Source organism: Halorubrum lipolyticum DSM 21995 (assembly GCF_000337375.1).
Lineage (GTDB): Archaea > Halobacteriota > Halobacteria > Halobacteriales > Haloferacaceae > Halorubrum > Halorubrum lipolyticum.
Window position 1 is genome coordinate 110593 of record NZ_AOJG01000030.1, and the last position, 109809, is coordinate 220401.

Here is a 109809-nt window from a genome sequence, read left to right on the forward strand (position 1 = left end):
CCCGGAAGGTCGTCCAGAAGTTCACGGAGGCCGCGAAACAGGGCCGCAAGGAGCGGCTCGGTCTGTTCCTGATCACGCAGGACCCGCAGGACGTGGCCGAGTCGGTGTTCAAACAGGTGAACACGAAGGTCGTCTTGAACCTCGGCGACGAGGACGCGATCTCCAGCGTGAACATCCCCGCGAACCTCGCCGGGAAGGTCCCGTACATGGAGAAGGGACAGATGGTGGTCTACTCGCCCGACAACTCCGAGCCCGTCGAGCTGATCGGGCTCTCGAAGTGCGTGACGCGGCACGAGTAAACTACCCCGCCCTACTCGCTCACGGCTTCGCCGTTCGCTTCGTTGCGGGCGGGGCTTTCACGTGGACTCCCGTTCTGGCCATCGCTGGCAGGCTCGTAATTACCGTTCACGTTCAACGTCCCGCGATTCAAGCGCACGTTTACGGGTGCGCCTCCACCCGACGACGTTTGCGCCGAGCGGAGATACTTCAGACCGATATTCTTCGCCGCGTTGTAGTCGGCGTGCGGTGAGTATCCGCACTTCAGGCACTCGAATACCTCTTGGCCGTCCGAGGTCGGGCGGTTGTCCTCATGAGTGAACCCGCACTTTGAACATCGCTGGGAGGTGTAGGCGGGACTCACCTGCTCGACGGAGATGCCGACAACTTCGGCTTTGTACTCGACGTACTCGAACAGGCGTCGGAACGCCCACGCGTGGAACTTCTTGGCGTTCGGCATCCGCTCACGAATGCCGGTCAGGTTCTCGAACGCGATCACGTCACAGTCGTGTTCGACGGCTTCTGCGACGAGTTCTTTCGAGACGGTGTGTAAAAAGTGGTCGTAGCGTCCCGTCTCCGTGCGCCCGACCGATTGGATGGTTTCGTGAGCGGCCCGCGTCCCGCGCTGTTGAAGCGACCCGCGTCGCTTCTCGAACTCGCGGCGCCAGTGGTTCAACTCCGACCCGTTCCAGAACGTGCCCGTTGACGTGACAGCGACGTTTTCGATGCCGAGGTCAACGCCGAGGACTGTGTTGTGCTCGTCGTTGCCGTCGTCGGCAGTCTCGAACTCTACGTCCGCCTTTGTGCGGACGTGAAGGTAGAACTCGCCGTCTCGGTAGTGAAGTTCTGCGCCCGTCACCTCGTAGTCGTCGTTGAACAGATACTCCGAGTGGGGCGTCTCGTGGCTCCCGTCTGGAAGGACGTACTCAGCAGTGATGCGACCTTCGACGGTTGCGAGCGTCGCATGGTCGTCGTTGAACGTCGCACAGCGCTTGTCGTAGACGAGTGTGGGGGCGGAAAAGGACGGTTTCCCTGCGTAGTCGCCTTGTTTCCACCGAGCGACGACACTTTGGACGGCGTCGGCGGCCTTGTTACGAGCGTTCTGAACGAGATTCGCTTGTAACCGTGTCTCTGCCCGCACGTCGTCGTAGGTCTCTCGTTGGAGTTCGGCTTTGCTCGTCGTTTTATACTCGCCTTGCCAGGCGTGGTCGACGACGTAGTTGGCGGCCCACAGGAACTCGGAGATAGTTTCATGGAGGAGGTCGGCGTCGCTGTCGGCCATATCGAGCTTGACTGGCACGGTGCGTCGTACCTCCATCCGTACTTCAGACGTATTTTTTACTTTTTATATTAGTGACGATTCAGTGAGAAGTCGGCCGACGATCGAACGTGGCTGGTGTAGTGCCTGGTCGGTTTCCTCTCCGACCCACTCGCTCGCTTCGCTCGCTCTCTCCTCACGGGCCGCAGGCCCGTTCGGATGGTCAGCGGGACCTACGGTCCCATACGACTTGAGGTCGGAGGCTCCACCTTGTATTATGCTGACGGGACGCGCCGGCGCCTCGAGAGGCGACCGCGCGCCGGATTGCCGTCGGCTCGGAGCCGCCGCCGACCTTTTTACGCCGAGCGAGCGAACCGCGGGTATGACCAAACGGATCCTCGTCGCGATCGACGGCTCGACCGAGGCGGCCGAGGCGCTCCAGTTCGCGGCGTCGGAGTGGCCCGACGCCGAGCTGACGGCCCTCCACGTGATCAACCCCGCGGACTCGGCGACGGGCGCGGAGGGCGGGTTCCCGGGTGCCGCCGACCAGTGGTACGACAGCGCCAAGCAGCGCGGCGAGCGGATCCTGACCGAGGCGACCGCGGCGGTCGACCGCGAGGTCGAGACGAGACTGGAGGTCGGGCGCCCGACGGCGACGATCCTCGGCGTCGCGGGCGGCGAGAAACCGGTCGGCGGGGACGACGACGACGGCGAGCCGTACGACCACGTCGTGTTGGCGAGTCAGGGTCGGACCGGGCTCTCCCGGGTCCTGCTCGGGAGCGTCGCGGAAGGCGTGGTCCGCCGCGCCGAGGTGCCCGTTACCGTCGTTCGGTGAGGGGGGACGGGAGCGCTGGCGTGAAGCGGGCGTTGGCGATCAGCCGTCCGCCCGCTCTGCCTCGACCACCTCGCCGACAATCGTCCATCCCTCCTCGTCGGGACCCGACCGCCCGAGAAGCACGGACTCGTGGTCCTCCGAGGTGATCAGCCGGAACTCGGCGTCGCCGTCGGTATCGGTCCGAACGCCCTCGCCTCGGAACTCCCGCTGGAAGAACTCGGTCGAAGAGAACTCGAAGACGCCGGCGGTGTCGCCTCCGTCGAGGGTGAGCCGAACGGCCCGGGGTTGGATGTTGTGGATGCGCTTAGCGACGGGGTGGAGATCGGGCATGGTCGCGAGTCGGTGCGGATCGGAATAAAGGCGCCGTCCGAGCCCGGACTCCGACGAGATCGAGATATGAGTCCCATCCCGCGCAGGTCTCGGAGCCACCGTACGAAGTTAATACGTTCCGGCGCGTTGATACGTGGGATCACCCATGTTGTCAGAATCCATAAACTATCTCCGCGACGGCGAAGACGCCATCGTGACGGTCGCGATCGGCGGAGTGCTGCTGATCGCGAGTCCGCTCCTGATCCCGTCGTTCCTCGTGCTCGGATACCTCACGCGCGTCATCCGTCGGACGGCCGACGGCGACGCCGAGCCGCCGGTGTTCGAGGCGTGGGGTGACCTCCTCGTCGAGGGGGCGAAGGCGTTCGCCGTCACGTTCGTCTATTCGCTGCTGCCGCTCGCGATCCTCGCGGTCGCCGCGGTGTTCGGTGTCGGCGCGGTCGTCGTCGGGTCCAGTGACGGCGCCGGCGGCCTCCTCGGCGGGCTGATCGGCGGGCTGCTGGCGCTGGTGCTCGTCGTCGTCGCGCTCGCCGTCTCGCTCGCCGGCCTCTACGTGACTCCGGCCGCGCTGGCCGCGGTCGCCGACTCGGGACGCGTCGGCGACGGCTTCGCGGTCGGCACGCTCTGGGGCGTCGTCACGAAGCGGGCGTACGCCGTCGGCTGGCTCACGACCGCCGCGGTGGTGTTCGCCGGAGCGCTAGCGATCGGCGTGCTCTCGGTCGTGCCGGTGCTCGGCACGATCGCCGGGTTCTTCGTCCAGTTCTACGCGATCGTCGCCGCGGCCGCGATCATCGGCTGGACGTGGACCGACGTGCGGCCGGTCGCGACCGACGTTACGGACCCCGACCCCGCGAATCGGCCCGCCGTGTGACATCGTCGGCTAGCCGAGACTCGTCAAGGCTCGACGGCGACGGAACGGACGGCGGGAAAAAGCTGCGACTGCGAGAGGACTACGCTTCGAGAACGTCGTCGTAGTCGCCGGCGTCGACGCGGTCGTCGAACGTCCGGGCGTCCTCGCCCTCGATGGTGACGCCGAGGGAGGCGCAGGTGCCGCCGACCTCCTTGGCGGCGTTTTTCACGTCGTACGCGAGCAGGTCGCTCGACTTCTGCTCGGCGACCTTCTTCACCTGTTCGATGGACATGTCCGCGACGAAGTCCGTCTGGGGCTCGCCGGAGCCGGTCTCGAAGCCGGCTTCGTCTTTGATCAGTTCGGCCGTCGGCGGGACGCCGACCTCGATCGTGAAGGAGCCGTCGTCGTCGTACTCGACGGTGACGGGCACTTCCATGCCGTCGAACGCGGCGGTTTCCTCGTTGATCTGCGCCACGACATCCTGAACGTCCACCGGCGTCGGACCGAGCTCCGGACCGAGCGGCGGGCCGGGGTTGGCCTGCCCGCCGGGGACGAGCGCTTCGATAGTTCCAGCCATATCCGTACGAACCCGGCGGCGACTTTTAACGGTTGTTCTTTCGAGCAGCGGGAGCCAGCGGTTCGCACACTTCCGAAATCGGCCGCGGCGCGGCGGTTACGTTGCATTGTACGGCGAGCCGAAGGTGAACGGTCATTTATAAGCTCCCGCTTGCGGGCTGTGCGGACCTCGCGGGCTGTGCGGACCTCGCGGGCTGTGCGGACCTCGCGGGCTGTGCGGACCTCGCGGGCTGTGCGGACCTNGCGGACCTCGCGGGCTGTGCGGACCTCGCGGGCTGTGCGGACCTCGCGGGCTGTGCGGACCTCGCGGGCTGTGCGGACCTCGCGGGCTGCGACTCCCGCGTTCTCCCCCGTTCCACTCGCGGGACCGCAACCGCACCTCGCGCCTCCCCAGCCTCGGCGGACGGGCCGGCGCGGCTCCGCCCGCGCCGGCCCGCCGCCTCCCTCGCGGTCTCCTCGCGCTCGCGGACGCGAGCGCTCGGAGGCGCGCCAGCGGCCATGAAAATCGGAGACTCGAGTAAATTGGGGACTCGAGTGAGAATCCGTTTATAAGGCGTAGCGACCGGCGGTCGGAGGGGGCCGTCGGCTACGGCTCCACCGGAGCCGACCCGTCGCTCTGTCCCGTCTCGCCCGCGGTGCGTCCGGGGAGGAACGTCCCGGTCTCGCGGCGGACACCGAGGAGCAGCGCGGCGCCCGCGGCGAGCGGGAGGACCGCGCAGGCGGCGTAGATGGGCGCGAAGCCGACCGACTCGATCAGCGGCAGCGACACCATCGGGCCGAGGCCGCCGCCCACGTCGCCGAGGACGTTGTTCGTCCCCGAGGCGCGCCCCATCCGCTCGTCGGGGGTCAGGTCCGCGAGCAGGGCCATCATCGGGCCGCTCGTCCCGCCCTGCCCGGCGCCGATGAAGACGCAGGCGAGCCCGAGCGAGACCACCGACCCGGCCCGGGCGAGCAGCAGGAACCCGACGAACGAGACCACGAGGAACGTCAGCAGTATCGGCGTCCGAGAGTCCCGGGTGTCCGAGATCCGCCCGCCGACGAGCATGAAAAAGGACGCCGAGAGGACCGTACCGGCCATGAACAGCCCGGAGGTCCCCTGCGGGGCGAGCCCCAGCAGGGAGATGTCGTTTTCCCCGAGGAACAGCACGAGCGTGGAGAACAGCGCGCCGATGTACGCGAACATCAGCCCGAAGTTGACCAGCCCGACGGTCAGTGCGGGAACGGCGGTGTCGACGTCCCACGGCTTGATCGAGTCCCCGGAGCGGTCGCCCGTGACGTGCGTCTCCGGGACGTAGCGGTAGGCGACGACGCTGGCGGTCAGCGCGAACGCGGCGGCGACGGCGAAGGCGGCGACGTTGCCCGCGAGCGCGGAGACGACCCCGCCGAGCACGAGGCCGGCCGGGAACCCCATGGTGATCCCGCCGCGGACGACGCCCATGTTCGTCCCCCGCGACCCGCTGTCGGAGAGGTCCGCGGCGATGGTGTAGGCGGTCGCGAACACCGCGGCGGAGCCGAGCCCCCAGAGCACCCGCGCGAGCAGGAACCACGTCTCGGGCGCGACGGCGGCCGCCATCGGGGCGAACCACTGCTCGGGGCCGACGACCAGCGGGCCGGCCGCGATCGTCGGCAACGAGGCCGCGAGGGGGCGGAGCGACTCGGCGGGGGGCATCGAGAGCGCGACGACGTAGCCGAGGGTGGCGACGCCCTCGACGAACAGCCCGACGACGAACGGGGTGCGCGTCCCGTACCGGTCGACGAGGGCGCCGGCGGGCGCGTTCGCGACGAGCCGCACCCACCGGTTCGCGGAGAGGATCACGCCGACCATGAACGCCGAGATACCGAGGACCGCACCGAGGTTCGGCAGGATGGGGAAGACGACCCCGCCGCCGAACCCGACGAAGAAGGTGCTGGCGATCACCGCGAGCAGCACCGTCGGCGGCCGATCGAACCCGAGCAATCCCACCTCACTCACCCCGGTTCGTCGCGGCGGCGACGGGGGCGGTCAACGCCCGCCGCACCGAGTCGCCGGTCATTCGCTCACGTCCCCGTCACCGGGCGTCATCTCCGCGATCCCCGCTTCGAGCGACGGGAGCGCCACGCCCTCGGCGAGCAGCGGTTCGACGATCCGGCGGAGCGTCGCCTCGGCGACGGCCCGCGTGTACGTCGGTTCGGGGCGGTCGACGACGTCGAGGGCTCCGAGCCCGCCGTCCCCCGGCTCGTGACCCGAACCGTCCGCGTCCGAGCCCTCTACGTCCGAGCCCTCTACGTCCGAACCGTCGCCGTCGACGGTGTCTTTCGCGCCTCGACTCAGCGTGATCTGCCGCGTCCGCGCGCCGTCGAGCGTCGCGACCAGCAGCGCCGCCGTCTCCTCGACGTCGACGTCGCGGAAGACCCCCGCCTCGATGCCGGACTCGAGGATGTCGACGACGGTGCCGCGGAGCAGCCGATCGCTCCGGGCGAGCTGTCGACGGATCGGCTCGTTGAACGGCCCCTGCGTGCGGAGTTCGAGGAGCGCGATGTGGAACGCCTCGCGGTCGACCGCCTCGGGCTCGAAGACGAACCACCCGATGAACCCCGCGAGCCGCTCGGCCGGCGGATCGTCCGCGTGGGCCGCGATCCGGCGCTCCGAGTCGCTGATGACGTGGTCGAGGAAGGCGACGAGCAGCTCCTCCTTCGTGTCGTAGTGGTAGTGGAGCAGCGACTTGCTCTTCGAGCACTCGTCGGCGATGTCCTGCATCGTCACGTCGGCGTAGCCGTGGGAGCGGAGCGCGCGATAGACCCCGTCCATGATCTCGTCGGCCGCGCTCGGCTCGTCGGTCATTGACTGACCGGTCAGTCAGCGATCGGTAAATCCCTATCGGTCGGAGAACGATCGGTCGCTACGTCGGACAGAGCGGCCGCTCAGCGCGTAGAACAGTCGAAAAGCCGATACACCCGTGAACGTCGTCGCCGGAGTTACAGGCGGGTGACGTTCGTCGCGCGCGGACCCTTGTCCGCTTCCTCGATGTCGAACTCGACTTCCTGACCCTCTTCGAGGTCCGGGCCGCCGACGTCCTCCATGTGGAAGAACACGTCCTCGTCCGCGTCATCAGTCTCGATAAATCCGTAGCCGCCAGTGTCGTTGAAGAAGTCAACTTCGCCTTTCGCCATTGCGTCCGTAACAGCGGGAGGAGTACATAAAAGGCTTCCGTGAGCGAGACGGGCGTGCCAAGACGGGTCATACCCGGACGCGGGAGGGGGATCTGTCGGGGTGGATCCCGCCGTGTTAGTAACTACTATACGACCCCGGTGCGGAACCGTTAGGTATGAGTCAGTCGTACAATCGAGGCCTCATCGAGGACTTCAGCCGCTGGCGGGAGTTCCAAGCGGGGATGTGGGCCTGGATCTTTCATAAATTCACGGGGTGGGTGCTCATCGGCTATCTGTTCACGCACATCGCCGTGTTGAGTACCGCCATCCCGGCAGCCGACGGCGCGACGATGATGTTCCAGGGGTCACAGACGGACGTGTTCACGGGGACGATCGTCAGCCTGGAAGGGCTGCTCTTAGTGCGTATCTTGGAGGTCGGCCTGCTCGCGGTCGCCGTCTTCCACATGCTCAACGGCACTCGGCTCCTCCTCGTCGACCTCGGCGTCGGGCTGGAGGCACAGGACAAGAGCTTCTACGCGTCGCTAATCCTGACCGGAGCGATCACCGTCGCGTCAGTTCCGACCTTCATCGCGGGGGCGTTCTGAGATGGCTGAGCGTTACTCCTCGTTCAACTCCGGCGGTCGGATGTGGTTGCTCCAGCGCGTCACGGCGGCGTTCCTGCTCGTCGTGTTAGCGTTCCACTTCTTCCTGCTCCACTTCGTTCACCACGCCGACGAGGTCACGCTCGCGGCCAGCTCGGCGCGGATGGAGCAGCTGAGCTACTACTCGCTGATGGTGCTGTTCCTCGTCACGGCGACGTTCCACGGGGTCAACGGCGTGTACAACGCCCTCGTCAACCAGGGACTCACCGGCACCAAACGCACGGTCGTCAAGTGGTCGCTCGTGGCCGCGAGCGTCGTGCTGCTGTTCCAGGGGATTCGGACGGCGAACGCATGGGCGGGCGGTTTCCCGCTTCTCTGAACTATGAGTACGCAGATACCGAAACAGACGGACGAATCGAGCGACACCGACGCCGAGGCGGAGGCGCCTTCGAAAGGCGACGAGCGTCGAGACGAGAAGCGACGGCGCGCCGCCGAGGAGCGCGCGCGCCGGCAGGCGGAGGAGGCCGAGAAGGCCGCCGCCGACGAAGAGACGGTCGAGCTGAAGGTGTTCCGGTACGACCCCGAGATCGAGGGGAAACAGGAGCCCCGGTTCGACACGTTCCACGTCCCGTTCACGAAGGGGATGACCGTCCTCGACGCGCTGATGTACTCGCGGGACACGTACGACTCCTCGCTCACGTTCCGGCACTCCTGCCGGCAGGCGGTCTGCGGCTCCGACGCGATGTTCGTCAACGGCGGCCAGAAGCTGGCGTGTAAGACCCAGATATCGGATCTCGAAGAACCGATCCGGGTGGAGCCGCTCCCGCACGCCGAGGTTCGGAAGGACCTCGTCGTCGACCTCGAGCACTTCTATGACCAGATGGAGGCCGTTGAGCCGTACTTCCAGACGAACGAGTATCCCGACGGCGAGCTGGAGGAGCAGCGACAGACGCGGGAGAACCGCGAGAAGATCAAGATGTCGACCCGGTGTATCTGGTGTAGCGCGTGTATGTCGTCGTGTAACATCGCCGCCGGCGACAACGAGTACCTCGGTCCCGCCGCGATCAACAAGGCCTACCGGTTCGCGATGGACGAGCGCGAGGGCGAGGACATGAAACAGAAGCGGCTGGAGATCATCGAGCAGGAACACGGCGTCTGGCGGTGCCAGACCCAGTTCTCCTGTACCGAGGTGTGCCCGAAGGACATCCCGCTCACCGAGCACATCCAGGAGCTGAAGCGGGAAGCGGTCAAGAACAACCTGAAGTTCTGGTGAGCGCGGTGGACACGCTCAAGGGCATTCGGAACCAACAAAACACCATATCACAATGCACGAACACGACGTAATCGTTGTCGGCGCCGGGGGGGCGGGACTCCGGGCGGCGATCGCGGCACAGGAAGCGGGGGCCGACGTGGCCATCGTCTCGAAGCTCCATCCGGTCCGATCGCACACGGGCGCGGCCGAGGGCGGAATCAACGCGGCGCTTCGCGACGCCGACTCGTGGCAGGACCACGCCTACGACACGATGAAGGGCTCCGACTACCTCGGGGACGCCCCGGCGGTCGAGGCCCTCTGTCAGGAGAGCCCGGAAGAGGTCATCCAACTCGAACACTGGGGGATGCCGTTCTCCCGCGAGGACGACGGGCGCGTCTCTCAGCGACCGTTCGGCGGGCTCTCGTTCCCCCGGACCACGTACGCGGGCGCCGAGACCGGCCACCAGATGCTCCACACGATGTACGAGCAGGTGGTCAAACGCGGGATCACGGTGTACGACGAGTGGCACGTGATGGAGCTCGCCGTCACCGACGAGGACGACCCGGCCGATCGGACCTGCCACGGCGTCGTCGCCTACGACATCCAGAGCGGCGAGGTCAGCGGCTTCCGCGCCGAGAACGGCGTCATCCTCGCGACCGGCGGGATGGGACAGGTGTTCGACCACACCACCAACGCGGTCGCGAACACCGGCGACGGCGTCGCGATGGCGTACCGCGCGGGCGTCCCGATGGAGGACATGGAGTTCATCCAGTTCCACCCGACGACGCTGCCGTCGACGGGCGTTCTCATCTCCGAGGGGGTCCGCGGTGAGGGCGGCATCCTCTACAACGAGAAGGGCGAGCGCTTCATGTTCGAGCACGGCTACGCGAACAACGACGGCGAGCTCGCCTCCCGCGACGTGGTCTCCCGCGCCGAGCTGACCGAGGTCAACGAGGGGCGCGGCATCGAGGACGAGTACGTCCACCTCGACATGCGCCACCTCGGCGAGGAGCGCATCCTCGACCGGCTGGAGAACATCCTTCACCTCGCGGAGGACTTCGAGGGCGCCGACGGGCTCACGGAGCCGATGCCGGTCAAGCCCGGGCAGCACTACGCGATGGGCGGCATCGAGACGAACGAGTTCGGCGAGACCGTCATCGGCGGCCTCTACGCCGCCGGCGAGTGCGCCTGCGCGTCGGTCCACGGCGCGAACCGCCTCGGCGGCAACGCTCTGCCCGAGCTGATCGTCTTCGGCAAGCGTGCCGGGCGCCACGCCGCCGGCGAGGAGATGGGCGAGGCCGAGATCACGACCGGGAAACAGGGCGACTGGCAGCCCGCCGACTACGAGTTCGAGGTCGAGGTCGGCGAGGTCGGCGGCCAGGGGCCGGCCGCGGCCGACGGCGGCGCGGTGGCGACGGACCCCGACGGCGTGCTCGAGGCCGAGGTCGAACGCGCGAAGGCCCGCGTCGAGGAACTGCTCTCGCGGAAGGGCCGGAACCACGCCGAGATCCGCTCGAAGGTCCAGCAGACGATGACCGACAACGTCAACGTGTTCCGCGAGGAGGGCCGGCTCGGAGAGACGCTCGGCGACCTCCGCGAGGCCCGAGAGGCGTACAAGGACGTGGCCGTCTCGGACCCGTCTCGGACGTTCAACACGGACCTCATCCACACGATGGAAACCCGAAACATCCTCGACATCGCCGAGGCGCTCACGATGGGCGCGCTCGCGCGTGAGGAGTTCCGCGGCGCCCACTGGCGGAAGGAGCACCAAGAGCGGAAAGACGAGGAGTGGCTGAAACACACGCTCATCTCGTGGAACGACGGCGAACCCGAACTCTGGTACAAGCCGACGATCCTCGAAGGGGAGAACAAGACGTACGAGCCGAAGAGCCGGTCGTACTGAACGGGAAACGACCACGATCGATCCGGATCGTTCACGGTCTCCTATCCGTCGTCGGTCGAAACTCGGCGGGAGTCCCCCGGTCGGGACGCCGACGGCGTCACCGTCGTCGGTCGCGCTTCGACGCGTTTCAGGCGTTTTCGGCCCGCTCTCACCCATCGACGTTGTTTCGACGATCGTTGAAAAGGGGGTTTATTATCGTCGAAGGTATTGTATCGGACAAGATGTTAGAGACACAGACCGCACGCACCGCGGCGCCGGCCCTCCCGCCGGAGCTGCAGTCTCCCCGCGCGAAGCTCGTCTACCTGTACCTGACGACGAAGGGCGACGCGACCGTCTCGGAGATGGGCGACTCGCTCGGCATGAAGAAGCTCTCGCTGTACAGCATCCTGAAGACTCTCCGGAAGGAGGGCATGGTCGACTGCGACGGCGACACCTACGCGCTGAACTGACGGTCTGACAGCTCCGTTCTCGGTAGTCGCCGCTCCCGCCAGCGGAGCGTTTACCAGCCCGCGGAACGCAGTGGGGTCGTGGACGCGAACCAGACAGAGTTCCGGAACCCGTTCGGGATGGACACCGAGTGCGAGAACTGTCCCGAGCTGTGCGGTCCCCGCGACCGCGTCGTTCACGGCTACGGCGACGTGGGCGGCGAGTTCCTCGTCGTCGGCACGCGCCCGAGCGCGGCCGCCGAGGCCAACGGCGTCCCCTTCACCGGTGCGGGCGCCGGCGAGCGGGTGCAGTCGATCTTCGCCGACCTCGGGTTCGTCCGGTCGGCGCCGGACGCGGCGGAGCCCGACGTGCAGAACGCCTTCTTCACGAACCTGACGCGGTGTCGACACCCCGAGCGCGAGCCGACCGACCGGGAGGTCGAGACCTGCGAGCCGTTCCTCAACGCGGAGATCAGGATGATCAACCCGCAGATCATCGTACCCGTCGGCGAGCGACCGCTCCGCGAGCTCGCGGTCGAGTACACCACCCGGCGGCCGGACTCCTTCGACGTCGACGCTGAGCACGCGACGACGATCCGGGGACGCGGCTTCGAGCTGGTGCCGATGAAGGAGCCGGCCGAGATGACCGACGCCGAGGCCGACGCGTTCCGGGAACACATGCGCGAGAACGTGCTGAGCCGGGACTACCGGCAGACGAAGGGACGGCGGAGCCGGTGAGGGGACTCGTCCGCAGTCGGGGAGTCAGTCGGCCGGGTCGTCGAGCTCTTCCACGTCGTCGATCGCGTCGCCGAGGAGGTCGGTCGTCGCGTCGCCGCTGTCCGCGCCGAACGCGCAGTCGATGAGGATGTGCCCGCCGAGCGTCGTCGGCGAGATGACCTGGTCCGCGCCGGCCCGGCGGAGCTTGTTGATGTTCTCCCGCTGGGTCACCGCCGCGACGATACGCACGTTGGGATTGAGCTGTCTGGCGGTGAGGATCGCGAGGGCGTCGCGCGCGTCGTCCTCGGTCGCGACGACGACCGCCCGGGCGCCCTCGAGGTTGACCCGTTCGAGCGGCTCCACGTCGCTGGGGTCGGCGACGAGCACCGGTACGTCGTGGTCGGAGAGCCGCTGGGCGGCGGTCTGGTCGGTCGTCACGACGGCGTACTCCGTCCCGTCACGGGCGTCGAGTTCTTCGAGAATCGGTTCCGTCAGGTCCCCGTATCCGAGCACGAGGACGTGGTCGTCGAGGAGGTCTATCTGTCTGTCAGTCATTTTTCCGAGCGCCTTGGAGAGCTGCGCCTCGATGGCGGGCGTGAGGAGGACGCCGAGCGCCACCGCGAACGCGGCGACGTTCATCACGAGCGAGGAGAGCACGAACAGCTGCGCGATGTCGGCGGCCGCCCCGGTCTGCGGTGTCACGTCTCCGTAGCCGACCGTAGAGGCGGTGACGACGGTGAAGTAGAACGCGTCGACGATGGTCTCGACGCCGTTGAACTGGTCGCGGAGCGTGTACGTCCCGACCGTCCCGTACGAGACGGCCGTCACGAGCGCCGCCCCGGCGGCGAGCTGGGTCGGTGACGGCGAGTACGTCCTGTCGAACCGCCCGCGGTTGTACGCGAGTGCGGGCAACGACAAGACCGACAGCGCCACTAAGGGGAACGACAGCACCGACGCCTGCATCAGCCCCTGGAGGGCGGTCAACGGGAGCAGAACCGCCGTGGAGTACCAGCCGACGCGGTAGCCGCTCCGGAGCGCGAAGCCGCTCCCGAACATCGCGAATCCGGTGATGGTTCCGGTGAACCCAACGGTCTGACGGACGACCGCGGGCACGTACGGGGAGAGCGGGCCGTCGACGCCGAGCCCGCCGATCTGAGCGAGCCCGGCGAGGATCGACAGCACCGCGACCGCGAACGTCAGGAGAATGGACGCTCGGACGGTCACCCAATCGCGGGTCAGCTCCATGCGAGGTGGTCGCCGACGGCGAACTTAAACCCCGCGAGCGAAGCCGACGCCGGTCCGTTCGCGCGATCCCGCGTCTGACGACCGGTACCCGGCGTCGACACACGTTTAAACCCGCCGCCGGTTGAGGGGCGTATGTCACTGCCCGTCGAGATCGTCTTCGGAGTCTACCTCGGCGTCATCACCGGTATCGTCCCTGCGCTGGTGGCTGGGGTGCTCGGGTTCGTGTTCAAGTACGTCACCGACGTGACGATCCCCGGGCTCGGGGTCGTCGTGCTGTCGCTCGCGATCGCCGGCGTCAACGGCGGCCTGCTCGCGCTCAACGACGAGACCATCCGGTCGTCGGAGCGGGCGCCGGCGATCCTCACGGCGATCGTCGTGGTGTTGATGCTCTCGATGTACGCCCACGCCCAGGGGGACCGGCTCGGCGCCAGCGTCCCCAAGCGGATCTCGCTCAAGCAGCTCCGGGACCGGACGCTCTCGACCGACGTGATCGAGCTCGTCGGCGGCCGGGGACGGGTCTCCGTCGAGGTGACCGGCGAGGTCGGCGACATGGAGGGGTACCCGCCGCTGCCGGCCCTGTCTCTTATACACATNGGGTCTCCGTCGAGGTGACCGGCGAGGTCGGCGACATGGAGGGGTACCCGCCGCTGCCGGCCGAGACGCGCCGGGCGATCCTCGACGGCGACTGGGCGTTCCCGGCCGACCTCCCGCTCGCGGAGCTGGAAGAGCGGTTCGCCGAGCGGTTACAGACCGAGCTCGACCTGGCCGACGTGTCGGTCCGGATCGACGAGCGGGCGCGCGCGACGGTGTCCGCCGCACCGCCGACCGGGGCGCTCTCGAAGCGGGTCCCGGCCGGGAAGCGCGCGGTGTCGGTGTCGGCGCTCGTCCCGACCGGGATCGCCCGCGGCGACGTGGTCCGCGTGATCACGCCGGACCTCACCGTCGAGGGTGCCGTGATCGCCGCCCGGTCGAGCGGGGAGCCGGAACCGGGAGCCGGCGCGGCGGCCGCACCCGCCGACGGCGACGGCGCGGAGCCGGACGACGACCTCCGGACCGACGGCGGAGAGGACGCCGTCGCATCTCCCCCCGCGACGACGGCGCCCACGACGACCGGCGGCGAGGGACGGGTGACGGTCGCTCTCGACCGGTCCGAGGCGACGGCGCTCCTGCGCGCCGACCGGGGGCGCGTGCTGGTGCTGTCGCGGGGAACCCGCCGCGAGTACGAGCTCACGGCGCTGTTGCGGCGGACCGGGAAGCGGTTCCGGAAGGTGTCGGTCGTCGCCGGCGGGCCGTTGGACGGGCGCACGATCGGCGAGGTCGAGGTCCGCGAGGCGTACGACGTGGCGGTCCTCGCGGCGCGCCACGACTCGTGGACGATCGCGCCGAGCGGGACGCAGTCCCTGTCGGCGGGCGACGAGCTGTTCGTCGTCGGGAGCCGCGACGCGCTGGACCGGTTCGAGGAGGTGGCCGCGTGACCGCCGCAGCCGTCGTCGCTACCGCCGTCGACGTCGGCTTCGCGCGACCGCGACAGGCGGCGGTCACCCTCGTCACGTTCGGCGTCCTCGCCGTGCTCGTCGCGGGGAGCGCCTCGCTCGCCTACCGCTGGTACTTCCGCACGGAGATCCCCGAGGGAGTGACCGGCCTGCTCGGCGTCGCCGTCGTCGCGCTGTACCTCAACACGACCTCGCTGGGGTCGGTCGCGATCGGCGACAACCCGGCGCTGTTAGCGCCCGAGAGCGTGTTCTTCAACCTCGTCTCGCTCGGGGTCGCGGCGGTGATGGCGCCCGTCGGCCGGTACGCGGGCGATCGGCTCGCAGTCGACGTGTTCGCGCTCTCCGGGGCCAAGCAGCTCGAAGGCGAGCTGAGCGGCGTCGTGCGCGCGGTGGGCCGGTTCACGGCGGTGACGCTCCCGCCGGCCGACGAGATCGGCGACATGGACACGTACGATCCCGTCTCGCCGGAGAAGAAGGACGAGCTCGCCGAGACGACCCTCCTCTTCCCGCGGAAGCTCTCGGACGAGGAGCTCCGCGAGCGGCTCGTCACTCGGCTCAAAGAGGAGTACGGCGTCGGTTACGTCGACATCGACCTCGACGCCGACGGGACGGTCGAGTACTTCGCGGTCGGCTCCCGCGCAGCCGGGCTCGGGCCGACGCTCGCTCCCGGGTCGGCGGCGGTCGCGGTCGCTACGGACCCCCCGAACAACGCCACCGTCGGCGACACGGTCCAGCTGTGGCGGGACGACCCGGAGCCGAAGCGCGTCGCGACCGGCGAGCTTCGCGGGGTCGCGGGCGACGCCGTCACGGTCGCGCTCGACGAGTCGGACGCGGAGCGCCTGACCGACGAGGAGGGGTACCGGACCGTGACGCTCCCCGCGGAGCCGCAGGCGGACCGCGAGTTCGCCTCGCTGCTGCGGACCGCGGACGAGACGATGGCGTCCGTGACCGTCGAGGCGGGGAGCGACCTCGCGGGCAGCACCGTCGGAGGGGTGCGCACCGTCGTCGCCGCGGTCCGTCCGAAGGGGGGATCCGTCCAGCCGATCCCCCGGCGCGCGTACGTATTCGGCGCCGGCGACCTCGTGTACCTCGTCGGGCGCCCCGACGCGATCCGCCGGTTCGAGGCGGCCGCAGCGGCGGGAGCGGACGCGACGCCGTCGGCCGGAGGCGAGGATGGCGATCGCGACGGGGAACGCGCCGTTCGCGACGAGGCGGGTACTCCGGACGACCTCGACGACGACACGGCTGACGACGGCGCCGACGACGCGGTCGCCTCTGACGGCGACACGGCTGACGACGGTGACGAGACCGACACCCCCGATGACGCCGATCGGGCGCAACGCTCTTGAGTCGCCCGCGCGGGGATCGCGTATGGAGTGGAAGCTGTTCGCCGACCTCGCGGAGATCGCCGGCGGACGCGAGATCGACGTGGCGGCGGAGCCGGGCGACACGGTCGGCGACGCGCTCGACGCGCTGTTGGAGACGCATCCGGAGCTCCGCGACCGGGTGCTCGACGACGGCGAGGTGGCGGACCACATCAACGTCCTCCGGAACGGCGGGAACGTCCGCCACGACGGCGGGCTGGACGCGACGCTCGAGGCCGGCGACGAGCTGGCGCTGTTCCCCCCCGTGAGCGGTGGCGCCGTCGGGCGGTAGATCGGTCGTTTCAAACGGTCGCGCGCCGCACCTCTCGCTATGAGCGACAGCGATGCTGACGGCGGGCACGAGTCGGAAGACGCCGGGGGCGATCCGGCGCGCGAGGAGTTCCACGAGGACCCGGTCGGACACACCCGCGCGACCGCCGATATGACCGTCGGAGAGCTGGTCGAGGGATACGGCGACGCGGGGATCGGCGCGGCGTCTGTCAACGAGGCGGGCGACGTGCTCGCGGAGATGTTCGCGAACGACGACTGTACCGTGTTCCTCTCGCTGGCGGGCGCGATGGTCCCCGCTGGGATGCGCCGGATCGTCTCCGACCTCATCCGCGACGGCTACGTCGACGCCCTGGTGACCACGGGCGCGAACCTCACCCACGACGCCATCGAGGCGATCGGCGGGAAACACCACCACGGGCGGACCCACGACCCGGAGAAGAGCCTCCGCGAGCACGACGAGGGCCTCCGCGACGAGGGCGTCGACCGCATCTACAACGTCTACCTCCCGCAGGAGCACTTCGCCGCCTTCGAGGGGCACCTGCGCGAGGAGGTGTTTCCGGAACTGGCGGGCGACGGTCCCGTCTCCATCGCGGACCTCACCCGGGAGCTCGGCCGCGCCAACGCCGCGGTCAACGAGCGCGACGACGTGGCCGAGGACCCCGGCGTCGCCGCCGCGGCCTCCGACTGCGACGTGCCCGTCTACTGCCCCGCCGTACAGGACTCCGTGCTCGGACTCCAAGCCTGGATGTACGCGCAAACGGCCGACTTCACGCTCGACGCCTTAGACGACATGACGGAGCTGACGGACCTCGCGTTCGACGCCGACGACGCCGGCTGCCTGCTCGTCGGCGGCGGCGTCCCGAAGAACTTCACGCTCCAGACGATGCTCGTCACCCCTCGCGCCTACGACTACGCGGTCCAGATCACGATGGACCCCGAGGCGACCGGCGGGCTCTCGGGCGCCACCCTCGAAGAGGCCCGATCGTGGGGGAAACTGGAGAAGGACGCGCGCAACGCCTCCGTCTACGGCGACGCGACCGTCATGCTGCCGATGCTGATCGCCGCGGCCCGCGAGCGCGTGGAGTAGGACCGCTAGCTCGTCAACCGCTAGCTCGTCAGTAGTTATAAACCGATCTGCAGTGGCGCGTGCCGGCGAGCGGCCGAACGCCGCGAACAGCGAGGGACCGAAGGTCCCGCTGGCAGCCGGACGTAGTCCGGCGACCGCACGCGCGAGGGAGTCGGCGCGGGGTTTAAAAACGCCGCGCCGACGAGGCTGGGGAGGCGTGAGGTGCGGAGCGGTGCTGTGCGGGCGAGAGTCAACGGGCAGTCGCCGACGGCGGTGCCGCCAGCGACCAGTTTTAAGAGACCCGCTTGGGCTTCGGCGGTGGTCACCGTTCAGTCGTCGTCACCCAGTTATAAACGGTAATCACGGGAGCGAGACGACTCCTCGACCCGACACGACCTACGCTCGCGAGTCCAGATCCATCGCCTCCGCCAACAACGCGTGCGACTCCAGCGCGTCGTCGTGGTCCGGCACCGCGTGCTGGATCATCACCTCGTCGGCGCCGACCCGGTCCGCGAGCTGTTCGAGCAGGCCCTCGATCGTCTCCGGACTCCCCGAGATCGCTCGCGGCCACTCGTCGTCGCCGAGGGTCGCTGGCGTCGGCTCGGGGGCGCCGCCGAGCTCCGCGATCGACTCCTCGACGGAGGGGATCGACCCCACCACGCCGCGCTGCATCCGCTTGAACGTCGCCTCCGCGGGCGCACGCCGACGGGCCGCGGCCGCGTCCGTCTCGGCGGCGACCGCGTTGAGCGCGACCATCCCGTACGGCTCCTCGGGGCCGTCCCCGAGCGCCGTGGGCTCGAAGCGGTCGCGGTAGGTCTCGAAGGCGCGCTCGGCGAGCCCGGGACGGATGAACGCCGCGAAGCAGAACCGCGCGCCGAGTTCGCCGGCGATCGCCGCGCTCGACGGGCTGGATCCGAGCACCCACGGAACCGGCGGCTCCGAACCGGAGCTCGGGACCGTCAGGTCGGCGTACGGGTGATCCTCCGGGAAGGCGTCGGAGAGGTGGCTCACGACCGCGCGGATGCGCTCCTCGTGGTCCTCGTCGGGGTTCTCGACGCGGCGGTCCGTGCCGAGCGCGCGGTCCGAGGCCGGCGAGCCGTTCGCCCGACCGAGGCCGGCGTCGATCCGCCCCGGCGCGAGCCCGTCGAGCGTGCCGAACGCCTCCGCGACCTTGTACGGGCTGTAGTGGTTGAGCAGGACGGCGCCGGAGCCGATCCGAATCTCCTCCGTCGCGCCCGCGAGCCGCCCGAGCAACACTTCCGGGGTCGTCCCAGCGAGGTGATCTCCCATCCCGTGGTGTTCGGCGACCCAGAACCGCGAGTAGCCCAGCCGCTCGGCCTGCTCCGCGGCCGCGACCGTGTTCGCGTACGCGTCGGCTGCGGTCCCGCCCGCGGGGACCGGCGAGAGGTCGACGATGGAGAGGTCCATACTCGCCGTCGGCGATCCCGGGCGTTAACGGTTGGGCTCCCGGCGGTCGCGCCGGGGGACCGGAAGCGGGAGGCGGCGAAGCGGCGTCGGAGCGACGGCTGGTGAACCGAGAAACGAAAGCGTCGAAAGAGAGAACGCGGTCGTCAGTTGTCGCCGGACTTCGACTGCCAGGCGTAGTCGCGGCGGGAGGCCGAGTCGCCGAAGCCGCACGAGGCGCAGCGCTCCTTCTTGACGTGGTAGGATTTCTCGCCGCAGCGGCGGCACTTCACGTGAACCGTCTTGTTCTTCTTCCCCTGAGAGGGCGTTCCGGAGCCGGTCATGCTTTGATGGTGACGACGTTATCGCCGCGTATAATCGTTGTGTCTTCGATCGCGACCGCGAACTCGCCGTCGAGATCGTCGTCGACGCGGTCGTCCACGTCGGACTCCGGCTCGATAACGACGTTCATGTGCTGGTCGTAGCCGGCGAGGACGCCGTAGTAGGTCGTTCCGTCCTTCAGGTGTACCGTCACCGGCTCCTCGAGCGACGCTTCGAGCACGTCGAGGGGTCGTCCACTCATTGTCCGTATCGCCGCCCGTCGCACTAATAAAAATACCGGGACGCTGAGGTGGCTCGTCAGTTCTCATCGCGGGCTGTGCTCGCGTGAGTCGTGCCGAGAGCCGCCGCGGACGCGCTCGAACCCGGGTGTTTTTAAGACGCGCTGCTGTACGCCGAAACACCACACTCCCGCGGGACACGGTGAGTCGACGTCGGCTCGGCCGTAGCGGGGCCTCAACGACGCGCGGACGAACGTAGCGCTGACGGCTCCTTGCGGGGTTTCAGTGATGGACGCCCACCACGGCGTTCGACACCACCAAATCATGGAAATCGAAATTGCGACACTCGGCGGTTACGAAGAGGTCGGTCGACAGATGACGGCGGTCCGAGCGGGCGAGGACATCGTCATCTTCGACATGGGCCTGAACCTCAGTAAGGTCCTCATCCACGACAACGTGGAGACCGAGAGCATGCACAGCCTCGACCTGATCGACATGGGCGCGATCCCGGACGACCGCGTCATGAGCGAGCTGGAGGGCGACGTCCAGGCGATCGTCCCCACCCACGGTCACCTCGACCACATCGCGGGCATCCCGAAGCTCGCCCACCGGTACGACGCGCCGATCGTCGGCTCGCCGTACACGATCGAGCTGGTCAAACAGCAGATCGACGACGAGGGGAAGTTCCAGGTCGACAACGACCTCGTGAAAATGAAGGCGGGCGGGACGATGGCCATCGGCGACTCCGAGCAGGTCGAGATGGAGTTCGTCAACGTCACGCACTCGATCATCGACGCGATCAACCCGGTCCTCCACACGCCCGAGGGAGCGGTCGTCTACGGCCTCGACAAGCGGCTGGACCACGACCCCGTCATCGGCGACCCGATCGACATGGACCGCTTCCGCGAGATCGGGCGGCAGGACGAGGGCGTCCTCTGTTACATCGAGGACTGTACGAACGCCGGTCGGAAGGGTCGGACGCCCTCCGAGTCGTACGCGAAGAAACACGTCGAGGACACGTTCACGTCGATGGAGGACTACTCGGGCGGGATCGTCGCCACGACGTTCTCCTCCCACATCGCCCGCGTGAAGACCCTCGTCGAGTACGCCCGCGAGATCGGGCGCCAGCCGGTCCTGCTCGGTCGCTCGATGGAGAAGTACTCGGGCACCGCGGAACGGCTCGACTTCGTCGACTTCCAGGGCGACATCGGCATGTACGGTCACCGGAAGTCGGTCGACCGCGCGTTCAAGCGCATCATGAAGGAGGGGAAGGGCAACTTCCTCCCCATCGTGACGGGTCACCAGGGCGAGCCGCGCGCGATGCTGACCCGCATGGGTCGCGGCGAGACCCCGTACGAAATCGACGACGGCGACAAGGTCGTCTTCAGCGCGAGCATCATTCCGGAGCCGACCAACGAGGGGCAGCGGTACCAGTCGGAACAGCTCCTCCGGATGCAGGGCGCGCGCCTCTACGACGACATCCACGTCTCCGGGCACCTCCGCGAGGAGGGCCACTACGAGATGCTGGACGCGCTCCAGCCCCAGCACGTCATTCCCGGCCACCAGACGCTGAAGGGGCGCTCGCCGTACGTCGACCTCGCGAAGTCGCAGGGGTACAAGCTCGGACGTGACGTCCACGTCACGCAGAACGGGAGCGTCATCCAACTCGTCGAATGACGAGCGAGACGAAGGAGGCGCGGGTGCTGGAGGCCATCCGCGAGCGGCGTGACCTCGTCAACGCCGCTATCGACGAGGAGCTGCCGGTACAGCACCCGGAGCGGCTCTACGAGGCGACGCGGTACATCCTCGAAGCGGGCGGAAAGCGGCTTCGCCCGACCGTGACGACGCTGGCCGCGGAGGCGGTGACCGGCGTCGATCCGATGGGCGCCGACTTCCGCGAGTTCGCCGCCCTCGACGGCAACACCGTCGACGTGATGCGCGCCGCGGTCGCGATCGAGGTGATCCAGTCGTTCACGCTGATCCACGACGACATCATGGACGAGGACGAGCTCCGACGCGGCGTCCCGGCCGTCCACGAGAAGTACGACACCTCGACCGCGATCCTCGCCGGGGACACGCTCTACTCGAAGGCGTTCGAGTTCATGACGGAGACCGGCGCGGACCCGCAGAACGGGCTGGAGGCGATGCGCATGCTCGCGTCCACCTGCACGGAGATCTGCGAGGGGCAGGCGCTCGACGTCGCCTTCGAGTCGCGCGACGACATCCTCCCGGAGGAGTACCTGGAGATGGTCGAGCTGAAGACCGCCGTCCTCTACGGCGCCTCGGCCGCGACGCCGGCCCTCCTGCTCGGCGCGGACGAGGAGGTCGTCGACGCCCTCTACCAGTACGGGATCGACTCGGGGCGGGCGTTCCAGATCCAGGACGACGTGCTCGATCTGACCGTCCCCTCCGAAGACTTGGGCAAGCAGCGCGGCTCCGACCTCGTCGAGGGGAAGGAGACCCTGATCACCCTCCACGCCCGCCAGCAGGGGGTCGACGTCGACGGCCTGGTCGACGCCGACACGCCGGCCGAGGTGACGGAGGAGGCCATCGACGACGCGGTGGCGGCCTTAGAGGCGGTCGGCTCGATCGCGTACGCCCGCGAGACGGCCGAGGACCTCACTGAGCGGTCGAAAGAACACCTCGAAATCCTCCCCGAGGGCGGGTCCCGCGAGCTGCTGGCCGACCTCGCCGACTACCTGATCGTCCGCGGCTACTAACCGAAACGGACACCGCTATACTTCCGGAGCCGCACTCTCCGATCGTGTCCAGGTACCGAGACGTCGCGCTGTTCTTCGCGCTCGCGCTGCTCTGGGGGGCTTCCTTCGTCGCCATCGAGGTCGGGCTCGACTACTACCCGCCGGTGCTGTACGCCGCCTATCGGTTCGATCTGGCCGCGCTGGTACTCGTGACGTACGTCTTGGTGACGGAGGCCGCCCCGCTCCCGCGGACCCGCGGCGACGCGGCGGCGATCGGGTTCAGCGGCGGCCTCTCCGTTGCCGTCAACAACTCCCTGCTGTTCGTCGGCCAGCAGTACACGACGAGCGGGATCGCCTCGATCACCTACAGCCTCGTTCCCATCGCGACCGCGGCGGTCGCGGCCGCGTGGATCGGCGACTCGGACCTCGACGCGCGCGGCGGGCTCGGCGTGGTGTTGGCGTTCGTCGGCGTCGGGCTCGTCGCCCAACCGGACCCGGCGAACCTCGCCGGCGGCGTCACGGTCGGCGTCGGACTCATCTCGGTCGGCGTGATCGCGGTCGCGGTCGGCAGCGTCGGGCTCCGCACGGTGGAGACGAGCTTCTCGAGCGTCGCGCTCACCGGGTGGGCGATGCTGTTCGGCGCGCTGCTGATCCACGGGTTCAGCCTCGGGCTCGGCGAGCCGCAGCGGCTCCCGTCGACCGCGCTGCCGGCCATCGGGTCGCTGCTGTTCCTCGGCGTGTTGGCCTCGGCGGTCGCGTACGTCATCTACTTCACCCTGCTCGACCGGCTGGGCCCCTTCGAGATCAACCTCGTCTCGTACGTCGTCCCCGTGGTCGCGACGGTGACGGGCGCAGTCCTGCTCGCCGAGCCGGTGACGGCGCTGACGGTCGCCGGCTTCGCCGTCATCGTCGTTGGGTTCGGCCTCCTCAAGCGGCGCGCGATCGCCACGGGGGTGCCGCAGCTGCTCTCTCGGATCGCCGGATTACTTTAAATCATAGGCTGAAAACCGGTTCTCAAGGAAGTCTCGGCTCTGAAGTCGCCGGTAGCTAACGAGTGCGGATCGACCACCGAGAGGTCTGTCGGCGCAGAGAGGCGTCCCGATAGCCGTTCGAGATACAGGGCGCGTATTACGGCATCACAGCCCGTCTCAGTTATTTTGGCGCGGATCCGGGAGTGGTGACGGTGAAGTCGTCGTAGTAGTACGTCGCGTCGTTCCCGAAGTTGACGCTGTTGACGATGAATTCGAGGTACTGGGTGCTTGGGGAGAAGACGTTGTACCCTCGTTCGTCGGCGACCAGTTTGTTGTTGATGCGCCACTTGAGTGCGGCCCCGTCTCTGAAGCTCTGGAGTTGGCCTTCGATGTCGACCCAGCCGCCCTCGTCGGGGTCGATGCCGAGTTTCTTCGGGAGCCCGAGGTCGATCCACTTGGCTTCCTGGACGTCGCCGTCTTCGTCGGCCTCGTAGACGTAGGTGCGGAACCGGGCGTCTCCCGTGTCGCTCGCGTCGCTGTCCTGATACGCGAGGATCGGGTAGGCACTGATGTCCCCGTCCGCATTGCCAAGGACGGGCCAAACGCCGGACTCGTGCGCTTCGTCGTCGTCTTCCCACGCCGGGTCGATGTAGAAACGGTACGAGAGGCGGGAGCCGGTGCCTGCGTTCCAGTACGTGCCGTCTGCATCTTGGTACTTCTTCCCCTGATACGCGTAGAATCCGCTCGTATCTCCAGTTTTGTCGATGTCGATGCGGAGTCGTCCTGCGTCGGCCGTCCACGCTTCGGGGGCTTGTCGGTCAACGACCCACCCAGCACTCGTACCCGTGTTGTCCGCTGCGTCAGCGGCGTCGCTGAAGTTGAGATCGAACACGGCGTTGGGATTTTTTGCCTGTACGCCTGCCGCAGACAAAGGAAGCATCGTCGCACCGACCGCGAGACCGCCCATCTGCAGGAACTTCCGTCGGTTTGCTATCTCTGGAGCCATGCAACTTAAACAATTGACATGTATATATAGTTAGTGGTACTTGACACAAGACTACACAACATAATGTGTCCACGTCGGGTGAATTCTCGACACCAAGTCAGCCGTCCAGCGCGCCGATATCGTCGATGATCTCGGCCGCGTGGTCCTCGGGGGAGACCCCCTCGTACGCGAGCGCGACGGTCCCGTCCGAGTCGATCACGTACGTGTTCCGGAACACGCCGTCGAAGGTGTTCCCGAACATCTGCTTCTCGCCGTAGGAGTCGTAGTCGCTCGCGACCTCGCCGTCGGGGTCCGAGAGCAGCGTGAACGGGAGGTCGTACTCCTCGGCGAACGGCTCGAGGTCGTCGACGGGGTCATCGCTGATCCCGACGACCGCGACGTCGGCGCCCTCGAAGGCGTCCCACTCGTCGCGGAAGCCGCAGGCTTCGGTCGTGCACCCCGGCGTGTCGGCGCGGGGGTAGAAGTAGACGACCGTGTAGCGCGCCGCGGCGGGGTCGACGGTGACGGCGTCGCCGTGCTGGTCGAACAGCGTGATCGCGGGTGCGGGATCGCCCGGTTCGAGCATACGTCCCGTGGTTTCGCACCGGTATTAGGACGTTCGGTCCGGTTCCTTTTTACCCGCTACCGACATCCACCCGGTATCGATGGAGTGGCAACCGACGCCGTACACGGCCCCGTTGCTCGTGGCGGCGCTCGCGTCGTTCTTTTTCGCCGCGTACGCGGTCCGAAACCGAACGCGAGGGGAGGTGCCGCTCGTGGGGAGTTTCGTGGCCGTCACGGTTGCTAGCGGGGTCTGGTCGCTGGCGTACGCGGCGCAGCTGTCGGCGACGACGCTCGACGCGACCCTGCTGTGGAACCGCCTCGTCTGGGTCGGGATCGCGGCGCTCGCCGTCGCCTGGCCCGCATTCGTGTTCGCGTACGTCGGCTGGACGGCGTGGCTCCGACCCCGTCGCATCGCCACCCTGTGTCTCGTCCCCGCCGCCACCGTCGGCGGCGTCCTCCTCGTCGGCACCGACCCGCTCTTTTATGCTTCCCCGTCGCTGGACGGGGCGAACGGTTACCTCGTTATGGAGTACCTGCCGACGCCGGCACTCATCGGATTCATGGCGTACAGCTACGGCGTGAACCTGTTCACCTTCGGCGTGCTCGGCTCCGCCGCGCTCGCCCGCGACGGCGTGTTCCGCCGGCAGTCCACGCTGCTGTTCGTCGCCGGCGTCGCGCCGATGGCCGTCGGCGTCGCGGGGATCTGGGGACTGATCGGCCCCCTGTTCGTCGACCTCACGCCGGTCACGTTCGCGGTCACCTCCGTGCTGCTCGGCTGGGTCGTGTTCCGACACCGGCTCCTCGACCTCTCGCCGATCGCCCGCGACGCGGTGTTCGCGAACCTCTCCGACGGCGTCGTCGTCGTCGACGCCGACGGCCGGGTCGTCGATCTGAACCGGCCGGCGCGGCGGCTGTTCCCGTCCGCGGCGGTCGGGTGCGGCGTCGAGGAGGCGTTCGAGCGCGCGCCGGCCGTGGTCGACCTCGTACCGTCGGCGGGGGACGGCGGCGGGGACCGCTCCGGCCGCGTCCCCGGGGCGGAGCCGGACGCCGACCTCAGAGTGACCGTCGACGCCGGCTCCGACCCCCGCTTCCTGACGGTCGCCGCCCATTCGATCGCCGCGACGGGAGGGGGGTTCGGCTCCGGACTCGGCTTCGGCTCCGGGCTCGGGCCTCGCACCGGCTCCGCGGCGGAGTCCACCGCGGGCGGAACCGTCCTCCTCTTCCGCGACGTCACCGAGCGCGAGACGCTCCAGCGCCGCTACCGCGCACTCATCGAGAAGTCGCCGAACGTCATCGCCGTCTGCGGGACCGACGGCCTGCTCAGGTACGTGAGTCCGTCGATAGAGCGGCTGCTCGGTCACGCGCCCGCGGCGATCGAGGGGCGACCGGTCATCGATCTGGTCCACCCGGACGACCGTCGGGAGGCCCAGCGCGCGTTCGAGCGGGCCTTCGACACCGGCGGCCCGCAGGCGCTCGACCACCGGATCGCCCACGCGGACGGGAGCTGGCGCCAGTTCGAGACGGTGGTCGAACGCCTGTTCGAGGACACCGAGGAAGTGGTGATAACCGCCACCGACGTGACCGAGGGCCGGCGGTACGAACAGCGGCTCCAGGTCCTCAACCGGGTCCTCCGACACGACCTGAAGAACGACACGAACGTCATCGGCGGGTACGCGGACCTCCTGCGCGACCACGTCGACGACGAGGGCGACGACTACCTCGACGTCATCGACCGGAAGGTGGAGACGCTGACCCATCTCAGCGACCAGGCCCGCGAGATCGACGTGGCGCTCCACAGCGACGCCGCGCGCGCCGAGATCGACCTGTCGGAACTCGTCACGCGGCTCTGCGAGTCGCTCGAGTCGTCGTTCCCAGAGGCGACGGTGACCGTGTCGGCGCCGGACGACGCGGTGGTGTGCGCAGACGAGCTGTTGGAGTCGGCGATCCGGAACGTGCTGGAGAACGCGGTCGTCCACAACGACGGGGACCAGCCGATCGTCGAGGTGGCCGTCGATCCGAACGACGGGGGCTACCGAGTCGCCGTCGCGGACAACGGGCCGGGCATCCCGCCGGTCGAGCGGAGCGTGTTCTCGGAGGCCCGCGAGACGGCGCTCGAACACGCGAGCGGGCTCGGCCTCTGGCTCGTCCACTGGATCGTCACCGAGTCCGGCGGCGAGCTGGAGATCCACACCCGGGAGCCGACCGGGACCCTGATCACGATCTGGCTCCCGGCGGCCGGTGGTGAGGCGGGGGAAGGGGGGGAGAGAGCGGAAAGAGGGGAGGCGGAGGAAGGAGAGGAGGGGACGGAAGGAAGTGAGACGACGGAAACCGAGAGCGCCACGGAGCCGGCCGTGGGCGCCGGTCCGAGGCCGGACCGCGACCCCACGCCCTGACGCGGTGCGGGTCCGCGAGCGCCCTCCGCAACCTCTTTGCGGTCGGTCGCCGAACCCGGTGGCATGAGCCACGGATCCCTGGACGACGACGCGGTCGAGAGCTACCGGGAGGCCGGCGCGGTGTTGGTCGAAGCGATGAACGAGGCCCGCGAGATGGTCGAGCCGGGGCGGACCCACCTCGAGGTCGCCGAGTGGACCGAGGACTTCATCCGGGAGCGGGACGCGGGGCTCGCGTTCCCCGTCAACATCAGCGTCGACCCCGAGGCCTCCCACGCGACGCCGAGACGCGACGACGACACTGAGTTCGGCGAGGAGATGGTGTGTCTCGACGTCGGGGTCCACGTCGACGGCTACATCGCGGACGCCGCGGTCACGGTCGACCACACGGGGACTCCCGAGCTGGTCGAGGCCGCGGAGATGGCGCTCGAGGCCGCGGTCGACGAGGCCGGGCCGGGCGTCGAGGTGGGCGTCGTCGGGCAGGCGATCGAGGACGTGATCCGCGGGTACGGCTACACGCCCGTCCTGAACCTCTCCGGGCACGGCGTCGAGCGCTACGACGCCCACACCGGCCCGACGATCCCGAACCGCGGCGTCGACCGCTCGGTCGAGTTAGAGCCCGGGCAGGCGGTCGCGATCGAGCCGTTCGCCACCGACGGCCGCGGGAAGGTCGGCGAGGGGACCGACGAGGAGATCTTCGAGCGGCAGGGCACCGCGAGCGTCCGCGACCGCCGCGCGCGGCAGGCCCTCGAAGAGATCGAGGCGTTCGACGACCTCCCGTTCGCGGCCCGGTGGCTGGAGGGCGACCGCGTCGAGATGGCGCTGCGCCGGCTGAAGCAGGCGAACGCGATCAAGGGCTACCCCGTCCTGAAGGAGGCCGACGACGCCCTCGTGAGCCAGGCGGAGCACACCCTGTTGGTCACCGACGACGGCGTCGAGATCACGACAGCCGGCATCCACGACTTCGACGGCTGATGGACCGGATCTACGCCCCGTGGCGGATCGAGTGGGTCGAGCGCGATTCCGACCCGATCGACGGCTGTCCGTTCTGCGTCCTGCCCGGGCGCGAGGACGACCGCGAGTCGCGGATCGTCGCCCGCAGCGAGCGCAACTACGTCCTCCTGAACAACGCGCCGTACAACCCCGGCCACGCGATGGTGATCCCGAACGAACATCACGAGGACCCGACCGACCTCGACGACGCGACCCTGCTCGACCACGCGAAGCTGAAGTCGGCAACGCTCGCGGCGATGCGGCGCGACGTGGACCCCGACGGCGTCAACACGGGGCAGAACCTCGGTGACTCGGCGGCCGGCGGCTCGGTCGACCACCTCCACACCCACGTCGTCCCGCGGTGGGACGGCGACACGAACTTCATGCCCGTCACCGGCGGCACGAAGGTGATCGTGGAGGCGATCGACCGCACCTACGGACACCTCCACGCCGGCTTCGCCGCCGGCGACGACGTGGTCGACTCCGGTGACGCCGAGGCCGGCGAGGCGGTCGAGCTCGACTTCGACGTCTGAGGCGGTGGCGACGATCGCTTATAAACAAACGGTGCGGTGGCGCGCGCCTCCGAGTGGCCGACAGGCCACGAGGAGCGCCGCGCGAGGGAGTCGGCCGACCGGAGCGAAGCGACGGGAGGCCGACGAGGCTGGGGAGGCGTGAGGTGCGGTTGCGGTCGGGGTGGGACTCAAAGGGGCAGCCGTTCTCGGCGAACCCCAGCGACGCAAGGACCGCAGGGAGCGGAGCGACCGAGGACCACAGCGAGCTGTGGGAGCCGAGAACGGCTGGGGCTTTGGAGGCCGTCAGTACAGCGTCGTCGATCATATATAAACACCCGACGGCGACGCCACTCAATCACTTATAAACAATCGCTCTGTCAGAGTGATTCACGTACTCTAAGTACGCGTCAGTACACCAGCTCGCCCGAGATGAACTTCCGGGTGCGCTCGTCCGAGGGGTCCTCGAAGATCCGCTCCGTCGGCCCGACCTCCGTGACGCCGTCGTCGAGCAGCACCGCGACGCGGTCCGCGACGCGCTCGGCCTGATGCATGTCGTGGGTCGCCACGACGACGCCGATCCCCCTGTTTCGGGCCTCCTCCATCGCTTCCTCGATGACCGCGGTGTTCCGCGGGTCCAGATCGGAGGTGGGCTCGTCGAGCAGCAGCACGTCCGGGTCGTACGCCAGCGCGCGGGCGAACGACACCCGCTGGGCCTCCCCGCCCGACAGCGAGTCGGCGTGCTGGGCCGCCTCGTCCGTCAGCCCGACGACGTCGAGCGACTCGCGGACGGCGTCGGGGGTCTCTGCGATCCCCAGCGCAGCGGCGATCCGGTCGGTCCACGAACTCCGGACTCGGAGCCCGTACTCGACGTTGCGGGCCACGGAGGCGTCGAAGAGGCTCGCCTCCTGAAAGACCATCCCGACCCGCCGCCGCAGGGCGAGCCGGTCGGCCTCCTCGGCGGCCCACGCGTCCGCGCCGCCGAGCGCGACGGTCCCCGCGTCCGGTTCGAGCGAGAGCGCGAGCGTCCGGAGCAGCGTCGTCTTGCCGACGCCGGAGGGGCCGATCACGGCGAGGACCTCGCCGGCGTCGACCGCGACGGAGAGGTCGTCGAACACCCGCTCGCCGCCGAACGACTGCGAGACGCCGGTCGCCCGGAGCATCACCGCGTCACCCCGCTGTCGCCGAAGTGAACGACCACGGCGTTGACCGTCAACACGAGCGCGACGAGGACGGCGCCGAGGATCATCGCGGTCTCGTACTGCCCCTGACGGGCCTCGAGCTGGATCGCGGTCGTCAGCGTCCGGGTCTTCGAGATCCCGTCCGCGCCCGTGATGTTCCCGCCGACGATGAGCACGGACCCGACCTCGCTGACGGCGCGGCCGAAGCCGGCCAGGACCGCGGTGGCGATCCCGTATCTCGCCTCCTTCAGGACGACGAGCGCCGCGTCGAGGCGCGTGCCGCCGAGCGCGCGGGCGGCGTCGCGGACGCCGTCGTCCACCCCGGAGACGGCCGCGAGGGTGATCGCCGTGATCGGCGGCGTCGCGAGCACGAACTGCGACATGATCATCGCCTCCCTGGTGAAGACGAGGTCCAGCGAGCCGAGCGGTCCCTGATTGGAGACCGCAAAGAGGACGAGGAGGCCGACGACCACGCTCGGGAACCCCATCCCGGTGTTGACGACGGACTTCACGAACCGCTTGCCCCGGAACTCGGCGAAGCCGACCGCGACGGCGACCGGCACGCTGAACAGCGTGCTCAGCGCCACGGCGGTGACGCTCACGTACAGCGAGACGTAGATGACACTGGAGACGTAGCCGTCCCTGAACGGGAGATCGAGGAGTCCGGGCAGCAGGCCGACGACTGGTTCGATCGGCACGCTCACTCGTCGGACGAGTCGCTACTCCAACCTTGCGGAACGTACTGCTGGAAGTCGGGGTCCTCGGAGACCGCCTCGGGGAAGAACAGCTGCTCGCCGTTCGTCTGGAAGCCGGCGATCGCCTCCTGGGCCCCGGGGCTCGTGATCCACCCGATGTACGCCATCGCGAGGTCGTAGTTGGCGCTGTCGTGGACGCCGGGGTTGACGGCCATGATCCCGTAGGGGTTCGCGAGGATCTCCGGCCCGTCCTCGATCGGTCCCTGCACGAGGACCGTCAGGTCGATCTCCGAGCGCTGCGAGATGAACGTCCCGCGGTCCGCGAGCGTGTAAGCGCCCTGCTGCGTGGCGACGTTCAGCGCCTCGCCCATCCCCGTCCCCGTCTCCTGGTACCAGTCGCCGCCGGGCTCTGCGCCCGCGGCCTCCCAGAGGTTCAGCTCCTTGGTGTGGGTCCCGGAGTTGTCGCCCCGCGAGACGAACGAGGCCTCGCTGTCGGCGATCGCCGCGAGCGCCTCGGTCGCCGAACTCGTTCCCTCGATCCCCGCCGGGTCGCTCTCGGGGCCGACGATCACGAAGTCGTTGAACATGAGGTCGCGTCGGTTCAGCCCGTACCCGTTCCGCAGGAACTCGTCTTCGAGCCCACGGGCGTGGACCATCACCACGTCGGAGTCGCCGTTCCGGGCCGACTCGAGGGCCGCGCCCGTCCCCTGTGCGACCGCGTCGACGGTCACGCCGTACATCTCTTCGAAGTCGGTGTGGATCTCGTCGAGTAACCCCGTATCGTAGGTGCTCGTCGTCGTCGTGAGCGTGAGCGTCTCGCCGGCGACGGCGGGTCGGTCGTCGCCGCTCCCTCCGCCACCGACGAGCCGTGCGCACCCGGCGGTGCCCGCGACGGCACCCGCACCGAGCGCGGCGAGGAACCGGCGTCGATGTATCGACATAGATACACCGACGGACCGATCCCGGATATAGCTTCTGCCGCGATCGTAACCGGAATCCGTTATGCGAAAACGAAGCCGAACGGTGGTGAGTCCGCTCGAACCGGACACTGCGTTCGATCAGAGCGTTCGATCGCCCTCGATCTGACACCGACGTTTCCCGGAAGCGGTTTCCCCGAAGTCCCGAGGCCGGAGGGAAAACGCCAACACCTCGCGGGGCGACCGTCGTGGTATGGACGAGACGGGAGGCGCCGCGGGCCGCGGTCGAGCCGCGCTCATCGAGGACGGAGTCGAGTTCGACGGTCGCGACGCCGCGCTCCTCCGAGCGGTCCACGAGGCGGGGTCGGTCGCGGGCGCGGCCGCCGAACTGGGGCGCTCCCGCGCCCGCGCCCTCTCGCGGATCGAGGCGTTGGAGGTCGCGTTCGGGACCCTCGTCGAGCGCCGGCGCGGCGGGTCTGGGGGTGGCGGGAGTCGGCTCTCGGGGGGCGGTCGCGACCTGCTCGACCGGTACGACCGGCTCCAAGCCGTGCTCGCCGCGACCGCGAACGTTCCCGAGACGGTGCTCGACGGGACGGTCGCGAGCGTCGACGGCGAGCTGGCCGACGTCGACACCGCGGTCGGCGCGGTGCGGGGCCTGCACGGCGGGATAGACGGCGCGGGGGACGACCGCGAGGGCGTGGCCGTCGGCGACGCGGTACAGGTGCGGATCGGCGCCGACGCGGTGACGATTCATAAAGGCGACATCGACGTGGACCCGGACGCGACGAGCGCCCGGAACCGCCTCCGCGGCGAGGTGGCCGGGATCGACGCGGGCGAGACGGTGTCGACGGTGCGGGTCGCGGTGGGAGCGGCGGAGTTTCGAGTGCTGATCACGGCCGAGAGCGCGGAGCGGTTGGACCTGGACGCGGGCGACGACGTGGCGCTCCGGTGGAAGGCGACCGCGACGCGACTGGTGAGAAACACGGCGACCGTCGACCGGGCGTGAGAGTTCGAAGCCGCCGACCGTGACGGGCCGCCGACCGCGACCGACCGCCGACCGCAACTACCGTCCCTGATCCGCCGCCGCGGCCACGCTCTCGCTCGAAGCGTCCGACTCGGAGTGATAGAACGCGTCGCCGGATTCCGGGTCGAAGCAGTGCAGTCGAGCCGGGTCGTACGCGATCGAGACCGTGTCGCCGGGGCGGATATCGGACCGCGGCTTCGCCTGGATCTTGCAGGGCGACTCCCCGATCGAGCAGTGTAACAACAGGCTGTCGCCGAGCGGCTCGGTCACGTCGACGGTCGCGGCGAGCGTCTCGCCGCTCGCGTCGGGCCGTTCGGTCGCCAGGTACAGGTCCTCCGGACGGACGCCGAGCACGGCCCGCCGTCCGTCGCGAATCGGCACGTCGCCGTCCCCGTTCGCGCCGTTTCGAAGGCCCCCGTCGGCGTTCGGAAGCGGGATCGCAAACGCGTCGTGGACGGCGGTCCCGTTCTCGATGTCGACGGGGAGCATGTTCATCGCCGGGTCGCCGATGAACTCCGCGACGAACCGGTTCGCCGGGAAGTCGTACAGTGTCTGCGGCTCGTCGACCTGCATGATCCGCCCGTCGTTCATCACGACGACGCGCTCGCCGAGCGTCATCGCCTCCGTCTGGTCGTGGGTCACGTACACGGTCGTCGTCCCGAGCGAGGTATGTAGCTGTGCGAGCTCCGCGCGCATCTGGATGCGGAGCTTCGCGTCGAGGTTCGAGAGCGGCTCGTCCATCAGGAACGCGTCGGGATCGCGAACGATGGCCCGCCCGAGGGCGACCCGCTGGCGTTCCCCGCCGGACATCGCCTGCGGCTTCCGGTCGAGCAGGTCGGCGATGTCGAGCGTCTCCGCGGCCTCCCCGACGCGCCGGTCGATCGCCTCGTCGGTGAAGTCGCCGCTCGATTTCATCCCGAAGGTGATGTTTCGCCGTCCGGTCATGTGCGGGTACAGCGCGTAGTTCTGGAACACCATCGCGACGTTCCGGTCCTTCGGTTCGACGGCGGTGACGTCCCGGCCGTCCATGACGATCTCGCCGCCCGTCGCGTCTTCGAGCCCGGCGAGCAGCCGGAGCGTCGTGCTCTTGCCGCAGCCGCTGGGGCCGACGATGACGAGGAACTCCCCGTCGACGATCTCGAGGTCGATCCCGTTGACTGCGACGACGTCGTCGAACTCCTTCCGGAGGTCGTGTAGTGTTACGGTTGTCATTGTCACTTCTGTTGGATACTGAACGTCTCTAACAGCGGCTTTCGGAACACGATCATCAGGAGCAGCGGGGGTAGAAGCGTCAGCGTGGAGCCGGCCATCACGAGCGACCACGAGAGCTGCCCGCCCTGCACGTCGCCCTGTAACAGCTGGAGGCCGACCTGCGCGACCTGGTTCGCCTCGGAGTCGATGATGATCAGCGGCCAGAGGTACTGGTTCCACGCGTAGACGAACATGATGATCGAGACGCCGACGAGGACTCCCTTCGACATCGGCAACAGCACGAACAGCATGAACTTCAGCGGGCCGACGCCGTCCAGCTTCGCTGTCTCGACGATAGATGTCGGGATCGACAGGAAGTGCTGACGGAGGATGAACACCGTCGTCGCGCTCGCGAGGTACGGGACCGTGATCGCGAGGATCGTGTTGCTCCACCCGAGGTCGTTCATCAGCTGGAACAGCGGGATGAACCGGACGGGAACCGGCAACAGCAGCGTGAACAGGATAAACAGGAACACGAGGTCCTTGTACGGAACTCGGTAGTAGACGATCGCCATCGCCGCGAACACGGAAATGGCGAGTTTCCCGACGACGATCACGACCGACATCGCCAACGAGTTCCACATGAAGCGGCCGAACCGGTAGTCCACGAGCACTTCGCGGTAGTTCTCGACGGCGTAGCTCCCGGGGAGGAGGTCGCCGACGCCGGTGATGACCCCCGTCTGTTTCGTGCTGACGGCCAGCGCGACGGCGATCGGAAACACGACCGCCACGACGAGGATCAGGAGCTGGAAGTGGGTCCCGAGGTCGTCCTCGTGGATCCGCCGCGCCTCGTGGTCGCCTCTCAGCGCGTCGACCCGCCGTTTCGCGTATTGGAGTACTTCGACCATCTTAGCCACCGTAATACGAGTATCTGTCCGTGATCCGGAACTGAACGAACATCAGCACGCCGACGACGACGAACAACACGACCGACTTCGCGGAGGCGACGCCGAAGTTGAAAAAGGAGAACCCCTCCTGGTACAGGTTGAATATCAGGATGTTCGTCGCGTTCGAGGGCCCGCCGCTCGTGAGGAGGTCGACGAACGCGAACGTGCCGAAGAAGGCGTAAATCGTGTTGATGACGACGAGGAAGAATATCGTCGGGGTCATGATCGGAACGTACACCGACACGAGCCGACGCAGCCCGCCGACTCCGTCCAGTTCGGCGGTCTCCGTGAGCGTGTCGGGCACGTTGTTCATCGCCGCGATCATGAAGATCACGTTGTAGCCGATCTGTTTCCAGATGGCCGCCAACGCCACGACGACGAACGCCTGCGACCCGTTGTTGAACCAGTCGACCTCGACGCCGAGCGACTCGATGGGCCCCGTCAGCACGCCGAGCGTCGGGTGAGTGATAAACAGGAACACGAGCGCGCCGACCGCGGGCGGGAGCGCGTACGGCCAGATCACGGAGATCAGGTAGAGCCCCTGACCGGTGTCGACCTCGTGGATGAGGAAGGTCAGGTACAGCGATACGACGACGACGCCGACGACGACGACGGCCGCGAAGACGACCGAGATGACGATGCTCCGGTGGTACCCCGAGCTGGTCACCAGCCCGACGTAGTTCTCGAGCCCGACGAACACCTCGGCCCGTCCGAAGCTCGAGTCGAAGAAGCTGGTCCGAAACGCCAGCGCCGTCGGGTAGTAGAGGAACACCACCGAGACGAGGAGCGTCGGCAGCAACAGCAGCGCCGACTCGATCCGGCTGTCGAATATTTCGCGTGTGGACATGCGTGTGGAATTACGTTGCGTGGGTTGGGTGGGCGTGAGTTCGAATCGGTTGGAACGGGCGTGCGTCGGTCGGCGTCGTCAGTTGTAGTAGCCGTCCAGCACGTCTTCGACCTCCGTTTTGAGCGCTTCAATCTCGGCGTCCATGTCGTCGGCGTTCAGGATGTCGACGGACTTGTCCTGTATCACCGTCTGGACGTTCCGCGCCGGGCCAAGGAGCGCGCGCTTCGTCGCCGGGTCGCTCGCGTCGCCGCTCTGGAGCTGATCGAGGGCGACGCCGTACATCGGGTTCTCTTCGAACCAACCCTCCTCGCGAAGCGAGTCGACCGACGGCTGCGTGATCGGGTAGTACCCCGATCCCTTGTGCCACTGCGTCTGGACCTCGGGTTCGGACATGTACTGCAAGAGCTGACCGATGTCCTCGTACCGCGACTCGGGGAGTCCGCCCGGCACGTAAAACGAGGCGCCGCCGATCACGGGGCCGACGCGCGTGTCGCTGATGCTCGGATACGGGGCGGCGCCGACCTCGAACCCTTCCGAGTCGGCGATGAGGCCGGCCACAGACGCGGTGCTCGTCAGGAGCATCGCCGACTCCTGTTCGGTGAAGAGCGACGTGGCCTCGCCCCACGCCTCGATCCCCGGATTCGTATAGAGGTCGTCTTCGGCCATCCCCTTCCACCACTCGAACATGTCGTAGGCCGCGTCGGGCGTTCGGAACTCCGAGGGCTCGCCGGCGTGACCGTTCTCGGCGTCCGTCATCAGTTCGCCCTCGAACCCGTACCACGTCTCGACGAACCACACGTGGTTCGGCCAGGTGATCCCGAACTGCGTCACGTCTTGGTCGACGAGCTGCTCCGACGCGCTCCGGACCTCGGCCAGCGTCTGCGGCGGGTCGTCGGGGTCGAGCCCGGCCTCTTCGAAGGCGTCCCGGTTGATGTACATGATCGCGTTGGAGTTGTTGAACGGGAGCGAGGCGAGCTCGCCGTCGACGGTGAAAAACTCGGCGACGTTGTCGAGGAAGACGCCCGAATCGAAGTCGTCGGGGAGGACCTCTTCCACGGGGCGGACTTGGTCCGTGTCGAGCACCTGCTGTGCGAACAGGCTGTCGACTTGGAGCATGTCCGAGACGTTCCCGGAGTCGAACGCGGACAGGGTGTTCGTCAGGACGTTCTCGTAGCTGTCCTGAAACTCCATGTTGACCGCTTGCCCCGCCTCTTCTTCGAAGTCGGACCCGATCTGGTCGAGCGTCTCCCCGTTCGTTCCGCCCATGGCGTGCCAGACGGTGAGTTCCTCGGCGATCGGAGAGAACTCCGTTTCGCCGCCGCTACCGCCTCCGAGACAACCCGCGAGACCGGTCGCCGCGGCGAGCGCGGCGCCGGTGGTCGCGAGGGTGTTCCGCCGTGAGATGCCGTTCGAACGCCCGCGAGTTGGTGGCATACACGCCGACCATTTCGAACGAAGTGTATAACCGCTGCTAATAGTTCTCTCGAGCGGTACGGTGCGCGCCATGTGTACCTATTCCAGTCAATAGGGCTACATACCGGCGCGTATCGCTCCGAAACCGACCGACGCTCACTCCGACAGCAGCGTCGAGTAGTCGGCAATGAGCCCGTCGACGCCGGCGTCGACGAGGCGCTCCGCCTGATACCACGTCTCGACCGTCCAGACGTTGACCGCGCGGCCGTCCGCCCGAGCGGCTTCGACGATATCGGTGCCGCCGAACCGCGAGTCGTCGAAGAAGGGCGTCCGGCGGATCATCTCCGCGGGCGGATGCACCGCCGCGGCGTCGTACCGCTCGGCGATCGCGAGCCCGTCCTCGACCGAGTCCCACAGGATCGGCGCGACCGGGTACGTCGACCGCTCGGCCGCGACCGCGACCGCCGCCTCGTAGAACGACGAGAGGAGGACCTCGTGATCGGTCGCGTCCAACGCCGCGAGAACGCGGTCGACGAAGGGGCCCCAGACCGATTTCCGCGCTTCGAGGTCGCCCTCGGAGAGCTTCTCCCCGAACCGGAGCGACCCGTCGCCCGGGTTCTTCAGCTCGACGTTGACGCCGACGTCCGTCGGGATCGCGTCGAGCATCTCGTCGAGCCGGGGCACCGTCTCCCCGCTTCCGAGCACCGCCGCGCTCGTGACCGTCTCCGTGTCAGTCTCCCACACGACGCCGTCGGCGTCAGTGACCCCCGGCTCGTCCCCGTCGCGTCCGGCGAGCTCGTCGTCGTGGAACACCACGACGTCGCCGTCGCCGGTGGCGACGACGTCGAACTCGACGAGATCGGCGCGGCCGCCGGGGCCGTCCTCGCGCGTGGCCGCCCGCGCGGCCGCCAGCGTGTTCTCGGGGTTCTCCCCGGCGAACCCCCGATGCGCGATACGCGTCGGATCGTCCGTCGGCGACGGGGGCGAGTCGCCGGTCGCCGTTCGGGCGCCACCGTCGGTCCCGCCGTCGGTCAGTCGACGAGAGCCGCCCGCGACGGCGAGTCCGCCGAACCCCGCCGCGCCCGCGGTCCCGATTAAGACGGTTCGACGGCGGTGAGAACCGGCGTCCGCGCGGGCGTCGCCCTCGGCGCTCGTCACGTCGGTCCCGGCGTCGACGGCCCCCTCGATCTCCCCGAAGCCGGACCGAGACGAGCCCTCACACGCCGGACACGCGAACCGATCGAAGCGAACCATGGGCCGATGACGGGATCGTAGTAATTAACGGCTGCTATGAGCGGTATTGAGCGATACGTAGCCGGCGAACGAGCGCTGTGCGGGCCCTCGGTGGGCCCTCACTTCCCCCAGAAGGGGTCGCGCTTCCGCTTGGTCTCCAAGTACGCCGCGAGCGCCTCGCGCTCGTCGGCGGTGATCTCTTCTTTTAACTCCTGTTCGAGGATCTTCGCGTGCTTCTCGGGGACCTCGGTCCAGAGCGTGTCGCCCTCCTCGATGCCGCGACCGACCGTCGGACCGTCGATGGCGATGCTCACGCGCTCGCCGGACCGCGCCTCGTCGACGTCGTCGCCCTGCTTCTGGATCCCCGAGAGCTGGCCGACGCGCTCGAACTCGTTGCCCTCGAACAGCCCGACGTTGCGGTTGTTCTGGACCGTCCCGGAGATGACCTCGACGCCGACGACCGCGGGGTCGTTCTGGCGGAAGGTGTGATCGGGGAGGATGCGGAAGCGCGCGGGGCGGACGACCTTGTCGAGCACCGTCTCCTGCTGGGCGCGCTGTTTCTCCTCGACGTACGTCTCGTACTCCTCGATCAGCTGGTAGATCACGTCGTCGGTGAACAGCTTCACGTCGGCGTTCTCCAGCTCGGTCTCCGCGTTGGCGAGCAGGTCGACGTTGAACCCGAGGATGGCCTTGTGCTCGTCCTGGTTCGCGGTCTCGGCCACGGCGATGTCGCGCGGCGCGATGTCGCCGACCTCCGCGCGCAGGATGGGCACCTCCGCCTCGCGGAGCGCGTTCGCCATCGCCTCGAGGGAGCCGAGCGTGTCGGCCTTGACGACGACGCCGTCCTCGGCGGTGTCGACCTCGATCTCCGCGAGCTCGGCTTTCACCTCCTCGACGACCTCCTCGACCGGACGGTCGCGGACGACCCGCACCGGCGCGCCCGCCATCGCCCGATCGAGGTCGGGCGCGGCGATCTTCACCCCGGCCGCGGCGCCGACCTCGCCCACCTTCTCGAACTGCTTTTCGGTCCGGATCTCCTCGAGCGGGCGCGGCTGGAGCAGCGCCCGGATCTCGGTGACGATCGGGTCCTCCTGCCCGCCGACGACGATCCGGTCGCCGTTGCGCACCACGCCGTCGTACACGACCGTGTCGATGGTGGCGCCGAAGCCGCGCTCGTCTTTCACTTCCAGGACCGTCCCCTCGCCCGCTCCGAAGACGTCGATCGCCATCTCCTCTTTCATGAAGCGCTGGGAGAGGCCCATCAGGACGGTGAGGAGGTCGGGGACGCCCTCCCCGGTGATCGCCGAGAGCGGAACGACGCCGATGTTCTTCTGGAAGTCCTGCACGCGCCAGTAGAGGTCGGCCGAGAAGCCGGCGTCGGAGAGCTGGCCGATGATCTCGTAGAGGTTCTCGTTGAGCATCGACTCGGCGCGCTCCGACTGCGCCTCGAGGCTCTTCTGGATCGGCTGGCCCTCTTGCGGGTTCCACCCCGGCGTCGTGTCCACCTTGTTGGCGGCGACGACGAAGGGGGTTCCCGTCCGGCGGAGGATGTCGATCGCCTCCTCGGTCTGCGGCTGGAAACCGTCGTTCACGTCGACGACGAGCACCGCGATGTCGGCGAGCGCGCCGCCGCGGGCGCGCAGCGTCGAGAAGGAGTGGTGGCCCGGCGTGTCGATGAACAGCAGGCCGGGCAGATCGAAGTCGGTCGGGTCGATGAGCTCGCCCGCCATCCCGGAGATGGTGTCGAGCGGGATGTCGGTCGCCCCGATGTGTTGGGTGATCGCGCCGGCCTCGCCCTCGCTGACGGCGGAGCCGCGGATCTTGTCGAGCAGGCTGGTCTTGCCGTGATCGACGTGGCCCAGCACGGCGACGATCGGCGTCCGAAGGGTGTCAGCGTTTGTGTGGTCGGTCATCAGTGATCGCCCCGAAAAGGTCGGTTACCTACCGTTCGGCCCGGACGTCAGTTAAGCCTTTCAAAACGCGTCCGTCCGGATCGCGGCGGGAGTCGCGGGAGGAACGGTCCGAGAACGGCCGCGTCCGTCGCCCGTCCGACGCCCCCGTGGAGTTTAAGACCGTTGGCCGGGACCGTGGGAACATGGTCGATATCCTCGCGGAGAACCTCTCCGGGAAGGCGGTGATGAGCGCGGACGGGACGGAACTCGGGGACCTGTACAACATCACGATGGACCTCAAGTCGGGGGAGCTCTCCGACCTGCTCGTGAGCCCCCACGAGCACCTCAGCCCGGAGCGCTCCGGCTTCGACGTCGACGAGATGGGCCGACTCAAGGTGCCGGTCGGGAACGTGCAGGCGGTGAAAGACTACATCGTCGTCGCCCGCTGATGGAAGTCCTCGACACCTCGGCGTTCATCCACGAGTACACCACCGACGACGACGTGGTCTCGGTGCCCGAAGTGCACGAAGAGCTCACCGGCGAGGGCGCGCTTCGCTTCGACGCGATGGAGGGGTCCGGCATGTCGATTCACGTCCCGGCCCCGGAGGTCCTCGACAACGTGCGGCGCGCGGCGCGCGGCTCCGGCGACGCCGCGGAGCTGTCCGACACCGACACCCGGCTGATCGCGACCGCGCTGGAACTGAGCGCGACGCTGGTCACCGACGACTACGCGATGCAGAACGTCGCCGAGCGGCTCGATCTCACCGTCGAACCGATCGCCAGAGACGGGATCACCGAGGAGCGCGAGTGGCGGTTCCAATGCGTCGGCTGCAACCGCACCTTCGACGAGAACAGGGAGCGGTGTCCGGTCTGCGGGAGCGACCTGACGCGGAAGAATCCGGCGTAGCGCGGGCGAACGGCTGTTATTGAGTCCCGTTGGCTAGTCCGCCGACTCCGGTTCCGCGTCGCGGTCGCCGGGCGAACTCGCGGACGCGTCCCCGGCGCCCCCGGCGGCGGGATCGTCTTCGGCCTCCGTCCGGCGTTGCGCGTCCCCGGGGAGCGCGGCCCCGAGCGCGTCGGCGTCGAGCGGGAGCCGGTCGCGGAGCCGCCTCGCGACCGCGTGCGCCTCGGCGATCTCGACCTCGGCGACCGCCCGGACGAGCGCGACCGCGCGCTCCGCCCGGGCCCGCCGCCACGACTCCTCGCGCGACTGGTACGTGCGAATGGCGCGGAGGAACTCCACCTCGGAGAACTCCGGCCAGTACGGCGCACAGAAGTAGACGGCCGCCTCGTTGCCGTTGGCGTGCCACGGCAGGAAGTTCGAGGTGCGCTCGTCGCCCCCGGTCCGCACGATGAGGTCGACGTCGCGGACCGGCCGGTCGTACAGCCGGTCCTCGACGGTCTCGACGTCGACGTCCGACGGGTCGAGGTCGCCGGCGTCGACGTCGCGCGCGATCGCCGTCGCCGCGTCGAGCAGTTCCGTCCGGCCGCCGTACGCCAGCGCGACGTTCAGCGTGAACCGGTCGTTGTCCGCGGTGCGGCGCTCCGCGTACGCCACCGCGTCGCGAACGCGCTCCGGGAGGCGGTCGACGTCGCCGATGGCGCGGACGCGGACCCCCTGCTCGTGAACGCGGTCGGCGTCGGCGAAGTCGCGGAGCTTGTCCTCCAACAGGTCGAAAAGCGGCACCAACTCGTCGTCCGGGCGCTCGAAGTTCTCGGTCGAGAAGGCGTACAGGGTCAGCTCCGCGACGCCCAGATCCGCGCACCAGTCGAGCACGCGCTCGGTGGTGGCGGCGCCGGCGCGGTGACCGTCGGGCGCGTCGTCGCCGCGCTCGCGGGCGTACCGCCGGTTCCCGTCCTGGATGATCGCGACGTGGGTCGGTACGTCCTCGATCTCCCGACGGAGGTGCCGGAGGTACGCGCGCTGGGTGAGGTCGCGGAGGCGGTCCAACATATGGGTCAACTGACTCGACCGAGCGGTATGTACTTTTATGCTCTGAGGGGACGAGTCGCCGCCGATGGACGCCGCCTACGTCTTCCGCGTGGAGTTCCGCCTCGACCCCGAGGACGCCGCCGTCGACCCGGAGCGGTTCGAGACGGCGATGGAGCTCCCCGCGAACGAACCCGACACCGACGGCTGGCTCTTCTTCCGCGACCGCCTCTGGCGCGGCGAGATCGGGGACGGGGCGCCGTTCCGGCGGCTCGCGAGCGAGCGGCTCGGCGCCGAGGTCGTCGCCGCCGACTTCCGCGAGCTCCGGACCGACCGGGAGTATCTCGACGCGCTGCGGTCGGCGATCGCCGCCGATCTCGACCGGTTCAACGCCGAGTCGGTCGACGAGGTGGTACGGAAGTACCTCGGGTCGTCGATCCACGTCCGGGCGGAGTGAGAGCGGCCGCGACTCGCCCCGGACCGGACGCCCGTCCCCACAACGCACTTATCGATCGACCGCCTACGGGCTGCCCCATGGCCGTCGCCGACTACGACTTCCACCTGTTCGACCTCGACGGGACGCTCGTCGACGCGGAGTGGTCGTACACCCGGGGCGTCTTCGACCGCGTCGGCGACCGGCTCGGCCGCCCCTTCTCCGACCGGGAGGCGTACGTCCTCTGGCACGGGCTCGGGGGCGCCCGCGGCGGCACCCTCCGCGAGCTCGGGGTCGACCCCGACGCGTTCTGGCCGGCGTTCCACGCCGAGGAGGACCCGCTGGCCCGCGCGGAGGCGACGTACCTCCACGACGACGCCGCTCGGCTGCTCGACCGCGTCGGCGACGCCGGCGGGCCGACCGGGCTCGTCACCCACTGCCAGCGGTTCCTCGCCGAGCCCGTGCTCGACCGGCTCGACCTCGGCGACCGGTTCGACGCCGTCGTCTGCTGTACCGACGAGACGGGCTGGAAGCCCGACCCGGACCCCATCGAGCTGGCGATGGCGGAGCTCGGCGTCGACCCCCGGGCCGACCGCGGCTACTACGCCGGCGACGGCGAGAGCGACGTGAGCGCCGCGTGGAACGCGGGCCTCGACGCGGTCCACGTCGAACGCGTGGGCCACGAGGACCGCGGGCGGTGCGTCCTCGGCGACCGCCGCGTCAGCCGCCTCGACGAACTGGTCGAACCGACGTGAGGGCACGCGGTCGCGGTCGACCGAAATCGGCCGAAACCGATCGGTCGCGAGCGCTACGAGCCCGCGGCCCCTCGGATCCGCTCTTTGCCGCACTTCGCACAGCACTCCACGACCTCGTCGGGGTTGACCACGACCGCCCGTCGCTCGTACCGGTGTCGACAGACCAAGCGTTCGATCGTCGCGTGCATATCGAAACGGCCCGCGACCGCGAGCAAAGAATGTTCCGTAGACACGCGTTTATACACATAATATACATCGATCGGTTTGTTATCCTCTCATAAACTGTCTGTGCGGCGGGAAATGGGGACAGATCAACGTTGATTGTGCATTTACGAACCGATCGAGCGTTCCGTCGCCTCCGTCGTCCGTCGCCTCCGTCGTCCGTCGCCTCCGTCGTCCGTCGCCTCCGCCGCCCGGGACCGAAACCGTCGTGAGGCGTCGGGCGGAACCGGACGTATGACGAAGTGGCTCCACAGCGGCCGCCGCCGCGACCTGTGCGCGCTGCTGTACGACGCCGGCGAGCTGCGGGCCCAGCCGCTGAAGAGCCGGCTCGAATCGCACTACGACGAGCGGATCGATCCGGGGTCGTTCTACGCCACGCTGCGGTCGCTCGTGGAGTCGGGGTTCCTCGACCGCCGCACCGAGGGGATCGCCGACGTGTACGCGCTCACCGACGCCGGCGAGCGCGCCCTCCTCGACCACTACGCGTGGCTCTCGGAACGGATCGACGGCGGACCGTCCGACCGCCCCCCGGCAGCCGGCGACGACGGCCCGAACCTCAAGGATTAACAAGATCGACGCGTTCGGTTAATATATGACGGTCGTCAGCGTCTCGATGCCGGAGGAGCTGTTAGAGCGGATCGACGGATTCGCCGACGAACACGGCTACACCGGGCGGAGCGAGGTCGTCCGCGAGGCGTCTCGGAACCTCCTCGGCGAGTTCGAGGACGCGAAGCTGGAGGAGCGGGACCTGATGGCGGTGGTCACCGTGCTCTTCGACTACGAGACAACGAGCGTCGAGGAGCGGATGATGCGGCTCCGCCACGAACACGAGGGACTCGTCGCCTCCAACTTCCACAGCCACGTCGGCTCGCGGTACTGCATGGAGCTGTTCGTGCTCGAAGGGCGGTTGGAGGAGATATCGGCGTTCGTCGGGAAGATCCGCGCCACGAAGGACACGCTCACGGTCGACTACAGCGTGACGCCGGTCGACGAGTTCGGCGCCGACAGCGACCTCGCGGGGGCGAACGGGGACGGGGAGGGGGACCACGGGGGCCACGGGGACCACGCGGGCGGCCACGGAGACCACACGGGCGGCCACGACGACTGAGGGGAGTGTCGCCGGCGCTCGTTCACCCGCCTCCGCGGTCGGCTCCCCCGTCAGCGAGCACGCCGACGAACGGCACCGCGAACCCGACGACGTAGCCCGCGAGATGCGCGAACACGTTGCTGCCGAACGGGACGAGCACCAGCGATCCGATCACGCCCGCGATCGCGACGCTCGCGCCGGTGACGTACAGCAGTTCGCGTTCGGGAGTCAGATCGAGTCCGGCCACCCGCGGGCGTCCGACCGCGGCGTACAGCCCGGTCGCGGCGAGGGCGGCCCCGACCGCGAACAGCGACCCGACGGCCGGTAGCGGCGGGAAGTAGCCGGCGCCGCTCGGCACGAGGTACACCACGGCGAGCGACGCGAAGACGGCGACGACCGACCAGCGCGGGTCGACGCCCAGAGGGGTCTCGCTTCGAGCTCGGGCGCTCTCCGTCGCCAGCGCGGCGAACCAGACGGCCACGAGGTAGCCGAGGAGCGCGCTGTTCACGTCCGAGAAGCCGGCGGTCGGGGCGTCGGTCAGGCCGCCGAGCGCGACGATGGTCGCCCACGCCGAGACGAGCGGGACGACCGCGAGGTAGGTCGCGACCGACTCGAGGAGCCGCCGTCGCCAGCCGGCGACGACCGAGAGAGGGTACGCGACCGCGACGAGCAGCCAGTAGTTAACGACGTTGTCGAGGAGGTGAGCCGGGTCCGTGTGGACGAAACTCGACGCGAACGCGGTCCACAGCGCCCACCGGCTCTCGAACACGCCCTCCGTCGCCAGCGAGAGCCGCCACGCCTCGACGCCGGGGAGCAGGCTCACGCCGACGAGCAGGGACGGCAGGGGGAGAGCGACGAGCGCCAGCTCCGCCGGCGGCCGCGACCGGACGGCGCCGACGAGCGACGCGAGCAGCCCGCGAAGGGTGGGCGGGCCAGCGGTGTCGCCGACGTCTCCCGGCATCCGACCCCCTACGGCGTCGCCGGGCGGACGCTCTCCAGCGCCGCCGCGAAGTCGTCGGCGGTGATCCCGATCTCGTCGGCGTGGTCGTTGGCGGCCTCGCCGTGCTCGTCGGCGACGCGCTCGATGGCGATCAGGGCGGCCTCCCGACACAGCGACGCGATCTCAGCGCCAGAGTACCCCTCGGTCTCGTCGGCGAGGTGCTCCAGGTCGACCCCGTCGACGAGCGGCTTCGAGCGGGTGTGCACGTCGAGGATCTTCCGGCGCGCGTCGCGGTCCGGCTCGGGGACCTCGATGTGGGTCTCCAGCCGTCCGGGCCGGAGCAGCGCGGGGTCGAGCGCGTTCCGCCGGTTCGTCGCCGCGAGCACGACGAGGTTCGGGTTGTCGCTGGCGCGGTCAAGCTCCGTGAGCAGCTGGGAGACGACGCGCTCGCCGACCCCGGAGCCGTCGCCGCCGGCGCCGTCGCGGTCGGCCGCGATCGCGTCGATCTCGTCGAAGAAGACGATCACGGGCGCCGCCTGCCGGGCGCGGTCGAAGAGGTCCCGGACCGCCTTCTCGGACTCGCCGACGTACCGGTCGAGCAGCTCGGGGCCGGCCACCTGGATGAAGTTCACGCCGCTCTCGCCCGCTATCGCCCGGGCGAGGAGGGTCTTCCCGGTTCCGGGCGGCCCGTGGAGCAGGACCCCCGTCGGCGGGTCGGCGTCGGCGGCGTCGAAGAGGGGACCGTACGTCAGCGGCCACGTCACCGCCCGCTCCAGCTTCGCTTTGGCCTCCGGGAGCCCGCCCACGTCCGCGAAGTCGGTGGCGGGCTGCTCGGCGACGTACTCGCGCATCGCGCTCGGCTCGACGTTGGCGTGAGCCGCCTCGAAGTCGGCCTTCGCGACGGTCACGTCGTCGAGGGCCGCGGCGTCCGACTCGCGGGCGCGCCGCAGCGCGGTCATCGCCGCCTCCTGCGTGAGCCCCTCGATATCGGCGCCGACGAACCCGTGGGTCCGGGCCGCGATGCGGTCCAAGTCCACGTCGTCCGCGAGGGGCATCCGACGGGTGTGAACGTCGAGGATCTGGCGGCGACCGGCCTCACCGGGGACGCCGATCTCGATCTCGCGATCGAACCGACCGCCCCGCCTGAGCGCGGGGTCGAGGGTGTCGACGCGGTTGGTCGCGCCGATGACGATCACGTCGCCGCGGGCGTCGAGCCCGTCCATCAGCGAGAGCAGCTGGCCGACGACGCGGTTCTCCACGTCGCCGCCGTCGTCGCGCTTGCCCGCGATCGAGTCGATCTCGTCGAAGAAGATGATGGCGGGGGCGGCCTCCCGAGCTTCTTTGAATTTCTCGCGGAGCTTCTCCTCGCTTTCGCCCTTGTACTTCGACATGATCTCCGGGCCGTCGACCGTGATGAACGTCGCGTCGACCTCGTTGGCGACGGCGCGGGCGATCAGCGTCTTTCCGGTCCCCGGCGGCCCGTGGAGCAGGACGCCCTTCGGCGGGTCGATCCCGAGCCGGGTGAACACGCCGGGCTCCGAGAGGGGGAGCTCGATGGTCTCGCGGACGAGCTCCAGCTCCTCGTCGAGCCCGCCGATGTCCTCGTAGGTCGCGCCCGCGGTGTGTTCCGCCGGGGGTTCGGTGCCGCCGCCGGGCGGGCGGGCGTCGGTTCCGGAGGTGTCGGTGCCGATGGATCTGTCGGACGAGGGGTCGCTCCCCGTCGAAGATCCGGAGGCAGTCCGGCGATCTCGTCCGTCGCCCCCGTCGGACCCCGACGGGTCCTCGTCCCCGTAGGTCACCGACACGTCGGTCCGGCTCGTGACGCGGACCGTGCCCGCCGGGTCCGTCTCGGCGACGACGAACCGGATCCCGCCGAGCCGCTCGACGTGGACGGCCTCGCCCCGGGTGACGGGTCGATCGCGGAGGTCGCGGGCGAGCGCGCGCTCGACCACCTCGCGGCTCACGTCAACGTCGGCGAGCTCCGCGGGCGCGGCGAGCGCGACGCGGTCGGCGTCCTCGACGTCGACGGGCCCGACCGTGACGGTGTCGCCGACCTTTACGCCGGCGTTCGCTCGGGTGTCGGCGTCGATGAGGACGGAGTCTTCTCGGGCGCCCGCGCCGCCGGGCCACACCTTCGCGACCGCGGTGCGCTCGCCGCGGATCTCGACGGTGTCGCCGCTGAGGAGGCCGAGTCGCTTCCGGGAGGGTTCGGGGAGTCGGGCGATGCCCCGGCCCGCGTCCCGCTTCTCGGCGGCGCGCACCGTGAGCCGGAGGCGGGTGGTGTCGTTCATACGTCTCGTACTCGCCGATGACCCTTTATCCTTGTCCGGTCGCTCCCGCCGCCGACCGCAACCCCCTTACCCCGGCCGGACCCGTCGTTCGGTATGCAACCGACAGGGCACCTGCGCGGCGACGCGGTCCGCGTCGCCGGCGACGCCCGCCAGCGGTTCCACGACTCCGGCGGCTACGGCCGCCCGCTCGGCGGCGACGAGATCGCGCTCTCGCGGGTCGAGGCCGCCCACCTGCTGTTCCGCGGCGACCTCTCGGGAGTCTCTCTCGCCGACGACGCCGACCCCGTGGGCTTCGAGCGCTTCTTCGTCGAGTGCGCGGCCGCGGCCGACCGGTTCGCGGTGCGCTACCTCGTCTACGCCGACCTGCGCGACCGGGGCTTCTACCTCTCGCCCGCCCGCGAGCCGTGGCCCGGCGGCGATATCGACGCGCCCGACGCGGTCGACTTCGTCGCCTACGAGCGCGGCTCGACGCCCGACACGGGCAACGTCAAGTACCCCGTGCAGGTCGTCGGCGAGCGCGAGTCGCTGCCGGCCGCCGGGCTCGCTGGACGCACCCTCGCCGTCGTCGACGAGGAGTCGGACATCACGTACTTCGCGGCGACCGAGGGGGAGATATCGGGCGCGACCGAGTACGAGCCGCCGAATCGGCTCGACGGGGTGCTCCTCGCCGACCGCGTCGTCGTCTGGGACGCCCCAGAGGGGCTCTACGAGCGCGGCTTCTACGGCCAGCCGCTCACCGGTCGCGCCGCGGCGGTCGAGGGCGCGGTCCAGCTCTCCTTAGTCGAGGCCGCGTCGCTCGCGGCCGACGGCGTCCTGTCGCTGTCGGCGTCCGTCGGGACGGCGGGCGAGACCCCAGATGAGGGCGCCGCACAGCGAGACGGTCCCGCCGCCGCGGTCGTCGCCCGCGGCCGCGAGGTCGAGGGCGAGCGGTTCGACCGCCGGCTCGCCATTTATAAGCGCCTCCGCGAGGCCGACGCCGTCCCGAAGACCGGCTTCAAGTTCGGCGCCGACTTCCGGACCTACCTCGACGTGGAGACGGTCAAGGACCTGCCGCACTCCGAGCACCTCGTGCGCGTCGTCGAGGGCGACCACCGCTTTTCGCCGCGCGAGCTCTCGCTCGACGTGCGGCTCGCGGGCGGCGTCCGCAAGGAGATGGTGTTCGCGCTGACGGCGGTGGACGATGGCGGGGGCGACGGCGGACGCGACGGGACCGCCGAGGACGACGCGGCCCGCCACGCCGACGTGGAGTGGCTCTCGATCGGGCGGCTGACGCCCTGAAGCCCGGCCAGCCGAAGGGCCGGCACCCCGTCTCGGTTTCGAGACGAACGGGTGGCTTTTTTCTGGAACGAAGCCGTCTCGCCGCCCATGAGCCAGCCCTCCGGGTTCGGATCGGAACCGTCCGCCTACGACATCTCCACCGTCGACCTCGACGGCGACCGCTACGAGGTGAAACAGTCGGCTATCCGAAACAAGTACACCGTCCGCGACGGCGACGGAAACGTCGTCCTCCGCGGGAAACAGAAGATGTTCAAGCTGAAAGAGGAGTTCCCGTTCGTCACCGGCGACGGCGAGGACGCGTTCTCCGTGAAGGCGGGCGGCATCATGGACATCGCGGGCAACTACGCCATCACCGACGCGGGCACCGGCGAGGAGGTCGTCGTCCTCGACGAGGACTACTCGCTGTTCACGGAAAACTGGACGATCCGCGACCCCGACACGGGGGAGGCCCTGGCGACGATTCGGTCGAAGAACAAGCTGCTGTCGGCGCTCCGCCACCTCGTCGGCGCCGCGAACCTCGTCCCGAACAAGTACGAGATCTTCGACGCCGACGGCGACCACGTCGGCGACATCGAGGGGAAGTTCTCGCTGCGCGACGCCTACACGGTCACCATCGACGACGCGAGCGACGTGCCGAAGGAGGCCGTGATCGCCGCCGCGTGCATCCTCGACGCGTTAGAGAATCAGTAGCGACGTGTGCAGCGCTCTAGTGGAACCGGTCACTGTCTCCCCAGGAGACACGCAACTGCGTTTCAGCGATATATAAACGAGATGGAAAAGAGGAACACGCACACGAGATGGCCGTTAGCCTGTACCTCAACGACACTATCGGATTCGTCGCGCTCGTTGGGTCTGTCGGTCGACAGGACGCGGAGGCAGTTCGAACCTCGAAGAAACTGCTCGACGACGGAGAGGCGCTCGCTGACGAGCTTGCAGGTTTATAAGTAACCGATTTCCGACCGAGGGCCGGGTTCCGTCGTGCCGGCCTGTCACAGGCAGGTTCTTGATCTGGTCGATTTCGGAGTTAGGAGCACCTTTCCAATCTGTCCGGAGACGACACCAACGCGTCCTCTCCTACTCCCCGCCGAGCTTCGACTCGCCGACAGCGTCGTGGCCCTCGATGACCTCGGTGCCACCCATGTACGGGCGCAGCGCCTCGGGGACGGTGACGGTGCCGTCGTCGTTCTGGTAGTACTCAAGGACCGCGACGACGATCCGCGGGACCGCGAGCCCGGAGCCGTTCAGGGTGTGGAGGTGCTCGGCCGACTCGTGGTGCTCCTCGCGGTAGCGGATCTGAGCGCGGCGCGCCTGGAAGTCCTCGAAGTTCGAGACGGAGGAGACCTCCAGCCAGCGGCCGCCCTCCTCGGGGCCCTCCTCCATGTCGTCTCCGGGCGCCCACACCTCGATGTCGTACTTCTTCGCCTGCGTGAACCCGAGGTCGCCGGTGCACATCTCGAGGATGCGGTACGGGAGTTCGAGGCGCCGCAGCACCTCCTCGGCCTCGTCGACGAGCCCGTCGAAGCGCTCGTCGCTCTCCTCGGGCCGGACGAAGTTCACCATCTCCACCTTGTTGAACTGGTGGACGCGGACGATCCCGCGCGTCTCGGTGCCGTGCTCGCCCGCCTCCTGCCGGAAGTTCGGCGTGTACGCCTGGTATTTAAGCGGAAGATCCTCGCCGAGCAGGATCTCGTCGCGGTGGAGGTTCGTCACGGGCACCTCCGCGGTCGGGAGCAGCCAGAGGTCGTCGTCGTCGTACTCGTCCTCGTTGGTCCCCTCGACGCGGTAGGCGTCCTCGGTGAATTTCGGAAGCTGCCCGGTGCCCCGCATCGACGCGGAGTTGACCGGGATCGGCGGGAACACGTCCGTGTACCCCTGTTCGCGGTGCACGTCGAGCATGAACTGGATCAGCGCGTGCTCCAGCCGGGCGCCGTCGCCCTTCGCGACGTAGAAGCCGCCGCCGGCGACCTTCGCGCCGCGCTCGAAGTCGAGGATCTCGAGGTCCTCGCCCAGGTCGTAGTGCGGCTCGATCTCGTCCGGGAGGGTCCGAAGGTCGTCGAACCCCTCGCGGCGCCGCTCGACGTTCTCCGACTCGTCGGCGCCGACCGGCACCGACTCCTGCGGGATCTGCGGGAGTTCGAGCAAGGATTCCTCCAGCTCGGCCTCCAGCTCGTCGGCGCGGTCCTCGATATCCTGCAGCTCCGACTTGAGTTCCTGCGAGCGCTCGATCGCCTCCTGGGCCGCCTCCTCCTCGCCGGCCCCCTTCAGCTCGCCGATTTTCGAGGAGACCTCGTTGCGCTCGTGACGCAGGTCGTCGCCACGCTGTTTCAGCTCCCGCCACTCCTCGTCGACGTCGAGTATCCGGTCGAGGTCGACGTCGACGCCCTTGTTGGCGAGCGCCTCGCGGACGACCTCGGGGTTCTCCCGGACGAACTGTCGAGACAGCATTTGTCGGGAGTTCCGCGGGGCGACCCAAAACCGTATCGGAGCGTCGGTCTCGGGTGACACGGGGCGACGCGCCGACCGATTCGCGCGAGCGACCCCGTCAGGGGAACACCGCGAACGCCGTGAACAGCATGAGCAGCGCGAGGCCGGCGACGGCGACTCCCATCACGCGCATCAGCAGGAGCCGCGTCCCGTTCGGCTCGATCCGCTGTGTCGTCCCGTCCGGACCACGCGTCTGCCATCGGGTCATCCGACGCGGGAACGCCGCCATCGCCAGCGCGCCCCCGGCGACGAGGAGGGGCACGGCGACGAAGAACAACCGGAGGGGTGCGGGGAACATACCCGGGCGTACGTCGCGCGGATCAACAAAATCTTCCGGTGTCGAGAGGGCTGACCGAGCCCCGCGGCGGCTCCGACCGAGCGCCGCCGTCAGTACCCGCCCGGCAGTCCGAAGACCACGGCGAGCGCGAACAGCGGCACCGCGGCGACGACCGCGTACCACAGCCCGGCGGCGACGAGGAGGGCCCACGTCGAGGCGCCGTACCCGGTCGGGTCCCAGTCGACGCCGAGCCGGGGGAGCGCGAGCACGGCGACCGCCGGCGCGACGACCGTCGTGAGCGCTCCCCCGACCAGCGCCGTCTCGACGAGCGCGTTACTCCACGCGGCCCCGGCCGAGTCGACGAGCCCGACCGTGAGCAGGACGCCGGCGAGATACGGGACCGAGAGCGCGAGCGCGACGCCGACGTACGAGGTGAGGAGCCGCCCGGCCGGTGGGAGCGCGACGAACAGCGCCCGGAACCGCGCCGCGATCAGGAACGGGGCCCAGAGGGCGGCGGCGACGACTCCGGGGAGGGCGAACAGTGCGACCGTGACGAGCCAGCCGGTCGCCTCGCCGGCCGCGCTTGCGAGACCGAGGACCATACGCCGTCTCTCGCCGGACGTGTCAAACGCTTTGTGGTGGTTCGGGAGCGGTTTGCGGTGGCCCGGATCACCACGGTTTAACCGGCGCGACGCGAGCGCGTACCCATGCTCATCACGGGCGCGGAGCTGGCCGACGGGCGAGTCCGCGACGTTCGGGTCCGGGGAGAGACGATCGACGCGGTCGAACCGACGAACGCGGGGCTCGACGCCGACGCGGGCGAGCGGGTTGTCGACGCCCGGGGGCGTCACCTCCTCCCCGGCGCCGTCGACGTGCACGTCCACTTCCGCGAACCGGGCGCGAGCCACAAGGAGACGTGGACCTCGGGGTCGCGCGGAGCGGCCGCGGGCGGGGTCACGACCGTCGTCGACCAGCCGAACACCTCGCCGCCGACCGTCGACGGCGACGCCTTCGACGAGAAGGCCGGCCTCGCCGCCGACTCGCTCGTCGACTACGGGATCAACGGCGGGGTCACCGGCGACTGGGTCCCCGAGAGCCTCTTCGAGCGCCCGCTGTTCGCGCTCGGCGAGGTGTTCCTCGCGGACTCGACTGGCGACATGGGGATCGCCCTGGACCTGTTCGAGGACGCGCTCGCCGAGGCCGCCGCCCGCGACGCCCCCGTCACCGTCCACGCCGAGGACGAGACCCTGTTCGACGAGGACGCGCTCGAGGGGGACCTCGGGGGCGTCGGTACCGCCGCGAACGCCGACGCGTGGTCGGCCTACCGGACCGCCGAGGCCGAGGCGGCGGCGGTCGAGCGCGCCCTCGACTCCGGCGCCGCGAGCGACGCGCAAGTGCACATCGCGCACACGTCGACGCCGGAGGGGATCGACGCGGTGGTCGAGGCGCGGGAGGACGCGAACGGAGGCGCCCCACCCACCTGCGAGGTGACGCCGCATCACCTCTTCCTGTCGCGCGAGGACGCGCGGCGGCTCGGCACCTTCGGGCGCATGAACCCGCCGCTCCGCTCGGAGGAGCGGCGCGCGGCCGTCTTCGAGCGGCTTCGCGACGGCGACGTCGACGTGGTGGCCACCGACCACGCGCCGCACACGGTCGCGGAGAAGCGGCAAGGGCTCATCGACGCGCCGAGCGGCGTTCCGGGCGTCGAGACCCTCTATCCGCTCCTCTTGGAGTCGGTCCGGAAGGGGAACCTCTCCTTGGAGCGCGTCCGCGACGTGGTCGCCGCCAACCCCGCGTCGATCTTCGGGATCGAGGGGAAGGGTCGCATCGAACCCGGCGCCGACGCCGACCTCGTCCTCGTCGACCTGACGAACCCCCGCGAGATCGAGGCCGGCGCGCTCCACGGCGCGGCCGGCTGGACGCCCTTCGAGGGGTTGCTGGGCGTGTTCCCGGAACTGACGACCGTCCGAGGCGCGGTCGTCTACGAGCGCGACCCGGTCACCGGCGCGGAGTCGTTCGGCGAGTCGGTCGGTCGGAACGTGCGGCAACGGTAGTTCGTGGTCAGGATTTGAGACGTGATTCGCGGTGTGACACTCAGTCGCCGGTCGGACATCCACGAGACACTCGAGACACTCTCGCGGGACCGATCTGCGTTCCGCGAACCGACGTTTATTAGCGTCTGAAAAGGGTCTGTCACACGTGATGTTACACGATCTCGGGATCGTCGGGCAAATATACACCGGCGTCTTCGCGCTCAGCGGGATCGTCTGTTTCGCCGCTATCGGTCGGGCGCGGACGTTTCAGGACCCCGATGTCCGGCGAGGGCTTGTGGGGCTGCTCGCCACGTCCGGCGGGTGGGCGCTCCTCAGAGCCGCCGGCTTCCTGCTCCCCGACCCGTTCCGCGTGCCGGCGTACATCGTCGGGCTCGCCGTCGGGTTCGCTACCGTCTGGGCGTGGCTCTACTTCTGTTCCGCCTATTCCGGACGGACCTACCACCGCAACGCGTCGCTCCGCCGAGCGAGCGCGGCCGTCTTTCTCACCGTGGTCGCGGTCAAAGCCACGAATCCCATCCACGGGGCGTACTTCACCGCGACTGAGGTGTCGACGCCGTTCGTACACCTCGCGGTGGAACACAACGTCCTCCACTGGACCGCGACGGGCCTGTCGTACGTGCTGTCGGCGGTGGGGCTGTTCATGATCTTCCAGCTCTTCTTCGAATCGGGGTACGACCCCCGCCCCCTCAGCGCGCTGTCGGCCCTGATCGGGCTCCCGGTCGTGTTCGACATCGTCGCTCAGTTCACGCCGCTGCTCATCAACATCATCTACGCGCCCGTCGGCGTGGCGGTGTTCGCGGTCGGCGTGCTGTTCGTCTTCGAACGGCGCTTCCTCGCGGTACAGCGGGCGTCGTTCGGTGACGACCTCTCCATCTACCTCGACGAGCGAGGGCGCATCCGCGACTACTCGGCGAGCGTCGCGGAGGTGCTCCCGGAACTCGACGAGTCGACGGGCGACCGCCTCTCCGAGGCCGTTCCGGCGGTCGCCGAAGCGCTCGAGAGCGACGACCAGATACTCGAACGCGAGCGGGACGGCGACCCGCGGTACTACTTCGTTTCGACGAGCACCACCACGCTCGGCGACGCCGGAGCGCAGATCGTGCTGCTGTCGGACGTGACCCAGACGGAGCGCCAGCGTCGCCAACTCGCCGAACGCGAGGCCGAAGTCAACGAGCAGAACGAGCTCTACCGGGGCGTCATCGACGTCAGCTTCGGCTTCGTCTTCCGGATCGACAGGCAGGGTCGGTTCACCTTCGCCTCCCCGTCCGTGGAGGAGTTCCTCGGCTACTCGCCGGCGGAACTCGAGGGCCAACCGGTTTCGGTCACCCTCCCGAACGACGCGACGGTCGAACGGGCGTGGACCGAGATCGAGCCGATATTCGACGGCGAACGCAACACGGTCCGGGACTTCCCGCTGGAGACGAAGGCCGGGACGACCGTGTTCACGGACGTGCGTGGCGTCCCCATTTACGACGGGAACGTGCCCGCCGCCGAGCGAACGACGGACGACATCGTGGGCATCCAGTTCATGGTGCGCGACGCGACGAACCGCCGGGAGCGAGAGGGGCTCATCAGCGTCATCAACCGCGTGCTGCGGCACAATATGCGGAACAAGATGGGCATCATCACCGGGTACGCGGAGATGCTCGAAGGTCGACTCAGCGGCGAGGACGCCGAGAAGGCGACGAAGATAAGGGACACGGCCGACCAGTTGCTCGACCTGACCGAGTCGGCCCAGCGCATCGAGGAGTACCGGGAGCTGTCGCCCGAACTCGAACCGATCGACGTCGTCCCGCTGATCGAGGACACCGTCTCGGAGCTCCGGATGCAGTATCCCGAGGCGTCGGTGACCGTCGACGCCCCCGACGCCGTCGTCGCGGAGACCCACGAGCGCCTCCAGACCGCGCTGTGGGAGGTCGTCGAGAACGCCGCGAAACACGGCGGCGACCCGCCCGTCGTCGAGATCGACGTGACGGTCACCGAGGCGGGAGTGACGATCGCCGTCAGGGACAACGGACCCGGGCTCCCGGAAGCGGAACGGGACGTCCTGCAGTCGAGCGTGGAGACGCCGCTGGTTCACGGCGAGGGCCTCGGTCTGTGGCTGATCCACTGGATCGTCACCAGCCTCGACGGCGAGCTCGAAACGACGGCCGGAGACGAGGGGACGACGGTCGCGATCCGCCTCCCGAAGGCGTCGTGAGACGCGACCCGTCGACCGTTCCGGGCGGACGCGTCCGGGAACGGAACGGGCGATCGTTCCGTCGGTTCGAGAAATCCCGTTGCGCTCCGCTTTCTCGGACGTTTCTCGCCCGAAACGCCTGATCGCCGAGGGGTGCTCGCTGATCGATAGCGGGAGTATGTGTGTCAATTCGGTTGATCGGCTGTTTATACGTGATCGAGTCGTGTTGTTGTCGGCTATTTATAAGCGATCGACGGCTCTGCCGACTTTGCGGTGAAGGCCTCTAAAGCCCCAGCCGCGACGACTCGCGGCAGCGAGGCCCTTCGCGCCTCTGGAAGCCGGCGGCTGCGCCGCCGGCGACTGCCCCTTTAAGTCCCACCCAGCCGCACCGCACAGCCTCACGCCTCCCCAGCCTCGTCGGTCACCCTCCGCGTTGCTCCGGGTGACCGACTCCCTCGCACCGTCGGCTCCCGGCCCTGTGGGCCGCTCACCGGGGCGCGCCACCGCACCGCCGCGTTCATTTATAAGCGATCGTCGCTATCGCTCGTATTCTTTTAAATACGCTCTTGTCACCGACAATCTGCAACACCCACTCCGGCTATCGCTCACCGCTGTGTCCGTACGGACCACATCGGGCCAAAGCGCGTCACTCGACGACGAGTTCCACGGGAGCCGTTTCCGAACCCGTCGGGACTCGTTCGGAACTGCGCATCGCAGCCGCCTCGGCGGAACGCATATGCCGCTTCCACCCTAACTCGATCAATATCAATGACAGTGGGTACCACACGCACGGTCGCCCGCCAGCGGGTCGGCGCCTGTCCGGACCGGCGCGCGCCCGGGTCGGGTCGTCACGCGTGGACCGCGCTCCGCGGTTCACGACGACGAACGACAGCATGACTGATCCGGGAGAGTCGGGGCCGCTGGGGGCGGGTGTCGGCGAGAGAGACGACGCCACCCGCGACGCCACCGCCGAGGACGCCGCGATGGAGCCCGCGGCGGTGGCCGAGCTCGCCGACCGCGTCGCCGACAACGTCGAGGAGGTGATCGTCGGGAAGCGGGAGGCGGTCGAGCACGTCGTCGTCACCCTGCTCGCCCGGGGCCACCTCCTCGTCGAGGACGTGCCCGGCGTCGGGAAGACGACCCTCGCGAAGGCGGTCGCGCGCTCGATCGACGGCTCGTTCAAGCGCGTCCAGTTCACCCCGGATCTCCTCCCCTCCGACGTGACGGGCGTCAACGTGTTCGACCAGCGCACCGACGAGTTCGAGTTCCAGCCGGGCCCGGTGTTCGCGAACGTCGTGCTCGGCGACGAGATCAACCGCGCGCCCCCGAAGACGCAGTCCGCCCTCCTCGAAGCGATGGAGGAGCGCCAGGTGACGACCGACGGGGAGACCCGGCGGCTCCCGGACCCGTTCTGCGTGATCGCGACCCAGAACGACGTGGAGCCCGGCCAGACGTACGACCTGCCGGTCGCCGAGATCGACCGGTTCACCAAGAAGATCCGGCTCGGCTACCCCGACACGGACGAGGAGGCCGAGATCATCGGGCGGATGGCCGGCGACCACCCCGTCGAGGCGGTCGAGCCGGTGGCGACGATCGAGGACGTTCGGCGCGCCCGGACCGCGGTGGGCGGTATCGAGGCGACCGAGGAGCTGCGCCGGTACGTGGCCCGACTGGCGGTCCACACCCGGCGGAACGCCCGCCTCGGCGTCAGCCCCCGCGGGAGCCTCGCGCTGTTGCGAGCGTCGCAGGCGCGGGCCGCGCTCGACGGGCGGGGCTACGTGATCCCGGACGACGTACAGGCCGAGGCGCCGACCGTGTTCGCTCACCGGATCCGGTCCGACTCCGGCGGCGCCGACGGCGCCGAGATCGTCGCCGACGCCCTCGACCGGGTGCCCGTGGAGTGAGCCGATGCCGAAGGCGACCCTCACCCGGCGCGGCCGCGTCGTCGGCGCGGCCTGCGTGATCGGCGGTCTGCTGTCGCTGGCGGCCGGCGGGCGCGCGCTCGACGCGGTGGTGCTCCCGGGAGTCGTCGCGCTCGTCGCCGGCTACGTCCAGCTGGCGCGGGTCGCGGACCCCGAGGTGCGGCGGGTCCCGCCCCCGGACGGGTTCGTCGGCGAGCGTCACGAGGTCCGGATCGAGCTCCGGCCGGCGACCGCGGGGGCGGCCGGGACCTATCTGGGGGCGATCGTCGACGAGGTCGACGACGGGCTGGAGGGGCCGGAGGCGCCGATCCGCGCCTCGGTCGGCGAGGGGCCGGTGACGTACCGCGTCCGGTACCTGCGGCGGGGGAGGCGCCGGTTGGGTCCGGCTCGGGTGACCGCGACGGACGTGTTCGGGCTCTTCGACCGGGAGGTCGTCGTCGACGACACGGACGCGGTGACCGCGTATCCGGTCTGTCACCCGATCCCGGGCCGGTTCCGGCGCGAGCTGTACGCCGCCGACGCGGTCGGCGTGAGCCGGCGGCGCGAGGAGTTCGACCGGCTGCGGGAGTACGCTCGCGGCGACGCCCTCCGGGACGTACACTGGCCGACGACCGCGAAGCGCGACGAGATCGTGGTCAAGGAGTTCGCCGCGGAGACGCGGCGCGGACGGGTGTCGATCGCCGGCGAGACCGCCCGCGAGCGCGAGGGGGCCGACGCCCTCGCGAGCGCGGCCGCCAGCCTCGCGCTCGCCCTGCTCGACGACGGCGTCCCGGTCGACCTGACGCTGCCGGCGGGGAGCGTGTCGGTCCGCCCGGGGCCGCAGGGGCGACGCGCCGTGCTCGAACTGGCCGCGGTGACCGGTCCCGGCGCGGTCGCCGTCGACGACGCCGACGTGGAGGTGATCGCCGACGGCGACGGCGCGCGGTACCGGACCGGGGGCCGAACCGTCGCCGTCGACGACCTCCGCGCGTCGGCGGGCGACGGCGGGTCGGGAGCGGAGCGGTCGCCTGAGACGCCATCGCCGCCTCCCTCCGAACCGGAGGTGAACGGGAGATGAGCGGTCGAACGGGCGGCGACCGGCGGCGGGCCGCCGCCGTGACGCGGCGCGCGTCGGGAGCGCTGCCGGACCTCGGCCGCGAGGAGGCCGACGAGCCCGCGGAGGACTGGAGCGGCTTCGCGGACCCCGCGGTCCTCGGGGTCGCGCTCGTGACCGCGGCGTACCTCGGGGTGTTCCTCGAGGCGACCGACGTGGTCGGCGGGACGGCGCGGACCGCCGCGGCCGTCTCCGTCGCGGGCGTCGCCGGCGCGGTCCTCGCGCGCGTCGTCACCGAGCGGACCGCGGTGCGGCTGACGGCGGTCCTCCTCGCCGCGGCGCTCGCCGGCTACTACTTCGCGGTCCCCGCGAGCCGGCGCGCGCTCTTCTCGGTCGAGGCCGTCGCGATCGACGTGGTCTCGCTTCTGACCGGGCTCTCGGTCCTCCGGCTCGCGCTCGCGGACGTGTGGATTCTCGCCGTGGCGCCGGCGCCGACGTTCCTCGTCGCGTACCTGGCCGGCCGCGGGCGGCACGTCGGGGCGACCGCGGTCGCCGGCGGGACGCTCGGGTTCCTCGTATGCACCGGCGACGCGGGCGGGCTGGCCGCGCTCGTCGGCGTCGTCGGCGCCGCGCTCGCGGCCGGCTTCGCCACGCTGTCGACGCCCGACGCGCTCCGCGCCCACGGCGACCGGCTCACCGCGGTGCTGGCGGCGATGATCCTCGTGAGCGCGACGGTCACCGTGTTACCGGCGGGCGCGGCGCAGCCGTGGGGGGCCGACCGCGGTCCGACCCTGGAATCGTCGCTCGGGGGCGGCGACGAGGTGGAGGTGATCGGGGCGACGCGGCTCTCTCCCCAGGTGCGGTACGAGATCGAGAGCCCGGTCGCGTCGAACTGGCACGTCGCGGCCTACGACACCTACACCGGCGACGGCTGGGTGCGGTCGGGCGGTGGGTCGACGCTCGACGGGTCCCTCGACGGCCCGCCGGGCGAGGCGACGACGGTGAACGCCACGCTCACCGCGCGGACGGAGTCGACCGCGCTGCCCGCCCCGTGGCAGGCCGTGGACGTGCGCGGCGCGGGCGCCTCGACCGCGCAGGTCGACGAGCGCGGGACGCTCCGGCTCGGCGCCGCGCTGCGTCCGGGCGAGGCGACGACCGTCGAGAGCCGGGTGCTCGACGCGGAGCCGGCGGAGCTCCGGAACGCCAGCACGGAGTACGACCCCGCGATCGAGGACCGCTACACCCAGCTCCCGGAGAGCACGCCCGACCGCGTCGGCGAGCGCACCGAGGCGATCGTCGAGGCGGCGGGCGCCGAGAACCCCTACGATCGGGCGGCCGCGATCGAGCGGTACCTGATCGAGGAGTACGACTACTCGCTCGGCGTCGAGAAGCCGGAGGGGGACGTGGCCGACGCGTTCCTCTTCGAGATGGACGCGGGCTACTGCACGTACTTCGCGACGACGATGGTCGCGATGCTGCGCTCGCAGGGGATACCGGCGCAGTTCGCGACCGGCTACGCCGAGGGCGAGCGGGTCGGCGAGGACCGGTACGTCGTCCGGGGGCAGGACGCCCACGCGTGGGTGAAGGTGTACTTCCCGGAGCACGGCTGGGTCGAGTTCGACCCGACCCCGGCGAGCGAGCGCGACGAGGCCCGGAGCGAGCGCCTCGCCGAGGCCCGCGAGACCGGCGAGGCGGACGTCGACACCGAGGAGACGGAGCCGGCGGCCGAGCCCGGCGAGCCGACGCCGACCCCGGAACCCGAGGCGGACTCCGAAACGGACGCGGAAGCGGACGCCCCCGAGGCGAACGGGAGCAACGGGACCGACGGCGACGGGACGGGCGACGCCACCGGAATCGACGCCTCGATCACGGAGGAGGGGTTCTCACAGGAGCGGCTCGTCCAGAACGGAACGCCCGCCCGCGGTGACGGCCCGGGCGCCGACGAGGGCGGGGACGGCGGGCTCCCGCTCCCGTCGCGAGAGGCGGTCGCGTACTGGCTGTTCGTCGTGACCGTCGCCGTCGTCGGCGCCCGGCGGCTCGGCCTCACCGAGCGCGCGCGCCGCGCCGTCCGGGTCCGTGCGCCCTGGGGGCGCGGCGAGCCGGTCGCGGACGCGAAGCGGGCGTTCGACGACTTGGAAGGCCTGCTGGCGCGGCGCTATCGTGAGCGGCGGCCCGGAGAGACGCCGCGGGCGTACCTCGACGCCCTCCCGCTCCGCGACGGCGACGAGCGGGCGCGGGCGGTCGGCGAGACCTACGAGCGGGCGGCGTACGCCGGCTCGGTGACGCGCGAGGAGGCCGACGAGGCGCGGCGGACGGTCCGCCGCCTCGCGCTGGAGCGGACGCCCCTCATCGGCCGGCTGTTCGACCGGGGCTGAACGAGAGGCGAGAAGGGAACGCAGACGGCGGCCAGAGCGTGTGCGGAGGCGAGTCGGAGAGGGAGAGAGCGACCGGCGATGCGGCCGCGCTCGGGGCGGACGACGGCCCCACTCCCGACACTATTTAATACGGGCATCTTGTAGTTTCGGTCGTAATGTCGGAAGTCTGCTCGACGTGCGGACTGCCCCAGGAACTCTGCGTCTGCGAGGACGTCGCGAAAGAGTCCCAGCAGATCAGCATCCGCATCGACGAGCGCAGGTACGGTAAGGAGGTAACGGTCATCGAAGGATTCGACCCGAAAGACGTCGATCTGAGCTCCCTCTCGTCGGATCTCAAGTCGAAGTTCGCCTGCGGTGGCACCGTCGAGGACGGCGCCATCGAACTGCAGGGGAACCACTCGGGTCGCGTGGAGGACTTCCTCCGCGACAAGGGCTTCAACGTCGCGTGACCGTCACCTGACCGTCCGCCGTCGAGCGATTCGCGCGTTCGTACCGCGACTTTTCAGTGGTCTCGTCCGGTGTTCAGTTGTCTCGCCCGGTAAGCGACGGCGCCGTCGACCGCCCTATTTAAACCAACAGCACGGCTCGACCGGCGACGAAGGCGACGGCCGCGAGGAACGTCCCGTATTTAAACCGCCGTTGAGCCGCCGTCGGGTCGGCGAACGCCTCGTAACAGGCGTACAGCATGACCGCGTCGGCGACCGCGACGAGGGCGAGGTAGGCGCCGCCGAACGTCCCGGAGAGGTACGGGAACGGGCTGGCGACGACGGCGACGACGAGCGAACCGGTCGCGATCCACAGCGATCGGCGCTCGCCGATCGCGACGGGGAGGGTGCGGAGCCCCTCCTCGCGGTCGCCGACCACGTCCTCGACGTCTTTGATCACCTCGCGGGCGAACGTCGAGAGCGCCGCGAGCAGCCCGAGGACGACGACGGCCTCGGGGCGGCCGACCGCGGCGCCGCCGAACAGGAACGTCGACCCGACGAGGTACGAGACGAGGGCGTTGCCGAGCCCCGGCGTTCCTTTAAAAACCGTCGTGTAGGTCACGAGGGCGACGAGGTTGACGCCGGCGATCGCGAGGGCGAGCGCGGGGAGCGCCAGCGCGAGCGCGACGGCGGCCGCGAACCAGACGCCGGAGATCCCGAGCGCGCCCCGCGGCGAGACCGCGCCGCGGGGGATGGGGCGATCGGGTTGGTTGATCGCGTCGATCTCGCGGTCGAAGTAGTCGTTGATCGCGTTGCCGGCGGCGACCGCGAAGGCGGTGGTGGCCGCGGCGATCGCCGCCGGAACGAGCGCGTCGCCGGCGCCGGCGACGAACGCGCCGGTCGCCGTGAGGACCGCGGCGGCGACGCAGTTACCCGGGCGTGCCAGTTCGACGGCTCCGCGTGCTGTCTCGCGCACGTCGTCTCCGTCCACCGCCGCGCAGTACATAAACGGCGCGGGATCCGGCGGGAGGCCGAAGAGGCGCCCGGGCCGCCGCCGACCGCCCGCGTTCCCGGGGAGTGAGGATCCGCCGAGCGCCTAAGCCGTCGGACTCGCAAGCGACCCCATGGCCCGAGTCGCACGGGACGGGCGCCGGCTCCGCGTCGACCTCGAGGTCGACCCGAGCGACGACTGGGACTGCCCGATCGTCTCCGAGACCCCCGACGCGACCGACGTGGCCGTCAACGCGGTGGGTCACGACTGCACCGTCGACGTGCAACCGGCCGACGGCGAGGGGTTGGTGCGCGCTCGCGGCGAGGTCTCCGAGGACTGTCTCTGTCGGATCTTCCAGGGGTTCGGCTGCGTCCCGCACGTCCGGCGGGTCGAGGACGGGACGATGCTCGTGACGGCCTACGTCGACGACCGGGACACGGTCCGCGACGTGGTCGGGGCGCTCAGGGAGACGCTCGATCGCGTCCGGCTGGTCCGGCTCGCGGTCGTCGAGGGGCCGGAGGCGACCGAGCGGGTGACCTTCGACCTCTCCGCGCTCACCCCGAAACAGCGGGAGGGGCTCGAGCTCGCGGTCGTCCGCGGCTACTTCGACGGCGACCGCGACGTGAGGCTCGGCGAGCTGGCCGCCGATCTCGACATCAGCAAGTCCGCGCTCTCACAGCGGCTCAGAGCCGCACAAGCGAAGATAGTCACCGACGCGTTCGACGGGGACGGGGAGTGAGTCTCGCGGCCGGGGAGTGAGTCTCGCGGCCGGAGGCGTCGACCCCTATCGACGGCGACCGGCCAGACCGGCGGCTCAGTCCGCGTCCGCCGCCGACCCGCCGCCGATCCGGCTCATGGCCGCCTTCCCGTCGCGCTCGGCCTCGGTGAGGTAGCACTTCGGGTCGGGCGCGAACGGGTCGTCGTGGGCCGCCAGCGCGCGGAGCCGCGACCCTCCGCGGCAGATACTCTTGTACGCGCAGTCGGCGCATTTTCCGGAGAGGCGCTCTTCGCGCTCGCGCAGCGCCGTAAGCAGCGGGTTCGACTCGTCCGCCCAGATCGCGCCGAACGACCGGTCGCGGACGTTCCCGGGCGAGTACCCCTGCCAGAACTGCGTGAGGTGGACGTTGCCGACGGGGTCGACGTCGGCGACGCGCTCGCCGGTCGGGTCGCCGCCGTTGCGTTCGAGGTACTGATAAATGAGCCGCGCGCGGTCCGTCCCCATCTCGCGGTCGGCGTACTCGACGAGGTGGCCCGCGTCGGCGTAGTTGCCGACGAGCAGCGTCTCGATCTCCTCGCCCGACTCGTGGTACTCGCGAGTGAGGTCACAGAGGTCGGTGACGGCCTTCCGGGTCGCCTCCGGGCTCAGGTCCACGTCGGCGATATCGGCGCCGCGCCCGCCGTAGTCGAGGTGGTAGAAGCAGAACCGGTCGACGCCGGCGTCGACGAGCAGGTCGACGACGCCCGCGAGGTCCGCGACGTTGTGCTCGGTGATCGTGTACCGGAGCCCCGTCTTGAGCCCCACGTCGAGACACGCCTCGATCCCCCGGACCGCGGCGTCGAACGCCCCTTCCTCCCCGCGGATGCGGTCGTTGCGCTCCGGGAGGCCGTCGACCGAGACGCCGGCGTACTTGAGCCCCGCCGCCTTCAGCTCGCGGGCGCGTTCGCGGGTCAGGAGGGTCCCGTTCGTCGAGAGCACGGGTCGGACCCCGCTCTCGGCGGCGTGTGCGACCAGTTCCGGGAGGTCCTCGCGAACGAGCGGCTCGCCGCCGGAGAAGAGGAGCACCGGCACCCCGAACGCCGCGAGGTCGTCGATGAGGGCCTTCCCCTCCGCGGTCGACAGCTCGTTCGGCGCCCCCTCCCGGTCGGCCGCGGCGTAGCAGTGCTCGCAGTAGAGGTTACACCGCTTCGTGGTGTTCCAGACGACGACCGGGCGCCGCTGTACCTCGTCCGTGATCTGGGGCTTCGTCGAGCCGTCGGCCGCGTCGTACCGGAGCCCGTCGCTCTCGGCGTCGAGCCCGCAGAGGAGCTTGCTGACGGAGATCATCGCGATCCCTCCGCGTCGTCGGCGTCGGCCGCAGGCGCCCCGCCACACGAGACCGTCGGGGTCCCCTCGGTCTCCTCGTAGACGCGCGGCTCGCCGGAATCGCCCGTGGGCTCGTCTCCGTCCGCTCCGCCCTCGCCGTCCGCGAGCGACTCGGCCGAGTACCGGTGCGTCTCGTCGGCGGGACACACCCACACGTCGCGGGCGTACCACGCGAAGAGCTTGCTCGCCTCCTCGTGGGCGGCGTCGGGCGTCGGCGCCGCGACGGTGCCGACGTGGCGGAGCGGGTCCGCCTCCGCCTCCCGGACGAACACCTCGAAGCGCCGGCCGTCCGCGGAGCGCGCCCCGTTCGATCCGCCGGTTCGGTCCGTCTTCTCGACCATACCCGGCGTACGCACGACCCACCGAACCCGGTTTCGAGCGTTCCCACGGCCGCGAAACGCGCCCGAACACGTTCGGAAGGCCCACGTGTAAATCGATTATCGGTATATCAAATCGTCTCGGCGCGGGCGACCCCCTCGAACGGCGCGCACAGATCGGGCGGCGAACGAGGGTCCGTGCTACTCGGCGCCGAATCGGGCCGCGCGTTAATATCCGGCGGGCGCCTATCGAGCGGTATGCGCGAACTCGTCTTCGCCCTCGAGTACGAGCCGGGGCGCAACAGGGTGGCGGACGCCCTGGCGGACCACCCCGGTGCCCGAGTCCGGTCGCTGTCGGTGCACGCGACCGACGATCACCTCTGGCGCGTCGACCACGCGGCCGGCACCCCGGCCGCGCTCGACGCCGTCGAGGCCGCCTTCCTCGACGGCGACTACTACGCCGACTGCCTCGCCGCGGAGGAGTGCGGCGCGGCCCAGACCACCCGCGTCCTCGACCACACCGACGACACGCTGGTGTTGTACACCGACTGGGAGCCCACGCCCGTCTGCGCGTCCGTGCCGCACATCGCTCGCGACCACCTCGGCGAGAGCGTGCTGTTCGAGACGCGCCACGAGGGGCGCCACTACACCTGGCGGCTCATCCACTCCGGCGAGGGCGACGTGGGGGACTTCTTCGACGCGCTCCGGGCCGCCGTCGGCGACGCCGCCCGGACCGAACTGCTCAAGACGGCGAGCGCGTCGGGCGCCGCCGGCGGACCGGGAGGGAACGGGGGCGATATCGGGCTCTCCCCCGAGCAGGAGGCCGCGCTCAGGGCCGCCGTCGAGCACGGCTACTACGAGTCCCCGCGCGAGGTCGACGTGGGCGAACTCGCCGACCACCTCGACGTGCCGCGGTCGACGCTCACCTACCGGCTCCGCCGGGCCGAGGAGCGCCTCGCGAAGGCGCACGTCGCCGACGGCCGAGTCGTCGACGCCTCGCCGGCCCCGGAGTGAGGCGGCGGCGCTCGGCGCCGACGGATCGGCCCGACCGCGGCGGTTGGAATATTCCAACCAAGGCTTATCGAGATACGACCCCTCCTTCCGGGTAATGACAGACGGACCGAACGGACGCGGCGAGGTAGACGGGGGTGGGGCGGCCGGCGAGAGTGGGAGACGCCGGGAGCTGACCGCCGGTCTCGCGGTCCCGGAGATGGACTGCCCCTCCTGTGCCGGCAAGGTCGACAACGCGCTCGGGCGCCTCGACGGCGTGACCGACGCCGCGCTCAACCCGACCGCCGGGACCGCGACCGTGACGTACGACCCCGCCGTCGTCGACGAGGAGGACGTGATCGCGGCCATCGAGGGCGCCGGCTACGAGGTCACCGGCGGGCGGTCGAGCGGCGACGGGAACGACGGGAGCGGGGAAGGCACCGCCGGCGCCGACCCGGGGTCCGGCGGCGTCGCCGTCGCGCCCCCCGCCGAGGTCTGGACGACGCCGCGCGCGAAGAAGACGTGGCTGGGCGCGGTCCTCGTGGTCGCCGGGCTCCTGTTCGAGTTCGTCCTGACCGGGCGGAACCCCGCGGTGGCGAGCGTGCTCGGTGCCCCGCTCACGCTCGCCGACGTGCTGTTCCTCGGCGCCGTCGCGGCCAGCGGGATCCCCGTCGTCCGCGGCGGCTACTACTCGGCGCGCAACCGGAGCCTCGACATCGACCTCCTGATGGGGACCGCGATCCTCGCGGCGACGGGGATCGGCTACTTCGTCGAGGCGGCCACGCTGGCGGTGCTTTTCAGCATCGCCGAGCTGTTAGAGGACTACGCGATGGACCGCGCCCGCGACTCGCTGCGCGAGCTGATGGAGCTGTCGCCGGACGAGGCCACGGTCAAGCGCGACGGGGGAGAGGTGACCGTCCCGGCCGACGACGTGGCGGTCGGCGAGACCGTGGTCGTCCGGCCGGGCGAGAAGGTGCCGCTCGACGGGACGGTCGTCGAGGGCGAGAGCGCGGTCGACGAGTCGCCGATCACCGGCGAGAGCGTCCCCGTCGACAAGGCCCCGGGCGACGAGGCGTTCGCGGGCGCGATCAACGAGGAGGGGTACCTCGAGATCGAGGTGACCTCGACCGCGGGCGACTCGACGCTCGCGCGGATCATCGAGCTGGTGCAGGGCGCGCAGGCCGAGAAGACCGAGACCGAGCGGTTCGTCGACCGCTTCGCGGGGTACTACACGCCGGTCGTGGTCGTGCTGGCGATTCTGACGGCCGCGGTCCCGCCGCTGGTCATCGCGGAGCCGGTGACGGTCGACCTGGCCGGCTACCCGTTCGTCTTCGCCGCGGACTGGGGGACGTGGTTCGTCCGCGGGCTCACGCTGCTGGTGATCGCGTGTCCCTGCGCGTTCGTCATCTCGACGCCCGTCTCGGTCGTCTCCGGCATCACGAGCGCGGCGAGGAACGGCGTCCTGATCAAGGGAGGCAACCACCTCGAGGCGATGGGCGACGTCGACGCCGTCGCGCTCGACAAGACCGGGACGCTCACCAAGGGCGAGCTCGCGGTCACCGATCTGCTCCCGCTGGGCGACGCCGACCAGGCGACGCTACTGCGCCGGGCCGCGGCGCTGGAACGGCGGAGCGAGCACCCGATCGCCGCGGCGATCCTCGACCGCGCCGACCGTGACGACGCGGGGGACTTCGCGGAGCCGACCGGGTTCGAGAGTCTGACCGGGAAGGGGATCCGCGCCGACATCGACGGCGAGACCTACTACGCCGGGAAGCCCGCCCTGTTTGAGGAGCTCGGGTTCGACCTCTCGCGGGCGCGGGCGGAGACCGACGGCGGGGTCGTCGCTGAAGGCGACGAGTCCGGCTCCGCGGCCGACGCAGGCGGTTCCGGCGCGTTCCCCGACGGAGCCCTCGCCGCGCTGGAGCGCGAGGGGAAGACGGTGGTGCTCGTGGGAACGGCGACGGAGCTGACCGGGGCCGTCGCCGTCGCCGACGAGGTCCGCCGCGACTCGAGGCGGGCGGTCGAGCGCCTCCGGGAGCTCGGCGTGAGACGCGTCGTGATGCTGACCGGCGACAACGAGGGCACCGCGCGGGCGATCGCCGAACAGGTCGGCGTCGACGAGTACCGCGCCGACCTCCTGCCCGAGGAGAAGGTGGACGCGGTCGAGTCGCTGCAGGCCGAGTACGGCGAGGTGGCGATGGTCGGCGACGGGATCAACGACGCGCCCGCCCTGGCGACCGCGGAGGTCGGCGTCGCGATGGGCGCGGCGGGGACGGACACCGCGTTGGAGACCGCCGACATCGCGCTGATGGGCGACGACGTGGCGAAGCTCCCGTACCTGTACGCGCTCTCGCACACCGCCAACGGCGTCATCCGCCAGAACGTCTGGGCGAGCCTCGGCGTGAAGTTCCTGCTCGCGCTCGGCGTGCCGCTGGGGCTCGTGAGCGTCGCGATGGCGGTCGTCGTCGGCGACATGGGGATGAGCCTCGGCGTCACCGGCAACGCGATGCGGCTCTCCGGCATCGAGCCCGAGTCGTTCGAGTAGGCGAGCGGATCGAGCCCGCCGCCCGCAACGTTCGAACAAACATGAACAATTATTAAGGATGCGCTCGACGGGGGAGACGTGCCACCCGTAGTACACGGCTGACCCAGGCTCGGAATCGGAGACGGCGATCGGTCCCGAGGGTCCGAGCACGCGCGAGACGAGCATCGAGACGGGAAGTACCGAGACCGAAACGGCGGCGTCGACCGACGACGCGCCGACCGACGGCGAGGGGAGCGACGACCTGCCGACCGCGGCGGAGGCGGTCGCGCGCTCGGCGGCGACGTTCGACCCGACGGACGCGGGACGGATTCCGAACGGAACCGGCCGATGGAACGCGTACGCGGGGTCGTGTCACGGCGGCGAGTGACCGGCCTCGTCCCGATTTTTCGAGCGGCGCGACCGACCCGGCCCTTTTAGGCGACGAACCGACTACGAGCCACCGGCCGATGACGATGCACCGCTCCGAGCTGCCTCGGCACCAGCGATGACGAGCCCTATGAGTGCCGAGGCCAGCGGTTTTTAACGCTAGAGTCGACTCTGAGGGAATCTGGTTATGGTCTCGGTAGACATAGCCCCCGGTCAGATTCTCGCCGATTAGGCGGACACGGATTTAAGAACGTTGCCGAGTAATCCTCCGATATGGCCGCCGAAATCTCCGATCGGGTACGAGAACTCGCTGAAGCCCGCGGCCTTCCGGAGTCCGAAGTATTCGAACAGGCACTGGAACGCGGTCTCGAAGACCTGTGGGAGGATCTCGTTCTCGCTCGGTACCTCGACGGCGAACTCGCCCGCGAGAAAGCAATCGAACGTGTCGGTCGGACGAAAGTCGAGCGAGCGGAGCGAGAGCGTGAGGTCGTCGAGGGAGACGTGGACTGGGGTCTGAACGCGTGACGCTTGCGGCTGTCTCGGACGCAGGACCGCTCATTCACCTCGCCGAAATCGATTCGCTCGAACTGCTCGCGACGTTTGACACACTCCTCGTCCCAGAGACGGTTTACAAGGAGGTCGACGCCGGTGGTGTTCCGGACGGGTTGCCCGGTCTCTCCTACGAACTCGTCGAAGCCGACGAAAGCCGAGTCAAAACTGAAGAACTGGACGCCGGAGAACGCGCCGCGATCGCGGTCGCTGAAGAGCGAGGAGCCGTTCTCTTGACCGACGACCTCGCTGCCCGAGATACAGCATCCGACACGGGCGTCGAAGTACGCGGTTCTATCGGCATCATCGCGCTCGGCTACGGCCGTGGACTGCTCGACAGACACGAAGCGGCATCGCGTATGCGAGCACTCCAGCGTGAGACGAGCCTCTTCGTGACCGAGGCAGTTGTGGAGCGCGGCATCGATATGCTGGACGATCAGTAACGGAGCGAACGAATGTATAGACGCTGTAAACACATTCACTATGGATAGATGGTAGTCGTGAGTGCCGAGGCCGCACCTTCGCGTGCTCTCACCGAACGACTGACCGCAAGGTCTGCCGTTCGACCTCCCCAGTGGCCGGTGTGATCGCCGTGCTGCCCGTCTCTCGGCTTCGAGCCGTTCGCAGGGTTTCCCGTCCGGTTTCGTACTGCTGGCGGTCGACGAACTCGACCCGGACGGCCACGTCTCGGCCGGTGGTCTCCGATATCCGCTCTCCCAAGTCCGCGGCGAGCGTCGGGTGCGACTGGTCCGCCGGACGCCCGACGACGACCGCGACACCGGGGGGTTCCGATCCGGGGACGAAGAGGAAGTCCGTCCGCGTTCGAACCAGCTCCAACTCCTCGTACGCCTCCTCGTCGAGGACCTCGTTGACCGCCCCGTTGGCATCGTTCTCGAAGGAGGCCTGCAGGGCGAACGTGGCTCCGGTGAGGACGACGACGGCGACGAGCGCGACGACTATCGCGGTCCGCCGAACGGCGGAGAAGTCTGTGTCTCCCGTCGATCGGTAGCCGAACGCCCGAAGGGTCAGGTAGCCCGCCGCGTTGATCGCGACGAGGTTGGCGACGAGCAGGACCAGCGCGCCGATCGCGACGCTCGGCGCGTTCCAGGCGATACCGATCCCGACGGTCGCCGCCGCCGGGATGAGCGCCGCCGCGATCATGACGCCCACGATCGACACCGGGAGGGCCGTCGCCAAGCCCACGGCCCCCGCGCTCCCCGCGACGAAGCCGACCGCCAGCGTGAGTATCCCCGGCGAGGTCCGTTCGCCGACCTCCGCGATGGTCTCCAAGTGCACGACGGGAGAGACGGAGCCGATAGACTGCAGCGCCACGCCGAACGCCGCGCTCCCGACAATGGCGAGCGAGAGGCTCAACAGCTGCGCGCGCAGGCCGCGTTCGAGCATGGACCAGTCGCGCATGACCGCCCCCACGCTCGCCGTGAGCGCCGAGCCGACTTGCGGGGCGATGACCATCGCGCCGACGACGAGCGCCGCCGAGTCGAGCAGGAGACCCGAGACGGCGACGAGCGCGCTGATGACCGTCATGACGTAGTACGCCGCCGGATCGGGGTGTAGGGAGAGCGCCTTGGAGCGCAGCTCGGCCGGCGAGATGCTGTCTCCCTCCTCGGTCCCGGTGATGAACCGGTCCTCGAGCGCGTCGAAGCGCTCCGTCCGGGCCGACTCGGCGCTGACCGTGACGAAATAGCGCCCCGTGACGCCGGTTTCGTCGAGTCGGTCTCGGACGTGCTCGACCGCCTGGTCCGGGAGCGGGAACTCGACGAGTAGCTCGTCTGCTGTCCCGGTCTCGGCCCCGATGTCGGCCGTTCCGGTTTCGCTGTCGGCCGTTCCGGTTTCGCTGTCGACCGTTCCGGTTTCGCTGTCGACCGTTCCGGTTTCGCTGTCGACCGTTCCGGTTTCGCTGTCGACCGTTCCGGTTCCGGCGTCGACCCGTTCGAAGCGGACGTGATCGATCTCCTCGTCGTCGAGCACCGACACCACCGCGTTCAGGTCGGCCTCGTCCACGAGGACTTTCACCAGTCGCATGCACGGTTCCGGTGACGGAGGCCGATATGTATGGACCACGTAATCGCTCGGGGGAACCGACCGCTCGTCCGCTCACTCGTCGGGGCGCTCGTCGGCGTCGACGTCGACGCTGTCCGTCAAAACGGCGTTCAGGACCGCCCCGATAAGCAGCGTCAAACCGCCGACGTACAGCCACGTCAACAGCAACAGGACGCCGCCCGCGACGCCGTACAGTCTGACGCTCTCGGAAGTCGAGACGTACAGTCGGAGGCCGACGGCGCAGAGCGCCCAGGCCACCGCGGCGAGCGCCGCGCCCGGAAACGCCTGCGGAAGCGTGGTTTCCGGGTCGGAAAACCGAGAGTACATCGGTAGGAACCCGCCGAAGAGCACGACGCACAGCAACGGGGCACTGATCAGCCGAAGCGCCGAAACGTCCGTGAGGACCGTCAGCGCGACCGCGAGCAGCGAGACGGCGGGGACGACGAGGATGATCGTCGCGAAGACGAGCAGGCTGTCCAGGACGGTCCCGAGCAGCGAGTGCTCGTGACGCACGTTGTGGATCGTCTGAAACGACACGTTGATCGCCTGCACCAGGCGTAGCGAACTCCACAAGAGGATCAACCCCGCGATGACGGCCGCTCGCCGTCGGTCGGCGTCGTCGCCGACGATCGAGTCTAACAGACCGAGGAACGCTCGGACGTCGATCCCGGCGACGGCCCCGACGAGTTCGACTGCGGGACCGAGCCGGTCGGTGGCCGAGAGTCCGATGAACAGGAACAACAGCAGCGGGACGAGCGAGTTGAACAGGTAGAACGCGACGCCCGAAGCGACGATGCCGATGTCGTTTTCGCGTGCGAGCGCGATGACCGCGGCCGCGAGGTCGCGGAACGACCCGCGTGAGGCGTCCGCGTCGCCGTCCGATCCCGACCGCGTCATGCGCGGACGGGAACGCCGGGGTCACCCATCGGGACCGCTCAGAGGACGATCGAGATCACGGCCAACACCAGGAAGATGATGACGAACCACTTCGCGACGGTCATCGAGATCCCGGCGACCCCGCGCGCACCGACGACCGCCGCGATGATCGCGATCACGAAGAAGATCACCGCCCACTGAAGGAAATCGCCGGAGAACTGTAGCGGAGCCGACTGTCCGAACAGGGATATCAACTGGTGATCGACCGCCGTTGCGATTGTGGCGTCCATACGAGTACTGGCAGCGACGCGCCGTTAGTTATGAAGCGTCAAAGCCGATAACACGGGCGTAACTGTCGTCGCCCGGATGGGCGTGTTCCCGTTCGACGCGGACGCGATCTCGAATTGATATAGCGGATAACAATACATTCACGTCGTTTCGGATGATCCAGGCCGCGGCGCGAACGACGCGTTCAGAGGGTTCTCGTACGACGCTAGCGCAGTTCGACGGACGATCGCCGGTGGAAGTCGGGAACCGGTCGCTGCGAACCCCCGTCCGCAAACTCGCGCGCTCACAGGGCGGCGTCGATAGCGGCGTTCGCGCGGTCGATCCCCGCGAGCGCTTTCGAGTCGATCGCCGCGACCGCGCCGTCGGTGTATCCCGCCCGGTCGTCGGTCACGAACGCGTCCCTGACCTCCCACAGCGACGAGATCGACGCGGAGAGCCGGTCGTCGGCCGCCCGCTCCGCGCCGCTCTCCGCGGCGTCGACCGCGCCGGCCGCCGCCTCTCGGGCGCGGGCGATCCCGTCGAGGACCGGGTCGATCGTGTCCCGCTCTCGCTCTCGGTCCCGCTCCTCGTCCGTACCGTTCTCGGGAACGTCCGCGGCATCGTCGTCGTCGTCGTCCGAGCGGAGCGCCGACGCGAGCGCGTACAGCTCGTCGAGTTCGCCGCGGAGCGTCCGCGCGAGCGCGGCCTTTCCGGTTCGGATCCCCTCGCGAACGGCCTCGCCGTTCTCGTCGAAGGAGTCCGGCGTCACTCGGTACGCCCCGCGTTTCCCCTCGCGGTCGACCACCTCGACCGTGTATCGGCCATCGCGGTGGACCGCGACCGCGAACCGGTCCGTCTCGACCGGCTCGCCGTCGTAGACGACGCCGGCGTAGTCCTCGACGACCCGGACGCGCTCGACCCCGTCCGTCTCGCGCGCGTCGCCGCGGATCCAGCCGGCGTCCTCGACGGCGACGGCCGCGAGTTCCCCGTCGCCGACTCGGACGAGCCCCCCGTCGTGGGTGAACCGGGCCGCGATCGGGGCGAGACCCGGGCCGTTGGCGACGAGGTGGTGCGGGCCGGGCTCGACCCGGAGGTACTCGAAGACCCCGCCGCGGGTGACCGTCGCGGTCGGGTCCTCGCTCGCGAGCCGGACCGCAAGCTCCGTCGAGAGCGGGACCAGCGACACGCTGGCGACGTCCGCAACGGCGTCGGCGGCCCCGCTCGCGACCCCGTCGAGCGCGCCCGCGGTTCCGGCCCGGAGCTGTCGCAGGCGGCCGACGACGCGGTCCGCGAGCCCGTCGGGCTCCGCCCCGTCGATCCGGCGCCGGTGCGCGGGGTCGGTGACGTCCGAGAGGGGGTCCGCGAACCGCTCCTGTTCCCACGGGATCCCGACCGACGTGATGTGGCTCGCGAGCGCGTCCTCGACGAACCCGGGGATCGCGAACTCGAAGCTCAACTGCGGGCCGACGAAGTCGTCGATCTCGTCGCGAAGCGGCGCGAGCGGTTCGAGCGCGTAGGTCGCGTCCGCGTCGACGGCGCTGTCCGGATGGGCGATCACGAGCCCGGGCTCGCGCAGGGGAACCGCCTCGGGCGGGGCCGGGAGGCCGCGCCACGACCCGACGGTCACCCGCTCGTCGATCAGGTCCGTCCGCTCGATCGACAGCGACGGGTGCTCGTGGAGGGGCACGCCGTCGAGCTCCGGGAGGACGAACGGGAGCCGCGCCCCCTCGTCCCGGGGGAGCCCGTAGGCGAACGGCGCTCGGACCGCGGCCGAGACGTCGATGGCGTCGTTGGTCACGTCGGAGACGAGGTCGTCGATCGGGAGCCGCTCGAAGCTGGGCACGAGCCCGTTGACCTCGCTGGCGCTGGAGTGCGACCCGACCTCGGCGAGGATTCCGGGACGCGATCCCTCCGGGATCTCCGGGTCGAGGAACTCGTTGTTCGGGCTGGCGCGGGAGTGCGCGCTGGCCGAGAGCAGCAGCGGGTCGCCGCTCTCGCGGTCGACGAACACCTGTAACAGCTCCCAGTCGTGCCAGTGGAAGTTGACGGTGAACTGGTCGAACGCCGAGTAGAGCCAGTACTGCACCGCGTCGACGCCGGGCGCCGCCTCGACGACGTTGTAGAACACGGTGGGCGCGGGCGGCGAGCCGGCCTCGCGGAACGCCGCCGAGTACTCGTCGAGCGCGGTGAACCCGTCGACGACGGGACCGTTGTCGGTCTCGACGACGTACGGCCGCGGATCGGTCGGGTACCACTTCTCCAACGCGCCGAAGTACAGGTCGGGCGCGTACCGGTCGACCACCGCCGGGACCTCGTCGGGCGCGTCCGCGGGCGCCTCCTCCTCCCCAAGGTCGCTCGCGTCGTCGTCGTCCGGATCGCTCTCGTTCCCGATGTCCGGAGCGGGGTCCGGCCGCGAGACGTACCACGCGCCGGCGAGGCCGGTTCCCGCGAGGGCGGCGGCCCCCGCGTACCCGAGGGCGCGACGCCGATCGGGACTCTCCGGGGACCCGTCGCTGGGCGGGCGCTCGGCGCTCGGCTCCCCGTTCGTCGCTTCCGTTCGACCGTCGCGTTCGGTCATCTGATCCCGTGATCTGAGGCGCCGCGATATGTTAACCGTTACCAATCCACGAGGAGCTCTCCGAATCCGACCGGAACCGTCCGGGGGGACGTTTAACCGGGTTCCGGCGAACGTGTGGTCATGGACCCAGACGTGGACCGGTTCGGTTCTCGGCGGTCGACGGTGTACGGACAGCGCGGCGTGGTCGCGACGAGCCAGCCGCTCGCGAGCGAGGCGGGGATCGAAGTGATGCGCGACGGCGGGAACGCGTTCGACGCCGCGGTGGCGACCGCCGCCGCCCTCAACGTCGTCGAGCCCACCTCGACGGGGCTCGGCGGCGACGTGTTCGCGTTATATCGCACCGCCGACGGCGAGGTCGGCGCCATGCGCGCCTGCGGCGGCGCGCCCGCCGACGCGACGGTCGAGAACGCCCGGGAGGCGCTCGCGGCCGACGACGGCGTCGACGAAGACGATCCGAGCGCGGTCGAGATGCCGATGACGGGCGCGCAGACGGTGACGGTCCCGGGGACCGCACGCGGGTGGGAGGAGACCGCCGAGCGGTTCGGCGAGTTCGGCCTCGACCGACTGCTGCGACCGGCGATCCGCTACGCGACGGAGGGGTACCCGGTCAGCGAGGTGATCGCGGACGCGTGGACCCACGGCGAGGACCTGTTCGAGAGCGACCACGCGCGCGAGGCGTACCTCTTCGGCGGCGAGTCGCCCGCGGTCGGCCAGCGGGTGACGCTCCCGCGGCTCGGCGAGTCGCTGGCGCTGATCGCCGAGGAGGGCGCGGACGCCGTCTACGAGGGCGAGATCGCCGAGGCCATCGCCGCGGAGGTGCAGGCGGCGGGCGGGTTCATGACGGTCGACGACCTGGCGGACTTCGAGGTGGAGTGGCCGGAGCCGGTCTCGACGACGTACAACGGCGCGGAGGTGTACGAGCTCCCGCCGAACAACCAGGGGCTCATCGCGCTGGAGGCGCTCAACGTCGCGGCCGAGGTGGGCGCCGGCGAACACGACTACGACAGCCCGGAGCGCGTCCACTACTTCGCGGAGGCGCTGAAGGTGGCGTTCCACGACGGTCACCGCTACATCACCGACCCGACCTACGAGGAGGTCCCGCCGCTCGCCTCCGCGGCGTGGGCGGAGCGCCGAGCGGCCGAGATCGGCGAGACGGCCAACCGCGACGTGAGCTTCGGCGTTCCCGACGCCAACGCGGAGGACGCCGACACCGTCCTGTTGACGGTCGCCGACGAGGAGGGGAACGTTGTCTCGTACATCAACTCGCGGTTCGCCGGGTTCGGCTCCGGGCTCGTCGCGGGCGAGACGGGGATCGCCCTCCAGAACCGCGGCGCGTCGTTCTCGCTCGACCCCGACCACCCGAACCGCCTCGAACCGGGGAAGCGACCGTTCCACACCCTGATCCCCGGGCTCGTTCGGTTCGACGAGGACGACTGGGCCGCCTTCGGCGTGATGGGCGGGTACATGCAGCCGCAGGGACACGTGCAGGTGGTCTCGAACCTCGTCGACTACGGGATGCCGCTCCAGCGCGCGCTCGACGAGCCCCGGTGGCGCTACCGCGAGAGCGGCGAACTGGCGCTCGAACCCCACGCCGACGGGCAGACCGCCGCGAAGCTGTCCCGGAGGGGCCACGACGTGTTGACCCTCCCGCCGGCCATGTTCGGCGGCGCCCAGATCGCTCGGTCGCGGGACGGCGTCCTCTCGGCGGCGACCGAACCGCGGAAGGACGGGAACGCACAGGGGTACTGAGGCCCGGTCGGGCGGGGGACGATCCTCGCCTCGTCCGGCGACGAGACATGACGGATTTGTATAATGAACCCTGTTTCGAGCCGACGGCCGATCGGCGAAGACGCCGACAGCCGGCGTCTCGAACGGGGTGAGCGCCCCGGAGACGGAATCGCTCGACGTGCTGTGGTATTTGTGGGCGTGGATACACTTATAAACTCAGCTATGGTATGTCGTAACAGAATGACGCGAAGGATACAGCGACGCGACGTACTCAAAGGCGCCGGAGTTGCCGGCATCGCGGCACTCGCCGGCTGCTCGACCGAGAGCGGTGACGGCGGCGACGGCTCGGACGGGAGCGACGGTTCGGACGGCTCCGACGGCTCCGACGGAAGCGACGGGAGCGACGGTTCGGACGGCTCCGACGGAAGCGACGCGCCCGACGCCGTGATGGTCGTCGGCTTCCCCGAGTCCGGTATCCAGCTGTTCCGCGACTTCTACTCCGAGTTCGCCGACGACGTGCCCGACCTCGACATCGTCGTGCCCGACGGGCTGATCGACTCCGACCTCCCCGGCGAGGTCGACAACGACATGAACAACGTCATCGGGACCGCGCCGTCCGCGGGCGGTCCGGGGGCGGAGTTCTTCGCCGGCCTGTACGAGGAGGAGTACGACACCGCGCCGGGCGTGTTCACCGCGCAGGCGTACGACGCGATGGCGGTCGAGATCCTCGCGGCGACCGCCGCGGCCGAGAACGACGGCGAGGCCATCCGCGACCGGATCCGCACCGTCGCGAACCCCGGCGGCGACGAGTTCGGCCCGGAGAACCTCCCCGAAGCGGTCGAGACCGTCGCCGGCGGCGACCCCGTCCACTACGTCGGGGCGTCGTCGAGCGTCAACTTCGACGTCAACGGCGACATCGCCACCGCGGCGTACGACGTGCAGGACTTCCAGGACGGCGAGATCACCACGCTCGACACGCTGGAGTTCGGCAACGACCTCTCCGACGAGGACCTGGACGCGACGGCGGCGGACCCCGTCGGAATCGACGGCGAGTTCGAGGCGCAGATCGGCGTGCTGATGCCCGAGACCGGCGACCTCGGCTCTCTCGGCGGTCCGATCCGCGACGGTGCGCTCCTCGCCGCGACCCAGGTCAACGACGCCGGCCTGAACGTCACCGTCAACACCCGCGTCGAGGACACGCAGACCGACCCGCAGGCGGGTATCTCGGGCGCGAACGCGCTCGTCGACGCCGGCTACGGCGCCGTCGTCGGGCCGGCCGCCTCGAACGTGAACCTCCAGGTGGCCGACCAGGTGTTCATCCCCAACGGCGTCGTCGGCATCTCGCCGTCCTCGACGAGCCCGGACGTGACCGACCTGGACGACAACGGGTACGTCTTCCGGACCGCGCCGTCCGACCTCCTGCAGGGCCCGGCGATGGCCGAGCTCGCGCGCGGCGACACGGTCGGCGCCGAGTCCTCGGGGACGCTGTACCTCAACGACGCCTACGGCCAGTCGCTCGAGGAGCAGTACGTGGCCGCGTTCGAAGAGAACGGCGGAACGATCGATGAGCGCGTCTCCTTCGAGCCGGCGCAGGCGACGTACACCAGCCAGTGGTCGAGCGTGCTGAACCAGTAGGCGAGTAGGCGGTTCGGTCCGTTTTCCGATTTTTGCGCGATACCGGGCGTAGGTATAGCGCGTCGCGAGTGAGACCGTTTATAAGCGAACGAGTGGTGTCGCTGTTGGCTGTTTATTTGTGATCGACGTGGCGGTGAAGACCTCCAAAGCCCCAGTCGGCGAGGCGGGCGCACGCTCGCTGCGCTCCTCACTCGGTCGCTCACTTCGTTCGCTCCTTCATTGCGGTGCTTCCGTCGCCTGCGCCCGCCTCGCCGACTGCCCCTTTGAGTCCCGCCCCGCTCCGCACAGCACCGCACCTCACGCCTCCCCAGCCTCGTCGGTCGCCGTCGCTTCGCTCGGGCGACCGACTCCCTCGCGCGGCGCCGCTCGCGGGCCTCCGGCCCGCTCCCGGGCGCGCGCCGACCGCTTCGTTCATTTATAAACGATTGGCGCTGTGGCTCACGCCTATTTAAATAGCTTATCGCCACCGCCGATCTGCAACACCCACTCCCATACTCGATCGAGAGACACGGGTCAGCGATCCGCCGTTTCGGAACCGCCTCTGAAGGGGAGCGATACCACCGGAGACGGTGAGCCGACTACCCGCCGAGGAAGTCCTTCCGCACGTCCTCGTCGCCGAGCAGCACCTCCCCGCGGTCGGTGTAGCGGTTCTCGCCGTTGACGAGGACGTAGCCGCGGTCGCAGCGGCGCAGCGCCTCCTTCGCGTTCTGCTCGACCATGAGCACCGCCGTCCCCGAGTCGTTGATCCGGTCGATCCGGTCGAACATGTCGGCCACCAGGTCGGGCGCGAGCCCCGCGGAGGGCTCGTCGAGCAACAGCAGGTCGGGGTCGAGCATGAGCGCGCGCCCCATCGCGACCATCTGCCGCTGGCCGCCGGAGAGCGTCCCGGCCTTCTGCTCTTTCCGCTCCCGGAGGATCGGGAAGCGGTCGTAGATCTCCTCGATCTGGTCCTCGGGGACGCTGTCGAGGATGTACGCGCCCATCTCGAGGTTCTCGCGCACGCTCAGTCCCGGGAACACGTTGTCGTTCTGCGGGACGAACCCGATCCCCTCGCGGATGATCTGCTCTGGCGCGAGCCCGTGGATCGACTCGCCCTCGAACTCGACGACGCCGTCCATGTACGTCGTGAGCCCGAAGACGGTCTTCATCACCGTCGACTTGCCGGCCCCGTTCGGACCGACGATGGTGACGTACTCCCCGTCGGCGACGTCGAGGTCGATGTCCGAGAGGATCTGGAGGTCGCCGTAGCCGGCGTCGAGGTCGCGGAGCCGAAGGATCGCGTCGCCGTCGAGCGTGTGGGTCGTTCCCGCGGCGGCGGGCGTCTCACCGGTGTCGGCTGCTGGCGTCTCGTCGGCTGCTGGCGTCTCGTCGCCCTCGGCGCTCGGCGAATCGTCGGCGTCGACGGGGTCGTCTCCGGCGGTTTCGTCGGTGGCTTCCGCCTCGTCGGCGCTCATATGTCCTCCCCCAGGTAGGCCTCGATGACCTGCTCGTTGTTCCGTATCTCGTCGCCGGTGCCTTCGGCGAGAACGCTGCCCTGGTGCATGACGATGACGTGTTCGCAGTTGTTCATGATGACGTCCATGTCGTGTTCGACGAGGAGGAAGGTGTAGCCGTCCTCGCGCAGCCGGTGGATCCGGTCGAGGAGCTTCTCCTCGAGCGTGGGGTTGACCCCCGCGAGCGGCTCGTCGAGAAGCACTACCTCGGGGTCGGTCATGAGCGCCCGCGCCATCTCGAGGAGCTTCCGCTGCCCCCCGGAGAGATTGCCGGCGTGTTCGGTCGCGAGGTGGTCGATCTCGAAGAAGTCGAGGGTCTCCCAGGCGCGCTCGCGGATCTCCGTCTCCTGTTCGACGACCGCCCCCCGGAGCCCCGGCGTGACCGACCGGATCGCCGACTCGCCGATCTGGCCCTTCGGCGCGAGCATCAGGTTCTCCAAGACGGTCATCTCCTCCAACTCGCGGGCGATCTGGAAGGTCCGCACGAGCCCCTTCCGCGCCATCCGGAACGGTTCGAGCCCGGTGACGTCTTCGCCCTTGAAGTACACCTTCCCCGCCGTCGGCTCGTGGACGCCGGTGATGCAGTTGAACGTGGTCGACTTCCCGGCGCCGTTCGGGCCGATCAGCCCCGTCAGCGACCCCTGTTCGACCTCGAAGGAGGCGCCGTCAACGGCGGTGACGCCGCCGAAGCGCTTGACGAGCCCCTCGACACGGAGCGGCGGCGCCCCGGCGGGGACGTGCTTCGCCGCCTCCTCAACGGCGCTGTCGTTCGCCTCGGGCTCGTCGGTCGGCGGCCCCGTCGCGTCCGCCCCGTCGGCCGCGTCGGCGACGTCGGACGCGTCCGGAATGTCGCTACTCATCGGTCTCACCCCCGCTGGGGCGCTCGGAGAGGTCGACGGCCGCGGCCGTCTCGATCCGGTCGCCGAGGATGCCGTCGGGCCGCCGGTGCATGATGAACACCAGGATGAGCCCGAGGAAGACGAACTGCAGCGGCGCGATGTTGTCCGTCGCGAACGCGAGGAACGCGGTTGGGTCGAGCGTGACGAGCGCGTCCGCGAACGACGGCGGCGTCTCGGCGTCGATGACGTCGCGCAGCGACGCCCCGACGCGGCGCGGCCCCTCGAACAGCACCGTCGCGAAGACGATGCCGCCGAGGACCGCGCCGGCGTTCGACCCGGAGCCGCCGATGATGACGGCGATGAAGACGTAGAAGGTCAGAACGGGCATGAACTGCGGCGTCGGCGAGACGTTGCCCTGACTGCCGAACCAGAGGATCCCGGCGAGCCCCATCAGCGCGCAGCCGATGACGAACACCTTGATCTTGATCAGGTCCACGTTCTTCCCGAGCGAGTCGGCGACGAGCTCGTCCTCCCGGATCGCCTTGAGCGTCCGACCGAACGGCGACCGGCCGAGCCGCTCGAGCAGGACGAAAAAGCCGATCACGAAGCCGGCGAGCACCGCGATGTACGCCCAGTCGATGAGGATCGTGTTGGCGATCCCGAGCCCGCTCTCGCCGACGGTGCCGAAGACGAGGTCGCCGAGGGCCGTCGGCGTCCCGGCCTGCCCGTCGACGAGGAACAGGTCGCGGACCGGGTTCCGCGGCATCCCCATGCCGCTGCCGCCCCCGGTGCCGGCGCCGATCGTCTCGCGGAGGAAGTTGTCGAACGCGCTCGACTGGAGGATCAGCCGGATGATCTCCGAGATGCCGAGCGTGACGATCGCGAGGTAGTCGGCCTTGAGCCGCAGCGCCGGCAGCGCCGCGAGCAGCCCGACGACCGCGGCCACGAGCATCCCGGCGACGATGCCGACCGGGAGCGGGAGGCCGAATCCGGGCGGACCGAACGCCGGGTCGGGCGACCGGACGACGATCCCCATCGTGTAGACGCCGAGCGCCATGAACCCGGCGACGCCGATGTTGAAGAGCCCGGCGTACCCCCACTGGAGGTTCAACGCGAGCGCGGCGAGCGCGTACACGAGCCCGAGGAACGTCAGCGTCCGCATCAGCCCGACGACGCTGTTGAGCCCGTCGGTGAAGGTGAGCAACGCCGCGACGAGGTAGACCGCGAGCAGCGTCCCGAGCACGAGCCCGAGGTCGCTGCGGCGCGCGGCGTCGATCAGGGCGGCGGTCGCGCTCTCCGGCGCCTCCGTCTCGGAGGAGCGAGCTGAGTCGTCGCTCATGCGGTCGAAACACCTCCGAAGAGCCCCTCGGGGCGCAGGAGCAGCATGGTGATCATCACGGCGAACGCGGCGGCCTCGTTGAAGTCGGAGGGGATCCAGATCGTCGAGGTGGTGAAGACGATCCCGATGACGAGTCCGCCGGCGATCGCGCCGTACACGGAGCCGATCCCGCCGAGGATCACGGCGGCGAAGATCAGCAGCAGCAGCAGCCAGCCGAAGTCGAACTGGATGGTCCCGCGGAGCAGCACGTAGAGGTACCCCGAGGCGCCCGCCAGCCCGCCGCCGATGATCCACGTGGCGGTGACGACGCGCTCGGCCGGAATGCCGGTGACGAGGGCCAGATCCTTGTTGTCTGCCATCGCGCGCATCGCGGTGCCGAGCTTCGTGCGCTGGAGCATGAAGTGCATCGCGAGCATGAGCCCGAGCGCGGCGACGACGATGGTCAGCTCGTGGGCGTTGACCGAGAGTCCGAGCGGAGCGAACGCCAGGTTCGAGGCGTCGAGGCTCGCCGTGACGCCGCGCCGGTCGGAGCCGTAGACGAACTGGATCGCGTACCGGACGATCAGCGCGGCGCCGATCGACGCGATGAGGATCGAGATGCCGTCGCGGTCCCGCATCGGCTTGTAGAACGCGCGGTCGAGCGCCAGCGCGACGGCGGCGGTGATCGCGAACGCCGCGAGCAGCCCGACGAGTATCGCGACCGGCGTCGAGAGGATGTGCGCCCCGATGTCGCCGGCGGTCGCGCCCCCGGCGTCCCGGACGGTCAGCAGCGACCGGACCGGGATGTCGCCGAACCCGGCGATCAGGAACGCGACGCCCCAGCCGGTGAACGCCCCGGTGCTGAGCAGGTCGCCGTGCGAGAAGTTCGCGAACGAGAGGATGCTGTACGTCATCGAGAGCCCGATTCCGGCGAGCCCGATTACGAGCCCGATCACGACCCCGTTCCAGAGGTTCGAGCCGAATCGATCGGCCGAGATCGCCCCGCCGATCGGGCCGAGAGAGAGCCCGGCGAGCTTCGCGGCGAGGTCGACGAGCAGCAGGCCGCCGAGGAAGGCGACGAGGAGAAGCCCCGGCCGGCCTCGCGCCGCGTCAACGATCGACGATTCAGTTGTTCCCATGTGTGCGTCTCACTGACGCAGCGTCAGACACCGAGAGGTAAATAACTCGCTGTTCCGACAAAAGTACCGAAGCCGAAATACGGGGGAAAACGACACCGAACTGTCAGTCGTTCGACTCGGACGTCTCGGCCGGCGCTCGGTGTCTCGCGGCCGGTGATCGTCCGGCGGGTGGGCCGCCCGACGGCCGAGTCGCACACGTGAGCGATCACTTGATAGATCGCCTCCGAGTAGGACCGCTGGATGCGCCTCCGCTACCGCCTCTCGCTCGTCGCTCGCGCCCTCCTCGCGCTCGGGCTGCTGTCGACCGTCCTCCTCGTCGCCGCCTCGCCGCCCGCTTCGACGTGCCGGAGGCGAGCGTTCGCGTTCGATCGACGGCGACCCCGCGTGGCGCGGCTCCGTCGACTGGTCGCATCGGAGTGAGATCGGAGAATCGCGTGCGACCCGCCCTCAGTCGCCGCCGGCGGCCCGCGCGTGTCGCCGGGCGTCCTCGGCCGAGCGCCCCTCGCGGAGCAGCGCCTCGACGAACAGCTCACCGGCCTTGTACGACGAGCGGACCATCGGTCCCGAGGCGCAGTAGAGGAAGTCGAACTCCTCCTCGGCGACCGCGCGCCACGTCTCGAAGGCGTCCGGGTGGACGTAGTCGAAGACGTCGAGGTGCGAGCGCGAGGGCTGGAGGTACTGTCCGAACGTGACCACGTCGACGCCCACCTCGCTGAGGTCGCCGAGGGTCCGGTACACCTCGTGGTCGTACTCGCCGACGCCGAGCATCAGGCTGGTCTTGGTGTGGATGTCCGACGTGCGGTCGACCCGATCGAGGACCGCGAGCGACTGCTCGTAGTTCGCCCGCCGGTCGCGGACCGGCCACTGGAGTCGCTCGACCGTCTCGACGTTGTGGGCGATCACGTCCGGCCCCGCGTCGACGATCCGGTCGATCGCCTCGGGGTCGCCCCCGAAGTCGGGGATGAGCGTCTCGACGAGGATCTCCGGATCTCGCCGCTTGATCGCGCGGATCGTCTCGGCGAAATGCGCGGAGCCGCCGTCGGCGAGGTCGTCGCGGTCGACCGACGTGAGCACGACGTAGTCGAGGCCGATCTCGGCGACCGCGTCCGCGACGTTCCCGGGCTCGTCCGGGTCCAGCGCCTCCATCCCGCCCGTCTCCACGTCGCAGAAGTTACACCCGCGCGAGCAGCGGTCGCCCATCAGCATGAACGTCGCCGTTCCCGGTCCGTCCCGGCCGGACCAGCACTCGCCCATGTTGGGGCAGTTCGCCTCCTCGCACACGGTGTGGAGGTCGCGCTGCCGGAGGCGCTCTTTGATCTCCGTGAACCGGGACCCGGACGGTGGACGCGACTTCAGCCAGTCCGGCTTCCGACGGCCGCGTTGCATACTCGAACCTCGGCGGCCGAGTGCAAAAACGTGAGGATCCGATCGGTCGAAATCCGTCTGAGGTCCGGTCGAAATCCGTCTGAGGTCCGGTCGAAATTCGTCCGAGGTCCGGTCGTGATCCGATCGAGATCCGATCGACTACCGGGCGGTTCCGACCGACGGCCGACGGCGAAGCGGTATGGTATCCTACACCAGTATTCTTTTATTATCTCCGTCCCATCCGGAACTATCCGATGTTCGACGTCGACCGCGACGCGATCACCGACGGGCCGGTGGGGCGAGTGCTCCTGCTGCTCGCGGCCCCGCTCGTCGCACAGAACCTCGTGTACGTCGCGAACGCGATCGTCGACACGTTCTGGCTCGGTCGCGTGAGCGAGGACGCGGTCGCCGCGGTCGGCCTCAGCCTCCCGATCCAGTCGCTCCTGGGCGCGGCGGTGGTCGTCGCCGCCGTCGGGACGCAGATCCTCGTCGCGCAGCGCGCCGGCGGCGAGGACGACGCGGGGGCGCGCCGCGTCGCGGTCAACGGCGCGCTCGTCGCGCTCGCGCTCACCGGCGCGATCGCGATTCCCGTCGTCGCCTACGCGGATGAGCTGGTGCGGTTCCTCGGCGCGGACCCCGCCCTGGCCGGCACCACGGCGACGTACCTCGCGATCATCGTCGCCGTCCTCCCGCTCGGCGCAGTCGGCGACACGGTCGAGAACTGCTTCACCGCCTACGGCGACACGCGGGCCGTCCTGCACGTGAGCGTCGGCAGCGTCCTCGTCAACCTCGTCGCGGCGCCCGTGCTCATCTTCGGCGTCGGCCCGGTCCCGGCGCTCGGCGTCGCGGGCGCGGCCCTCGGCACGGTGCTCGCGGGGGTCGCCGGACTGGTCCACGTGCTCGCGTACGCGGCGGGGATCGGGCGGGACACGTTCCGGCTCACTCGCGACGCCGCGGTCGTCGACGCCGGCGACCTCCGCGAGGTCGTGGAGGTCGGACTCCCGCTCGGCGGCCAGCGCGGGGTGAGCGAGGTAGTGCGCGTGCTCGTCGTGAGCCTCGTGGCGATCGCGGGCGGCGCGGCGGGCGTCGCGGCGTACACGGTCGGCGCGCGCGTCTCCACGCTCGCGATCGTCCCGGCGCTCGGGATGCAGCAGGCGGCGCAGTCGATGATCGGCCAGAACCTCGGCGCGGACGCCCCGGGCCGCGCCCGGCGCACGACGGTGGTCGGGACGGGGCTGGTCGTCGCGGCGTTCCTCGCGCTCGGTGCCGTCCAGTTCCTGTTCGCCGGGGCGATCACCGACCTCCTCGCGCCCGACCTCACCGCGGCCGGCCGGTCGCTGTCGGTGTTGTACCTGCAGATCCTGGCGGTCACCTACTGGGCGCTCGGCGGGACGTACACCCTGTTGGCCGGCTTCAACGGGGCCTCGCGCACCCGGACCTCGCTCGTCGCGGACCTGGTCAAGTACTGGGCGATCCGGTTCCCCATCGCGGTCGCCGCGGTGCCCGCGACCGCGACGTTCGGCGCGTTCGGCGTCGCGGTCGCCCCCGGACTCGGCTGGGGGGTGGAGGCCGTCTTCTGGGCCGTCGCCGCCTCCAACGTCGTCGGCTTCCTCGGGCTCGGCGCGTACTTCGCGTACACGACCCGCCGGGGGATGTTCGCTAACGCCGCCGAGCGCACGAGCGGGGGCGACGGCGGGAGCGCGGATCCGGCGGACGACTGAGGGGCGTCTCAGACCGGACCGTCCCCGCCGGTACCTCACTCGAGCTCGTCGCTCTCGACGACGGTCGCGAACTCGCCGTCGAGGTGCGCGAGCGCGACGCGGTGAGAGGTCTCCGGGTCGATCCGGTCGCCGTCATGGGTCGCTCTGGCGTGGGTCGCGGTGGCGTCGGCGACGACGGCGACTTCGTAGCCGCGGTTCTCCGCGGCCCGGACCGTCGTCGAGACGCAGTGGTCGGTGGTGAGCCCGCAGACGACGAGCGACTCGCGGCCCGCCTCGCGGAGCCACTCGTCGAGCCCGGAGTCGAGGAGGGCGCCGTTGACCGACTTCTCGAAGGTCGGTTCCCCCGCTGCGGGGGCCGTCTCCGGCTTCCACGCGAACCCCGGGGCGTCGGGGCGCAGCGGGGAGTCGGGTTCAGTCGAGGCGTGTCGCACGTGCGCGACCGGGCGGCCGGCCTCGCGCCACCGGGCGAGCAGCCCGGCCGCGACCGACTCCGCGTCGGGGTTGTTGCGCTCGCCCCAGCCCGGCTCGTCGAAGCCGGTCTGGAAGTCGATCAGGAGGAGGACGGCGTCGTCCGGGAGCGCGGGAGAAGCATCCCGGGGAGCGGCGTCCGCGGCCGCCGAGCGCGACCCCTCAGTCATCGCCGAGCCCCGCGCTCACGGACCCGGCGTCGCCGTCGGGCCTCGGCGACTCCGCGAACCGGCGCCACGCCCCGGGCGCCAACAGCGCCGCGGGCGCCTTCGGGTGATCGCGGGTCGGATTCAGCGGACAGGCGTCCGGGCTCGCGTCGTCGTCCTCGCGGAAGAGGTACTGCGTCCACTCGCGGTCGCCCTCGACGCCCCAGTCGCCGAGGTCGGCGTGGGGGCAGACCCCGTCGTACTCGCCCATGCGGTCGCGGATCGTCTCGCGGGCTCGCTCGCCCGCCTCGGTGTCGGCGGTGAGCCCCTCGAAGACGGCCCGCGGCTGGAAGGTGATCTCGAGGCCGACCGGCGAGTACCGGCTCTTCCGCTCGTCGTAGAAGGGCGCCCGCGAGGTCGGGAACAGCGGCTCGCCGCCGAAGCAGAACTCCCAGCGCGGGGTGTCGGGATCGGTCGGGATGTCGTCGGGCCACGGCTCGGGGTCGTGGACGTGGAGGAACTCGAGGACGTGCCAGAGCCGCTCGTGGTAGTGCGCCTCGTCGGCGTCGCCCTCTGGCGGTCGGAAGAACACGGCCAGCGGTGCGCGGTCGGCGTGGTCCGCGTACGCGTCGAGGTACTCGACGAGCACGTCGCGGAACCGGAGCAGCGCCGCGGGATCGGTGGTCGACTCGCAGGCGGCGTACAGCAGGTCGCCCTCGCGCTCGACCTCGATGCCGAAGTAGCAGGGGAACGGAGAGTCGTCGCGCTCGCCGAGCATCGACTCGCGGAAGGTCCGGTAGTGCTCTCGAAGCCACCCGGGCGCGTCGTCGAGCCGATCGTGGAGCGCCTCCTGGTCCAACAGCACGCCCTCGGTGCCGGGCTCGTTCATACCGTTCGTGGGGGACAGACGGGCTTTTGGCTTTCGCCGGTCGCCGTCGAGCGGGAACGGCTCGACACTGGTGCTCGCGAGTCGGACCCCACACCGCTGACCGCAGCGCGCATTTAAATAGCCCTCGCGGATCTGCGTCGGCCATTCATAAATAAACAGGTGCCGGCGAGCGGTGCCACGCTCCCGAGAGGCGCGGGACCCCGCCGGCCGGACCGCTCGGACTCGGTCGCCCGCCGACTCCGCGCGGCAGCGGTTTTTTCACCGCGCGGAACGCTAAATCACGTATGAGCGATCCCGAAGCCGACGCCCCCGACGCGGACGACGGTCCGGTGGTCGTCCTGTTGGACGTGATGCCCAACGGGCGGCCGGACGACGACCGCCCGCAGTACCGGAAGTCGCCGGTCGCGTACGGGCTCGGCACGGACGCGTTCCGGCTGTACGAGCTCACGCTCGACGAGACGGCCGACGTCTCCGTGAGCGACCGGATCGCGCTCGACGGCCCCGCGGTCGGTCGGTACCACGAGGTGTCGTTCGACGATATCACTCGGAACGCCGCGGCCGAGGTCGAGTACGCGGTCGAGGCGATCGTCGAGGGCGACGAGGAGCGGTTCGTCGACTTCTACAACGAGGCCGGCCCGATCACCCTGCGGCTCCACCAACTCAACCTCCTGCCGGGGATCGGCAAGCAGCTCCGGAACAAGGTGCTCGACGAGCGGAAGCGCGGCCCCTTCGAGAGCTTCGAGGAGGTCTCCGAGCGCGTCGCCGGCCTCCACCGCCCGCGGGAGGTCCTCGTCGAGCGGATCGTCGAGGAGGTCCGCGACGAGGACCTCAAGTATCGACGGTTCGTCGGGTACGAGGAGTGAGGCGGGGCGGGGTCCGACTCGAAAACGGAACTGGGCCGGACGCCCCGAAACGGGACTGGGCCGGACGCCCCGAAACGGGACTTTTACCCGGAACCGCGGAGTAACGCGGCCATGACCGATTCATCGACGGGCGCTGGCGCGGCGTACGGGGACCGCGACCCCGACGCGCTCGCCCGGCGAGCCGGGGAGCGCGCGAACCCCGACCGCGACCAGCACTTCCTCGTCGACGACCGCGTCCTCGACCGGATCCCCGCGTACCTCCCCGACGACGCCGACGCGAGCCACCTCCTCGAGATCGGCGGGGGCGCCGGCGCGCTCACCGACCGGCTGCTGGCGGCGGTCGTCGCGCGGAACGGCGACCGCGAGGGCGACGCCGTCGACGCCCCCGGCCGCCTCTCCGTGATCGAGCGCGACGGGACCTTCGCCGACTTCCTCCGCGAGGAGTTCGCGACCGCGGTCGACGACGGCCTCCTCGACGTGATCGAGGGGGACGCGCTCGATGTCGACCTCCCGCCCTTTACCGCCTGCGTCGCGAACCTCCCGTACGGCGTCTCCTCGGAGATCGCGTTCCGCCTGCTCCCCGAGGGGAAGCCGCTCGTGTTGATGTTCCAGGCCGAGTTCGCCGAGCGCATGGTGGCGTCGGCCGGCGAGTCGGCGTACGGCCGGCTCTCCGTGTCCGCCCAGCACTACGCCGCCGTCGAGATCGTCGAGCGCGTCCCGAAGGAGGCGTTCGATCCCCAGCCCGCCGTCGAGAGCGCCGTCGTCCGGTGTACGCCCCGCGACCCCGACTACGAGGTGGGCGACGAGGCCTTCTTCCTCCGGTTCGTGAAGGCGCTTTTCACCCAGCGGCGCAAGACGGTCCGGAACGCGGTCCGGAACACCGGCCACATCTCCGGGCTGGACGAGCCGGAGGCCGTCGTCGACGCCGCCGACGAGGACCTGCTCCGCCGCCGCCCCGGCGACCTCGACCCGTCGGCGTTCGCCGCGCTGGCCGAGCTGGCCCGCGAACACGGCTCGCCGACGGAGGTGTGAGGGCGGATGACCGGCGCGAGTTCCGGCCTCACGACCGACGTACAGGGCGCCGTCTCTGGGAACCTCGAACGGATCGCGGTGTCGGCGGTGATCGTCGCGGTCGTGCTCGCCGCGCGGTACCTCACCCGCCGGCTGAAGATGCGGGACACCGAGCTCTCCTCCGCCCGTCGACTGCTGTTGTCGACGAGCGTCGCCGGCGTGACGGCGGCCGGCGCGATCGGGCTGATCGCGGTGTGGGACCGGAGCGGGGCGCTCCTCGAGGCCGTCCGGTCGGCCGCGATCGCCGACCAGCTCTCGAACGTCGTGCTCGCGGTGGTGCTCCTCGCGGTCGCGTACGCGGTCACGGACTTCCTCGGCGGCGTCATCCGCGAGGTCGCGACCGAGAGCGCGTCGATATCCGACCACCAACAGGAGGTGATCCTCCGGCTCACGCAGCTGTCGGTGTACACGGCCGCGCTGCTCGTCGTCGTCGGGCTGTTCACCGACAACGTCGGCGGCCTCCTCGTCGGGGCGGGCTTCCTGGGGATCGTGGTCGGGATGGCGGCCCGCCAGACGCTCGGCGCGATCCTCGCCGGCTTCGTGCTGATGTTCTCGCGTCCGTTCGAGGTGGGCGACTGGGTGGAGGTGGGCGACCACGAGGGGACGGTCACGGAGATATCGATCATGAGCACCCGTCTCCGGTCGTTCGACGGCGAGGTCATCACGCTCCCGAACGACGACGTGCGCTCGGGATCGATCGTCGACCGGTCGCGGCGGAACCGCTACCGGATCGAAGTCGAGGTCGGCGTCGACTACGACACCGACATCGAACGCGCGGCGGCAGTGATCGAGGAGACCGCCGCTACGGTCGAGGACGTGGCCGCGATGCCCGAACCGAACGTCGTGACGAAGCGGTTCGACGATTCGGCGGTCGTGCTCGGGCTGCGGTATTGGATCCGGAACCCCAGCATGCGCAAGCGCTGGCGCACCCAGACCGCCGCGATGAACGCGATCAAGGGGGAGCTCGAAGACGAGGGGATCGTGATCCCCTTCCCCCAGCAGACGCTCTCCGCGCGGGGCGCGGACGCGTCCGGCCCGCAGTTGGACGCGTCGGTCGAGGAGCGCGCGGCGACGCGCGGCGGGTCGCGGTCGGGCGGCGGCGGGTCGCGGTCGGGCGGTGACAGCGGTAGGTCGGACGGCGAGGGGAACAGGGCGTCGGCGAGTGACGACGGCGCCGACGCCGGGGGATCGGGGGAGTCGGACCGATGACCGGCGACGACCCCGCCGACCCCGTCGACACCGACGATCCAGAATCCGGACTCGCGGAGCGGCGCGGGCTCGACGAGACGGTCGTCTACCAGCCGGCCGAGGACTCCGGGTTGCTCGCGGAGGCGGCCGTCGCGGAGGCGCACGGCCGGGTGCTCGAGGTCGGCACGGGATCGGGCTGGGTCGCACAGCAGATCGCCGATGAGCGCGGACTCGCCGTGGTCGGGAGCGACCTCAACCCGCACGCGGCGCGGCAGGCCCGCGAGCGCGGCGTCGAGGGGGTCGTCGCGGACCTCCTCTCCCCGTTCCGGGCGGACGCGTTCGACACGGTGTGTTTCAACCCGCCGTACCTCCCGACCGACCCGGACAACGAGTGGGACGACTGGATGGAACACGCGCTCTCCGGCGGCGAGTCGGGCCGCGAGCTCATCGAGCCGTTCCTCGACGACGTGGGGCGCGCCCTCGCTCCCGGCGGCGTGGTCCTGCTGCTGGTCTCGTCGCTGACGGGGTACGACGAGGTGCTGACCCTCGCGGAAGACGCCGGGTTCGCGGCCGACCCGGTCGTCGAGGAGTCGTTCCCCTTCGAGACGCTCACGGTGGTGGCGCTGCGTCGAGCGTAGGGCGGTGTCACCGACCGTTCAGGGTCCCGGTCGGCTCCGTATCGACGCGCCGGACCTTCTCGCCGGTTCCCTCGAACCGATCGGGACGGATCACGGCCGCCAGCGCCTCCAGGGCGTCGACGACGCGGTGGCTGTGGCGGTTCAGGTAGGCGGTCCCGTCCATCGCGTACACCCGACCGTCGCGCACCGCCGCCACGTCGTCGAGGGGAGCGCGGGCCAGCAGGTCGGCGGCCGCGCGCTCGGCCTCGACGACGTCGGCGCTACAGGGGCCGACCACGACGACCTCGGGGTCGAAGTCGCGCAGCTCGTCGGGGTCGACCTTCCGCGACCGCTCGCCCGACGCGACGATCCCCGGCTCCCCGCCCGCGATCCGGATCAGGTCGGGAACCCAGAGGCCGGCGTGGCGGAGCGGGTCGGTCCAGTCGAGGACGGCGACGCGGGGGCGCGCGTCGTCCGACGGGACCGCGTCGGTGACGGCGTCGATCCGGGCGTCGAGGTCGTCGCGGAGCGCGGCCGCGGCCGCCGGGCGCCCCACCGCTTCACCGACGCGCTCCACGTTCGCGAGGACGTCGTCGAGGTCGTCGGCGTGGACGTCGATCACCGCCGCGTCGAGGCCGAGCCGCTCGACCGCCCGGCGGGCGAGTCCGGCGTCGAGCGCGCAGACCGCGCAGACGCCCTGCGTGAGGATCACGTCCGGGTCGGCCGCGGCGAGCCGGTCGCCGTCGAGGTAGTACGTGTCGTCGTGGGCCGCGATCCGGTCGAGGTCCGCGGGGTCGGCGTCGAGGTCGCGGATAAGTCCGGTGAGCGCGGGCCGGTCCTCGACCGGCGGCGGGTGGTCGCACTGGTGGGAGACCGCGGCGGGCGTCGCGCCGATCGCGGCCGCCAGCTCGGTGGCGGAAGGGAACAGGGAGACGACGGTCATGGGGATCAGTTCCCGACGACCCGCTTAACCGTTCGGTCCGTGATAAATAATAACTCTAGAGCATAAAACGTATTAGCAAATATTATACGACGGCATATCGAATCAACGGTGATGACTGAACGAGTCGCGGCCACGCCGGGGTTGTACCCGCTCCCGGACTGGGCGAAACAGACGCTCTCCGACCTCAAGGGGCACCAGAAGGGCGACCTCCTGAGCGGCGACGAGAGCGAGGCGATCGTCGAGGAGTACGCCGAGGTGCGCGCCGAGTACGTCGACGACCAGCTCGACGCCGGCCTCGACCGCGTCGTCGAGGGACAGGGGCGCTGGGACGACATGATCGCGCACCCGCTGACGGTGCACGACAGCGTCGAGACGGGCGGGATCGTCCGGTACTACGACAACAACAACTTCTACCGCGATCCGCGGGTCGTCGACGACCTCGACTTCTCCGGCGACGTGGCCCGCGAGCTGGAGCGGGCGACCGACCTGATCGACGGCGAGGCCCCCCTCGCGGCGACGCTCCCCGGCCCGTACTCGCTCGCGGCGCTCGCGACCGACGAGCACTACGGCGACGAGGCCGAGTTCCAGGCCGCGATCGCGGAGTTCCTCGCGGGCGAGGTCGAGGCGTTCCCCGCCCACGACACGCTGTTCCTGCTGGAACCGTCGCTTGTGACCGACTCGCCCGCGGAGGGCGCAGAGTCGACCGCGACCGACGCGATCGCGACGGTCGCCGACGCGACCGACGCCGACGTCGTCGTCCAGACCTCGTACGGCGCGCTCGGCGAGAAGCTGTACGCGCACCTCGTCGACGAGGCGGGCGCGGACGCGCTCGGGCTCGACCTGGTCGCCGGCGACCGCGAGGACACCGTTTATAATGTTCAGGAGTTCGGTTCCACCGACTCGCTCGCGCTCGGCCTCGTCGACGGGCAGAACACGCTCGTCGAGGAGCCGGAGACGGTCGCCGAGCGCGTCGAGTGGTTCGAGTCGCAGGTCCCCGCCGAGGGGTTCGACCGGACCTACCTGACGCCCAACACCGAGCTGTTCTACCTGCCCGCCAACAAGTACCGCGCGAAGCTGAACGCGCTTTCCGCCGCCGCGGAGGTGCTCGACTAATGGTCCGAAACCCGTCTGCCAACCGCGAACAGTTCCGCCCGCACGACCACCCGAACGACGCGTTCCTGCTGACGACCGTCGTCGGCTCGTACCCGAAGCCGAAGTGGCTCAACCGGGCCGACGAACTCGTCGACGACCCCGACTCGAAGTTCGACGCCGAGGACCTCGAGGAGGCCCACGACGACGCCTGCCGGCTGATCACCCACGAGCACGAGCGCGCCGGGCTCGACACGGTCGTCGACGGCGAGATGCGGCGCAACGAGATGGTGGAGTTCTTCGCCGACCGCATCGACGGCTACGAGTTCAACGGCCCCGTGAAGGTGTGGGGCCACAACTACTTCGACAAGCCCTCGGTCGTCGAGGAGGTCGAGTACGACGAGCCGTGGCTCGTCGACGAGTTCGAGTTCACGTCCGACGTGTCCGAGCGCCCCGTCAAGGTCCCGATCACGGGGCCGTACACGCTCGGGTTCTGGGCGTTCAACGAGGCGTACCCCTCCACCGAGGAGCTCGTGTACGACCTCGCGGACCTCGTCAACGAGGAGGTCGAGAAGCTCGTCGAGGCCGGCGCGCGCTACATCCAGATCGACGAGCCCGCGCTGGCGACGACGCCCGAGGACCACGCCATCGTCGGCGAGGCGCTCGAACGCATCGTCTCGGGCATCGACGAGGAGGTCCGGATCGGCCTCCACGTCTGTTACGGCGACTACTCGCGGATCTACCCCGAGATCAACGACTACCCGATCGACGAGTTCGACGTGGAACTGTGCAACGGCGACTTCGAGCAGATCCCGACGTTCACCGACCCCGAGTTCGAGCCCGACCTCGCGCTCGGCGTCGTCGACGCCCACACCGCCGAGGTCGAGCCGGTCGAGGAGATCAAGGAGAACATCCGCCAGGGCCTCCGCGTCGTCCCGCCGGAGAAGCTCACCATCTCGCCCGACTGCGGGCTGAAGCTCCTGCCCCGCGATATCGCGTACGGGAAGACCGAGAACATGGTCACCGCGGTCCGCGAGGTCGAAGCCGAGATCGACGCCGGCGAGATCGACATCGACAACCCGCTCGACGACTGAGTCGGCGCTGTTGAATTTTATTCGGGCACCGATCGTACTGAACCAGCTGTTAGGTGCCGACTGCGTATTGACTACTGAGAATGTTACCGTCTCAGTGCCAAGTTGCGATAGCCGTGCGAGATACAGAGGATGAGTGCAGCAGAGCAGTTCGATTATTAATCAGATTTGGTGAAGGCGTCCACTGGAGCAGGCTGGGTACTGAGATGTGTGTCTTTGAATCCGGATTCGAATTTCAGACCATATCCCACGAGACGGTCAGCTCCGATATGGCCAGCCCAAATCAGAGCGATAAGGAGAGCCATTCGGATGTCTGCCCAGAAGCCGAGGCTACCGAGGGCGAGCGGCAATGTGTACGTATGGACGATATTATAGCTCAGACTGCCGATTCGAGTACCAGCGAGATACCCAATCATTGATAAGTCAGGGGCTAACGCAAGAATGAGCAGCAACCAAACTGAGCCATCGAGCGTGAAATAACCAGCCAGCGCAATCCCCAAGACAGCCAATCCCTCGATACGCAGGAAATTCCGGGGTTCCATACTACATCCACTCAGACTTAGCTCTTGAATCCAGCGTCGATTGCTGCATATGCGCTCTGTATCTCGCAAGGCATTTTTAACAGAAGTGGGAGAGGTGTAGACGGATTCTGGTCTGTGAGTCCCTGTACTGAGCGATTGAGGTACAGAAAGCGATCAACTTGATCGCAACAGGACCACCGCTCCGGCGCCATCATTTATACGACCGCCGAACCCACCGCCGACATGGACATCGGTCTCACCGTCGGCGACGACCTCGACCGGCTCGCGGCGTCGCCGACGCGGTTCGACTTCTGCGAACTCGGGGTCGGCGAGCCGACGCTCGTCCCGGGCGAGATCGACCCCGACCGGCTCGACGACGCGCTCGCCGGCCGCGACCTGCTCGTCCACCTCCCGTACAGCCAGCGGCTGGCCAGCTACGTGCCCGAGGTCAACGACGCCATCGTCGACTACCAGCGCCGGCTCTTGGAGGCCGCCGGCGACCTAGGCGCGGAGAAGGCCGTCCTCCACGCCACCTCCGCCGACCGCGACGACACCGAGTTCCGCGAGGTCGCCGCCGACCAGCTCCGCCGGGTCGCCGACGCCGGCCGCGAGGCTGGCGTCGAGGTCGTCGTCGAGAACGTCGGCCACCAGCACGCGGGGCTCCAGCTCTCCGTCCTCGGCGACATCGCCCGCGAGACCGACACGCCGGTCTGCTTCGACCTCGGCCACGCGTACATGGAGGGCGACAACAAGGCGATCAAGCGGTTCCTGCGGAGCCACGGCGACCGGATCTCGCACCTCCACTGCCACGACGCGCGCCGCCGGGGCGACACCCACCTCCCCGTGGGGGCCGGCGAGGTCGACTACGGCCTCGTGGAGTCGGAACTCGGGGACTTCGACGGCACGGTCGCGCTCGAGGTGTTCACCGACGACGAGACGCTCCTCCTCGACTCGGCCGAACGGGTCGCGGACCGCCTTGGCGTCGACTTTTGAAAACTCCGAACGGTTCACGTTTAAAAGCCAGCGGCCGGGCGGTCAGGTCGAGCCGCGGTCGGCGCCGTCGTCGGCAGTCGGGTCGTCGTCCCCGGCAGAACCGGCGCCGTCGTCGGTCGAGTCGGCGTCCGAATCGCCGTCATCGACCGAATCACCCTCGGCGTCCGGCTCCTCGTTCGCCTCGTTTTCCTCGGCGTCGTCGAACTGGCGCTTGATCGACTCCAGCTCCGACTCGACGTCGACCTCGGGACCGGCGTCGTCGGCCTCCCCGCTTCCGTCCACCTCGTCGTCCGGGGGCGCGTCCGGGTCGGTCACGTCGATCCGGATACCACGGTCGGGGCGGTCACCGTCCTCACCGCCGTCGTCGCTCGCGTCGCTGGCGGTCCGAGTCTCGTCGCTCCGTCCGTCGAGGCGGTCGCGTCGCCCGCGCCGGGCGGCGTCGGCCTCGCGGCGCCCCTCCTCGATCCGCGCCTCGATCTCCGCCGTGAGGTCGCGTGCGTCCTCGATGATCGACCGCGAGGCGGCCTCCTCCGGGAGGTCGGCCTCGGAGAGCGCCGTCCGGAGCTCCGAGAGCGACCGCGACAGCCCGGCGCTCGCGCCGTCCCGCACGTCGCCGAGGCGGTCGGCCGCCGAGCCAGCCTCGTCGAGGCTCCGACCCGGGTCAGCGAGCCGGAGCGTCCCCTGCACCAGTTCGAGCGACTTGATCGTCGTCTCGAGGAGCGCGATCACCGTCGGGATGGTGTACCGCTCGGTGAATCGGACGAGCTCGGAGAGCCGGGGGGGTCGCGGGGGCCCGCGGCGGTCCCGCTCGGTCTCGCGCAGGTCGCGGCGGAGATCGCCCAGCACCTCCTCGAGCTCGTCGAGCCGCTCTTCGAGGTCGTCGTCGCGTCTGTCGTCGCGGGAACTCATACCGCGGCGTAGGCGGTCCGCGGATAAAAAGCCCGGCCGGCGCTTTCGGAGTCGGGCTCAGAAGCCCTCGCGCAGGTGCGTCGTCCGCGGCGGGAACAGCGCGCGGAGGTCGGCGGCGAGCGCGGAGTCGACGGCGAGCCCGCCGCTCCGGACCGCCTCGTCGACCGATTTGTACCCGACGTACAGCTGCGAGAGGGCGCCGATGTCGGCCGCGGCGTCCGCAGCGTCCGCGGCGTCGGGGTCCGGCCCGCCGGTCTCCGCCACCGCGGTCTCCCCGTCCTCGCCGCCTCCCGTCGGCTCGACCGCCACCGCCCCGTCCGCGACGGCGACGCGGAACGTCTCGTCGTTCCGGTCGACGAGGGGGTCGGCGACCGAGAGCGAGAACGCGGCCTCGATCTCCGGATCGGGGTCGAGCGCTTCGAGGGCGGCGGCGACGTCGACGAGCCGGACCATCGGCCCGGTCCGGACCTCGCAGTCGACGGCCCGCGGGTCCTCGACGAGGTCGAGCAGGGGCGCGTCCGGCGGGGCGCGGATCCGGACCTCGGCGACCTGCGAGTCGTGGTTGCGGAAGAAGCGGAGGAGCTGGAACCACGCCTCGTCGTCCGCGACGGCGACGTCGGTGACGCGCAGAATCGGAGCGTCCGCGTCGCCCGCGTCGCCCGCGTCGTCGTCGAAGCTGTACGCGCAGAGCCCCCGAAGTTCCCCGTCGCGCTCCCAGCCGTAGACGAACGGGTCGGTCTTCCAGCCCTGGAGGGCGCGCTCGCGCCACCACTCCTCGGTCCAGTCCATCGTCAGGTCGTAGCGGTCCGCCATCGCCGCGAGCACGGGTTTCACGGCGGGGTAGTCGTCCCCGTCGAGCCGACGGAAGCTCCCGGCGTCGTCGCCCGCGGTCGCGATCAGATCGTCGACGAACCCGAGCTGTTCGGGGGGCGCGGTGAGGTGGCGATAGCGGGACGCGGTCGCCCAGCCGTAGGCGGCGTAGAAGGGGTACTCGAAGGGCCACAGCGTCGAGACGTGGACGCCCCGGTCGCGGTACTCGGCCAGCGACTCCCGGAGCATGCGGCCGACGTTCCCCCGCCGGCGGTGCTCCGGGGGGGACGCGACCGCGGAGAGCCCGGCGACCTCGCGGTCGTCGCCCCGGATCCGGAGGGAGAAGGTGTGGTGCGCGCAGACCGCGACCGGCTCGTCGCCGTCGAACAGGCCCCGCGTGTCGGCAATGGTGTCGTGGTCGTCAGCCTCCTCGGGGTCGTACGGCCCCTCGGTCGGGGAGAACGCGTACCGCATGAACGCGTCGAACTCGTCGCCGCGCTCGTCGGGGAAGGGTCGGTACTCCATATCCCGTCGGCTCGCGGGAGCGGAATAAGTCTTCCCGGAGCGTGCGGGGGAGTCCCGCCCATCCTGGCGACCCGCCTCAGTCGAAGCGCCCGCGTCGGTACTGCACCGGCCACTCGACATCGGCGCCGAGCTCGTGGGCGGCCTCCAGCGGCCAGTACGGGTGCCGGAGCAGCTCGCGGCCGAGCGCGACCAGGTCGGCCCGCCCGTTTCTGACGAGGGCGTCGGCGTGAGTCGGCTCCGTGATCCCGCCGACCGCGGCGACGGGCACGTCCGTCCCCTCGCGGATCGCCTCGGCGTACGGCACCTGATACCCCGGTCCCGCGCTCGGAAGCTCCTGGTCCGGGTGGATCCCGCCGCCGGAGACGTCGATCAGGTCGGCGCCGGCGTCGGCGAGAAGCGGGGCCAGCCGCACGGAGTCGTCGACGTCCCACGAGTCGCGGTCCGGGAGCCAGTCGGTCGCGGAGATCCGGACGAAGACGGGCTTGTCGTCCGGCCACACCTCGCGGACGGCCTCGACGACCTCGCGGAGGAGGCGAGTGCGGTTCTCGAAGCTCCCGCCGTACGCGTCGTCGCGGTCGTTGGCCACCGGCGAGAGGAACTGGTGGAGCAGGTAGCCGTGGGCCGCGTGGACCTCCGCGACCTCGAAGCCGATCTCGCGCGAGCGCTCCGCGGCGGTCGCGAAGGCGTCGATCACCTCGTCGATCCCGTCTTCGTCCAGCCGGCGAGTCGCCGCCAGCCCGTCCTCGTCGGCGTCCGGGTCCGGGTACGGCGCGTCGGTCGCGGACACCGTCTCCCAGCCCGCCGGGTCGTCCGCGGGGATGGGATCGCCGCCCTCGGCGGGCGGGCTGTGCGAGCCCTTCCGGCCGGCGTGAGCGAGCTGGATCCCCGGCGTCGCGCCCTGTGAGTTGACGAAGTCGACGATCGGTTCGATCGCCTCGGCGTGCTCGTCGGACCAGATCCCCAGACAGCCCGGCGTGATGCGGCCGCGCGGCTCGACGGCGGTCGCCTCGGTCATCACGACACCGGCTCCGCCGGCGGCGCGGGAGCCGAGGTGAACCCGGTGCCAGTCGTTCGCGAACCCGTCGTCCGCGGAGTACTGGCACATCGGCGACAACATCACGCGGTTGCGAAACTCGGTGTCGCGCAGCGTGAACGGGGTGAAAAGCGAATCCGTCATCGTCTCCGCCGACGGTTGCCACCGGGTAATGCGATCCGATCCCCCGCCCGCCTCGCCGCCGCCGAAACGTCCCCTCGGCCGACCGTTGGTTTAGGTTGACCGAAACCTATAACCCCCAGTACCCCTGACGGACCGGTAATGACCGCTGGGGACCGGATCGAACGCGAGGTCGGAGAGTCGTCGGACGCACGCCCGACGGTCGCGGCGAGTCGCTGCTCGCCCGACCGCACCGTCTTCACCGAGGAGGGGAACACGGACGCGTGGATCGCGACCGATCTGACCGTCGAACTGGAACGGTAGCGAACCGACTTCGCGGCTGTTCTCGACCGTCTTTCACCGCCCTCTGGCCGGAGGGCGTCGTTCAGCCCAACCGCTCCGTCACCGCCCGCCACAGGCGGTCCGCGATCCCCGACTCGCTCGACCGCTCGGGCTCCGAGAGCGTCCAGTCCGCCTTCTCCGCCGCCTCGTCGATCGGGAGGTACTCGAAGCCGACGTGGGTCGCGACGCGTCGGTTCCCGGCCCCCGTGCCGACGAACACGGCCCGCGGCGCGTCGGTCCCCTCGTGGATGTCGCCGAGCGTCCCCCACTTGTCCCAGTTCCGGAGCGCGTAGTCGTTCTCGACGCCCGCCTCGCGGACGAACCGATCGACGGCGTCCGCGTCGTTGGCGACGATCCCGACGTGGCGGCTCCACTCCCGCGCGTCCGCGATCGCTCTCTGCGGGTCCGCGAGCCGCCGGGCGGCGCCCAGCGAGAACACGAGCGTCACCTCGCCGGTGCGGTCGTCGGAGTCGTCCACGTCGATGCTCATCTCTCGGGCGCCGATTCGTGCCGGAGCGGCTAAACGATGGGGGACGCGGGGGCGTCCGCGCGGCGCGGAGGCGCCCGTGTGGTGAGACTTATCCGCCGAGGGAGTCTCCGGTCGGTATCATGGAGTTCGAGGCCACCTTCGGCACTGACGCGCCCGTGATCGGCATGGTACACCTCCCGCCCCTCCCGGGGGCGCCGAAGGCGCCGGCCGACGGCGCGACGGCGATGCGAGACGCGCTCGACCGCGCCGCCGCCGACGCCCGCGCGCTCGACCGGGGCGGCGTCGACGGGATCATGGTCGAGAACTTCGGCGACGCGCCCTTCTACCCGGACGACGCGCCGAAACACGTCGTCGCGAGCGTCACCCGGGCCGCGACCGAAATCGCGTCCGCGACCGACCTCCCGCTCGGGATCAACGTCCTCCGCAACGACGCGGAGGCGGCCCTGTCGGTCGCCGCCGCGGTCGGCGCCGACTACGTCCGCGTGAACGTCCACACCGGCGCCCGTGTCACGGACCAGGGCGTCGTGCAGGGGAAGGCCCACGAGACGCTCCGGCTCCGCGACCGGCTCGGCGTCGACGTGGGCGTGTTCGCCGACACGGACGTGAAACACTCCGCGCCGCTCTCGGCGGAGGGGTACACCGCGGAGTCGTTCGCCGACACCGCCGAACGCGGGCTCGCCGACGCCGTGATCGCCTCGGGACGCGGCACGGGGGAGGCGATGGACCTCGAAACGCTCGAGTCGGTCGTCGACGACCGCGACGCGCACGGGCTCGACACGCCGGTGCTCGTGGGGAGCGGCGTCCGCGCCGACACGATCGGCGACGTGTTCGCGGTCGCCGACGGCGCGATCGTCGGCACCGCGCTCAAGGAGGGCGGCGAGACGACCGCCCCGGTCGACGCAGACCGAGTGGCCGAGCTCGTCGCGCGGGCGGACGAGGTGCGGTGAGATCGGCGACGGCGGCTCGGATGGCGGTGGGGGATCGGTGACGGCGGCTCGGATGGCGGTGGGGGATCGGCGACGGCGGCTCGGAGGACGCTCAGAGCCCCCGCTCAGCGAGGAACGCCTCCACCTCGCCTCGGGCCGGGAGCCCCGTCTGGGCGAACCGCGACGTGCAGTTGATCGCGGCGACCGCGGCCGCGAACCGGACGCCGTCGGCGACGCCGACGCGCTCGCGGCGAGGGCCGTCCCCACCGTCGCCGGCGATCCACCGGTCGATCAGCCCCGCGACGAAGGAGTCGCCGGCGCCCGTCGCGTCGACCACGTCGACGTCGAAGGCGTCGAACTCGGTGACCGCGCCGGCGGCGACGACCGTCATCCCGTCCGCGCCGTGGGTGAGGACCGCGCGGGGCCACCCGTCGCGGGTCGACGGGGAGCGACCGTCGCCCTCTCTCGCGCGTTGCGCGGCCGCGACGTGCTCTCTCGCGGCCTCCGCCCCGCCGAAATAGGCCGCGGCCGCCACGTCGTCGGCGACGAACAGGTCCGCGGTGTGGAGGTACCGGTGGATCGTCTCCGGCTCGGTCCCGCGACCGACGAGCTCCTCGACCGAGCCCGAGAGGTCGAACGCGAGCGCGGGCGGGTCGGCGGCCGACTCGACGACGTCGAGCACGGTCCGCGAGACCGCGTCGGGCGCGTACCCGGTGACGAACACGGTCTCGGTCGCGGCGAGCGCCTCGCGGTCCGCCTCGTCCAGTTGGAGCCGCCGGAAGCTCTCGCCCGCGGTGACGATGGCGCGCTCGCCCGCGGGGTCGCTGAGGATCACCGACCGCGTCGAGGGGTCGTCTCCGACCGAGACGCGCGAGGCGTCGACGCCGGTGTCAGCGAGGTACTCGCGCGCTCGCTCCCCGTACTCGTCGTCGCCGACGCGACTCACGAGCCCGACATCGCGACCGAGCCGGTCGAGCGCGACGGAGACGTTGGCCCCGACGCCGCCGAACGCGGACGTCACCTCGCTCGCGAACGCGCCGCCGTCCGGCTCGGGGAGGTTGCTGACGGCGTACCACTCGTCTATCGCCGCGGCGCCGACCGCGAGGACCGGGGGCGGGCCGGTCACGGGAACCACGACCTCTCTCGCTCGTCCACGCTACGACTCACCGTACACCGACTCGTGGAGCTCCATCGCGGCCGCCTCGGCGATCGGCCCCTCGACCGCCGTGTCGCCGTCGGCCCGGCGGATCACCTCGGCGCAGGGGATCGGGACCGCGTCGCCGGTGAGCGCGTCGAACGTCTCGCCCGCGACGCCGAAGACGACCCGGCCGATCCCGGCGTAGTGGATCCCGGTCGCGCACATCGGGCACGGCTCGGTGCTGGCGTACATCGTGCAGCGGGCGCGCTCGTCGGCGTCGAGCTCCCGGCCGGCCCACCGCGCGAGCGCCAGCTCCGGGTGGGCCGCTAGGTCGTCCTCGGTCAGCGTCTCGTTTCGGGCCTCGCGAACGACCTCGCCGTCGAGGACGAGCAGCGCGCCGAACGGCGTGTTCCCCCTGTCGACGGCCTCCTCGGCGAGCTCGATCGCGCGATCGACGTACGCGCTGTCGGTCGGATCGGTCATACCTCCGTGTTCGCCCGCGGGTACCTAACCCTTCGTCTGACGCGGTGGTCGCGTTCCGTCTGACGCGGCGGTCGCGTTTATAAGGCTCCCGACGTTACCCCAATCGTGTCCCGCGTCACCGTCAGCATCGACCCCCACGTCCACTCGGACGACAGCTACGACGGCCACGAGCCGGTTGAGCTCATTCTGGAACACGCCGCGGAGATCGGGCTCGACGCCGTGGTTATCACCGACCACGACGTGATCGGCGAGTCGAAGCGGGCGGCGGAGATCGCCGACGAGTACGGGCTGATCGGCATCCCGGGAGTGGAGGTGTCGACCGCGCACGGCCACCTGCTCGCGGTCGGCGTCGAACGCATGCCGCCGCGCCGGCGCCCCTACGACGAGACGGTCGCGTGGATCCGCGAGCACGGCGGCGTCGCGATCGTCCCCCACCCCTTTCAGCGGTCGCGCCACGGCGTCCGCGAGCGGAACATCCCCGTGCCGGATTCGGATGACGGGGAAGTCGACGCGAACGCCGAGGGCGCCGATGCCGACGTGACCACCGAGGCTGCCGAAGTCGCCGATAGCCCCGAGGTCGACGCGATCGAGGTGTTCAACGCGTGGCTGTTCACCGGCTACCGAAACCGCCGCGCGCGGCGGTTCGCGGCCAAACACGGCTATCCGGGGGTCGCCGCGAGCGACGCCCACCGCCTGAAGTACGTCGGGCGCGCGTTCACCGAGGTCGAGATCGAGGGCCGCGAGTCGGTCGACGCGGTCACGGCCGACGACGTGCTCGACGCGATCCGGAACGGGACCACGCGGGTGGACGGCCGCCGCGCGCCGATCCGGATGGCGGCGAAACACTACGTCGGCGCCGCCGGCCGCAAGTCGGGGTACTACGCGCGGACCGGCGCCGTGCGGAGCGCGACCGCCGCGAGCCGCGGGGTCGCCGAGGTCGTCTCGACCGCCCGAGTCGCCGTCTCGCAGGGCGCCCACCGCGCCGCGCGCGTCCTCTCGTGGGTGACGTAACCTCCGGCGAACCGGTTCGCCGGAGACGGGTTTTTGGCCGCGGGCGCGAAACGACGGGCCATGAGCCACGACAGACGCGAGGCCGGATTCAAGCGGCGGACCCGCGTCGCGGACGCGCTGGCGACGCTGCTCGACGCCGTCGAGCCCCACGGCCGGACCGAGTCGGCGCCGCTCGCCGACGCGGACGGGCGGGTCGTCGCCGAGCCGATCGACGCGCCGGCGCCGGTCCCGAGCTACGACCGCGCGGCGATGGACGGGTACGCGGTCCGCGCCGAGGACACCTTCGGCGCGTCGGACCGGTCGCCCGCCGCGTTGCGGGCGGTCGGCACCGAGGTCGACTCGATCGCGCCCGGCGAGGCCGCGCGCGTCCACACCGGGAGCGCGGTCCCCGAGGGCGCCGACGCGGTCGTGATGATCGAACAGGTCGAGACGGTCGGGGGCGGGAGCGGGCAGGGCGGCGAGGTCGAGGCGTTCGACGCGGTCGCCGAGGGCGAGAACGTCGGCGAGGCGGGCGAGGACGTGGCGGACGGCCAGCGCCTCTTCGAGGCCGGCCACGTCCTTCGCCCCTCCGACCTCGGCCTCCTGAAGTCGGTCGGCCTCGACGCGGTCACCGTCTACGAGCGGCCGACCGTCGCCGTGATCCCGACCGGCGAGGAGCTGGTGCAGTCCGACCCCGGCCCCGGCGAGGTGATCGAGACGAACGGACTGACCGTCTCGCGGCTGGTCGAGCGGTGGGGCGGCGAGGCGCGCTACCGCGACGTGGTCACCGACGACGAGGACGCGCTCGCGGCGGCGATCGAGGGCGACCTCGACGCCGACGCCGTCGTCACCACCGGGGGGTCCTCGGTCGGCGAGCGCGACCTGCTCCCGGAAGTCGTCGACTCCGTCGGCGAGGTGCTCGTCCACGGCGTCGCCCTCAAGCCGGGCCACCCGGTCTGTCTCGGCGTCGCCGACGACACCCCGATCGTCTCGCTGCCCGGTTATCCGGTCGCCTGCATCGTCAACGCCGCGCAGTTCCTCCGGCCCGTCCAGAAGCGCGCGGGCGGAACGACCGCGGACCCGTTCCCGACGCGGCGCGCGAGGCTCGCTCGGAAGGTGCCGAGCGAGCCCGGCACGCGGACGTTCGCTCGGGTGTCGCTCTCGGCGGAGACCGGCGACGAGGACGGGAACGGGTCGACCGACGGCGACGGAGAGACGGATCTCCCCGCCGCCACGCCGACCCGCGCCAGCGGCTCCGGCATCCTCTCGAGCGTCGCGCTCGCGGACGGCTGGGTCGTCGTCCCCGAGCCGCGGGAGGGGATCGACGCGGGCGAGGTCGTCGACGTGGAGCTGTGGGAGGCGAACCGATGAGCGACCGCAAGGAGTTCCGCGACCTCGCCACGCCCGAGGCCGCCCGCGAGGCGATCGACTCGCTCGACCTCTCGCCGGCGCCGGAGACGGTCCCGCTGGAGAACGCCCGCGGCCGGGTCCTCTCGGAGCGGATCGACGCCGCCATCGACGTGCCGGGGTTCGACCGCGCCTCGATGGACGGGTACGCGGTCCGCGCCCGCGACACCTTCGGCGCCGACGAGGCCGACCCGGCCGAACTCGACCTCGTCGGAGCGGTCCACGCCGGCGCGACGCCAGAGGTCACCGTCGAGCCGGGGACCTGCGCCGAGATATCCACCGGGGCCGTGATGCCGGACGGCGCCGACGCCGTGGTGATGGTCGAGCGGACCGACGAACTGGACGGGGAGGGCGGAGACCTGAACGCCGAGGGGGACGCCCCCGACCGGATCGCGATCCGGACCGCCGTCGCGCCGGGCGACCACGTGATGAGCGCGGGCGCCGACATCGCCGCCGGCGCCCGCGCGCTCGGTCCCGGGACGCGGCTGACCCCCAGAGAGATCGGCCTGCTCTCGGCGCTCGGCGTCGACGAGGTCCCGGTCGCGGGGACCCCCCGGGTCGGGATCGTCTCGACCGGCGACGAACTGGTCCGTCCCGGCGACGAGCTCGACCCCTCGCGCGGCGAGATCTACGACGTGAACTCGACGACGATCGCCGCGGGCGTCGAGGAGGCAGGCGGCGAGCCCGTCCTCTACCCGCACGCCGGCGACGACTACGACGAGATGGAGCGGCTGCTCCGGCGCGCGGCCGACGAGTGCGACCTCGTGCTCTCGTCCGGGTCGACCTCGGCGAGCGCGGTCGACGTGATCTACCGCGTGATCGAGGAGCGCGGCGACCTCCTGCTCCACGGCGTCGCGGTCAAGCCCGGCAAGCCGATGCTGGTCGGCCGGCTCGACCGGCGAGAAGACGCGGACGCGCCGGGGCCCTCGGCGTACATCGGCCTCCCCGGCTACCCCGTCTCCGCGCTCACGATCTTCCGGACGTTCGTCGCGCCCGCGATCCGCGAGGCGGCCGGCCAGCCCGAGCCCGCCACCGCGACCGTCGAGGGGCGGATGGCCGTCGGCGAGCGCTACGGCGAGGGGCGCATGCGGCTGATGCCGGTCGGGTTACTCGATCTGGACGACGGCGACCGCCCGCTCGCCTACCCGGTCGACAAGGGGTCCGGCGCGACGACGAGCCTCGTCGAGGCCGACGGCGTCGTCGCGGTCGACCCGGACACGGAGTACCTCGACCGGGGCGAGCGCGTCTCGGTGCAGCTGTTCTCGCCCGACGTGCGCCCGCCGACCCTCCTCGGCGTCGGCGAGGACGACCCGGCGCTCAACCGCCTGCTCGACCGCCTCGAGAGCCCCCGGTACCTCCCGGTCGGCTCCCGCGAGGGGCTCCGCCGGCTCCGCGACGGCGTGCCCGACGCGGCGGTCGTCGCGGGCCCGACCGACCGCGAGGTCGACGCCGCATACCTCGGCGGGTGGACCCGCGAGTGGGGACTGGTCGTTCCCGGGGGCAACCCCGACGGCGTGACGGGGCTCGCCGACCTCGTCGACGGCGACGTGCGGTTCGTCAATCGACCGACCGACTCGGGGCTCCGCCGGAGCCTCGACGACGCGCTCGACGACCTCGCGGCCGACCGCGACGCGTCGCGCCGCGACCTCGCCGACCGGATCGACGGCTACGAGCTGACGGTCCGGGCGTTCGAGAGCCCGGTCAGGAAGGTGCTCGCGGGCGACGCCGACGCCGGGCTGGGGCTCCGCGAGACGGCCGAGCGGCTCGGCTGCGGGTTCGTCTCGCTCGGCGAGCAGTCCGTCTCCGTCCGCGCCGCACCGGACCGCGTCGAACGCGACGCCGTCGCGGAACTGGCGGGCGCGCTTGACGACCTCGACGACGCCGCGGACGGCGGCGGGAAACCCGATCTCCTCGCCGACCTCGCGGGCTACTCGCGAAACAGCCGGAACGACCCCTGACCGACGACGACCTCGGCGGCGTCGCCGTTCGTCGCGCTGGTGACCGTCATGTCGCTGACGCCGATCGAGCCGCCGGACCTGACGACCGTCGCCTCCGCGCGGAGGTCACCGGTCGCCGGACGGAGGTAGTTCGCGTTGAGGTTCACCGTCGCGACATCGCCGGAGAGCGGGTCCTCGAAGGCGGTGCGCTGGGCGATCCCGCCGGCGGTGTCGACCAGGGTCGCCGCCACGCCGCCGTGGATGGTGCCGCCGTCGCTGTTCGTCAGCTTGTCGTCGAACGGGATCGAGAGGACGACCCGGCCGCGCTCCACGACGTCGACCGACGTGTTCAGCCACGAGAGGTAGCCGTGCTCCTCCTCGATCCGCCGCTCGACGAGTTCGACCGCCGCCGTCGGCAGCGGCTCCATCGCCTCGACCTCGCTCCGGTCCATACCCCACTCTCGGCGTCCCCCCGCTTGTAGCCCTCGGAACTCGCAACAACGGCGGGGCGGTTGGGGAGGTTGGGGAGGTTGGGGCGATGCAGTCGCGACGAACTCGTTCCGTCCGCTCCCCGACTCCGTATCGGCGATCACGCGTCATCCGCCCCGTACCTGACGCGTCGCCCGCGGCGGCCGAGGCGGGAGCCCGGCGCACCGCCGCGGTGGCTCGATCGCGCCGGCTGTTCGCCATCCCGCCCGCCAGCTGCCGGTCTCTCCGGCGTCACCCAACACCGAGCCGGATCGGGTCGTCGCTGGGCGCGAGCGCGAGCGAGACGGTCTCGCCGAGGTCGAACCGCCCGTCCGGACAGACGACCTTCACCCCGAATCCGCCGTCTCTCGCCGCGAACAGCGACAGCCCCACCACTCGCTCGCCGTTCGCGAGCGCGTCGACCGGTTCCCACGCGATACCGCGTCCGCGCGCGACCCCGACGCGGGTCCCCCACAGCGACACCGCCGTCCCGTCCGCGAGCGCGTCGAACGCGCCGCCGCCCGCGTAGTGCGCCAGCCCGCCGTCGAGGGGGATCCCGTCGTCGCTCGCGAGCGCCGCGAATCGCCGACCGGGGGCCGGGTGGGTCGGCCCGTCGAGGCGGACGTGCGTCGGTCCGCGCTCGACGACCGCACCGGTCCCGTCCCATCGCATCGGTTCGACCGGGGTGTCGACATCGACCGGGAGCGACCCGCTCGCGCGGAGCGCGTTCGCGCCCGGCGGTCTGAACCCCAAGTGGACGTGGTCGTCGACCCACCGTCCGAAGAACCCCGACCGCGTCAGCGGACCGAGCGCGTCGCCGACCGCGACGCGGTCGCCCGGCGACACCGCCGGGACCACGTGGAGGATCCGCGCGACCGTCCCGGGCGCCGCGCCGGCTCGTCGGCACCAGGCGTCGTCGAGCTCGACGACGATCAGGTGGTCCTCGTCGGCGGCGTACGACCGGTCCGGGCAGCCGACGGTCCGCGTCTCGCGGACGACGCCGGCGACGGGCGAGAGGCCCGCCTCGCCGTCCGGGTAGAGGTCGATGGCGCGGCCGTCGTCGTGTGCGGGGTACGGCGAGTTGAACCGCGAGAACCGTCGGTAGCGGTCGAGCACGGCGGACGGGAGCGTGACCGTCATCGGATCGTCACGTGGGGCTCGACGGCCTAGTGGCCGTCGGAGCCGACCGCCGCGGTCGTCCTCCGAGGCGCTCGTCTCAACACCGGATCAGGTGCCGGTCGACTCGATCCCCGAGATGACGAAGCGCGCGCCGCCGGCCGCCGACTCCTCGACCGAGAGCTCCCAGCCGTGCGCCTCGGCGATGTCGCCGACGATGGCGAGCCCGAGCCCGGTCCCGCCGCCGAGGGAAACGCCGCGCTCGGTCACGTCCGAGCGCTGGTCCGGCGGCACGCCGGGACCGTCGTCGGCGACCGCGAGCGTGACGCCGTCCGCCCAGCGCTCGATCTCGACCCGCACCGCCACGTCCTCGCCGGCGTGTTCGATCGCGTTGCGGAACAGGTTCGAGAGGAGCTGTTCGAGCCGATCGCCGTCGGCGAGTACGGGCAGGTCCGGTCCGTCGACGGACAGCGTCGCGTCCGCGGTCTCGAGCCGCGACCAGACCCGTCTGGCGGTCCCGTCGAGCGAGACGCGGTCGACCTCGTCGACGGACTTCCCGGCGGTCGCCAGCGACAGCAGTCCCTCGATCAGGTCGTCCATCCGCTCGTGGGCGCTCGCGGCGCGGTCGAGCGCGTCGTCGTCGGTTCCGTCGCCGCCGCGGGCGAG

Annotated in this window: 108 protein-coding genes and 1 pseudogene (2 of these 109 cut by a window edge); 56 read left to right on the top strand and 53 right to left on the bottom strand. The window is 70.1% G+C overall.

Annotated elements, in window-relative coordinates; all coding sequences use genetic code 11:
* Positions 1-299, top strand: the final stretch of a protein-coding gene (locus tag C469_RS10990; protein WP_008006609.1) for an ATP-binding protein. The gene continues 1597 nt to the left of window position 1, outside the view; the window shows 299 of its 1896 coding nt (coding positions 1598-1896); its start codon lies off the left edge, out of view; it ends in the stop codon at positions 297-299.
* An 11-nt stretch (positions 300-310) separates the two neighbouring features.
* On the opposite strand, the gene C469_RS10995 is transcribed toward C469_RS10990, so the two are convergent.
* Positions 311-1594, bottom strand: coding sequence for an RNA-guided endonuclease InsQ/TnpB family protein (locus tag C469_RS10995; protein WP_049911322.1), 1284 nt, complete (start codon positions 1592-1594; stop codon positions 311-313).
* A 322-nt stretch (positions 1595-1916) separates the two neighbouring features.
* Here C469_RS10995 and C469_RS11000 point away from each other — a divergent pair, with 322 nt between their 5' ends.
* Positions 1917-2369, top strand: coding sequence for a universal stress protein (locus C469_RS11000; RefSeq protein ID WP_008006615.1), 453 nt, complete (start codon positions 1917-1919; stop codon positions 2367-2369).
* Positions 2370-2408: 39 nt separating this feature from the next.
* Here the strand turns inward: C469_RS11000 and C469_RS11005 are convergent, their stop codons facing one another.
* A complete protein-coding gene (locus C469_RS11005) occupies positions 2409-2699 on the bottom strand; it encodes a hypothetical protein (RefSeq protein WP_008006617.1) in 291 nt (96 codons plus the stop codon).
* A gap of 145 nt (positions 2700-2844) precedes the next feature.
* On the opposite strand from C469_RS11005, the gene C469_RS11010 reads away from it, so the two are divergent.
* The gene (locus tag C469_RS11010) at positions 2845-3567 is read left to right on the top strand and encodes a DUF4013 domain-containing protein (RefSeq protein ID WP_008006618.1); all 723 of its coding nucleotides are present in this window, start codon (positions 2845-2847) and stop codon (positions 3565-3567) included.
* 79 nt (positions 3568-3646) lie between these two features.
* Here the strand turns inward: C469_RS11010 and C469_RS11015 are convergent, their stop codons facing one another.
* The 4 genes from C469_RS11015 to C469_RS11030 all read right to left on the bottom strand — a co-directional run bounded on the left by C469_RS11015 (position 3647) and on the right by C469_RS11030 (position 7272).
* Positions 3647-4123 (bottom strand): 50S ribosomal protein L11, encoded by a 477-nt coding sequence (locus tag C469_RS11015; RefSeq protein WP_008006620.1) that lies wholly within the window; start codon positions 4121-4123, stop codon positions 3647-3649.
* A gap of 585 nt (positions 4124-4708) precedes the next feature.
* Positions 4709-6085: an MFS transporter gene (locus tag C469_RS11020; protein ID WP_049911350.1), complete on the bottom strand. Its 1377-nt coding sequence runs from the start codon at positions 6083-6085 to the stop codon at positions 4709-4711.
* 66 nt (positions 6086-6151) lie between these two features.
* Entirely contained in the window at positions 6152-6943 is a 792-nt protein-coding gene (locus C469_RS11025) for a TetR/AcrR family transcriptional regulator (protein WP_008006624.1), read from the bottom strand.
* A gap of 134 nt (positions 6944-7077) precedes the next feature.
* Complete coding sequence (locus tag C469_RS11030; RefSeq protein ID WP_004046659.1) at positions 7078-7272, bottom strand: cold-shock protein; 195 nt, start codon at positions 7270-7272, stop codon at positions 7078-7080.
* 155 nt (positions 7273-7427) lie between these two features.
* On the opposite strand from C469_RS11030, the gene sdhC reads away from it, so the two are divergent.
* From sdhC to C469_RS11060, 6 genes are all read left to right on the top strand, one after another.
* Positions 7428-7856, top strand: a complete 429-nt coding sequence (gene sdhC / locus C469_RS11035) for a succinate dehydrogenase, cytochrome b556 subunit (RefSeq protein ID WP_008006626.1) — start codon at positions 7428-7430, stop codon at positions 7854-7856.
* A gap of 1 nt (position 7857) precedes the next feature.
* Positions 7858-8232: a succinate dehydrogenase subunit D gene (locus tag C469_RS11040; protein WP_008006627.1), complete on the top strand. Its 375-nt coding sequence runs from the start codon at positions 7858-7860 to the stop codon at positions 8230-8232.
* Between the two features lie 3 nt (positions 8233-8235).
* A complete protein-coding gene (locus C469_RS11045; protein WP_008006630.1) occupies positions 8236-9126 on the top strand; it encodes a succinate dehydrogenase/fumarate reductase iron-sulfur subunit in 891 nt (296 codons plus the stop codon).
* Between the two features lie 52 nt (positions 9127-9178).
* Entirely contained in the window at positions 9179-11008 is a 1830-nt protein-coding gene (locus tag C469_RS11050) for an FAD-binding protein (protein WP_008006632.1), read from the top strand.
* 221 nt (positions 11009-11229) lie between these two features.
* Positions 11230-11457 (top strand): hypothetical protein, encoded by a 228-nt coding sequence (locus tag C469_RS11055; RefSeq protein ID WP_008006633.1) that lies wholly within the window; start codon positions 11230-11232, stop codon positions 11455-11457.
* Between the two features lie 78 nt (positions 11458-11535).
* Positions 11536-12171 (top strand): uracil-DNA glycosylase, encoded by a 636-nt coding sequence (locus C469_RS11060; RefSeq protein ID WP_008006635.1) that lies wholly within the window; start codon positions 11536-11538, stop codon positions 12169-12171.
* A gap of 24 nt (positions 12172-12195) precedes the next feature.
* Here C469_RS11060 and C469_RS11065 read toward each other — a convergent pair whose 3' ends face one another.
* On the bottom strand, positions 12196-13395 hold the full coding sequence (locus C469_RS11065) for an NAD-binding protein (protein WP_008006638.1): 1200 nt from the start codon (positions 13393-13395) through the stop codon (positions 12196-12198).
* A gap of 132 nt (positions 13396-13527) precedes the next feature.
* Here C469_RS11065 and C469_RS11070 point away from each other — a divergent pair.
* The 4 genes and pseudogenes from C469_RS11070 to C469_RS11085 all read left to right on the top strand — a co-directional run bounded on the left by C469_RS11070 (position 13528) and on the right by C469_RS11085 (position 17630).
* Positions 13528-14870: pseudogene (locus tag C469_RS11070) on the top strand (potassium channel family protein).
* Positions 14867-16237, top strand: coding sequence for a cation:proton antiporter regulatory subunit (locus C469_RS11075; RefSeq protein WP_008006640.1), 1371 nt, complete (start codon positions 14867-14869; stop codon positions 16235-16237). Before C469_RS11070 ends, C469_RS11075 begins: the two are co-directional and overlap by 4 nt.
* Before the next feature lie 22 nt (positions 16238-16259).
* A complete protein-coding gene (locus C469_RS11080) occupies positions 16260-16544 on the top strand; it encodes a ubiquitin-like small modifier protein 1 (protein ID WP_008006642.1) in 285 nt (94 codons plus the stop codon).
* Positions 16545-16583: 39 nt separating this feature from the next.
* Complete coding sequence (locus C469_RS11085; protein ID WP_008006643.1) at positions 16584-17630, top strand: deoxyhypusine synthase; 1047 nt, start codon at positions 16584-16586, stop codon at positions 17628-17630.
* Between the two features lie 375 nt (positions 17631-18005).
* Here C469_RS11085 and C469_RS11090 read toward each other — a convergent pair whose 3' ends face one another.
* From C469_RS11090 to C469_RS11100, 3 genes are all read right to left on the bottom strand, one after another.
* Positions 18006-19037: an LLM class flavin-dependent oxidoreductase gene (locus C469_RS11090; RefSeq protein WP_008006645.1), complete on the bottom strand. Its 1032-nt coding sequence runs from the start codon at positions 19035-19037 to the stop codon at positions 18006-18008.
* A gap of 143 nt (positions 19038-19180) precedes the next feature.
* Positions 19181-19357, bottom strand: a complete 177-nt coding sequence (locus tag C469_RS11095) for a 50S ribosomal protein L37e (protein ID WP_008006648.1) — start codon at positions 19355-19357, stop codon at positions 19181-19183.
* The gene (locus tag C469_RS11100; RefSeq protein WP_008006650.1) at positions 19354-19596 is read right to left on the bottom strand and encodes an LSM domain-containing protein; all 243 of its coding nucleotides are present in this window, start codon (positions 19594-19596) and stop codon (positions 19354-19356) included. Before C469_RS11100 ends, C469_RS11095 begins: the two co-directional genes overlap by 4 nt.
* A gap of 301 nt (positions 19597-19897) precedes the next feature.
* Here C469_RS11100 and C469_RS11105 point away from each other — a divergent pair, with 301 nt between their 5' ends.
* From C469_RS11105 to C469_RS11115, 3 genes are read left to right on the top strand one after another with little or no spacing between them, the layout of a single operon-like run.
* The gene (locus C469_RS11105; protein WP_008006652.1) at positions 19898-21250 is read left to right on the top strand and encodes a ribonuclease J; all 1353 of its coding nucleotides are present in this window, start codon (positions 19898-19900) and stop codon (positions 21248-21250) included.
* Positions 21247-22293 (top strand): geranylfarnesyl diphosphate synthase, encoded by a 1047-nt coding sequence (idsA3, locus tag C469_RS11110; protein WP_008006654.1) that lies wholly within the window; start codon positions 21247-21249, stop codon positions 22291-22293. Before C469_RS11105 ends, idsA3 begins: the two co-directional genes overlap by 4 nt.
* A gap of 44 nt (positions 22294-22337) precedes the next feature.
* On the top strand, positions 22338-23264 hold the full coding sequence (locus tag C469_RS11115) for a DMT family transporter (RefSeq protein WP_008006655.1): 927 nt from the start codon (positions 22338-22340) through the stop codon (positions 23262-23264).
* Between the two features lie 160 nt (positions 23265-23424).
* Here C469_RS11115 and C469_RS11120 read toward each other — a convergent pair whose 3' ends face one another.
* Complete coding sequence (locus C469_RS11120; protein ID WP_241430012.1) at positions 23425-24249, bottom strand: hypothetical protein; 825 nt, start codon at positions 24247-24249, stop codon at positions 23425-23427.
* Positions 24250-24346: 97 nt separating this feature from the next.
* On the bottom strand, positions 24347-24814 hold the full coding sequence (gene bcp, locus C469_RS11125; protein WP_008006657.1) for a thioredoxin-dependent thiol peroxidase: 468 nt from the start codon (positions 24812-24814) through the stop codon (positions 24347-24349).
* A gap of 79 nt (positions 24815-24893) precedes the next feature.
* Between bcp and C469_RS11130 the strand changes: the two genes are divergently transcribed.
* From C469_RS11130 to C469_RS11140, 3 genes are all read left to right on the top strand, one after another.
* On the top strand, positions 24894-27185 hold the full coding sequence (locus C469_RS11130; protein ID WP_008006658.1) for a histidine kinase N-terminal 7TM domain-containing protein: 2292 nt from the start codon (positions 24894-24896) through the stop codon (positions 27183-27185).
* Between the two features lie 63 nt (positions 27186-27248).
* Positions 27249-28157: a type II methionyl aminopeptidase gene (gene map / locus C469_RS11135; protein ID WP_008006659.1), complete on the top strand. Its 909-nt coding sequence runs from the start codon at positions 27249-27251 to the stop codon at positions 28155-28157.
* A complete protein-coding gene (locus C469_RS11140) occupies positions 28157-28708 on the top strand; it encodes an HIT family protein (RefSeq protein ID WP_008006660.1) in 552 nt (183 codons plus the stop codon). Before map ends, C469_RS11140 begins: the two co-directional genes overlap by 1 nt.
* Before the next feature lie 386 nt (positions 28709-29094).
* Here the strand turns inward: C469_RS11140 and C469_RS11145 are convergent, their stop codons facing one another.
* Genes C469_RS11145 through C469_RS11155 form a run of 3 tightly spaced genes read right to left on the bottom strand, consistent with a single transcriptional unit; the run spans position 29095 to position 31501 of the window.
* A complete protein-coding gene (locus C469_RS11145; protein WP_008006661.1) occupies positions 29095-29847 on the bottom strand; it encodes an amino acid ABC transporter ATP-binding protein in 753 nt (250 codons plus the stop codon).
* A complete protein-coding gene (locus C469_RS11150) occupies positions 29847-30563 on the bottom strand; it encodes an ABC transporter permease (RefSeq protein ID WP_147587288.1) in 717 nt (238 codons plus the stop codon). Before C469_RS11150 ends, C469_RS11145 begins: the two co-directional genes overlap by 1 nt.
* Before the next feature lie 2 nt (positions 30564-30565).
* Positions 30566-31501, bottom strand: a complete 936-nt coding sequence (locus C469_RS11155; RefSeq protein ID WP_008006663.1) for a substrate-binding domain-containing protein — start codon at positions 31499-31501, stop codon at positions 30566-30568.
* A 229-nt stretch (positions 31502-31730) separates the two neighbouring features.
* On the opposite strand from C469_RS11155, the gene C469_RS11160 reads away from it, so the two are divergent.
* Positions 31731-32483 (top strand): TOBE domain-containing protein, encoded by a 753-nt coding sequence (locus C469_RS11160; RefSeq protein WP_008006665.1) that lies wholly within the window; start codon positions 31731-31733, stop codon positions 32481-32483.
* A gap of 57 nt (positions 32484-32540) precedes the next feature.
* Here C469_RS11160 and C469_RS11165 read toward each other — a convergent pair whose 3' ends face one another.
* The 6 genes from C469_RS11165 to infB all read right to left on the bottom strand — a co-directional run bounded on the left by C469_RS11165 (position 32541) and on the right by infB (position 40045).
* A complete protein-coding gene (locus C469_RS11165; RefSeq protein ID WP_008006668.1) occupies positions 32541-33713 on the bottom strand; it encodes an ABC transporter ATP-binding protein in 1173 nt (390 codons plus the stop codon).
* A gap of 2 nt (positions 33714-33715) precedes the next feature.
* Positions 33716-34600 (bottom strand): carbohydrate ABC transporter permease, encoded by an 885-nt coding sequence (locus C469_RS11170; RefSeq protein ID WP_008006669.1) that lies wholly within the window; start codon positions 34598-34600, stop codon positions 33716-33718.
* A gap of 1 nt (position 34601) precedes the next feature.
* Complete coding sequence (locus C469_RS11175) at positions 34602-35486, bottom strand: carbohydrate ABC transporter permease (protein ID WP_008006671.1); 885 nt, start codon at positions 35484-35486, stop codon at positions 34602-34604.
* Positions 35487-35564: 78 nt separating this feature from the next.
* On the bottom strand, positions 35565-36752 hold the full coding sequence (locus C469_RS11180) for an ABC transporter substrate-binding protein (protein WP_049911352.1): 1188 nt from the start codon (positions 36750-36752) through the stop codon (positions 35565-35567).
* A 303-nt stretch (positions 36753-37055) separates the two neighbouring features.
* Complete coding sequence (locus C469_RS16400; protein ID WP_008006674.1) at positions 37056-38153, bottom strand: glycerophosphodiester phosphodiesterase; 1098 nt, start codon at positions 38151-38153, stop codon at positions 37056-37058.
* A 98-nt stretch (positions 38154-38251) separates the two neighbouring features.
* Entirely contained in the window at positions 38252-40045 is a 1794-nt protein-coding gene (gene infB, locus C469_RS11190) for a translation initiation factor IF-2 (RefSeq protein ID WP_008006676.1), read from the bottom strand.
* Positions 40046-40227: 182 nt separating this feature from the next.
* Between infB and C469_RS11195 the strand changes: the two genes are divergently transcribed.
* Positions 40228-40473: a PRC-barrel domain-containing protein gene (locus C469_RS11195; RefSeq protein ID WP_008006677.1), complete on the top strand. Its 246-nt coding sequence runs from the start codon at positions 40228-40230 to the stop codon at positions 40471-40473.
* On the top strand, positions 40473-40931 hold the full coding sequence (locus tag C469_RS11200) for an NOB1 family endonuclease (RefSeq protein ID WP_008006679.1): 459 nt from the start codon (positions 40473-40475) through the stop codon (positions 40929-40931). The genes C469_RS11195 and C469_RS11200 overlap by 1 nt, the downstream gene beginning before the upstream one ends.
* 33 nt (positions 40932-40964) lie before the next feature.
* Here the strand turns inward: C469_RS11200 and uppS are convergent, their stop codons facing one another.
* Positions 40965-41978 carry a polyprenyl diphosphate synthase gene (gene uppS, locus C469_RS11205; RefSeq protein ID WP_008006680.1) on the bottom strand — a complete coding sequence of 338 codons (1014 nt, stop codon included), beginning with the start codon at positions 41976-41978 and terminating at the stop codon, positions 40965-40967.
* A gap of 64 nt (positions 41979-42042) precedes the next feature.
* On the opposite strand from uppS, the gene lwrS reads away from it, so the two are divergent.
* On the top strand, positions 42043-42411 hold the full coding sequence (gene lwrS, locus C469_RS11210) for an LWR-salt protein (RefSeq protein ID WP_008006681.1): 369 nt from the start codon (positions 42043-42045) through the stop codon (positions 42409-42411).
* 77 nt (positions 42412-42488) lie between these two features.
* On the top strand, positions 42489-43142 hold the full coding sequence (locus C469_RS11215; RefSeq protein WP_008006682.1) for an HAD family hydrolase: 654 nt from the start codon (positions 42489-42491) through the stop codon (positions 43140-43142).
* Positions 43143-43195: 53 nt separating this feature from the next.
* Here the strand turns inward: C469_RS11215 and C469_RS17630 are convergent, their stop codons facing one another.
* On the bottom strand, positions 43196-43330 hold the full coding sequence (locus tag C469_RS17630) for a hypothetical protein (RefSeq protein WP_261797448.1): 135 nt from the start codon (positions 43328-43330) through the stop codon (positions 43196-43198).
* 268 nt (positions 43331-43598) lie between these two features.
* Between C469_RS17630 and C469_RS11220 the strand changes: the two genes are divergently transcribed.
* Positions 43599-43931, top strand: a complete 333-nt coding sequence (locus tag C469_RS11220; protein ID WP_008006684.1) for a PadR family transcriptional regulator — start codon at positions 43599-43601, stop codon at positions 43929-43931.
* A 25-nt stretch (positions 43932-43956) separates the two neighbouring features.
* Positions 43957-44472, top strand: a complete 516-nt coding sequence (locus C469_RS11225; RefSeq protein ID WP_008006685.1) for a CopG family ribbon-helix-helix protein — start codon at positions 43957-43959, stop codon at positions 44470-44472.
* A gap of 22 nt (positions 44473-44494) precedes the next feature.
* Here the strand turns inward: C469_RS11225 and C469_RS11230 are convergent, their stop codons facing one another.
* Together C469_RS11230 and C469_RS11235 are read right to left on the bottom strand one after the other, a co-directional pair.
* Positions 44495-45412, bottom strand: a complete 918-nt coding sequence (locus C469_RS11230; protein ID WP_008006686.1) for a rhomboid family intramembrane serine protease — start codon at positions 45410-45412, stop codon at positions 44495-44497.
* Between the two features lie 8 nt (positions 45413-45420).
* Complete coding sequence (locus tag C469_RS11235; RefSeq protein WP_008006687.1) at positions 45421-47682, bottom strand: AAA family ATPase; 2262 nt, start codon at positions 47680-47682, stop codon at positions 45421-45423.
* 93 nt (positions 47683-47775) lie between these two features.
* On the opposite strand from C469_RS11235, the gene endA reads away from it, so the two are divergent.
* The 3 genes from endA (at position 47776) to C469_RS17235 (ending at position 49904) form a co-directional block, all read left to right on the top strand.
* On the top strand, positions 47776-48960 hold the full coding sequence (gene endA / locus C469_RS11240; protein WP_008006688.1) for a tRNA-intron lyase: 1185 nt from the start codon (positions 47776-47778) through the stop codon (positions 48958-48960).
* A gap of 87 nt (positions 48961-49047) precedes the next feature.
* Complete coding sequence (locus C469_RS11245) at positions 49048-49650, top strand: LURP-one-related/scramblase family protein (protein ID WP_008006689.1); 603 nt, start codon at positions 49048-49050, stop codon at positions 49648-49650.
* Between the two features lie 107 nt (positions 49651-49757).
* On the top strand, positions 49758-49904 hold the full coding sequence (locus C469_RS17235; protein WP_008006690.1) for a hypothetical protein: 147 nt from the start codon (positions 49758-49760) through the stop codon (positions 49902-49904).
* Positions 49905-50034: 130 nt separating this feature from the next.
* Here the strand turns inward: C469_RS17235 and serS are convergent, their stop codons facing one another.
* The 3 genes from serS to C469_RS11260 all read right to left on the bottom strand — a co-directional run bounded on the left by serS (position 50035) and on the right by C469_RS11260 (position 52323).
* Entirely contained in the window at positions 50035-51405 is a 1371-nt protein-coding gene (serS, locus tag C469_RS11250; RefSeq protein ID WP_008006691.1) for a serine--tRNA ligase, read from the bottom strand.
* A gap of 97 nt (positions 51406-51502) precedes the next feature.
* The gene (locus C469_RS11255; RefSeq protein ID WP_008006692.1) at positions 51503-51742 is read right to left on the bottom strand and encodes a hypothetical protein; all 240 of its coding nucleotides are present in this window, start codon (positions 51740-51742) and stop codon (positions 51503-51505) included.
* An 89-nt stretch (positions 51743-51831) separates the two neighbouring features.
* Positions 51832-52323: a hypothetical protein gene (locus C469_RS11260; RefSeq protein WP_008006694.1), complete on the bottom strand. Its 492-nt coding sequence runs from the start codon at positions 52321-52323 to the stop codon at positions 51832-51834.
* A 105-nt stretch (positions 52324-52428) separates the two neighbouring features.
* Here C469_RS11260 and C469_RS11265 point away from each other — a divergent pair, with 105 nt between their 5' ends.
* The 6 genes from C469_RS11265 to yciH all read left to right on the top strand — a co-directional run bounded on the left by C469_RS11265 (position 52429) and on the right by yciH (position 61733).
* Positions 52429-53775 (top strand): dihydroorotase, encoded by a 1347-nt coding sequence (locus C469_RS11265; protein ID WP_008006695.1) that lies wholly within the window; start codon positions 52429-52431, stop codon positions 53773-53775.
* Positions 53776-53923: 148 nt separating this feature from the next.
* A complete protein-coding gene (locus C469_RS11270; protein ID WP_008006697.1) occupies positions 53924-55975 on the top strand; it encodes an ATP-binding protein in 2052 nt (683 codons plus the stop codon).
* 872 nt (positions 55976-56847) lie between these two features.
* The gene (locus C469_RS11275) at positions 56848-57858 is read left to right on the top strand and encodes an AAA family ATPase (protein WP_049911356.1); all 1011 of its coding nucleotides are present in this window, start codon (positions 56848-56850) and stop codon (positions 57856-57858) included.
* A 4-nt stretch (positions 57859-57862) separates the two neighbouring features.
* Positions 57863-58933 (top strand): DUF58 domain-containing protein, encoded by a 1071-nt coding sequence (locus C469_RS11280; RefSeq protein WP_008006702.1) that lies wholly within the window; start codon positions 57863-57865, stop codon positions 58931-58933.
* Positions 58930-61284, top strand: a complete 2355-nt coding sequence (locus tag C469_RS11285; RefSeq protein WP_008006704.1) for a transglutaminase domain-containing protein — start codon at positions 58930-58932, stop codon at positions 61282-61284. Before C469_RS11280 ends, C469_RS11285 begins: the two co-directional genes overlap by 4 nt.
* A 155-nt stretch (positions 61285-61439) precedes the next feature.
* Positions 61440-61733: a stress response translation initiation inhibitor YciH gene (gene yciH / locus C469_RS11290; protein ID WP_004596695.1), complete on the top strand. Its 294-nt coding sequence runs from the start codon at positions 61440-61442 to the stop codon at positions 61731-61733.
* A gap of 118 nt (positions 61734-61851) precedes the next feature.
* Here the strand turns inward: yciH and C469_RS11295 are convergent, their stop codons facing one another.
* Positions 61852-62715: a geranylgeranylglycerol-phosphate geranylgeranyltransferase gene (locus C469_RS11295; protein ID WP_008006707.1), complete on the bottom strand. Its 864-nt coding sequence runs from the start codon at positions 62713-62715 to the stop codon at positions 61852-61854.
* A gap of 118 nt (positions 62716-62833) precedes the next feature.
* On the opposite strand from C469_RS11295, the gene C469_RS11300 reads away from it, so the two are divergent.
* Entirely contained in the window at positions 62834-63439 is a 606-nt protein-coding gene (locus tag C469_RS11300; protein ID WP_008006709.1) for a helix-turn-helix domain-containing protein, read from the top strand.
* A gap of 75 nt (positions 63440-63514) precedes the next feature.
* On the opposite strand, the gene C469_RS11305 is transcribed toward C469_RS11300, so the two are convergent.
* Positions 63515-64744, bottom strand: a complete 1230-nt coding sequence (locus C469_RS11305) for a TIGR04347 family pseudo-SAM/SPASM protein (RefSeq protein ID WP_008006710.1) — start codon at positions 64742-64744, stop codon at positions 63515-63517.
* The gene (locus C469_RS11310) at positions 64741-65124 is read right to left on the bottom strand and encodes an Htur_1727 family rSAM-partnered candidate RiPP (RefSeq protein ID WP_008006712.1); all 384 of its coding nucleotides are present in this window, start codon (positions 65122-65124) and stop codon (positions 64741-64743) included. The genes C469_RS11305 and C469_RS11310 overlap by 4 nt, the downstream gene beginning before the upstream one ends.
* A gap of 234 nt (positions 65125-65358) precedes the next feature.
* Between C469_RS11310 and C469_RS11315 the strand changes: the two genes are divergently transcribed.
* From C469_RS11315 to C469_RS11330, 4 genes are all read left to right on the top strand, one after another.
* Positions 65359-66114 (top strand): helix-turn-helix domain-containing protein, encoded by a 756-nt coding sequence (locus tag C469_RS11315; RefSeq protein WP_008006714.1) that lies wholly within the window; start codon positions 65359-65361, stop codon positions 66112-66114.
* A 94-nt stretch (positions 66115-66208) separates the two neighbouring features.
* Complete coding sequence (locus C469_RS11320) at positions 66209-68635, top strand: heavy metal translocating P-type ATPase (protein ID WP_008006715.1); 2427 nt, start codon at positions 66209-66211, stop codon at positions 68633-68635.
* Between the two features lie 639 nt (positions 68636-69274).
* Positions 69275-69526, top strand: a complete 252-nt coding sequence (locus tag C469_RS11325; protein WP_008006717.1) for a hypothetical protein — start codon at positions 69275-69277, stop codon at positions 69524-69526.
* Complete coding sequence (locus C469_RS11330; protein WP_008006720.1) at positions 69523-69993, top strand: hypothetical protein; 471 nt, start codon at positions 69523-69525, stop codon at positions 69991-69993. The genes C469_RS11325 and C469_RS11330 overlap by 4 nt, the downstream gene beginning before the upstream one ends.
* An 88-nt stretch (positions 69994-70081) precedes the next feature.
* On the opposite strand, the gene C469_RS11335 is transcribed toward C469_RS11330, so the two are convergent.
* From C469_RS11335 to C469_RS11350, 4 genes are all read right to left on the bottom strand, one after another.
* A complete protein-coding gene (locus C469_RS11335) occupies positions 70082-71593 on the bottom strand; it encodes a DUF389 domain-containing protein (RefSeq protein ID WP_008006722.1) in 1512 nt (503 codons plus the stop codon).
* A gap of 72 nt (positions 71594-71665) precedes the next feature.
* The gene (locus tag C469_RS11340; protein WP_008006724.1) at positions 71666-72508 is read right to left on the bottom strand and encodes a YihY/virulence factor BrkB family protein; all 843 of its coding nucleotides are present in this window, start codon (positions 72506-72508) and stop codon (positions 71666-71668) included.
* A 38-nt stretch (positions 72509-72546) separates the two neighbouring features.
* Positions 72547-72777 carry a DUF1328 domain-containing protein gene (locus tag C469_RS11345; RefSeq protein ID WP_008006726.1) on the bottom strand — a complete coding sequence of 77 codons (231 nt, stop codon included), beginning with the start codon at positions 72775-72777 and terminating at the stop codon, positions 72547-72549.
* A gap of 281 nt (positions 72778-73058) precedes the next feature.
* Positions 73059-75332 (bottom strand): hypothetical protein, encoded by a 2274-nt coding sequence (locus C469_RS11350; protein WP_008006727.1) that lies wholly within the window; start codon positions 75330-75332, stop codon positions 73059-73061.
* 120 nt (positions 75333-75452) lie between these two features.
* On the opposite strand from C469_RS11350, the gene C469_RS11355 reads away from it, so the two are divergent.
* Together C469_RS11355 and C469_RS11360 are read left to right on the top strand one after the other, a co-directional pair.
* Positions 75453-77081 (top strand): gamma-glutamyltransferase family protein, encoded by a 1629-nt coding sequence (locus C469_RS11355; RefSeq protein WP_008006728.1) that lies wholly within the window; start codon positions 75453-75455, stop codon positions 77079-77081.
* 219 nt (positions 77082-77300) lie between these two features.
* Entirely contained in the window at positions 77301-78695 is a 1395-nt protein-coding gene (locus tag C469_RS11360) for an ABC transporter substrate-binding protein (protein WP_008006729.1), read from the top strand.
* A 578-nt stretch (positions 78696-79273) separates the two neighbouring features.
* On the opposite strand, the gene C469_RS11365 is transcribed toward C469_RS11360, so the two are convergent.
* Genes C469_RS11365 through C469_RS11380 form a run of 4 tightly spaced genes read right to left on the bottom strand, consistent with a single transcriptional unit; the run spans position 79274 to position 83484 of the window.
* Positions 79274-80149: an ABC transporter ATP-binding protein gene (locus C469_RS11365; protein ID WP_008006730.1), complete on the bottom strand. Its 876-nt coding sequence runs from the start codon at positions 80147-80149 to the stop codon at positions 79274-79276.
* Entirely contained in the window at positions 80146-81048 is a 903-nt protein-coding gene (locus tag C469_RS11370) for an ABC transporter ATP-binding protein (protein ID WP_008006731.1), read from the bottom strand. The genes C469_RS11365 and C469_RS11370 overlap by 4 nt, the downstream gene beginning before the upstream one ends.
* A complete protein-coding gene (locus C469_RS11375; protein WP_008006732.1) occupies positions 81041-82366 on the bottom strand; it encodes a branched-chain amino acid ABC transporter permease in 1326 nt (441 codons plus the stop codon). Before C469_RS11375 ends, C469_RS11370 begins: the two co-directional genes overlap by 8 nt.
* Entirely contained in the window at positions 82363-83484 is a 1122-nt protein-coding gene (locus tag C469_RS11380; RefSeq protein WP_008006733.1) for a branched-chain amino acid ABC transporter permease, read from the bottom strand. The genes C469_RS11375 and C469_RS11380 overlap by 4 nt, the downstream gene beginning before the upstream one ends.
* Before the next feature lie 240 nt (positions 83485-83724).
* Here C469_RS11380 and C469_RS11385 point away from each other — a divergent pair, with 240 nt between their 5' ends.
* On the top strand, positions 83725-83904 hold the full coding sequence (locus C469_RS11385; protein ID WP_049911325.1) for a hypothetical protein: 180 nt from the start codon (positions 83725-83727) through the stop codon (positions 83902-83904).
* A 27-nt stretch (positions 83905-83931) separates the two neighbouring features.
* On the opposite strand, the gene lipA is transcribed toward C469_RS11385, so the two are convergent.
* Positions 83932-84870: a lipoyl synthase gene (gene lipA, locus C469_RS11390; protein ID WP_008006734.1), complete on the bottom strand. Its 939-nt coding sequence runs from the start codon at positions 84868-84870 to the stop codon at positions 83932-83934.
* A gap of 233 nt (positions 84871-85103) precedes the next feature.
* Between lipA and C469_RS11395 the strand changes: the two genes are divergently transcribed.
* Complete coding sequence (locus C469_RS11395; RefSeq protein ID WP_008006737.1) at positions 85104-86570, top strand: MATE family efflux transporter; 1467 nt, start codon at positions 85104-85106, stop codon at positions 86568-86570.
* 35 nt (positions 86571-86605) lie between these two features.
* Here the strand turns inward: C469_RS11395 and C469_RS11400 are convergent, their stop codons facing one another.
* Positions 86606-87208, bottom strand: coding sequence for a cysteine hydrolase family protein (locus C469_RS11400; RefSeq protein ID WP_008006739.1), 603 nt, complete (start codon positions 87206-87208; stop codon positions 86606-86608).
* Entirely contained in the window at positions 87201-88073 is an 873-nt protein-coding gene (locus C469_RS11405; protein WP_008006741.1) for a YqcI/YcgG family protein, read from the bottom strand. The genes C469_RS11400 and C469_RS11405 overlap by 8 nt, the downstream gene beginning before the upstream one ends.
* Positions 88074-88357: 284 nt before the next feature.
* On the opposite strand from C469_RS11405, the gene C469_RS11410 reads away from it, so the two are divergent.
* From C469_RS11410 to C469_RS11425, 4 genes are all read left to right on the top strand, one after another.
* Entirely contained in the window at positions 88358-88936 is a 579-nt protein-coding gene (locus tag C469_RS11410) for a DUF655 domain-containing protein (RefSeq protein ID WP_008006743.1), read from the top strand.
* Between the two features lie 111 nt (positions 88937-89047).
* A complete protein-coding gene (locus C469_RS11415) occupies positions 89048-89968 on the top strand; it encodes a 16S ribosomal RNA methyltransferase A (RefSeq protein ID WP_008006745.1) in 921 nt (306 codons plus the stop codon).
* A gap of 6 nt (positions 89969-89974) precedes the next feature.
* Entirely contained in the window at positions 89975-91216 is a 1242-nt protein-coding gene (locus tag C469_RS11420; RefSeq protein ID WP_008006747.1) for a mechanosensitive ion channel family protein, read from the top strand.
* Positions 91213-91833: a HemK2/MTQ2 family protein methyltransferase gene (locus C469_RS11425; protein ID WP_008006750.1), complete on the top strand. Its 621-nt coding sequence runs from the start codon at positions 91213-91215 to the stop codon at positions 91831-91833. The genes C469_RS11420 and C469_RS11425 overlap by 4 nt, the downstream gene beginning before the upstream one ends.
* Positions 91834-91840: 7 nt before the next feature.
* Here C469_RS11425 and C469_RS11430 read toward each other — a convergent pair whose 3' ends face one another.
* The gene (locus C469_RS11430) at positions 91841-92755 is read right to left on the bottom strand and encodes an ABC transporter substrate-binding protein (protein WP_008006752.1); all 915 of its coding nucleotides are present in this window, start codon (positions 92753-92755) and stop codon (positions 91841-91843) included.
* A 111-nt stretch (positions 92756-92866) separates the two neighbouring features.
* Between C469_RS11430 and C469_RS11435 the strand changes: the two genes are divergently transcribed.
* Both C469_RS11435 and C469_RS11440 read left to right on the top strand, forming a co-directional pair.
* Positions 92867-93868 (top strand): hypothetical protein, encoded by a 1002-nt coding sequence (locus C469_RS11435; RefSeq protein WP_008006753.1) that lies wholly within the window; start codon positions 92867-92869, stop codon positions 93866-93868.
* Positions 93868-94938 carry a methionine synthase gene (locus tag C469_RS11440; protein WP_008006754.1) on the top strand — a complete coding sequence of 357 codons (1071 nt, stop codon included), beginning with the start codon at positions 93868-93870 and terminating at the stop codon, positions 94936-94938. The genes C469_RS11435 and C469_RS11440 overlap by 1 nt, the downstream gene beginning before the upstream one ends.
* Positions 94939-95093: 155 nt before the next feature.
* Here C469_RS11440 and C469_RS11445 read toward each other — a convergent pair whose 3' ends face one another.
* Positions 95094-95477, bottom strand: a complete 384-nt coding sequence (locus C469_RS11445) for a DUF4260 domain-containing protein (protein WP_008006755.1) — start codon at positions 95475-95477, stop codon at positions 95094-95096.
* Between the two features lie 222 nt (positions 95478-95699).
* Between C469_RS11445 and C469_RS11450 the strand changes: the two genes are divergently transcribed.
* Positions 95700-96449, top strand: coding sequence for a sugar phosphate isomerase/epimerase family protein (locus C469_RS11450; protein WP_008006756.1), 750 nt, complete (start codon positions 95700-95702; stop codon positions 96447-96449).
* A 42-nt stretch (positions 96450-96491) separates the two neighbouring features.
* Here the strand turns inward: C469_RS11450 and C469_RS11455 are convergent, their stop codons facing one another.
* The 3 genes from C469_RS11455 to C469_RS11465 all read right to left on the bottom strand — a co-directional run bounded on the left by C469_RS11455 (position 96492) and on the right by C469_RS11465 (position 99870).
* Positions 96492-97358: a DUF7547 family protein gene (locus C469_RS11455; protein ID WP_008006757.1), complete on the bottom strand. Its 867-nt coding sequence runs from the start codon at positions 97356-97358 to the stop codon at positions 96492-96494.
* Positions 97359-97415: 57 nt separating this feature from the next.
* Positions 97416-98693 carry a GNAT family N-acetyltransferase gene (locus tag C469_RS11460; RefSeq protein WP_008006758.1) on the bottom strand — a complete coding sequence of 426 codons (1278 nt, stop codon included), beginning with the start codon at positions 98691-98693 and terminating at the stop codon, positions 97416-97418.
* 76 nt (positions 98694-98769) lie between these two features.
* On the bottom strand, positions 98770-99870 hold the full coding sequence (locus C469_RS11465; protein ID WP_008006759.1) for an NADH:flavin oxidoreductase/NADH oxidase: 1101 nt from the start codon (positions 99868-99870) through the stop codon (positions 98770-98772).
* A 138-nt stretch (positions 99871-100008) separates the two neighbouring features.
* On the opposite strand from C469_RS11465, the gene C469_RS17240 reads away from it, so the two are divergent.
* Positions 100009-100170 (top strand): hypothetical protein, encoded by a 162-nt coding sequence (locus C469_RS17240; RefSeq protein ID WP_008006761.1) that lies wholly within the window; start codon positions 100009-100011, stop codon positions 100168-100170.
* 61 nt (positions 100171-100231) lie between these two features.
* Here C469_RS17240 and C469_RS11470 read toward each other — a convergent pair whose 3' ends face one another.
* The gene (locus C469_RS11470; protein ID WP_008006763.1) at positions 100232-100678 is read right to left on the bottom strand and encodes a DUF7124 domain-containing protein; all 447 of its coding nucleotides are present in this window, start codon (positions 100676-100678) and stop codon (positions 100232-100234) included.
* 119 nt (positions 100679-100797) lie between these two features.
* Between C469_RS11470 and C469_RS11475 the strand changes: the two genes are divergently transcribed.
* The gene (locus C469_RS11475) at positions 100798-101625 is read left to right on the top strand and encodes a BtpA/SgcQ family protein (RefSeq protein ID WP_008006765.1); all 828 of its coding nucleotides are present in this window, start codon (positions 100798-100800) and stop codon (positions 101623-101625) included.
* 91 nt (positions 101626-101716) lie between these two features.
* Here the strand turns inward: C469_RS11475 and C469_RS11480 are convergent, their stop codons facing one another.
* Together C469_RS11480 and C469_RS11485 are read right to left on the bottom strand one after the other, a co-directional pair.
* Positions 101717-102730 (bottom strand): carbohydrate kinase family protein, encoded by a 1014-nt coding sequence (locus C469_RS11480; protein WP_049911363.1) that lies wholly within the window; start codon positions 102728-102730, stop codon positions 101717-101719.
* Between the two features lie 30 nt (positions 102731-102760).
* On the bottom strand, positions 102761-103225 hold the full coding sequence (locus tag C469_RS11485; protein WP_008006769.1) for a nucleoside deaminase: 465 nt from the start codon (positions 103223-103225) through the stop codon (positions 102761-102763).
* 105 nt (positions 103226-103330) lie between these two features.
* On the opposite strand from C469_RS11485, the gene C469_RS11490 reads away from it, so the two are divergent.
* From C469_RS11490 to C469_RS11500, 3 genes are read left to right on the top strand one after another with little or no spacing between them, the layout of a single operon-like run.
* Entirely contained in the window at positions 103331-104236 is a 906-nt protein-coding gene (locus tag C469_RS11490; RefSeq protein ID WP_008006771.1) for a CehA/McbA family metallohydrolase, read from the top strand.
* A gap of 60 nt (positions 104237-104296) precedes the next feature.
* Positions 104297-105586, top strand: coding sequence for a molybdopterin molybdotransferase MoeA (locus C469_RS11495; protein WP_008006773.1), 1290 nt, complete (start codon positions 104297-104299; stop codon positions 105584-105586).
* Positions 105583-107580, top strand: coding sequence for a molybdopterin biosynthesis protein (locus C469_RS11500; protein WP_008006775.1), 1998 nt, complete (start codon positions 105583-105585; stop codon positions 107578-107580). Before C469_RS11495 ends, C469_RS11500 begins: the two co-directional genes overlap by 4 nt.
* On the opposite strand, the gene C469_RS11505 is transcribed toward C469_RS11500, so the two are convergent.
* The 3 genes from C469_RS11505 to C469_RS11515 form a co-directional block, all read right to left on the bottom strand.
* Positions 107550-108011: a PaaI family thioesterase gene (locus C469_RS11505; RefSeq protein ID WP_008006777.1), complete on the bottom strand. Its 462-nt coding sequence runs from the start codon at positions 108009-108011 to the stop codon at positions 107550-107552. The two genes, C469_RS11500 and C469_RS11505, sit on opposite strands and share 31 nt — an antisense overlap.
* Before the next feature lie 268 nt (positions 108012-108279).
* The gene (locus C469_RS11510; RefSeq protein ID WP_008006779.1) at positions 108280-109167 is read right to left on the bottom strand and encodes a hypothetical protein; all 888 of its coding nucleotides are present in this window, start codon (positions 109165-109167) and stop codon (positions 108280-108282) included.
* An 87-nt stretch (positions 109168-109254) separates the two neighbouring features.
* On the bottom strand, positions 109255-109809 hold the 3' portion of the coding sequence (locus tag C469_RS11515; protein ID WP_008006781.1) for a sensor histidine kinase. 1125 nt of this gene lie beyond the right edge of the window; only the last 555 of its 1680 coding nucleotides appear in the window; its start codon lies off the right edge, out of view — the gene reads right to left on this strand; its stop codon occupies positions 109255-109257.

Excerpts from the sequence above, each read along its gene's own strand:
- C469_RS10995 (WP_049911322.1), bottom strand. The coding sequence starts at position 1,594 with ATGGAGGTACGACGCACCGTGCCAGTCAAGCTCGATATGGCCGACAGC.
- C469_RS11000 (WP_008006615.1), top strand. The coding sequence starts at position 1,917 with ATGACCAAACGGATCCTCGTCGCGATCGACGGCTCGACCGAGGCGGCC.
- C469_RS11005 (WP_008006617.1), bottom strand. The coding sequence starts at position 2,699 with ATGCCCGATCTCCACCCCGTCGCTAAGCGCATCCACAACATCCAACCC.
- C469_RS11010 (WP_008006618.1), top strand. The coding sequence starts at position 2,845 with ATGTTGTCAGAATCCATAAACTATCTCCGCGACGGCGAAGACGCCATC.
- C469_RS11015 (WP_008006620.1), bottom strand. The coding sequence starts at position 4,123 with ATGGCTGGAACTATCGAAGCGCTCGTCCCCGGCGGGCAGGCCAACCCC.
- C469_RS11025 (WP_008006624.1), bottom strand. The coding sequence starts at position 6,943 with ATGACCGACGAGCCGAGCGCGGCCGACGAGATCATGGACGGGGTCTAT.
- C469_RS11030 (WP_004046659.1), bottom strand. The coding sequence starts at position 7,272 with ATGGCGAAAGGCGAAGTTGACTTCTTCAACGACACTGGCGGCTACGGA.
- sdhC (WP_008006626.1), top strand. The coding sequence starts at position 7,428 with ATGAGTCAGTCGTACAATCGAGGCCTCATCGAGGACTTCAGCCGCTGG.
- C469_RS11040 (WP_008006627.1), top strand. The coding sequence starts at position 7,858 with ATGGCTGAGCGTTACTCCTCGTTCAACTCCGGCGGTCGGATGTGGTTG.
- C469_RS11045 (WP_008006630.1), top strand. The coding sequence starts at position 8,236 with ATGAGTACGCAGATACCGAAACAGACGGACGAATCGAGCGACACCGAC.
- C469_RS11050 (WP_008006632.1), top strand. The coding sequence starts at position 9,179 with ATGCACGAACACGACGTAATCGTTGTCGGCGCCGGGGGGGCGGGACTC.
- C469_RS11055 (WP_008006633.1), top strand. The coding sequence starts at position 11,230 with ATGTTAGAGACACAGACCGCACGCACCGCGGCGCCGGCCCTCCCGCCG.
- C469_RS11065 (WP_008006638.1), bottom strand. The coding sequence starts at position 13,395 with ATGGAGCTGACCCGCGATTGGGTGACCGTCCGAGCGTCCATTCTCCTG.
- C469_RS11080 (WP_008006642.1), top strand. The coding sequence starts at position 16,260 with ATGGAGTGGAAGCTGTTCGCCGACCTCGCGGAGATCGCCGGCGGACGC.
- C469_RS11085 (WP_008006643.1), top strand. The coding sequence starts at position 16,584 with ATGAGCGACAGCGATGCTGACGGCGGGCACGAGTCGGAAGACGCCGGG.
- C469_RS11090 (WP_008006645.1), bottom strand. The coding sequence starts at position 19,037 with ATGGACCTCTCCATCGTCGACCTCTCGCCGGTCCCCGCGGGCGGGACC.
- C469_RS11095 (WP_008006648.1), bottom strand. The coding sequence starts at position 19,357 with ATGACCGGCTCCGGAACGCCCTCTCAGGGGAAGAAGAACAAGACGGTT.
- C469_RS11100 (WP_008006650.1), bottom strand. The coding sequence starts at position 19,596 with ATGAGTGGACGACCCCTCGACGTGCTCGAAGCGTCGCTCGAGGAGCCG.
- C469_RS11105 (WP_008006652.1), top strand. The coding sequence starts at position 19,898 with ATGGAAATCGAAATTGCGACACTCGGCGGTTACGAAGAGGTCGGTCGA.
- idsA3 (WP_008006654.1), top strand. The coding sequence starts at position 21,247 with ATGACGAGCGAGACGAAGGAGGCGCGGGTGCTGGAGGCCATCCGCGAG.
- C469_RS11120 (WP_241430012.1), bottom strand. The coding sequence starts at position 24,249 with ATGGCTCCAGAGATAGCAAACCGACGGAAGTTCCTGCAGATGGGCGGT.
- bcp (WP_008006657.1), bottom strand. The coding sequence starts at position 24,814 with ATGCTCGAACCGGGCGATCCCGCACCCGCGATCACGCTGTTCGACCAG.
- C469_RS11130 (WP_008006658.1), top strand. The coding sequence starts at position 24,894 with ATGGAGTGGCAACCGACGCCGTACACGGCCCCGTTGCTCGTGGCGGCG.
- map (WP_008006659.1), top strand. The coding sequence starts at position 27,249 with ATGAGCCACGGATCCCTGGACGACGACGCGGTCGAGAGCTACCGGGAG.
- C469_RS11140 (WP_008006660.1), top strand. The coding sequence starts at position 28,157 with ATGGACCGGATCTACGCCCCGTGGCGGATCGAGTGGGTCGAGCGCGAT.
- C469_RS11145 (WP_008006661.1), bottom strand. The coding sequence starts at position 29,847 with ATGCTCCGGGCGACCGGCGTCTCGCAGTCGTTCGGCGGCGAGCGGGTG.
- C469_RS11155 (WP_008006663.1), bottom strand. The coding sequence starts at position 31,501 with ATGTCGATACATCGACGCCGGTTCCTCGCCGCGCTCGGTGCGGGTGCC.
- C469_RS11160 (WP_008006665.1), top strand. The coding sequence starts at position 31,731 with ATGGACGAGACGGGAGGCGCCGCGGGCCGCGGTCGAGCCGCGCTCATC.
- C469_RS11165 (WP_008006668.1), bottom strand. The coding sequence starts at position 33,713 with ATGACAACCGTAACACTACACGACCTCCGGAAGGAGTTCGACGACGTC.
- C469_RS11170 (WP_008006669.1), bottom strand. The coding sequence starts at position 34,600 with ATGGTCGAAGTACTCCAATACGCGAAACGGCGGGTCGACGCGCTGAGA.
- C469_RS11175 (WP_008006671.1), bottom strand. The coding sequence starts at position 35,486 with ATGTCCACACGCGAAATATTCGACAGCCGGATCGAGTCGGCGCTGCTG.
- C469_RS11180 (WP_049911352.1), bottom strand. The coding sequence starts at position 36,752 with ATGGGCGGAACGAACGGGGAGACGCTCGACCAGATCGGGTCCGACTTC.
- C469_RS16400 (WP_008006674.1), bottom strand. The coding sequence starts at position 38,153 with ATGGTTCGCTTCGATCGGTTCGCGTGTCCGGCGTGTGAGGGCTCGTCT.
- infB (WP_008006676.1), bottom strand. The coding sequence starts at position 40,045 with ATGACCGACCACACAAACGCTGACACCCTTCGGACGCCGATCGTCGCC.
- C469_RS11195 (WP_008006677.1), top strand. The coding sequence starts at position 40,228 with ATGGTCGATATCCTCGCGGAGAACCTCTCCGGGAAGGCGGTGATGAGC.
- C469_RS11200 (WP_008006679.1), top strand. The coding sequence starts at position 40,473 with ATGGAAGTCCTCGACACCTCGGCGTTCATCCACGAGTACACCACCGAC.
- uppS (WP_008006680.1), bottom strand. The coding sequence starts at position 41,978 with ATGTTGGACCGCCTCCGCGACCTCACCCAGCGCGCGTACCTCCGGCAC.
- lwrS (WP_008006681.1), top strand. The coding sequence starts at position 42,043 with ATGGACGCCGCCTACGTCTTCCGCGTGGAGTTCCGCCTCGACCCCGAG.
- C469_RS11215 (WP_008006682.1), top strand. The coding sequence starts at position 42,489 with ATGGCCGTCGCCGACTACGACTTCCACCTGTTCGACCTCGACGGGACG.
- C469_RS17630 (WP_261797448.1), bottom strand. The coding sequence starts at position 43,330 with ATGCACGCGACGATCGAACGCTTGGTCTGTCGACACCGGTACGAGCGA.
- C469_RS11220 (WP_008006684.1), top strand. The coding sequence starts at position 43,599 with ATGACGAAGTGGCTCCACAGCGGCCGCCGCCGCGACCTGTGCGCGCTG.
- C469_RS11225 (WP_008006685.1), top strand. The coding sequence starts at position 43,957 with ATGACGGTCGTCAGCGTCTCGATGCCGGAGGAGCTGTTAGAGCGGATC.
- C469_RS11230 (WP_008006686.1), bottom strand. The coding sequence starts at position 45,412 with ATGCCGGGAGACGTCGGCGACACCGCTGGCCCGCCCACCCTTCGCGGG.
- C469_RS11235 (WP_008006687.1), bottom strand. The coding sequence starts at position 47,682 with ATGAACGACACCACCCGCCTCCGGCTCACGGTGCGCGCCGCCGAGAAG.
- endA (WP_008006688.1), top strand. The coding sequence starts at position 47,776 with ATGCAACCGACAGGGCACCTGCGCGGCGACGCGGTCCGCGTCGCCGGC.
- C469_RS11245 (WP_008006689.1), top strand. The coding sequence starts at position 49,048 with ATGAGCCAGCCCTCCGGGTTCGGATCGGAACCGTCCGCCTACGACATC.
- C469_RS17235 (WP_008006690.1), top strand. The coding sequence starts at position 49,758 with ATGGCCGTTAGCCTGTACCTCAACGACACTATCGGATTCGTCGCGCTC.
- serS (WP_008006691.1), bottom strand. The coding sequence starts at position 51,405 with ATGCTGTCTCGACAGTTCGTCCGGGAGAACCCCGAGGTCGTCCGCGAG.
- C469_RS11255 (WP_008006692.1), bottom strand. The coding sequence starts at position 51,742 with ATGTTCCCCGCACCCCTCCGGTTGTTCTTCGTCGCCGTGCCCCTCCTC.
- C469_RS11260 (WP_008006694.1), bottom strand. The coding sequence starts at position 52,323 with ATGGTCCTCGGTCTCGCAAGCGCGGCCGGCGAGGCGACCGGCTGGCTC.
- C469_RS11265 (WP_008006695.1), top strand. The coding sequence starts at position 52,429 with ATGCTCATCACGGGCGCGGAGCTGGCCGACGGGCGAGTCCGCGACGTT.
- C469_RS11270 (WP_008006697.1), top strand. The coding sequence starts at position 53,924 with ATGTTACACGATCTCGGGATCGTCGGGCAAATATACACCGGCGTCTTC.
- C469_RS11275 (WP_049911356.1), top strand. The coding sequence starts at position 56,848 with ATGACTGATCCGGGAGAGTCGGGGCCGCTGGGGGCGGGTGTCGGCGAG.
- C469_RS11280 (WP_008006702.1), top strand. The coding sequence starts at position 57,863 with ATGCCGAAGGCGACCCTCACCCGGCGCGGCCGCGTCGTCGGCGCGGCC.
- C469_RS11285 (WP_008006704.1), top strand. The coding sequence starts at position 58,930 with ATGAGCGGTCGAACGGGCGGCGACCGGCGGCGGGCCGCCGCCGTGACG.
- yciH (WP_004596695.1), top strand. The coding sequence starts at position 61,440 with ATGTCGGAAGTCTGCTCGACGTGCGGACTGCCCCAGGAACTCTGCGTC.
- C469_RS11295 (WP_008006707.1), bottom strand. The coding sequence starts at position 62,715 with ATGTACTGCGCGGCGGTGGACGGAGACGACGTGCGCGAGACAGCACGC.
- C469_RS11300 (WP_008006709.1), top strand. The coding sequence starts at position 62,834 with ATGGCCCGAGTCGCACGGGACGGGCGCCGGCTCCGCGTCGACCTCGAG.
- C469_RS11305 (WP_008006710.1), bottom strand. The coding sequence starts at position 64,744 with ATGATCTCCGTCAGCAAGCTCCTCTGCGGGCTCGACGCCGAGAGCGAC.
- C469_RS11310 (WP_008006712.1), bottom strand. The coding sequence starts at position 65,124 with ATGGTCGAGAAGACGGACCGAACCGGCGGATCGAACGGGGCGCGCTCC.
- C469_RS11315 (WP_008006714.1), top strand. The coding sequence starts at position 65,359 with ATGCGCGAACTCGTCTTCGCCCTCGAGTACGAGCCGGGGCGCAACAGG.
- C469_RS11320 (WP_008006715.1), top strand. The coding sequence starts at position 66,209 with ATGACAGACGGACCGAACGGACGCGGCGAGGTAGACGGGGGTGGGGCG.
- C469_RS11325 (WP_008006717.1), top strand. The coding sequence starts at position 69,275 with ATGGCCGCCGAAATCTCCGATCGGGTACGAGAACTCGCTGAAGCCCGC.
- C469_RS11335 (WP_008006722.1), bottom strand. The coding sequence starts at position 71,593 with ATGCGACTGGTGAAAGTCCTCGTGGACGAGGCCGACCTGAACGCGGTG.
- C469_RS11340 (WP_008006724.1), bottom strand. The coding sequence starts at position 72,508 with ATGACGCGGTCGGGATCGGACGGCGACGCGGACGCCTCACGCGGGTCG.
- C469_RS11345 (WP_008006726.1), bottom strand. The coding sequence starts at position 72,777 with ATGGACGCCACAATCGCAACGGCGGTCGATCACCAGTTGATATCCCTG.
- C469_RS11350 (WP_008006727.1), bottom strand. The coding sequence starts at position 75,332 with ATGACCGAACGCGACGGTCGAACGGAAGCGACGAACGGGGAGCCGAGC.
- C469_RS11355 (WP_008006728.1), top strand. The coding sequence starts at position 75,453 with ATGGACCCAGACGTGGACCGGTTCGGTTCTCGGCGGTCGACGGTGTAC.
- C469_RS11360 (WP_008006729.1), top strand. The coding sequence starts at position 77,301 with ATGACGCGAAGGATACAGCGACGCGACGTACTCAAAGGCGCCGGAGTT.
- C469_RS11365 (WP_008006730.1), bottom strand. The coding sequence starts at position 80,149 with ATGAGCGCCGACGAGGCGGAAGCCACCGACGAAACCGCCGGAGACGAC.
- C469_RS11370 (WP_008006731.1), bottom strand. The coding sequence starts at position 81,048 with ATGAGTAGCGACATTCCGGACGCGTCCGACGTCGCCGACGCGGCCGAC.
- C469_RS11375 (WP_008006732.1), bottom strand. The coding sequence starts at position 82,366 with ATGAGCGACGACTCAGCTCGCTCCTCCGAGACGGAGGCGCCGGAGAGC.
- C469_RS11380 (WP_008006733.1), bottom strand. The coding sequence starts at position 83,484 with ATGGGAACAACTGAATCGTCGATCGTTGACGCGGCGCGAGGCCGGCCG.
- C469_RS11385 (WP_049911325.1), top strand. The coding sequence starts at position 83,725 with ATGCGCCTCCGCTACCGCCTCTCGCTCGTCGCTCGCGCCCTCCTCGCG.
- lipA (WP_008006734.1), bottom strand. The coding sequence starts at position 84,870 with ATGCAACGCGGCCGTCGGAAGCCGGACTGGCTGAAGTCGCGTCCACCG.
- C469_RS11395 (WP_008006737.1), top strand. The coding sequence starts at position 85,104 with ATGTTCGACGTCGACCGCGACGCGATCACCGACGGGCCGGTGGGGCGA.
- C469_RS11400 (WP_008006739.1), bottom strand. The coding sequence starts at position 87,208 with ATGACTGAGGGGTCGCGCTCGGCGGCCGCGGACGCCGCTCCCCGGGAT.
- C469_RS11405 (WP_008006741.1), bottom strand. The coding sequence starts at position 88,073 with ATGAACGAGCCCGGCACCGAGGGCGTGCTGTTGGACCAGGAGGCGCTC.
- C469_RS11410 (WP_008006743.1), top strand. The coding sequence starts at position 88,358 with ATGAGCGATCCCGAAGCCGACGCCCCCGACGCGGACGACGGTCCGGTG.
- C469_RS11415 (WP_008006745.1), top strand. The coding sequence starts at position 89,048 with ATGACCGATTCATCGACGGGCGCTGGCGCGGCGTACGGGGACCGCGAC.
- C469_RS11420 (WP_008006747.1), top strand. The coding sequence starts at position 89,975 with ATGACCGGCGCGAGTTCCGGCCTCACGACCGACGTACAGGGCGCCGTC.
- C469_RS11425 (WP_008006750.1), top strand. The coding sequence starts at position 91,213 with ATGACCGGCGACGACCCCGCCGACCCCGTCGACACCGACGATCCAGAA.
- C469_RS11430 (WP_008006752.1), bottom strand. The coding sequence starts at position 92,755 with ATGACCGTCGTCTCCCTGTTCCCTTCCGCCACCGAGCTGGCGGCCGCG.
- C469_RS11435 (WP_008006753.1), top strand. The coding sequence starts at position 92,867 with ATGACTGAACGAGTCGCGGCCACGCCGGGGTTGTACCCGCTCCCGGAC.
- C469_RS11440 (WP_008006754.1), top strand. The coding sequence starts at position 93,868 with ATGGTCCGAAACCCGTCTGCCAACCGCGAACAGTTCCGCCCGCACGAC.
- C469_RS11445 (WP_008006755.1), bottom strand. The coding sequence starts at position 95,477 with ATGGAACCCCGGAATTTCCTGCGTATCGAGGGATTGGCTGTCTTGGGG.
- C469_RS11450 (WP_008006756.1), top strand. The coding sequence starts at position 95,700 with ATGGACATCGGTCTCACCGTCGGCGACGACCTCGACCGGCTCGCGGCG.
- C469_RS11455 (WP_008006757.1), bottom strand. The coding sequence starts at position 97,358 with ATGAGTTCCCGCGACGACAGACGCGACGACGACCTCGAAGAGCGGCTC.
- C469_RS11460 (WP_008006758.1), bottom strand. The coding sequence starts at position 98,693 with ATGGAGTACCGACCCTTCCCCGACGAGCGCGGCGACGAGTTCGACGCG.
- C469_RS11465 (WP_008006759.1), bottom strand. The coding sequence starts at position 99,870 with ATGACGGATTCGCTTTTCACCCCGTTCACGCTGCGCGACACCGAGTTT.
- C469_RS17240 (WP_008006761.1), top strand. The coding sequence starts at position 100,009 with ATGACCGCTGGGGACCGGATCGAACGCGAGGTCGGAGAGTCGTCGGAC.
- C469_RS11470 (WP_008006763.1), bottom strand. The coding sequence starts at position 100,678 with ATGAGCATCGACGTGGACGACTCCGACGACCGCACCGGCGAGGTGACG.
- C469_RS11475 (WP_008006765.1), top strand. The coding sequence starts at position 100,798 with ATGGAGTTCGAGGCCACCTTCGGCACTGACGCGCCCGTGATCGGCATG.
- C469_RS11485 (WP_008006769.1), bottom strand. The coding sequence starts at position 103,225 with ATGACCGATCCGACCGACAGCGCGTACGTCGATCGCGCGATCGAGCTC.
- C469_RS11495 (WP_008006773.1), top strand. The coding sequence starts at position 104,297 with ATGAGCCACGACAGACGCGAGGCCGGATTCAAGCGGCGGACCCGCGTC.
- C469_RS11500 (WP_008006775.1), top strand. The coding sequence starts at position 105,583 with ATGAGCGACCGCAAGGAGTTCCGCGACCTCGCCACGCCCGAGGCCGCC.
- C469_RS11505 (WP_008006777.1), bottom strand. The coding sequence starts at position 108,011 with ATGGACCGGAGCGAGGTCGAGGCGATGGAGCCGCTGCCGACGGCGGCG.
- C469_RS11510 (WP_008006779.1), bottom strand. The coding sequence starts at position 109,167 with ATGACGGTCACGCTCCCGTCCGCCGTGCTCGACCGCTACCGACGGTTC.